Here is a 115343-nt window from a genome sequence, read left to right on the forward strand (position 1 = left end):
TCCCAGCAACGAAGCCCTAGGCTATTATATAAAAGAAGCCTGGTATTTCGATCAGTCGAATTCAGTATTGGGAGTGAAAACAGTGGCCATATGCCCGGTCTTGTTCCGCCAACGTTATTTTGGTGACGATGACCTCGACACATCTGTATCGGCTACAGGTTCCCGTGAACCGCAATTCTGGATACCATACGAATATGTAAGGCCATATGCAGCGCGTATGCCGATTATGACTTCCGACCTGAATAATGTAATGAATAAAACCATCGACGATTATTTCAGGCTCAGGCTATACGAAGGGGAGATATACAAGACGACCAATATGGAGAATAAGTTCCTGCAAGAGAAATTTACTACTCCGGAGGCATTGAAACATGCACAAGACAGCATCGAAACCCAACTGAAAGATTTCGACAAAGGCCTATGGGTTATCAATGACTCGATAAAAGCCGCAGGGGATATGAATCCGAAGAAAACAAAAGTCTCAAAGGCCAGCAAACCGAAATCATCATCTTCTTCATCTAATGCAACCTATTCAGCACGCGACAGAAGATAAAAGGTTCTGACTAAATAAAAAATATAAGTAAGCAGCGGTCATTAGATTGCTGCTTTTTTGTTACTCTTCCACTAAAACTTTATCTATAGAATATCGCTGATGGATTTTTTCATCAGGAAATAGTTCTTTGACATAATTAATTAGCATATTTGTAAATTAGCATATTAGCAAATGTTTTAAACTAAAAGTGAAGAGTGAAAAGTGAAAATATTTTTCGTTCTTCGTTTTTCATTTTTCGTTAAAAACATTCGCACATCGGCAAATTGATTAATCGGCACATTGATTTCTGTTACCTTTGTTACCTTTTCTTTTGCACCTTACTTAGCGTCTTTGCGAGAAAATATTGTTAACTGCTGACTGTTCACTGCTAACTGATATATATGTTACCTTTGTTACCTTTTGGAAAAAGTTACATGTCACTCCGCCCTACGGGCAGTTATGAGTTACGAGGGAAAAAATTAGATCCACTAACCGTTAGTTCTTAATTCTTAATTCTTAATTTTTCATTCTTAATTTTTAAATGCTTTCTCTGTTACCTTTGTTACTTTTTCACTAAATATCGTTGAGAATATGAAATTAGAATAAGGATCAGTAGTGAGAGAAACTGCAAATCTGAACTTACAGAATTATTAATTTTTCATTTTTAATTATTAATTAGTTTCTGTTACTTTTGTTACTTTTTCATATCTGTAACCATATAAAAAACAAGGGAGGCTTTCCTCACGGAAAACCTCCTCTCTCACATTAATTATCTTAACTAATTAGTAACAGATCATTTAAAATCTGATTCCTAATTTTATCATCGGTTGTGATAAGATTGAAAAAGAGTGACTATCTGATGATAGCAATCCCAGTCCCGCTTGAGGACGGATGCTGTAAGTTGAATACTGATAAGCCACCGGACGAATATCGAATCCTAAGAATAAAGCAGAATTCATAAAATAGTCCGCACCTACAACCGGAGCTACCTTCAAGGCAAAAGCTTCACCGACACTTGCACCCAGATAGTCTTCACTATCTTCGGCATTTGCAGATACACGGCCATAAGCGTAACCGAATTCACCTCCTACACGCAGATGCAATTGATCCCATTTCGTTTTGAAATAATGATCCGCACCTACTGTTACCGAGAATTGGATATTGTCTCTGCCAGGTACAGCATTATAGGTAGGAATATCACCGGCTTCTGAGCCAGTACCGGTAACTTCATTATAAGCCGGATTGTGGCTGAAATTAAATCCTCCCGTCAATTTTAGCGCCCACTTATCCGACACAAACCATCTGCCTTCTATATCCAGTATCGGATTCTTATCGAACCATGCCGATGTAGATGCCGACAACGTATAGGCCGGATTGTTGGGAGCCGGAGCGTCTGTCCCGATATATGACCCGACTCCAAAGTTGACCGAAACCATCCAGTCGCCTTTTTTCGGAGCCACGTCACTTGAGTTTTGAGCAAAAGCCGAAAAAGCAAAGGACAGGAGCATTGTTAAACATAATATTTTCTTCATTTTAGCTTCTGTTTTTTATCAGAATGAGTTGAGGAAGGAATATTGTTTCCTCAACTCATTACCGAATAGGTTTACTTTTCGTAATTACTTGGTTCTTGCGTCAACTATAGCTTTTGCAGCATCGGCTTGTTTCTGAGCTACGCCCAGTTCGACTGTAAGTTTAGCGATTTCAGCTTCCAACTCTGAGATATCAAGTTTCAGGAGAGCGATATCAACAGTTTTGTTTTCTTTAATTTCATTAATATCCCTGTTCAATTGTGCAATATAGTTGGTGTTATCAATGTTGGTATCTTCAAGATATTCGATCTGGCCTTTTATGTAATCAATGCTAGCCGAAGTAGTGTAACCTTCACTATAATATATATTGCTCAACTGATACATCTCACTTTCCAATGCGCTGATTTCGGCTTGCAGGTCGCTATAAGCATCCTGAGCGTCCTGCTTTGCGGTAAGCGCTGTGTAATAAGCTGTTTCCAAAGTACGCGGCGCATTCGAATCATTGTTATAAGCAGCTATAGCTGTCTCCAGGTCTGCAATACCAGATTTCGCGTCAGCGATGTATTCTTTATAATACACGATTGAGCTTTGGTAGCTATCCAAATCGCTCTGGGCATCTGTATATTTTGTATAAGCAACACCTCGTGCTGTATAAGCTGCTGTAACAGCTGCATCCGCGGCATCTTTTTGATCCTGGGTAGAAGCCACATTAGCATAAACGGCATCTCTGTCAGCTTCAGCTTTAACCACAGCCTGTTGAGCTGCCAGGTAAGCATTGTAAAGGCTTTCTATATTTTTCTCTGCTTCATTATATTTAGTTTCCATTTCCAGCAGAGACTTCTCCATATTGGCTAGATAAGTCTTCTCGTCAGTCAACCTGTTTTTCAATTCGCCTACAGTATAGTACCCTACCAACTGTATCTGCTTGTCATAATCATAAGATAACCACGTTTTCACTGTATTGAGATCTCTGAAATCCATAACCTCTTGATATGCGGCTTCAGACGCATCGGTAGCAGCCTGCAAGGCTTTATGGGAAACTACAGACTTGTTATAGACAAGATCATCCCTTTGTTTTTTCAATTCGGCAATCTCAGCTTCGATATCAGCTCCGCCTTTAGCCAGAAGGACATTCCAGTTTGCAATTTCAATCTTGTTTGCTTCAATAGCCTCTGTAACAGACGCAATCTGTTCGTTTTTGTATTTAATCTGGGTTGCTGCGGCCTCCTCTTTTGAAGCAGTCTTGTCTGCCAGCAAGGCATTCATCTTAGTCAAAGTTAGATTCTTCTCAGCTATCTGCGTTTTTTTCGCATTTACCTGACCGATAAAATTACTGTACTTGCCGATAGCGTCTACCAATACCGGATCGTCATTTTTCAACATTTCCAGTTGGTTCTGTAAGTTGAGGAGCTCTATTTCTGCCTGGAGCTTCATTTGCGCCAATTGGTATTCAGCAGCCTTTACAGCAACATCAGCCTGCGCTTTCGCTTGTCTTGCAGCTTCTTTTGCCAGTTCTATCTCGGCAGCCCATTTTTCTTTATCGGCCTCTGTTTGCGCGGCCTTATACGCAGCCTCCGCTTCTGTTAATTTAGCTTGTGCTTTTGCAGCTTCGGCCTGCGCATTTTTCAATGCAGCTTCGGCCGTTGCAGCTATTTTGGCAGCTTCAGCCTGTGCTGTGGCAAGAGCAGCCTCTGCTTTCAACTGGTCTGCCTTAGCTCCACGCAGATTCGTTACACTTTGCGACTCGGAGTCATCAACGCATGATGTTGTAGAAAATACAATCCCTGCGCACGCTATTGCCAATACAGGAATATAAAACTTAAGTTTTTTCATAATAAAAAAGCTAGTTGTTAATAAATTAGTTGTTTATCAATTCAGTTATTTATGTGATTGTATATGTTGTTTTTAAATATTAAAATATATCAAAAAGACATGTTTCTACGATAATTATCTAACTTTACTTGTTTATATATTCTGTAGATAAATAAACAATATCTACCATTGCAATATTTGATTGCAAATATACAATTTTATATTGTATATAAAAGTTTTTTTGATATTATTTTAAAATTTGTAAAAGGAAAATGAACAACAACTGGGATAGACTTGTAAAAGTCATAGAATCGACTAATCTCTCTATCAATAAATTTGCAACGTCAATAGGTCTGAAAAGATCTGAAAACTTGTACCGCATAAAAAAAGGCAAGAATTCAATAAGCAAGGATCTGGCAGAACAAATTACAACAAAGTATTGCAACATAAGTAAAGCCTGGTTACTTACCGGGGAAGGAACGATGTATATCAACGAATCTGAAGAAAACAGGAAATCTTCATCTAAAAAGAAAATACCATTCTATGATTCTATAATAATGGACTCGGATGCACAGACCGAAATCACTCTTCCCGAACCATTATATTACATAGAGGTGCCATCACTAGCTAATTGTGATCTTGCAGCACTCTTTGTCGGAGAATCAATGAAGCCGGAGATACCATCGGGATCAATAGTTGCACTGAAAGAAATAAATCTGCATCTGATACTCCCGGGAGAAATGTACCTGATCGTAACTGATAAATACACAACAATTAAATATCTAAGAACTGTAAATGAGAATAACGCTCTGTTGCGGCTTATTCCACGTAATACCGAATATTATGATGAAATGCTTCTGGATAAATCTCTTATACGCCGCTTGTTTTTAGTTAAGGGTGTAATTTCTACAAAAGTGTTATAAACTTATACAAATAGAGAAAAGGCTGATTTCCAACCGTCAGCCACTCCATATCCTATTTATCACAGAATAAATACTGTGCTTCTACAAACTGTAATTGACTTCTCAACATAGTGATCCGCGTCATTTTATAACCCACACTCTGAGCCTTGGAAATAGGACGCGAATATATATACTCTATCTCCATAGGCCTCCGATTATCAAAGTCCAGTTTCATACTGGGAGAGTATGGTGTCATATGCCGTGTCATCTCCAATATGTCCCTTGCATAACTTTCGGGTATAGAAAACCTGCCCCGGCCAACAGAATTAGCTCCATGCACAACTTCGAGCATAATGCTGTAAAGTAAATCTACCATAACCGGATCACTCATTAAATTAGCTGTGGTGCAATTCATGACAACTGTCATACCATTATAAGGGATATTCCAGATCAACTTCATCCAGCGGGCTTTCTCCAGTTCGAGCACCTGTGTTCTTACACCAGATTGTATGAGATCATTACATACCTGTTCTAATATTTCGGGATTGGTACACGAATAGGAGCCAATGTTGAGATGCCCCTCATCGAAATGCCCTATGCGCCCTTCTCCTATTTTACTGGAACAGATAAAAGCAAGTCCTCCGGCAATGTTCAGTCCCGGAAAATCTTTTTGTAAATCGGCTTCCAGTCCCAAGCCGTTCTGAATAAGTATAACTACCGTATCTTTATGTAGCAGAGGTGGCAAAAGTTCTTTTAGTAACTTATTATTTGTTGTTTTTAAGGCAACAAGTACGACATCGCATTTCGGCATATCCGATGTTGAATTATATGCGTGTACCGACTTCAAGTAAAAATCCCCATGAACGGAATCTACTTTCAGACCATTCCGTTTTACATACTCATAGTCGGAATGAAGCAAGAAGTGAACTTCCTGTCCCGAATTAGCTAATTTACCACCATAATAACCACCTATGGCCCCGGTACCTACTACTGCGTATTTAAGTGACATATTTATTTTTATTTTTTTCATAAGGATTATGCAACGCCGTTAACAGACATATTAAACAATTCTTTCTTAGTAAGATTAATATAGACTGACCAAAAATTACTACCCCCATCATCTACATGAATAATACCCTCATTTAAATGTTTTGTATTTATTACACTTAGTATATCACTATCTTTCTTTAGAAAGTTTATCCAAATTATTACCTCCTGATTATAATTATTAATAAAGCCTACATATTGTCTCATATATTTATCCAGATTGTCAGCGATAACCGGTTCTGATAATTCCGGCTGATTTGTCCGGATATAATCGATATTTTCTTCCAGTATATGTTCGGCTAGTATAATGTCTCTATCAGGCAGGGTATATCGTGTATATGCGGTAGTAAGCAGATTTACTTCACAATCTTTACTGATTTTTCCCCCATGAAAAACTTTCACTCTGCCGTTCTTGTCAGTTCCCTTTATATAGTTTGTATCAAGTAAGATTTTATAGCCCAACGCACTTGTTTTTACCTCGGTAGGTTTGCCATACCTGCGGGGTGCTCCCGAAAATCCGATTATTATTTCATTTCCTTCGGAAAAAATATTTGTATTAAACCTTATTTCTGTAATATTTTCGGCAATACACAATGTGTCGCTTACTTTTTCCGATTCGGCTATAACTATATCAGGTACTTCGGCAAAAGCAGTAGACCTGCCCAGCCATTTCACTGTCATATCATCGTTTACTATTTCTTTGATAGTGGTTGGTTCTATACTAAATGGATTGCAGGATGACATTAAAATTGCCAAAACAGAGATAACAACGAAGTATAAAAAGAATATTTCTCTCATGCTATATATAATTATAATTCACTTTTGTCAACTAGATACAGTAAAAGGTAACGAACAATCTATATGCCAATTAAAAAACTTGATAAATGACTTTTTAAACATTTTTGTTCATATCATTTTTCTACTTTTTATCCATTATGCATTACTACCTTCTCAAAAATAGTATAGATAAAGTTTCCCGTCAAATATACAAAACAAAAAGCGACTATCTTCTGATAGCCGCTTTCAATTCTATAATCAAAACTTACTAGTCTTTAAATTTTGCTTTCAGGAACTCGCGGTTCATACGGGCAATATTTGCAATAGATACGTTCTTCGGACATTGTACTTCACAAGCCTGTGTATTTGTACAGTTACCGAAGCCAAGTTCGTCCATTTTGCTAACCATTGCTTTCGCACGGCGTGCTGCTTCTACACGTCCCTGTGGAAGAAGTGCCAACTGGCTTACTTTAGCCGATACAAACAACATAGCCGATCCGTTCTTACATGCAGCAACACATGCTCCACAACCGATACATGATGCCGCATCCATAGCTTCGTCAGCATCTGTCTTAGGAATAGGTATTGCATTAGCATCAGGTATACCTCCGGTATTTACACTAACATAACCTCCTGCCTGCATGATTTTATCGAAAGCAGTACGGTCCACCATTAAGTCGCGGATAACAGGGAAACCTGCCGAACGCCAAGGCTCAACTGTAATGGTTTCGCCATCCTTAAACTTACGCATATGCAGCTGGCATGTTGTAATATCTTCGTCCGGCCCATGAGGATGTCCGTTTATATAAAGGCTGCACATACCACAGATACCTTCGCGGCAGTCGTGGTCGAACACGACAGGCTCTTTGCCTTCGTTGATTAAGTTTTCATTTAAAATATCCAGCATCTCAAGAAAAGAACTTTCTGTAGAAATGCCTTTTAATGGATATGTCTCAAAAGCCCCTTTTTCTTGAGGACCTCTCTGACGCCAAACTTTTAATGTTATATTGATTAATTTTTCCATCGTTTTTCTGAGTTACAAGTTACGCTTTATAGTTTCTTTGTTGTCTAACTACAAATTCATAGTCGAGAGGTTCCTTCACAAGCTCAGGAGCTTGCTCTTCACCTTCATATTTCCAGCAGGCAACATAAGAATAATGTTCATCATCACGCATAGCCTCACCTTCCGGTGTCTGGTATTCTTCACGGAAGTGGCCTCCACAAGACTCATTACGATTCAATCCATCATATGCCATCAATAAGCCTATCTCGATAAAGTCTGCTAAACGCAATGCTTTTTCAAGCTCTGTATTCAGGCTGGTAGCTTCACCCGGTATGCGTACATTTGACCAGAATTCTTTTTTCACAGCTTTCAATTTCTCAATTGCTGCTTCCAAAGATTCCTTTGTACGGCCCATGCCTACAAAATCCCACATGATAAGTCCCAGTTCTTTATGAATAGAGTCGACAGAACGCTGTCCTTTGATATTCATCAGCTTGGCAACCTTTTCTTTAATCTCGTTTTCTGTCTTCGCAAATTCAGGCAGATCGGTGCTGAAGCGAGGAACAGAAATCTGGTCGGCCAGATAATTCTGGATTGTATATGGTAATACGAAATATCCGTCTGCAAGTCCCTGCATCAGAGCAGATGCCCCCAATCGGTTAGCTCCATGGTCAGAGAAGTTAGCTTCACCAAGCGCAAACAAACCTTTGATCGAAGTCATCAACTCATAGTCTACCCAGATACCACCCATTGTGTAGTGGATAGCCGGATAAATCATCATCGGTGTTTCGTATGGATTTTCGTCTACAATTTTGTCGTACATCTGGAACAGGTTACCATACTTGGCTTCAACCACGTCTCTTCCAAGACGGTTGATAGCATCAGAGAAATCAAGATAAACGGCAAGGCCTGTAGAACCTACACCAAAGCCGGCATCACATCTCTCTTTAGCTGCACGTGACGCAACGTCACGAGGCACAAGATTACCGAAGGCAGGATAGCGTCTTTCCAGATAATAATCCCTGTCTTCTTCTTTCAACTGAGTCGGTTTCAGTTTGCCTGCACGGATAGCTTCAGCATCCTCTTTCTTTTTAGGAACCCAGATACGGCCATCGTTACGAAGCGATTCTGACATCAGAGTCAGTTTAGACTGGAATTCACCGTGAACAGGAATACATGTCGGGTGAATCTGAGCGAAACAAGGATTCGCAAAGTAAGCGCCTTTCTTATAAGCCTGAATAGCCGCAGAACCGTTCGAGCCCATTGCATTGGTAGAAAGGAAGAATGTATTACCATATCCACCGGTAGCAATAACGACCGCATGTGCTGCGAAACGCTCAAGTTTACCTGTAACAAGGTTGCGGGCAATAATACCACGCGCACGCTCTTCTCCGTCTTTGTCTTTGACAAGAACAACATCGAGCATCTCATAGCGGGTATATAGTTTCACGCTACCTTTGTGTACCTGACGGCTCAATGCAGAGTATGCACCCAGCAACAGCTGTTGTCCGGTCTGTCCTTTAGCGTAAAATGTACGCGACACCTGTGCACCACCGAACGAACGGTTGTCAAGCAAGCCTCCGTATTCGCGGGCAAAAGGAACTCCCTGAGCCACACACTGGTCGATGATACTGTTTGCAACCTCGGCAAGGCGGTAAACATTTGCTTCGCGGGCACGGTAGTCACCACCTTTGATAGTATCGTAGAAAAGACGGTAAACCGAGTCACCATCATTTTGATAATTCTTTGCAGCATTAATACCTCCCTGTGCTGCGATCGAGTGCGCACGGCGGGGAGAATCCTGAATACAGAAGTTAAGCACATTGAAGCCCATTTCTCCAAGAGAAGCGGCTGCCGATGCTCCTGCAAGGCCTGTACCTACTACAATAATGTCGAGGCGACGTTTGTTAGCAGGATTCACCAATTTCTGGTGTGCCTTATAGTTGGTCCATTTTTCTGCCAATGGCCCTTCAGGTATTTTTGAATCTTTTTTTGGATCTAGTATATTACTCATATCTGTTTTTCTTTTAATCTTTAACAAAAATAATCAGTGCCTACTTAACAAAACGGACAAAGTAAATGTCTTGCATAAAAGTAGATGGTTACAAAAGCAAATGCCAGACAAATAATAGTGGCAAGTACCTGACTGATCACTTTCCAGCGATTCATCCAAACCAGATTGTTCCAACCGATAGTTTGAACTGCACTCCAAAATCCGTGAGATAAGTGGAACCACAATGCAACATACCAAACAAGATATGCGACCACAACCCAAGTCTGGCTGAAATAATACTTGATAAAAGCGGCTCCATCCTGAGGAGAAACCATTTCGCCACCAAGTGCCACTTCGTGATGTCCCATCAGTTCGGTAAACATCATCTTATACCAGAACTGGCTAAAGTGAAGCACCATGAAACCAATGACAATCACACCCAGTACAAACATGTTTTGTGATGCCCACTCCACATGTTTAGGACGCACGTTTACTGCATAAGCATCACCTCCGCGGGCCTTACGGTTTTGTAAAGTCAGAATAAGAGCGTAGATGAAGTGGATGGCAACAAGTGCACCCAAAGCAGCAGTTCCCGCCACAGCATACCAATTAGCTCCTAATAAAGCACAGATGGTATTGTAGGCATCCTCCGAAAATACAGCCGTCACGTTCATCGAAGCGTGAAACAGCAAAAACAAGATAAGAGCGATACCAGTGATACTCATTATCAACTTCTTACCAATAGAAGATTTAAGTAACCAACTCATAAATTAAAATTGTTTTTAGTTATTTAGAATAGTTAAATTTTTAGCTGATAGTGATAGAAAATAACCATATGCAATTGCTTTTTTCTATTGTCATGCAAAAATAGATTAAATAAAGGGATTTTCAAAAGAAATGGAATGCGTTTTTGATTAAAAAGTAAAATGATTTGTTAATCCGTGAACATATTTTCCGGTATATTCTATTTTGTTCACAGCGAGGAACTACAGTAATAATCATAATGTAAATTTTGAGTGGAAATAGTAACAGAAAGTAATTAATAATGAAGAATGAAAAATCAATAATTCCTCTAAGTTCAGATTTGCTTTTTATCCCACGACTGACCCTTTATTCTAAATTCATATTCTCAACTATATTTAGTTAAAAAGTAACAAAGGTAACAGTTATTATGGCTTTTGTAGGGGCCAAATATCTTTCGCCTGCAATGATCGACGAGCGAAAGACATTTCGCTTCTACAACTACCCAAAAGGTAACAAAAGTAACACATATTTCAGCTTTTAGCCATTAGCCTAAACGCTTATAACTCGTAACTGCCCGTATAGCAGAGTAACTTGTAACTTTTTCGGAAAAAGCTACAACCAACGGTCACAGGAGCAAAGCGTATGTAAAAGTAACACTTCTTACAGATTTTTCTTACTGTTACTTTTTAGCGCCTCTCTGTTTTACAGGTTCAAAAAATTTCAAAGAGCGATAATCCGTTAAGCTCACCATATAGATAAACCAAAAATGTAAACATAACAAGGCCGGAAGTATACTCTACCCCCGGCCTGATCTTTTCTATCGAAGCTTTTTACATATATTTCTGCACTAGCTCAAAAACTTGCCCGGCAGACTTATCCCATGAGTATTTCGTTATCTGTTCCAGCCCCTTAAGACGAAATCCCTGCCTTAAATCCTGATCCTTCAATAATCGGTTTATTTTCGATGTCATATCTTGCACATCATAAGGGTCTACATACAAAGCGGCATCCTCGCTAACCTCACGCAGAGCTGGAATATCGGAACAGATTGCCGGGCAGCCGTAGGTCATAGATTCCAAGGGAGGCAACCCGAATCCTTCGTACAGAGAAGGATAAACCGACAACAGTGCATTCTGATACATCTTTTTTAACTGATCGTCAGGAATATAACCCGGAAGATACACATTCTCTCCTATGAGTTTTTTCAGGTCAGGAGTATTGAACGCCTTAAATGACATGCCGATAATATATAGCTTTACAGATTTATCGTCTATCTTATCGAATGCCTCTACCAAACGGCTGAAGTTTTTACGGGGGTCCATAGATGATACTGCGATTATGTATTTTTCGCTGTCCGGATCAGGCTTATAATTCAAGATTTCTTCCCGCGCAGGTTTATTATGAAACGGGACATTGCTATGTATCACATGTATTTTAGCTGCCTCTATACCTAATGTATCTACAATCTCATTTTTAGAAAACTCACTTACAGTGAGTACCGCGTGCGCTTTTTTGCCTATGCGGGGCATCATAAAATGATAAAAACGGTAGTAATTCTTCGAAAACCATTCGGGGTAACGCTCATGCGATACATCGTGGATTGTCATTATCTGGTTATTATAAGATAATGGGCCACAACCTGTAAAGCTGACAAGCAACGGATTACCTATACTTTTCAGATAACGGGGCAATGAGATTTGTTCCCACAAATGAGTCTTCAGCGAACCGCACTTTACCGTTTTGAAGCTGAACTTGTAATCGGGATGTATTTCCTGAGGGATAGCTACATGGAAATCCACACCCATTTCATCCAATTTATTGCATATTTCAAATGCGTAACGATGAACGCCTGTTGGCTTTTGTGTAAGATATCGTCCGTTGACTACAAACATATAAACTTTAAGTAATAGAAATTATTTTTATACATTTTAGAATACAACTACTTCTTGTTGTTATACATACCAAAGTGAAAAACAGGCCTGCACCCTTATTTTGGCAACCAGTCTTTATTTTTTTCAATAAATACATCCACAAGACTATCCACCCGGTGTCTCATCACATCCACATTCGAAGAATTGATTTCAAACTCAGGATTAAACATATTCATCATTATAGTATCACCCAAAGCGGGACTAAAATGGGTAACATCCCCATAATAGTTCAGGTCTGTGATTTCAGTCCTGTCGAGAAAAGAAACTACCCTTACATTATCGTACTTCTCTACCATACGGGTAAACTTAGCCGCAAAACCGAGAAACTGGTTATAATAATTATGCCTGCGCGTATGATACCAATACAAGGCCGAATAGGACGGGAACATAAATGTGTAATTCACATCCTTGTGTTTATCTATTTCCAGATTGGTAATAAAGGAAGTCAGGCTCCTATCCATCCGCCCCTCCATATCTTCCACATGCTGGTATAATACGCTGTTTCCTGCCAGATAATAGTTTTTTACAAATTCGGCACTATAAGTTTTTGCATAACTTTCGGTACCTATCTGATCGAGATCTGTTTTCATTTTATATACATCGGGCAGATTCCCATCCTTTATCTTAAAATATAACTCTAGCCCCAGATCGACAGGAATATATTGTATCAGAGCCTCGTAGCTATACAAGTATTGCAGCTTGTTCATAAAGCCGTCTGCGTACAGGTAGCCCGGATAACGGGATACAACCCCGGCCTGATTGAAAAAAGGCATATCGACATTGATTATAATATTCTTCACATTTCTCTCCTGTACTATTGAATACAACAGTTCCATTTCTGCCAGATTCATACCTCCGGAAGACAGTTTTACAGGTTTCATCCCTTCATTTGCATTACGCAAAGTAGAGATATTGAAACTCTGTACCATCGATGAACCTATAAGTGCCGTATTGTATTCATAATTCTTCGCCAACCCTCCATTTACAAAACGGGGATTCAATATATAACGAGATTTAGGATTTACCCTGAATTGAAGGAATGGGTCTACTATATAGCAAGTCAGCCCGATTATGAACAGCACTAAAACTGCTGATATCGCAAATGCTGTCAGAAAGCTCTTAGATGTATATTTCTTACCTGATATATCCATAATCTGCTAAAAATTGAAATAGATAAAAGCACCCACTTTCGAAAAATGAATTACAGCTATTGAAAACAGAACGGCCGACAATATAGCTATTTTCGGCTTCGGTTTGAATTCATTATACAAATCGATGCTGTTTTTCGGGAACAGGAATACAAAATAAGACACTATCAAAAGAATTCCGATTACAAATATCGACTGGATAATATCCGGATAAGCCAATGTGGTATTGAACGCCAGATGTGATATTCCGTCAAACGAAATTACATCCGGAATATACATCGTCTTCAGCATTATCAGAGCATCGCTCACTGTCCATGAACGGAAGAGCACCAGTGCCGAACTCACAAACAGGAAAGTAAGGAAAATCCTTATCAAGTCAGGTATTTTTTCCAGTTGCTTGTCAAATATCTTCTCAAATACACGGACAAGCCCGTGTAACGAACCCCATAGTACAAACGTCCATGCAGCTCCATGCCAAAGCCCGCTGACGAAGAACACCGCAAAAAGGTTGAAACAGGTACGGGCATATCCTTTCCTGTTACCTCCGAGCGGAATATAAATAAGGACAAACAAAGATCGCCCCAGTGTAATATGCCATCGTTTCCAGAACTCGGTAATGCTTTTCGACTTATATGGTGAATAAAAATTCACAGGCAGGTTTATATTAAACATTTTACCCAAGCCTATTGCCATATCGGAATAACCGCTAAAGTCGAAGAATAGTTGGAATGTATAGGCCAGAGAACCGAGCCATGCACTGGCGAAAGTCAGGTGATTGGGATCAAAAAAAGCATTCCCCGAGAAAATACTCAACGTATCGGCTACAACAGCTTTTTTAAAAAGGCCGATAATAAATATAAAAAGCCCTTGTGCAAAATTATCTATATTGAAGAACCTATTCTTATCATCCTGATATTGAGCCATTACATCCTGAGAAAAGACGATAGGCCCTGCTACCAATTGAGGGAAAAAGGTGATAAAAAGAACATAATCCAATACTCCGGGCACTTTTTCCTGCCTCTTATTCACGCTTATCAGGTATGCTATCTGCTGGAAGGTAAAGAAGCTGATCCCTAATGGCAATATGATCTGTTTGAGAACAAAATCAGTATCAAACAAAGTATTGATATTATCCAGAAAGAAATTATAGTATTTGTAATATCCCAGTAAACAAACATTGAACAGAACTCCGGTAACAAAACAGACCTTTCTAAAAAGAGGCTTCACGGCATTCTGCACCCCTGTTGCCATTATGTAATTGACAGATATGGAAATAAGGATAAGCCATACATAAGAAATATGGTTGTACCCGTAAAATACTAATGATGCGAATATAAGAAGTAAATGCTGTATCTTCCGGGATACATAACGTGACATGCCGAAATAAAGAATCAATACTGCCGGCAAAAAGACAAGAGTGAATATATATGTGGAAAATATCATAAATAAGAAAAATCGCTTACTCTATAATTTTGTATGTTTTTTTACTGTACCAGCTACGTTTTACAAAACACTTGCTCAGTCCTATCCAGAAATTCATTTTAAAGCGGCTCCAAGCCTTATTTCCGGATTTCACCTGCGGAAAATAATCCGTATCGGCCAGAATATTAAAATAACGTTTCTTTTGCTCCATCCCACCTTTCAAGAACTCGATATGATGAGTCACTGTTCTGGATTTTGGGAATACATAAAAACGTCCTTCTTTTATATTGGGTACATATGGATAGCTGTATCGAATATAGCTGGGTACATGCACCGGCATATTTTCTCTTATCCATATAAATCTAACATTTGTATCTCGTAAAAAGTTTGTGATATGACATTCCGGAAAAAGCTCAAAATCAAATATTCCGGGGTTATCTTTTATATATTTCGTTTCTATAATTGCAAAGTCTGTCGCCAAGGCATAATACTTATCATACCAGTCGGCGCTGGCCCATACCGCATCAGTCTTCTCCGACAGCAATTTCGTATATTTAGACTGGATGCTATCCCCATAAACCCATGTATCGGCCTCCAGTATCAGCGTATATTCACAATCCGCGGGGATATACTTCGCCCCTTCCATCAGCAGTTGGGAGTTACCTTTCCTGTGCCCTGCGTTTTCTTCGAGTATTACCAGCTTATTTATATGAGGAATAGATTCGGGTAAAATATTGTATCCGTTTTTCTTCCCGTTACTTACAACTATAATATAATAATCATTCTCTTTCCATGTATCGGAAATAATCTGAAGATTATATTTCAAATCCTCGATTCTATCATAAACACGTATAAGAACAGCCAGCTTCATTCTGTTTATTTTGTGTGCCAGGTTTCCAATCCTTTTTTAGTAAAAGAATACTGCTGTACTCTTCCCCCAAGGCTTTCCAAGGCCTTAGACACTGCAAACCGTGTATTACCCGGACAATAGAAAAAGACATAACCACCTCCACCAGCACCGGATATCTTTCCGCCCGACGAACCGGCGTTTATAGCCGTATTATATATCTCTTCAAACAATGGAGTAGATATACCATCTGCCATCTCCTTCTTATATGTCCACCCACGATGCAGAATATGTCCTATTTCGTCAAGATTATTTTTAAGAACGGCCTCTTTTATCTCATATGCCTGATTTTTTATCTGATGCATCGCCTCTATCGACTTTGCCTTTTGTTCTTTTACATTCTTTTGCTGTTTTTCTATTATATCACCCGAATTACGGCCTGTGTTGGTATAATAAAGCAACATATTATTTGATAATTCATTTATTGTCTCGTTACGTATCCGCAACGGGTTTACAATAACCTTATCATCAGAGTAGAACTCCATAAAATTGAATCCTCCGAATGCGGCGGCATACTGGTCCTGCTTTCCTCCGGCCTGTTTAAGGTCGGCACGTTCGATAAGATATGCCAGATACGCCAGATCATATTCGCCCAAAGGCAATGTAAGCCATTCTGCATAGGCCCCTAATATGGCGACAGCTAACGTTGAAGAAGTTCCCAGTCCCGATCCGAAAGGGACCTCCAAAGCACAAGTAAGAGTAAAAGATAGTGGTTTACATATAAAATCTTTCACTACCCTGTTGTAAATACCTTTCATCAGATCCGCCTTATCATTCAATATGGGAAGTTCCAAAGCTGAATCGAACACATATTCCTCATCATTCTGAGGTATACGAAATACAATTTTATTATCATTACGTGGCTCTATATTAGCGTATGCATACAAACTAATAGTAGCATTCAGTATGCAGCCGCCATACAGATCCGAATATGGAGAAACATCCGTTCCCCCGCCTGCTAATCCCAATCTGAAAGGCGCCTTACTTCTTACAATCATGGCCGGATTTTTTATTATTTTGTAAAATTAACTGCAAACTTATATAGATTTTCGTAATAAGCATTTACAGTCTCATATATTTTATGTTCTTTTTTATATTTATCACCTACCAATACAGTTAACATCCCCAGCTTATTACCAAACTCAATATCTGATTTGCTGTTACCTACCATTATTGATTGGGCAAAATCAACTACAGGATAATCCCGCTGGACCTGGAAAGCCATACCTACATTTGGTTTTCGGTTTATAGCCGCAGAATCCAAATCGGTACAAAAGTATATACCGGTAATACTGCCTCCGCATTTTTCTATCTCATGTAACATATGACTATGTACATGTTCCAGATCGGACAGGGACATTACATTTCGCCCCACTCCTCTTTGGTTTGTTACAATAAATATATAATCAAAAGCCTGAGATAACAGCGCTATTGCCTTTAATGAATCTTTTTCGAAGACAAACTCAGATGTGTTTTTTACATAATCACCGGGACGTTCCACATTGATTACACCATCTCTGTCTAAGAAAAGGTATTTATATTTCTTCAAATTATCCATTTTTCTTTTTCACCTCTCCTATTTCTTCGAAAAATCCACATTCGCTTTTTCGAAATCGGAAGGTATTCCTATATCTATAAAGTAGTTATCTTGCGAACAACCATATATATTTATATCGCCGATGTGCGACTCCATTATATCTTTTTCAAAAGAAAATTTTTCAGGCAAAGGTAATCTGGTAAACAGATTCTTTGCCACTATATATACACCTCCGTTAATCAACCCCTCTTTCTTGTACTGCTTTTCATTAAAACAGACAATACGCTCATTATCATCCAGTTCAACCGAACCGTATCTATCAAAGTCGGCCATTGGCTTAAGGGCAACCGACAGATCAGCTCCATGACTTCTATGGAAATCCAAAAACAGACCGGAGTCGATATCGAAAAATGTATCACCGTTTATAACGAAGGCTTCTTCTCCTTTTACTTTTCCGAATGCCAGCTTTATAGCCCCGCCTGTACCTAAAGGATATTCTTCTACTGCATATGAAATTTCGAAAGGCCTGTTTTGTGTTTCAAGCCAATTGATAACAATATCAGATTTATATCCTAATGACAATATCAGATGATCGAATTTCTCATTAGCTGCATAATCAAATAAGTATTGTAAAAATGGTTTTCCGGCAACTTCGGCCATACATTTAGGTACATCGCTCACAACAGACTGCAAACGTGTACCAAAGCCTCCTGCCAAAATAATACACTCTTTCATTATTTTTTAATTAAGGTCTCTGACCTGTTTATTCCTTTTATATATAAGAACCACGGTTAGTTGTGACTAAATCTCTTTTTGCTTTCAGCTACTTATGATATGGTCGATTTCCTGCTTCTTATTTTCTTTTCATTTCTGAAGCTAGCCAGGGTCCTCGTTCCTATATTACGGCTTGGTATATAGATATAGTATTTATAGAACATGAAATAAAAGAAGAACAGATATATAATCAGATTTAGATCGACCCATCCTTTCACATTCAATCCTAATGAATAGACAATTATCGCCGCCGACATCAGGTTTACGGCCCAGTCTTTAGTTAAATAAAGCCGGGTTACGAACATTGCAAAACAATAAAAATAAATAGTCCCTGGAACCCCTACCCAGAAGAGCATTCGCGAGTATCCGACATCTGTTCCAAAGAAAGACATTCTTCCGGAACCGAAAATAAGAGTATCCAAATCTTTCGGAATCAGAAACATTTCCTCCAATCCGTTAGACGAGCGGGTTTCCAGTTTACCTGTTCTTATAAAGTTTGTAAACAGCTCAAAAGCCCAATCAGAAAAATGTGGAAAATAAAACATCGCAAAAATATATCCTCCTGCCATCATAAAAATGGAAGAAATCAGAAATATCTTCGCCTGCTTTCTCTCCGATTTATTATCCCATAGGTATAAAATTCCGATGACGGCCAAGCCAACAGCAGCCCCGATAACTGTTGTACGAGCCATAAACAGACCGATATAGAAGGTAAAGACATATAGCAGGGCTAATGTAATAAAACCTATACTGTTTAATTTCAGCCTCATTAGCAGATAGGAAATTACAATAAGTCCTATCCCGCTTATGACCCCTGCCCCAAAGAAGGCGATACCATACCCCATAAGCCGTTGACTTCCTCCTTCTTCCATAACATCTTCTGTATATTCGGCCTGCATCTGTATAGAAAAGAAAAAATCATGTATAGCATCGCTCTGATTCATTCCGAATGTGATCAGTGCCTGCAATCCTATAGCTGCGGCAATATACAGTAGAACTGTGTTGAACGAGGGTTTCTTATGTATCTTATATATGGAGAAAATAACGAGATATGCCGAAAAGAACCATGCTATCTGACTTCTGATATAACCAAATGTATAAGGGTCACTCATATTATTCAGCCACCCCGAAGTGTAAAATATAAAAAGCATCACAAGCAAGCCGGCTATTACATATATCACCTCCCTGAATGGAAAGTTATGATAAGTGTATAGCCCCAGCCCCAATACCCCGGATAAGAGAATAAAGGAAGACCCCCGTACGTCAAGTGCCTGCGGATATATGAAGTAAAACATCAGTATCAACGGCAAAAACATCGGTATAATCTGCTTTAGCTTGGACATATATTACCTGAATACAAATTTGTAAATAAGCGACTTTCTATATTTGAGTTTAAAAGTACACTTTGTGTAAAGAATAGCAAAATCTCTTGAGGTATAATTCTCTTCCTTATACAATGGAGACTCTTTCAACCTGCGCAGCACCTTCAATCCCAGACGCGAGTTTGCACATAACCGGAGCCAGTGAACTGATAGCATGCGTTCAAGATATGCCGCATCACAAAATGGGTTATCCCTGTTTACCCGAATTAATGAGAGCATAAACTCTTCACATTGGTCTAAATACCTGAAAGATGAATGCAGAGGTACACATTCAGCTACGGATGAATATATTTCCAGAAAATCATCGTCTGTAGGTAAGCCTAGACGGAAACAATGGATTTTAAAAACTTTTTTCTTATTATCTGTCTGTAATTCTTCATTTAATGACGACACCTGATGTTGGTGAACACGGTACAAAAGAAGAGGTTCTCCAATATTAGCAAGTTTCGTTTTATACATAGCTTTAGACCATAAAGCATAATCTTCGACATGAAGATACTCAGGCTCGAAACTCAGTCCTAATTCTGTGAACAAGCGTTTTCGGATCATTACAGCCGGATGGCAAATTCCCGATTTAAACAGCAAATATGCCCTTAATTCTTCATCTTTCAGAGGGCTGTGATGCAAATCCCGTTTACCGGCATTCTCTGTTCTGAAAGCATAAAAAAGTGTACTGACAATATCATGTTCTTTATTTCTCTCCAGGAATGCGACCTCCTTCTCTATACGGGTAGGCAAAGCTATATCATCCGCGTCCATGCGGGCGATGTATTCACCTTTACAAAGGCTGATTCCTTTATTCAGTGTTTTTATAAGTTTCAGATTTTCTTCATTTTCCACGACCGTTATCCGGGAATCTTTTTTTGCCAGTTCATGTAATATCCGGCCGGTATTGTCAGTAGAACAATCATTAATTGCTACAATCTGCAAATCGGTATATGTCTGATTCAAAATCGAGTTCATCGATTCTTCCACATACTTCTCCACATTGTAACAAGGCATCAATACCGAGACCAGAGGCTTGTTCATCTTTTATTTGCAAGGATTGCGTTAAAGACGGATTTATATCCGTCTACCATTTTTTCGATTGTAAAGTTAGCAAGATATGATTGTCTTGCATGTATTGACATACTTTTTTTTATATTTTCATCCGAAAAGATGTATTCTATTTTTTCTGTAAAGAGATTTACATCATTATCTACAGCAAATCCATTTTTACCGTCAAGGACCTCTGTTATACCTCCTACGGCCGAAGCAACCACCGGAACTCCGAAAGCCAATGCCTCTAACAGGGACATGGGTAGTCCTTCATAGTTGGACGGCAGTATAAACAAATCTGCATATTTCAGGTAGGAGCATGCCAGATGTGCCTCACCCAAGCAAAAGACATTGGAAGGAACGTCATTCATATCTGTTTTATTTCCAATCCACACAAAGGCATATTGCGGCATTTGTTTCGCTATATCAAGGAAAAGGTCAAATTTCTTTTGTTTTGAGATACGGGATATGCACATTACTATTTTAGAATAGGATGATTTCAATCTGTCCAGTTCTGTCGTAATCCGGTCCTTTATTTCAATTTGCTCCAGATACTGGTCCGTAACGCCATTGTATATACATTCTACATTCTTATAGATACCTTCCTCACGCATACTATCTACGTCGTATTGGCTGACCCCTATTATTCGATATACACTGTTTTTGAGAAAACGTTCGACGACCAAAAAACGATTAAACGCTTTCCGTATCGAGTCAAATCCATGAACCGTATATACTGTTTTTTTACGACTGAAGACAATACGTCCCAATACACCCATCTTCGAAGAATGAAGATGTATTACATCGGGATTATATTTGAATCTATAATAATATAGTTTGAAGAGCAGACTTATATCTCTTATCGAAACCTCCTTGCGATGATTATTTAATTTTATTTTTGTAAAATTATTTCCTAAAGCGTTCCACGCTTCACCATCTCCTCCATATAAAACAAATAGTTCGTGTTCGGAACTCAAAGTTTTAACCAGATTTGCCACAATCGTCTGCGCTCCCCCATATTCTGAAACTGTTATGATCTGGAAAATCTTCATTTAATGCTTTGCCTACAATTTTGAATTGTAAAGATAATAGGAATAATCTATTATTGAGAAAAATATGACTTTTATATATTTTCTTTAGTTTATTTTAAAATCCTTAATTATCTGATAATCATCTTTCGCCAATTGATATATCCAAAAATAGAAACGATAAAGAAGATGAAAAATAATATACCGGACATAATATCTTGTTGTACGAATAATAATATGCCTGATACAGCATTCGCAGGTATTACGAGCAACCACTGCTCGGCCCACTTACGGGAGATCATCCACAACGCGACAATATTGAGCGATGTGGTAAGGGCATCCCCGATAGTAACAAAGGACGGGTTGTGGCTAAATTGTATCAGAATAAGATAAATCAACAACGAAATAATTATCACTCCTAAGATAATGGGAATAATAAATCGTTTCCCGACATGGGTAATAATCTCCGCTCCCGAATCTTTGTCCCTGTTACGCATGATCCATACTATCCATCCATAGACTGAGGCCAGAAAAAAATAGATATAAATCCCCATACTGGCATACAAGCCCGTCTTATAGAATATATAGATATAGAATGCAGCCATAACGATACTTGCCGCCCACATCCATACATTTGCCTTGTATTCCAGATACAGGAAAACCAGCCCTATAATTGCGCCGGTTATGCTTACCCAGTTATTTTCTACAAAAGAAAGAATTATATCCATCGTTATTTTCCAAAATTAGCGGAGCATCTCGGTATGGCTATGAGATACTCCGCCGTTATTATTACATTTCTATCAGAAACGGTATCTTATTTTCCCCAGCAGGTTCGCTCCTGCCTGAGGATATAATCCACGGTCAACCGATTCGCTTCCATCTTTGAAACGGGCAGTATATACCCATGCGTTCGCACTATATTTGATACTTGCCAGATTATTGATAAAGAACTGAAGGTCAAATTTACCAATTTTAGGGGCATCCAGTGTATATGAAGCCACCATATCGGTTACAAAATAATCGGATAAACGATTATCGGCATTCGAAGTGTTATCATAATACATACGACCAACATATTTATTGATAAAAGACAGCGTAAAATCTTCTTTCTCGAATGGTTTGAATGTAACGCCGAGGCTACCTACCGTATTCGGAGAGAATGAAATATCGGTTGATTTATGGAATTCCGAAACTTGTCCTACCTGATTCCAGTCATTCTGATTATCATACAGATCGTAATAAACCGTATAATTCTTTATCTTATTACGGCTCAATGTCAGGTTCCCATCCAAACGCAACCATTCGGTAGGGGTATAAGCCAATGATAATTCTATGCCTGTACGATAACTGTCAGGTACATTTTCCTGCAACTTATAACCGATATCATTCAGCTTTCCGGTTTGCACCAACTGGTCTTTATAGTCCATATAGTAAAAATTGGCACTGAACGAAACTATCGAATTAGCATACTTATAACCTAACTCATAATCATATAACCTTTCGGGAGCAATACTTCGCGAACCTCCGCCTTTCAGTGATTCTTTCAGGTCAGCCCGTAATGGTTCCCTATTTGAAATGCCGAATGATCCGTAGATCTCATTATAGTTACTGAACCGGAACGAAAGACCTCCTTTCGGATTTATAAAATTATAATAATTCTTATTGGTCAAATCCATCAGATCATCATCCAATCCATTCATGCGATAATCTATATACCTTTCTTGTACCTCTGCGAATAGCGACAAGTTATCTACCGGGCGGTATTCCATTTTAAGAAAGGCGTTCATGTCCTGTTTCACGGCTGTATTCCGATTCCAGTTATACCCTTCCGGGATATCCTCATTATGCTTTACCCACAATAGTCTACCATAATGCGATCCATCATAGTAGCTGTACATTGCTCCGGCCGTAATGCCCAGCTTACCCGCTTTATAATCCAGATTGAAACCGCCTACATAGAAGTCATTTTGCATCAGTTTACGCAATGTAAGATCCGAACTCTCATAAGTCGTCCCTCCTTCAATTTGTTTTCCTAGTCCGTAATCTGCAAAAGCCTCATCCACTTTATAATTCTCGTAATAGCCGTAACCATTATTATAACTCAGGTTTACATTCAGGGTCAGCCTGTTTGTCAGATAACGGGTATAAATCAACTGCCCGATATTAGAATAATAATTATCCGTTTCATTATCATAATATTGGGTTCTGCCATTATCATCTTTATATTTTCCGGCAGGATTGTAGCGTCTGTTAATTTTTAGCGTATCAGGGCTTATACCTTCCCATGTAATACCCGTATGCTGAATACCATTCATGTAAATAAGACGAATCAGTTGTTTATCGGAATAGTGTGACAACGCCGCATATATATTCTTATGGTCTACCTTTCCGTTGCGGATATATCCGTCACTCCTGATATACGAATAGCGGGCATCGAGCGACAGTCCGCTTTTCATGATACCTGTTCCGGCTGCGCCTGTCAGCAATAAAGTATTGTATTGCCCATAGGCAGATGACAGGTCGGCATAGGCTTTATTTCCCTTTCCTCCGGCTGTCTGCATAGAGATACTGGCTCCAAAAGAGGCCGTGCCGTTTGTCGATGTGCCCACTCCCCGCTGCACCTGCATGCTTTGCAATGAGTTAGACAAGTCCGGCAGATTAACCCAATATACCTCCTGGCTTTCCGGATTATTTAGCGGCATACCGTTTAATGTCACATTTATACGGCTCGCATCCGTACCTCTGATACGAAGCGCCGTGTTTCCTACGGCTGTTCCGCCTTCGGTATATGAGACTACCGATGGTAAGGATTGTAATATAAAAGGAATGTTCTTTGCGGCATTGTCCTTTTTAATTTCCACTTCTCCCAAATCTGAATACGAGATAGGTGCTCCCCGGCTTACCCGGGTGGCAGATACGACAACCTCCTCCAGTTTTATGAGTTTAAGGCTATCCGCCTGTTGTTGTGAATAAACAGCCCCTGCTCCAGTTATTACAAAAGCAGCAAAAGCTAAAAATACCTTTTTCATTTACATACTAAATTTTTATAAGCATAAGACAATCACTCTTGTTTCATACTTTGACGTTAAACAAAAAAGGGGTTTAATAAGATGATTTCCCGGAATTTAAGAATATGCACGTGCGCAATAGCATCTTCTTTCCCTACGCCGGCATTACCCGGATCAGGTTTAATGGGTGTGATCTCAGCCTGTAATTTTAAGGCACCCCTAAGATTTCGAGACAAAGATAATTAAACCATTTTAATAAATAAGTGTTTACCTATTATAAAATTTTTCTATAACTAGGATTTCCAATGTTACAAAACGGGATTTTCCTAGTCATATATAGTATTAGATAAAATTAAGTACCTTTGTAACATAAAACTTAAAAAACATGAAGAAGAATATTTTTATTGCGGTTCTATTTTCTATTGTAGCGTTGGTTTCTTTCTCGTCATGTGAAAGCGATGATGACTATCTAGTTAGAAGTGGATTGTACTGCGATTTTTTATCAACATCAAATAATAAAGGTTATTTTGCCAGTAATGGTGGAGGAAGTTATTCGTTCCGCGATCTACCTGATTTAGGCTATGGCGATATTATAGGCATGGAATATAGGGGTACTACTCTTACAATTACAGGAGATATACGAGAAGGAGATGTTATCCGGGATCTATACATCAGTGTTCAGGGCGTAGGTGATTTCCTTTATGCCTCTGACATAGAAGTATATAAAGACTATGAAAAGATTGTATTTAACACTTCTAACGATCGTGAATTTTATAATTTTATGAATGATGTTATGTACAAATTTTATAGAGATGGACGGATCAATATTGTTGTGGATGGATATATTACAAACTATCAAGGAGTAGGTATCGGAAATGTAGAAATGGAAATATACCTGGATAGCTCACTTGATGTTACCGTTCGAAGATAATCCAACATGTCCGGTTTCATTCAATCTGACTATCTCTCCGAAATACAACAAATAGATAGCTCCGAGCTATCATTAAGAAATAAATATATCCGTCTGAAACGGATACTTGAGAGAGGCTGCAAAGATATCACCGCCGGTGAATCTTTGCAGTTTCCCTCTTTATTCTCCCGCCTTGTCTTTATCAGTCAAAAATATGAATTGCCAAAATCATTGGAATGGCAGTTGCAGAATATACGCATAAAAGCATCTTTCCTGCAGCAAAACGATAAGAACCTGGTATCTCCCGGCCAGTATCAGCAAGCAAAGGAAGGTCTGGAAAATTTCCTTTTATATATAGAAGGCGAAAAACAGGATTTCAACTATGTGGAAGATACTGTTTTCGATTATGAACCTGTGCCGCACGATTTATCCAACAAGATACGTGTACAGGTATTGGAAATAGATACCGAAAACGAACTTCTTATATGCCAGTCCGAAAGCCTTATCGGAAAGAGTTTAAAAGTGAGATACAACGTCTCTCCGGTTAATAATATATTCAATGAAACCATTGAACGCCTTTGGATTGGTGCGCAACTCAACCTGATCGATGTAAAAACAGACGATGCGGGAGTCTATATACCTAAAATGTTTGTACTCGAACCCGATTATCTGATAGATGCTTCGGCAATGGCAGAGTGCTTTCAACCATATGGCAGTTCATATCTGCACTATTTCCGCCGTAAATTCGAGCCCAATGCAAATACTCATTATATATTATTGGGAAATCTTGCCAACTTCTTTTTGGATGAACTCATTTATGCCGGGGATGCTGATAGCCTGTCATTCGAAGAAATATTCATGAAATCATTCCGTTCCATGCCATTCGAATATGCAGCATGTAAGGAGATTAGTGACAATATCGCTTTCAAAGAATTTATGGCGAAAGCCCGGAGCCAGTTCGAAAACATAAAACGTGTAGTGTTGAACGATATGCCTGCAAACGGATTCGATGCGTCATCCTGTACGCTTGAGCCATCTTTCTTTTGTGAGAAATACGGTTTTCAGGGTCGGCTCGATTTACTTCAGCTATCAAATGACGAAACGGGTATAGATCGCATAATCGAACTGAAATCGGGGAAACCTCCTTTTCCTCGCGAAGACGTGACCAAGATAGCACCTAATCATGAGACACAGACAGCTATCTATCGCCTAATGATACAAAGTGTATTCGGGAAGGATGCACGACACATATATCCTACTATTCTTTATTCCTCGGCTGAAAATGCAGGAGAAAATATCCGCTTTGCCGCGATCTACCAGCAACTGGAAAAAGAAATTATAAATGTGCGGAATCTCATTGTTGCTACCGAGCATGATGTATATATCGGCGATACGCAACATGTAGAGAAAGTGTTCCGGAATCTTTTTAATCTGAATAATTACGGACGTGCACCCCAGTTTTTTATAGACAAGTTGGCAGAGTTAGAAAAAGTAATAGATAAGGCTACTCCATTGGAAAGGATATATTTCTATCGCTATATCAGGTTCATCACCAGAGAGCTATATCTTCAAAAGACTGGGGACGAAGGCTATAATACATCGATGAGTGTATCCGCCTTATGGAATACTTCTTTTGAAGAACGGCAAGACTCTCTAGACCTCATTGCCAATCTTGAAATAGAAGATATCGACGATTCCGGCCGGGATATGATTATCCGCTTCAGCAGGGACAAAGATGAGTGTGTCAATTTCCGTGAAGGAGAAATATGTATTCTTTACCCCCGCCACAAAAGTGAAGAATCAGTACTGACAAATCAGATATTGAAAGGTACTGTAGTAGAGATCTCTTCATATCATGTAGTCTTGAGATTCAGATATAAACAACGAAACCGCAACCTCTTCTCCCGATACAAATACTGGGCTGTGGAACATGACAGGCTAGATCATAGTTACAGCACCATGTACAAGAGCCTGTATGCCTTTCTGTCCGCTCCCAATGACAAAAAAGAGTTATTACTTGGCTTACGGGAACCGCTCTCATCCACCCTATATGAATTAACGACGGATGCCACAAAAGAGGCAAAACAGAAGAACATCATAGATAAAGCGTTGGCTGCGGAAGATTATTTTCTCATTGTAGGACCTCCGGGAACTGGCAAAACATCTATTTTTGCCCGGCAGCTGATAGAACGCTTCTACGCCGGGGAAAATACAAATATCCTTGTAATGGCATATACCAACCGTGCCGTGGATGAATTATGCGCTTCTATCTGTCAGGCATTTGGCGAAAGTGAAGATGAGTGCGACAGGTATATCCGTATAGGCTCGGAACTCTCGTGCGGTGAAGGTTATCGTCATCGCCTGCTACAAAACATTTCATATCAGGCAGGAAATAGAAAGGAACTGATCCGAACCATAGACAGTACGCGTATTTTTGTCGGCACCCTTGCCTCCATTACCGGAAAACCCGAGCTGTTCGACTTGAAGAATTTCAATATTGCGATCATAGACGAGGCTTCTCAAATACTGGAACCGCAGATTATCGGGCTTTTACCCCTGTTCGACAAATTCATTATGATAGGAGACCATAAACAATTGTCTACAATCACTTTGCAGGATGAAAATAAGTCGAAAGTAGAAGAGACCGTATTAAACGACATTCAACTATCCGATTGCCGCGAATCCTTATTCGAGCGGCTGTTTCATATCTGCCAAAAACAAGGCTGGACACAAGCATATGATACCTTGACCTATCACGGACGGATGCATGAAGATATTGCGTCCCTTGTCAATATCAGCTTCTATGACAATATGCTACATGCAGCTACTGACAGGCAATACAAGCCTTTGGCATATCAAACATACGACAGATCGGATAAATTGCAATCATTAATTGCGACAAAACGGACAGCATTTCTCCCCGTCAGAGAAACAGACAACACAAACAATTCGGATAAGCTGAACAAACAGGAAGCAGATGTTGTTATCTCTTTAATAAAAGCAATACTTGAGATTTACAGACTTAACAACATGGCTTTTGACACCCGGAAGACCATAGGTGTAATAACTCCCTACCGTAATCAGATTGCCCTGATAAAGCATAAACTGGAAGAAACAGAAATTCCGGAACTGAACAACATTATGGTAGATACCGTAGAGCGCTATCAGGGTAGCCAGCGGGATATTATCATCCTTTCTTTTTGTTTCAACAAGCCATACCAACTGAGATTCTTTAGTAATCTGAACCGCGAGCGCACTGTAGACCGCAAACTGAATGTAGCTCTTACCCGTGCTCGTGAACAACTATTTATGATTGGGAATGATTATATCCTGAATCAGCACCCAATCTACAGGGAGATTGTAAATAAGTCGGTTATCAATCCATGATAACTACACTTCGTCTAAAAAAGAATAAGCAATGACCAATAAAATAAAAGAATTACGGAGAATAGTCCCGGTACCGATGCATGAAGCCTTGCAGCTATTGAAAGTAAATGACGGGGATGTAGAAAAATGCGTCTATCTGTTCAAAGCCAAATCCATCAAAGAGATATGTGAACAAACAGGCTGTGATGAACAGACTGCCGCCGAATACTACGAAGCTGAAAAATTCGATATCAACAGGGCTGTATCTAATATCAAAGAAGATATCTATGATAAAAACTATCAGCCGATCGATGGCGTCACTAAAGAGAGTATCGGCAATATCCTGCAATGGCTACGGGTAGTAGAAGCCGAAGATTTCGGTATATCCCTCGATTATCAACTGCTGGATAAAGCATTAGAGACATTGAGCCTTATTCCCTCATTAAATGATATTGCAACAAAAGTAAAAGCTGCAAAACAAGCTAAAGATTTGATATTTGAAGGCTATACGGATGCCGATAGCCTCGAAGATTTTGTTCGCAGACACCGAAAGCTGGATGATGATAAGGATTTCATAGAAGCGAACCGGATTGTCAGTCTTGGGATTACAGTGATCAAAGAGGAGCTATTAAGGCATGTACGAAACCTCAACTAAAAGACCTTAAAATAAGATACAAAGAGGTGCTGACTTTTACAATCAGCACCTCTTTTATTATAATGATCTTACGATTAAGCTTGCGCAAGTTCATGAGCCACAGCTTTCAACTTATCCTTCTCTTTATCTACTTCGAAGGATATAGTGCTGCCTTCCTTGGCTGCACCCGAGAGTATCAGTTCGGCTATTTCGTCCTCCACATAGTTTTGGATAGCACGCTTCAACGGACGGGCGCCGAATTGAACATCATAACCTTTATCGGCTAGGAAGTCTTTTGCCTCCTGAGTCAGCTCGATCGTGTAACCAAGTTCGGCCATACGTTTATAGAATCCTTTCAGCTCTATATCAATGATCTTTTCTATAGAAGACTTGTCCAGCTGGTCGAATGTGATGATATCATCCACACGGTTCAGGAACTCAGGGGAGAAAGTCTTGTTCAATGCTTTTTGAAGCACACTTCTCGAATACTCACGGTTAGCGGCAGACTGTTTATTGAACCCGATACCTCCGCCAAAGTCTTTCAACTGGCGTGTACCAACATTGGAAGTCATTATCAGTATCGTATTCTTAAAGTCTATCTTACGCCCCATGCTATCGGTCAAATGACCTTCGTCCATCACTTGCAACAAGATATTATACACATCCGGGTGAGCTTTCTCTATTTCGTCCAGTAACACCACAGAATATGGTTTACGGCGCACTTTTTCACTCAATAGGCCACCTTCTTCGTATCCTACATATCCCGGAGGTGCTCCGACCAAGCGCGATACATTGAATTTTTCCATATATTCACTCATGTCGATACGGATAAGGGCATCGGCAGAGTCGAACAACTGTTCTGCAATCTTCTTTGCCAGATGGGTTTTCCCTACCCCTGTGGGCCCAAGGAACATAAACGAACCTATCGGACGATTAGGATCTTTCAGTCCTATACGGTTGCGTTGTATTGCTTTCACAATCTTGTTTACAGCTTCGTCCTGTCCTACTACCGCGGCCTTCAGGCTGTCCTGCATTCCTACAAGTTTAACTCCCTCCGACTCCCCAATACGTTGCACAGGCACCCCCGACATCATGGAAACCACTTCGGAAACCATCTCTGCATCTACAGTTTCCGGTTTTTCTTTCAGTGAAGCTTTCCATTCAGCTTCTGCCGCATCCAGTTTAGCCATCAACTGGCGTTGTGTATCCCGGAAGCTGGCTGCCAGTTCATATTTCTGAGCCTTCACCGCTTCACCTTTTTGTTCCACAACATCCTTTAGTTCCTTTTCAATATCTTCTATCTCCTTAGGAACATGTATGTTTGCGATATGCATACGGGAACCCGCTTCGTCCAAGGCATCAATAGCCTTATCCGGGAAGTTACGGTCTGTAATATATCTGTCGGTCAATTTCACACAGGCTGCGAGTGCATCTTCCGTATATTTCACATTGTGATGCTCTTCGTACCGCTCCTTGATATTATGCAATATCTGCAATGTTTCCTCAGCGGTAGTAGGGTCTACCATCACTTTCTGGAAACGGCGTTCAAGAGCTCCGTCTTTTTCTATATTCTTACGGTATTCGTCAAGCGTAGTTGCACCGATACATTGTATCTCGCCACGGGCCAATGCCGGTTTCAACATATTGGCAGCATCCAGTGACCCGGTTGCCCCTCCTGCGCCTACAATGGTGTGTATCTCGTCGATGAACAATATAATGTTCGGATTTTTCGACAATTCGTTAAGTATTGCTTTGATACGTTCTTCAAACTGTCCGCGGTACTTGGTACCGGCAACCACCGAAGCCATATCGAGGGCAATCACACGTTTGTCGAACAATACACGTGACACTTTCTTCTGAGTAATACGCAAAGCCAATCCTTCAACAATTGCAGATTTACCCACTCCGGGTTCACCTATCAGTATAGGATTGTTCTTCTTGCGGCGGCTCAGGATTTGCGCCAAACGTTCTATTTCCTTTTCACGGCCCACTATTGGGTCCAGTCTGTTTTCCAGTGCGGCTTTTGTCATATCCATACCGAAATTATCCAATACGGGGGTATCAGTTGCCTGACGCGGCTGTTGGGTATTCACATTTGAGCTACCGCCTACAGCTTCGTCGTCATCGTCGTCATCATCTGTGAAATCAGCTCCCATACGGGGCGATTCCTTGCTGTTTTTATGTATTATATCACCCATGCTTTTAATATAGGTGAAAGCTCCGTTGTAATCCATATGATTTTCTTCCAGTAACATCGCCGTAACATTGTCGTGATCTTTCAGAATAGCAAGAAGTAAGTGTTCGGAGTCAGTTTCCTGACTTTTAGTCAAACGCGCTTCCAGTATGCTCATCTTCAAAATCTTCTCAGTACTTTTACTTAATACGATCTCACTGTTTGGGTATGCATCCTCCTGTTGCTTTAATATGTTATTATCAATACTGTCTTTTAACTCAATTAGATCTATTCCGAAATCCTTCAATGCCTGTATGGCTAATCCTTCTCCGTTGCGGAGTATTCCAAGCATCAAATGTTCGGGCGCTAGATAATTCGTTTGCAGACGTCCGGCCTCCTCACGACTATAAGTCATGATTTTGCGAACTCTTGGTGAAAAATTATTTTCCATAACCGTCTTATTTGATGTTTTATGCAATTATGCGTATGTTACAAATATAAGATTTATTTCTAAAATGTATTTCAGATAAAATCTTAATAATCTAATTTATTATATTCAAACAAAAATGATGCCATAATGTTTACACCTGTTATGCAAATCTAAACACAATATTTCAAATTGTAAAACTTTAGGATATATATTTGACAATATGAATATTTAACCATTACAAAAATATTACATTAATGTTAAATAAATAATTTTAATTACTTTTTGTTTGATTATATAAAAATAGTTCTATACTTTTGTAAAGTATTTTTCATGGTATTAGATTTATGGTTAGGAGTGAAGATTGGTTGTCGTGAGACAACCATTCCTATTTTATAGGGTTTCGTTCCACCTATTTTTCGCCTTTTAAATTGGAAAACCGAAGACCAATTGATGCCTCTCTTTACCTCATTTCTTTATTCTGTTACTGTCCGTCATTTATATTGACTTTGCTTTCCCCTATTAATTTAAGTCATTTATTATCAATAATTAATATTTAAAAAGGTAACAAAGGTAGCAGGGAAAGCAATTAAAAATGAAGAATGAAAAAATTAATAATTAGCTTTTATAAATTAACAGAGACTCATGACTTACTACTTAAAACTCATTACTTGTTAAAAGGTAACAAAGGTAACACTTGTTTCAGTAAACAGTAAACGACTTGCATCCCGTTTCTTGTCTACCCGTATCTCATATAACGTTCAACTTATTACTCAATACTTACTACTTGTTAAAAAGTAACAAAGGTAACAGCTTTTACGCATTTTAATGATTGAATCCTTAAACATCAAATTTTTAAATCCTAATCCAATACTTCAAAGAGCTGAATGCTAACAACCCAAAGCTATCAGCTAATACATAGATAAAGTTCCCCATAAATATTTTACCACATTCACCACAAAGCTAATATTAAGAGAAAAGATTATCTTTGCTGACTATGGAAGATACTTTCAGAACAATCGTCAAAGCATCCAAAGCAATCTATACAGAAAAGCGAAGCAAATTTATAGCCTATGCTATTCCTGTATTGTCTGCCGATGAGGTTAAAGCTGAAATAGAAAAATTACGGAAAGAATATTATGATGCGCGCCATGTATGCTGGGCATACATGCTAGGTGCCGACCGAAAAGACTTCCGGGCAAATGACGATGGAGAACCCTCAGGCACAGCAGGAAAGCCGATCCTCGGGCAAATAAACTCCAATGAGCTGACAAATATCCTTATTGCCGTAGTGCGCTATTTTGGTGGGATAAAACTTGGCACAAGCGGACTGATTGTGGCATACAGAGAAGCGGCAGCCGAAGCAATCAGGGAAGCAGAAATAGTAAAAAAGACTGTGGATTGCCAAATTTCGTTTGGTTTTGAATATCCTTTTATGAATGATGTGATGAAAATCGTGAAAGATCTGGAGCCAACCATTTTAAATCAGAGCTACGAAATGGATTGCCTGATGACTCTCGAAATACGTAAAGCTAAATTCGAAGAATTGAGAAACCGTCTCGAAAAAGTAGAAAGTCTGAAATTTATTGAATAAAAAATAACGGCCATCCTCTGAAAGACAGCCGCTAAACTTAAAATATTTATTCTGAGCCTTAGATTATTCCCTGAGCCATTACAGCTTTAGCGACCTTCATAAATCCGGCGATATTTGCACCTTTCACATAGTTCACATAACCATCAGGCTCTGTACCGTACTTCACACAGTTCTCGTGGATATTAGCCATAATCCATTTCAACTTGCTATCTACTTCTTCTTCCGACCAGCTAAGACGCTCCGAATTCTGAGTCATCTCCAGACCAGATACAGAAACACCTCCGGCATTGGCGGCCTTACCCGGTGCATAAAGGATTTTCGCTTTCTGGAATACGGCAATGGCTTCCGGCGTCGACGGCATGTTTGCACCTTCCGAAACAGCAATAATACCATTCGCTACAAGTTTTTGTGCATCTTCACCACTAATCTCGTTCTGTGTTGCCGAAGGCAAAGCAATATCGCCTTCTTCGCCCCAAGGGCGGGCACCTGCTACATATTTACACCCGTAAGTTTCGGCATATTCACTGATACGTCCCCTGTAAAGTTCTTTCAACTCCTTCACATATTCCAGTTTCTCTGCCGTAATGCCATCCGGATCGTAGATATAACCGCTCGAATCTGACAATGTTACAGGTATCGCTCCCAGTTCTATCAGTTTTTCACAGGTATATTGCGCCACGTTACCCGAACCGGACACAAGGCATTTTTTACCGCTTATATTTATATTTTTGGTTTTCAGCATCTCTAACAGGAAATACACATTTCCATATCCTGTAGCTTCCGGACGAATCAAAGATCCCCCGAATGTAAGACCTTTCCCCGTGAAAGTTCCTGTAAACTCACGAGCCAACTTCTTATACATCCCGAACATATAACCTACTTCGCGACCGCCTACACCTATATCTCCGGCAGGAACATCCGTATCAGGACCGATATGACGCCACAGTTCCGTCACAAAAGCCTGACAAAAACGCATAACTTCGGAGCTCGACTTACCTTTAGGATTAAAATCTGAACCACCTTTACCTCCACCCATAGGCAGTGTGGTAAGAGAGTTTTTAAATGTTTGCTCAAATGCAAGGAATTTAAGTATCGAAGGATTCACTGATGCATGCAAACGGATACCACCCTTATACGGGCCAATAGCATTACTATGCTGCACACGGTATCCCATGTTGGTATGCGTATTTCCTTTATCATCGACCCATGTTACACGAAACGAAAAAATACGGTCCGGAATACAGAGCCTTTCTATCAGGTTAGCTTTTTCAAATTCAGGATGTTTGTTGTACTCTTCTTCAATGGATTCTAATACTTCATGCACTGCCTGATGGTACTCAGGCTCGTTTGGGAATCGACGTTTTAAGTCCTCTAGTACTTGTTCTACTTTCATTTCAATTTACGGATTTTGATTTATGGATGCTACAAATATAGAAAAAAAATATCCATTTGTTAACTTTTGTTTCAAAAAAGCGATAATTTATTCATTTCAAATTAAGAATAACCATATATTTACCATATATATTGTGACACAGATGCTTTTTAATATCGTTTTTTTCTTATTTTTGCGAATAATATAATTTAAAAAGAAATGACATATTTAATCACAGGCGGAGCCGGTTTTATCGGCTCGAATTTTGTGAAACACATGCTGGCCGTGTATCCGGATGCAAAACTTATCATATTTGATGCCCTCACATATGCAGGAAACCTTGGAACATTATCAGAAGAACTGAAAGATACCAGAGTTACTTTTGTAAAAGGGGACATTTGTGACAGGAATGCAACCGAGAAAGTGTTCTCGGAACACACTATCGACTATGTCATCAATTTTGCTGCCGAAAGTCATGTTGACAGAAGCATCGAAAATCCACAACTATTTCTGCAGGTGAACATTCTCGGTACCCAGAATTTGCTCGATACTGCAAAAAAGCACTGGACAACAGGCAAAGATGAAAATAATTATCCTATATGGCGCAAAGGCGTAAAGTACCTGCAGGTATCTACAGACGAAGTATATGGATCGTTAGGCGACGAAGGCTATTTCACTGAAGCCACTCCCTTGGATCCCCGCTCACCATACAGTGCAGGCAAAGCCGGAGGCGATCTGATTGTGCGTGCCTATGGCGAAACATATAAAATGCCTGTGAATATAACCCGTTGTTCGAACAATTACGGCCCCTACCATTTCCCTGAAAAGCTGATCCCGCTTATTATACGCAACATCTTATCCGGCAAACAGCTGCCCGTATATGGAGACGGCAGCAATGTGCGCGACTGGCTATATGTTGAAGATCACTGTAAGGCTATAGACGCAGTTCTTCACAAAGGGCGCATCGATGAAGTTTACAATGTAGGCGGACACAATGAGAAAAAAAATCTCGATATAGTAAAGCTCGTTATCAAGACTATCCACGATATTATGGAAAAAGAGCCCCGGTACCGTGAAGTATTGAATAAAAAGGAAGTCGCTGCTGATGGCAGTATAGATATAAGCTGGATAAATGACAGCTTGATTTCATTCGTCAAAGACCGTCAGGGGCATGACCACCGCTATGCGATAGACCCCACAAAAATAAGCACGGAACTTGGGTGGCTGCCCGAAACAAACTTCGATACAGGCATTGTGAAAACAATCTACTGGTATCTCGACAACCAGACTTGGGTAGAAGAGGTTACCTCGGGCGACTACATGAAGTATTACGAGCAAATGTATGGAAACCGATAATATATCACAATAAAAGATGGAACGCTTAAAAGCAATTCTGGCCGATAAAATACTGGATATATCATCCGCAAGTGGTGATGAAGTAAAGTCAAAAATAGACAAGATGCAACGTTTCCGTGACTTTGCTAACGCTTGCCAGACTCTGATGAAGAGATATCCTGCCATTGAGGACGAACTGATAAAAATGGTTGAAAACGGCGATTTTGACACTAAAGTTGCCTCATCACGTGTAGATACAATCATTCGTCTGACAGATACCGAAGCGGCACAGGCCGGCAGGATTGTCATACCTCAAATTACAGAACCTGAGAATACGGAAAACAATCCCGATGAGATTCTGATTACAGAAGAAGATGAAACTGCAGATCTGCCGGAGGAAAATGAAGGAGTATCTCAATATGCTTCTGTGGACGACATACCTATGGAGATTGTCCATACGGAAGATATAGATTACGACGAATTACAATCATCACCTGAAGAAGACACGGAAAATTATGTACCTTTCGAAGATATAAATCCGGTAGGTGAGACTGATGAAACCGGTATATCATTAGAGTCCGAAGAAAACTATGAATCGGAATTATATCCTGATTCCGAAACAGAACCGGATACAATTACCGAAGCTATCATAGAATCCGAACAGAAAGAAGTCAAAGTTGAAACATATGAGGAGGAAATCGAAGACGGACTAAGTGAAGAAGAACTTGCAGCCAGACGTAAAATCATTATTAAAAGAGTTATTCAGGTGGCAGGGCTTGTTGCTATAGTGGTAGCTTTGATTTTTATTGTTAAATTTGTGATGCTCCATTGGCAAACCATACTGATTATTATCGGTGTACTGGCTGTTTTAGCCATATTATTCTTCTGGTTTAAGCGAAAGCAGTAACCGGATTATGTCGAACCAATTATTCCCGAAATGGACTATTATAGGCAATTCTCGCTAAAAAATTACAATTCATTCAAGACAGAAGCATCGGCAAAGATATTTTGCCAGCCCAAAAATGTAGAAGAACTCCGAAGATGTCTCACAGAGCATCCATACGAACAAAAACTAATTATAGGAGGCGGCTGTAACCTCTTTTTCACAAAAGACTTTGACGGGCTTGTTATCCATCCCGAGTTGAAAGGCCTTCGTGAAATATCGGACGAAGAGGAAGAAGACGAGGACATATTCATTGAAGTAAATGCGTCTGAAGATTGGGACGGATTTGTTTCCTATTGTGTCGAACGCGGTTTTGCCGGACTCGAAAATCTTTCCCTTATCCCCGGCACTGTCGGTGCCGCGCCCATCCAGAATATCGGTGCATACGGAGCAGAAGTAAAGGACGTTATCCACGAAGTTGTAGCCATAAATATGGTGACAGGTGAGGCGGTATCTTTCTCTAATGCGGAATGCGAATTTGGATACCGGGACAGCATCTTTAAACGTACGAACAAATACCTTATTATTTCAGTTGTATTCCATCTGAAACGGACTTTTGTTTATACACCGAAATACTTTGACCTGAACAAAGAACTGGAAGATATAGAAGAACCCACTATACAAGATGTACGCAACGCGGTAATACGCGTCCGTCAACGGAAATTACCGGACGAAAAAGTATTGCCTAATGCCGGCAGCTTTTTTAAAAATCCATATATAAGCCAGGAACACGTAGAAAAAATAAAGACTGATTATCCCGAACTCCCGGCCTTTTTACAGAAAGACGGATCGGTGAAGACATCAGCCGCTTTCCTTATCGATAAAGCCGGGTATAAAGGAATAAGAATCGGCAATATAGGCACATATCCTAACCAGCCGCTTATCATCGTGAATTATGGTTCTTCGGATGGAAACGACATTGTGCGTTTCATGCGTGAAATACAAAGTGCCGTAAAAGACACATTCAATATAGAATTGGAACCCGAAGTAAGAATATTTTGATGACTATTAGTCCATAGCGGTTAGCCTATAGCCATTTGTGCAAAAGCTAATAGCTAACAACTGATAGCTAACAACTAAACATATAACTAATAACATGGCATCATTTATCATACAAGGCGGTTGCCGCCTCAGCGGCGAAATAACTCCACAAGGAGCAAAAAACGAAGCATTACAGGTAATCTGTGCAGTATTACTCACACCAGAAGAAGTAATAATAGAAAATATTCCGGATATACTGGATGTAAACAACCTTATTGCCCTGCTGGGCGAAATGGGGGTGGAAACAAAGCGATTGGGAGAAGACACATGGTCATTCAAAGCCGAAAATGTAAATATCGATTATTTACAAACACCTGAATTCTTAAAGAAAAGTGCATCTCTCAGGGGATCGGTAATGATTATCGGCCCTCTCGTAGCCCGCTTCGGAAAGGCTATGTTGCCAAAACCGGGAGGTGATAAGATAGGCCGCCGTCGTTTAGACACTCACTTTATAGGCATACAGAAGTTGGGCGCCGACTTCGTATATGATGATGCTCAACAGATATATAACATCACTGCCGAAAAGCTGCATGGTACATACATGCTGCTTGATGAAGCATCGGTAACAGGTACAGCGAATATACTGATGGCTGCCGTATTGGCAGAAGGAGAAACAACTATCTACAACGCTGCTTGTGAACCATATCTGCAGCAGTTGAGCAAAATGCTGAATAAGATGGGAGCTAAAATTTCGGGCGTAGGCTCTAACCTGCTAAGAATAGAAGGAGTAGATTCTCTCGGAGGAGTAAAACACCGTATTTTGCCAGATATGATCGAAATAGGCAGTTTTATAGGGATGGCAGCTATGACAGGCTCCGAAATCACTATAAAGAATGTTGCATACGACGATTTGGGAATTATCCCCGACACTTTCCGCAGATTGGGTATCCATCTGGAAAGGAAAGGCGATGATATACATATCCCTGCTCAGAAAGAGTATGAAATAGACACATTTATCGATGGGTCTATACTTACTATTGCCGATGCACCGTGGCCGGGCCTGACACCCGACCTCATCAGTGTATTGCTGGTAGTAGCTACACAGGCAAAGGGCAGTGTACTGATTCATCAGAAAATGTTTGAAAGTCGCCTGTTCTTCGTCGATAAACTGATAGATATGGGTGCGCAGATCATATTATGCGATCCGCACCGGGCGACAGTTATCGGTACAGGCAAGCGTCCGATGCGCTCTACTACGATGACATCACCTGATATCCGCGCAGGGATTGCTTTGCTTATAGCTGCAATGTGTGCCGACGGAAAAAGTACAATCCATAATATAGAACAGATTGACCGTGGATATCAGAATATAGATGTCCGGCTCAATCAACTCGGTGCTAACATCATGCGATTGGATTAAAATATGATATAATACAATTTTTCAATTTTTACACTATGACAGAAAATGAGAAATATCTCTACGATCATTTCCTTATTAGTATAAAATCAGGATTTGAAGCATTAGAAGATATTATTAACGATGCGCTGGAGGCTGTGGAAGATGAAGGCTGGGAAAGCGAAATTTCCGAAGAATGGATTCGTGAAACATTTGAAAGGGAGTACAAAAAGAATGAGGACGAGAGCAAAACATGGCAGCATCCGACTGATACGGAAAAACTACGCGTAGTATTCGATACCCTCTGCAAAGAAAAGATAGTTGCTTTGCACAACGCCGGATATACCCAGTCTGATGCCATCTATGACGTACAGGATGTATGGAAAGATCTGGAAGACGAAGGTATTAAACCTATCGGCTACTGTTATTACCACGGACAGGATTTAGAACGTGTGATAGAAACCGGAACGCTTTGTATCGGGTTCTATGGGGAAAAAGAGAAGAATGATAAAGAAGCCATTCTTATTGGCAATAAAGTAGTAGCAGCTCTTAAAGATGCAGGATTTACGATCGACTGGAATGGTTCTGCCTCAAAAAGAATAGAGATACAGGATTTCAAATGGAAAAACGTCTTTACATCGGATGACGATGTGGAAGAGAAATGGGGTTATGACCGCGTTTTGCAATTGATGGAAGAATAAAAGGACTCCGATAAGAATTACAAGAGACTGATTACATATCAGTCTCTTATTTTTTATCCCGACTTGTCCAACAATCACAATGTAACCTCGCTATTAATAAAACAAGTAATTATGTTCATTCCGTTTGAAACGATAGCGTTGACGAGGTACAGGCAAAGGGTCCTGAGTAGAAATATCCCATCTGAGCAAGACCTCAATCATTTCGTTTTTTATATCGCCATAATTCTCATCCCTAAACAGGTTATTCAATTCAGACGGATCATTTTTCAGATTATAAAGCCGGCCGTTACCATCCATATCATATACCAGTTTCCAGTCTCCTTTGCGAAGCATACGCATGGTCCCACTCTGTGTCCATGTATTCAGTTCATCAAAGAATAAGCCTTTTTTACCCACAGCTCCCTCCTCTTTATAATCAGTTGCATCAGCTTTGGTATAATACATACCGCCGAATCCATCCTGAGCCATCACACTTGCAAATTCCTTCTCAGGAAACTCTTTTCCCTGCAACATCGGCCAAAGGCTGCGCCCCTGCACTCCCACCGGAATATCTGCACCGATAACTTCACATACGGTAGGAAATATATCTATCAGGCTGATATGCGATTTCTGTGGCATTGCGGAGGCTTTTATCCCCGGCCCGGTCCACTGCATTGGTATACGGGTGATGGCATCATCCAGACCTACACCCTTTTTCATCAATCCATACTCTCCTACATAATCTCCATGATCTGCAACGAATATAATGATCGTGTTATCATAAACTCCTTTCGCTTTCAAGTTACTCACAAAACGAGCCAACTGATCATCTATCATACGCAACATTCCATGATAAATAGAGCGTAAGCGTTGCAGATTCTGCTGATATCCGATGTGCCCCTGCCCCATCATTTCGGCAAGAAGCTGATATTCGGCTCCTTTCGTTTCCTGATCTTTAGCTGAACTTCCCATTTGAGGAAGTGATTCCGGTGGAAACATTGAATAATAAGGTTCACAGACCTGATAAGGATTGTGCGGCTCTGCTATCGAAAACCACATCAGAAAAGGCTTCTCTCCCTGAGAATCTATCCATTGGGAAGCATCATCTACCATACGGTAAGGCAACTGCCCTTCGGGTCCATAGGGCGAAGGAGTCATACTGGCATACATATCCAGTGTTCCCAGAAATTTATCGAATGCTTCGCCTATCTTACTTTTATTATTCGACGGCTGTCCTCCATGATCGTACGGACTCCAATAATCTACACGCTCAGGAGTCAGATGCGAATGGTTTTTACCAATCATAGCAGTCGCATATCCTTTCTCTCTTGCCACATCGAAAAGGTCTTTCGTATAATAAGCATCTTTAATATTATGATTGGACCTTACATGAGTAGAACCGGGAAAACGCCCGGTCAGCATAGACACACGTGCAGGACCACTGGCCGGCGCGGATGTGTATGCGCGGTCGAACCATGCTCCCTCTTTTGCCAGTTTATCGGCAAAAGGCATTGTATTCAGCGGGTATCCTTCCCGCTGCAACAAATCTGCACGCAACTGGTCTGCCATTATAATAATGACATTCGGATTCTTTGATGTATTTTGTGTGAAAACAGGAAGTATCACACATGTAGAAAATGATACACCTGCCAATATTTTTTCACCAATATTATTTATCATATTTTAGATTTCAGGATTTGCATACTTATTTACGAATTACGCGAGATTAAAGCCATATAGAACGATCAACACTAAAGATATCGGATAAAAAAGGTAACACTTTTATCATTTACCCGAAACACCTATAAGACTTATAATCAATACAAAAACCTTTAAAAAGTAACAAAAGTAACAACTTTTTTCGTTTTTTTTACGCTGTCACTATTTTATCATATAACACACTTGTTTTCTGCATTGTATAGATAAAATAAATTTAGAAATGTAACACTTTATATCAATCCCATAGTGCGGAGACTCAGATCAATTTCTCTCTCATCTCCTGTATGCTTTCCTGCAACATCTGATAGTTTTACAGCTTTCAAATAATTAGAGTCTTTCTTATGCACTTTCACATCAGTAAGCTTTATTACTATATTCAGGGGTTTTACTCCTACATCGTTAGAAAAGAATGTGCCGATACCGTATGTATCATGCATGCGCCCCGCCACATGATTCTTTATAGCCTTTACGGATTCCAGATTCAGGGAATCACTGAATACGAGGGTTTTTGATGTTGGGTCGATACGGTTTTTCTCATAAAACTGGATTGCTTTGTCTGCAAACACCAAGGGATCACTACTATCGTGGCGTACACCGTCAAACAATTTTGCGTGTTTGAGACTGAACGAGTCAAAGAATGCGTCAGTCGTATATGTGTCCGTAAGAGCAATCCCCAGACTGCCGTCATATACATCCACCCATGCTTCCAGTCCTTTTATATTTGCCGAGCGGTATCCATAGATAGCCCCGTGATACATAAACCATTCATGCGGCATAGTACCGATAGGAGTAGTATTATATTTCATAGCCAGATACACATTACTTGTTCCTTTGAAATATTCTCCCGAATGGGCCTTCAGTGCCCCCACCACTTTATCCTGTACCTCAAAAGAGAAACGGCGGCGTGTACCGAATTCCGAATAATCGGCTTCTATCCCACTCAGCGCTTTAGCTTTTACCACAGCTTTCTCTTCCACAGCTGCCGGCGTAGCTCCGGTCATTTTGAAATACAACTCGGATATGATAGCTAACAATGGAACTTCCCACAATACAGTACGATACCAATAACCTTCTATAATTACGCTGAGGTCTCCCCCCTCTTGTACGATAGTGACCTCTTCGGGCTTATATCTGAATCCTTCGAGAAAGTCGACAAATACAGGATCAAAGAAATAGCATTTAGTCTTTACGAATTTCTTTTCTTCCTGCGTCAGTTTCAGATCGGCCATTGCCGCCACTTCTTCCCGCATTCTTTCGGCAAAACCTTCCGGAAACTGTGTCCCTCCCCGGTTCGTAAATGCATACTTGACATACGCCCACGGATATAGTTTCTGTATGGCAAGCATTACGGAGAATTTATAAAGGTCGTTGTCGGTGAAATGTTTAATTATCATACATCCGGATTTTTAATGAAATAACAAATATAAGTTTTTTATATAACAAAAAAACAAAAGCCGAAGTTGAATCGAAATCCAAAATCGGCTTTTATTATATAATTGAACGTTTTTAATCGAGTTTATGAATCACCAGTCCCGAACGGAGTTTTGGTTCGAACCATGTTGTTTTCGGCGGCATAATATTTCCGGAATCGGCAATATCCATCAGCTGCTTCATGGTCACAGGATATAAAGCGAGCGCCAGTTTCATTTCACCGCTGTCGACACGTTTTTTCAATTCGCCTAATCCCCTGATCCCTCCGACGAAATCGATACGCTTATCCGAACGCAGGTCTTTAATCCCCAGTATCTCGTCCAGGATATATTTTGATGAGATGGTCACATCCAGTACACCGATAGGGTCGTTGTCGTCATAAGTGCCTTCTTTAGCAGTCAGACTATAACATTTACCTTCGAGGTAGATAGAAAAATTATGCAGTCCGGTAGGAGGTGTTATATCCGCACCTTTTTCTTCCACAGTGAAATGTTCTTCCAGTTTTTTTAGGAATTCACCTGTTGATAAGCCGTTCAGATCTTTCACCAGACGGTTATAATCTATTATATTTAATTGGGTATCAGGGAAACAAACTGCCATAAAGAAGTTATATTCTTCATCCCCCTTATGATTCGGGTTCTGTTTTGCTTTTTCCGCACCTACCAGTGCCGCAGCTGCCGAGCGATGATGTCCGTCAGCTATGTACAGGTCAGGTATTGTGGCAAAGAGTTCTGTAATCCGTTGTATATCGTTCTTATCTTTTATCACCCAGAAATGATGCCCCACACCGTCACTTGCTATAAAGTCGTATTCTGCTGTACCTGAAATGATTCTCTTTACTATATTGTCCAGTTCATTATTATCCGGATATGCAAAGAAAACAGGCTCTATATTGGCATTATTTATCCGTACGTGCTTCATACGGTCTTCTTCCTTATCCCTGCGTGTCAATTCGTGTTTTTTTATCCTGTCGTTCATGTAATCTTCCACATGGGAGCAAACAACAAGCCCATACTGCGTTTTTGCGTTCATTGTCTGGGCATATACATAGTAGTATTCTTCGGGGTCTTGTACCAGCCAGCCTTTTTCCTGAAATTTATTAAAGTTCTCTACCGCACGGTTGTAAACGTCCTGATGATGCTCGTCAATTATTGTTTCAAAATCAATCTCAGGCTTAATTATACGATATAGTGATTTCTCATTGCCTTCGGCTTCGAGACGGGCCTCGAGTGAGCTCAAGACATCATAAGGACGGCAAACTACTTCCTTTACAATACTTTTGGGAGGTCTTATTCCCCTGAACGGTTTAATTACAGCCATGACACTCTGTTTTTTATAATAAGGTTAAACAATATTTCAAATTAGGCATTGAGTTTTCAATAATGAATACTTTCTTTTTGTCAGTTACAAATATATAAAAACAATGAAAAACAAGAGTGGTTTTATCGAATAATTGATTCTAAATATGTTGTAAAAAACATTTTGACACCACCTTCAAAATAAAGGTAAGAATAATCCTTTTAAAATATGTTGTTTTAAGATATAATTACTAATTTTGAGAGCCTTAAGGCCTCGGGCCTTTTATTGATCCCGGCTGACAAGATAGCAATAAATCACTTATAATCAGAAAAATATATAATTAAATATTCACTTTTATTTAAATAACGCAGAAGAATACTAATTCCTAATTTTTATAACAATGAAGAAATATAATTTTAGTGCAGGTCCTTCAATTCTTCCTCAGCAAACAATAGAGGAAACAGCGAAAGCCATACTGGATTTCAACGGGTCGTCATTCTCTTTGATGGAAGTGAGCCACCGTGGGAAAGATTTCCAGGGAGTAATGGACGAAACTGTTGAGTTGTTCAAAGAACTATTGGAAGTACCCGCAGGTTATTCAGTAATCTTCCTCGGCGGAGGTGCCAGTCTTCAGTTCTGTATGATACCATACAACCTGCTGGAGAAAAAAGCAGCTTATCTCAATACAGGTACATGGGCTAGCAAAGCATTGAAAGAAGCTAAATTATTCGGTGAAGTAGTAGAAGTGGCAACATCAAAACCTGCCAACTTTACATATATTCCTAAAGATTATGTTATCCCTACCGACGCGGATTATTTCCATGTTACTACCAATAATACAATCTTTGGTACCGAATTACATAAAGACTTGGATTCTCCGGTTCCATTGGTAGCCGACATGTCTTCCGACATATTTTCCCGTCCTGTAAATGTTTCCAAATATGGTTTAATATATGGCGGCGCACAAAAGAACCTTGCCCCTGCCGGACTAACATTCGTAATTGTTAAAGACGAATTATTGGGAAAAGTAACTCGTCCGATACCGACAATGTTGGATTACCGCACACATATCGAAAACGGTTCTATGTTTAATACTCCTCCGGTAGTGCCTATTTACGGAGCTATGCAAACGTTGAGATGGCTGAAAGCTAATGGAGGTGTACCAGCCATGTACAAACGCAATAAGGAAAAAGCAGCATTGCTTTACAATGAAATAGACCGTAACCCTGTATTTAAAGGTACCTGCGCTATCGAAGACCGTTCACTGATGAATGTATGTTTTGTTCTTTCTTCGGAATATGAAGGAAATGAAGCTGCATTCCTTGAATTTGCCAAATCGAAAGGATTGTACGAACTGAAAGGACACCGTTCTGTCGGCGGCTTCCGTGCTTCCATATACAATGCTATGCCGATTGAAGGCGTACAGGCATTAGTGGATGCAATGAAAGAATTTGAAAAACAAATCGCAAAATAAAACAAGAATTCTAGTTTACAAGTCTACTAGAAGAAGCTAGTAAACCAGTAAACTAAAAACTAGTAAACTCCAAACATGAAAGTATTAATAGCAACAGATAAACCTTTTGCAGCGGAAGCAGTAAACGGTATCCGCGATGTAATCGAAAAAGCAGGCTTCGAACTTGTTTTACTTGAGAAATATACTGAGAAGAAACAATTACTGGATGCTGTAGCTAATGTTGATGCGGCAATTATTCGCAGCGACATATTCGATAAAGAAGTACTGGATGCAGCAAAAAATCTGAAAATCGTTGTGCGTGCAGGTGCAGGTTTCGATAATATCGAACTGGATGCTGCCACAGCAAACAATATTTGTGTAATGAACACTCCGGGACAGAATGCGAATGCTGTAGCAGAGTTGGCTCTTGGACTGGCTGTATATGCAGTGCGTAACTTCTATAACGGAACATCAGGCACCGAACTTATGGGTAAAAAACTTGGTATTCACGCATATGGGAATGTAGGGCGCAATGTGGCGCGCGTAGCAAAAGGCTTCGGTATGGAAGTGTATGCATACGATCCGTTCCTGACTGCGGAAGCTATCGAAAAAGAAGGAGTGAAAGCGGTGGCTTCAGCCGAAGATCTTTATACTACCTGCCAGTTTGTTTCATTGCATATTCCGGCAACTGCTGAGACTAAGAATTCTATCAATTACACGCTATTGAGTAAGATGCCGAAAAATGCATTACTCATCAATACGGCACGTAAGGAAGTTATCAACGAAGCCGAAATCGTGAAACTGATGGAAGATCGTAAAGACTTCAAATATGTCACCGACATTATGCCGGGCAACCATGCTGAAATGGCGGAGAAATTTGCAGGACGGTATTTCTCCACTCCTAAAAAAATGGGTGCGCAGACCGCCGAAGCTAATACCAATGCAGGTATAGCAGCAGCCAGCCAGATCGTCGATTTCATTAAGAACGGAAATGAACGTTTCAGAGTGAATAAAAAGTAATTAGCAGATTCGGAAATTAGCAAATTTGACAATACAATAAGCTAATGTACAGAAAAAAGTTCCAGTAAAACACTGGAGCTTTTTTATTTACTAATTTTCTAATTGCTTACCCTGACATATCGTTACCCATCTTCATCAATCTCACAGGTTTAAACTGAAGAAAATAAAGTACGATACAGACTAAAAGGAAAATACCCAGAATCAACATCCAGCCTGCAATAGTTTTTATACTGACTGTTACCGCTTGTATCTGTATCTTCTGATACAACGCGTTAGTCGCTATACGTTGCGCGTCCTCGAGGCTCCAGCCCTGTGACAATGCAGTATTTACTGATGTGGTAAACTGGCTGCCGGCCAAAGCATTCTGCATATCCACACCTTCTGAAAGGATACTGACATTTTTTTGTTGCAAACGATACAGCCAGTTTGTAAGCACTGATGCGCCGATTGCCGGAGCAAGAGCCGAACGGGCCGATATCATAAAGAATGCATTATATATAAGCTGTTTAGGAGAAAGTCCGTATATGCCATAAATAGCAAATGCCACAAACAGCACCAACATACCTACACCCCTGAGAAACATCAGCAGATAAAGGTCTTCGTACAAGCCTGCAGGCGTTATCATAAAATACAGGAGCGCCAGTGAAATTGTAAAACAGGCAAAACCCATAAAGATAAGCCAGGCCATACGGATTTCTCTTACAAACCAGTAATAACATATAACCCCTCCTACCAGAAAGCCCGGAATCATATACAAATACAGTTCATTCATATGCGTACTGTCCAGTCTCAGTACATTGGTAGTATAAGAAGATATCAGTATACTGAATGATGCGTAAAACATCAGTACGAAAGAAAGGAGATATACCGTTACCGAATTACGGTTTTTCAGCACACTCATATCCAGAAACGGAGCATCGGAAAACTGGCGGCGTATAAACATCCAGCCTGTCAGCGGAATCAGTATTGTTGCTATTATGATACTGGTTGAAGAAAACCAGTCTTTCGTTTTTCCATATGTTGCCACATATACAATAGCCATAAAACAGACTGATACAAGGAAAAAACTCAGCCAGTCTATATCCCTGAAAGGAATACGCACCAGTCTGCGGGCAAACGACATGCATACAACCACTGCAATAATGGCGACCAGCAACATCAGTATCATAAAATAATACATATACTGCCAGTTATACAGGTAAGCCAGCTCGGCTGTGAGGACTAAAGACAATTGTCCACATATCAATGTAATAGGATAAAACTTTGCATAGAACTCGTTACGTGTTCCGCTCGGGCTTAATGCCGGCATCAATATGTTGATAGTCTCAATCATCGAAAAAGCCTTGAAATAACCGATAAAGAAGCTGCAAACGATGATTACTTCTATGTAGTCTGTTTCGGCACATATCAGGCTGAGTAATACCTGGAATAAAAGTACCACTAGAATAATTGTTTTGGCTGTAGCCAAAGGTTTTATTTTCGGTATAACCAGATATGCAACGGCCATACCGACCGATGACGCATAATAAGCCATGTTGATATCCTCGGATATTACACCAAGATAACTGGATATGTCTATATTACTGCCTGTGTATGCACCGTTGACCAGTAATACAGGAATAAGTATAGTCAGGGCAACAACCACCTTGAGCCAGTTCGGAACCCAGCTTCTGAAAGGGCTGATTGTCGTTGTGCGTATTACCGGAATTATCATTTTTATATTAGTTACGAGTTACTTTCCCCTTCGGGAAATTACAAGCTACAAGCCGCTTACGCCACTCTTAATTCTTAATTTTTCATTCTTAATTAATTCCTCATTCTTTTATCGCCTCGGTAACCACCATCATTCCCGCACGCAATTTCTGCATATCTTCGGGCGATATACCTTCAAAATCGATACGGACAGGTATCCGTTGCTGTATTTTCACAAAGTTTCCGGCGGAGTTATCGGTCGGCAGCATTGAGTATTTGGATCCCGTAGCTTCGGATATCGCTGTTATCGTTCCTGTAAATGTCTTACCGCTTATAGCATCTACCTTTATATTTACTTTCTGCCCGATGTAAATATTTTCAATCTGTTTTTCGCGGTAGTTGGCTATAATCCATTTATTATCGTTTTTGATCAGGTTGGTTATTGTTTGTCCGGCCTGAACCAGTTGTCCGGATTCAAGGGTGCGACGGCCTACATAACCACTATACGGGGCAATAATAGAAGTATATGACAGATTTAGCTTAGCCATTTCCAGATCTGCTTCGCGGCGGAGGATTGTGGCCTCCGCATTCCCCTGTTTTTTTGCGGCTTCGGCAGATGTCGACCTCAGGGATTCTTTCTGCCGGAGCAAAGCGTTATAATGCGCGCTTTGAGCATCATATTCACTTTTTATCTGGTCGTACTGTTGCCGGGAAACCGATTCGGCATCCAGTAGATTCTTATAACGTTTCAGATCTTGCTCGGCTTTCCATAGGCGCGCTTTTGCTTCCTCTATATTTGCTTCCGAAACAGTAACATTTGCAGATGTGGTAATTATATTTGACGAAAGCACAGATGAAGAACTCTTGGCATCCATCAGTGCGGCTTCGGCATCCATCTCTTTTATTTTAAATTCCCTGTCGTCTATTATCAATAGGGTATCTCCCGCGTTTACCCACTGGTGTTCGGTAAATCGCACTTCTTTTATATAACCCGATACACGTGAGTTGATAGGTGTTATATATTGCTCTATTGTTGCATCGTTTGTTATTTCGTAGCGATAGTAACGGATGAAGAAGTTCACTCCCCACGCGATACCGCCCAACGCTAATAATATACTGATGATATTGAGTATAATATTGCGTATGCGCTTCTTTTTCAGTTTACGATAGGCTTCTTTTTCCTCTTTTCTGTCAGCTAAGTTCGATTTATCTGTATCCATAATTAAGTAACTGAAAGGATTTAATCATATATTTATAAAATATAACAAACTCTGGTTGTTTTACTTACCAAAGTAATAAATAGGTCCGCGACCTTATAGGTTTCCGCTAACTTTTTGTAATTGATAGTATGTATATATCGCGTTTGTTTTTGCAGTAGTAAGTTGTAACTCCGAATTCAACTGCACTGTATTTGCATCCAGTAAATCGGTCAGTATAGCCAGCTGGTTGAAGTATCTGTTTTTTACTATCCGGTAGTTTTCATTCGATTGCTCCACAGATTTTTCCAATGCTTTTATTCTGTCCAGTGCCTCCTGATGTTTTACAAATGCCGCCTTCACACCTGTACGGATATTTTGCCTTTGCTGTTCTTGTGCCAGTTCTTGAAGGTGTATCTGGCTTTTTGCCGTATTGGTGGCATGTTTCCGGTCAAATAAAGAAGAAATATGGTACGACAGATTCAGCGTCACACCCCATGCATTCAGATACAAGTCCTGAGCAGGTGATACATTCGGAATGGGGCGGGCCAGTGTATTGCTCGCCTGTAATGATAATACAGGCATGTAATCGGCCTTTGTCAGTTTCAGGTTATTTTGAGCTAAAGCAATATTCTTTTCCATAATTTTCATATCCGGATATTGTGCGTAAGCCCGATATATATAGTCGTTTTCCTGCTGTATATCAAGTTGGAATAACAGCAGGTTCTGATCCGGTTCAAGAATTGTATTTTCATCCATTCCCATTACAATGTCTAGTTGCTGGGAGGTAAGGGTGATATTATTCTCCGTTTCTTTATACGATAATTCATAATTTGTGAGAAGCAGTTGGCTACGCAAAACATCGTTTGTGGTAATCATCCCCTCCTCTTTCATTTTCTCAATGTCCCGCAGACGGATCTGAGCTTCTTCAATATTCTTGGCATATACTTCCCGTTCTTTATATAAATTAAATAAATCGAGATACTTACCTATTAACCAGAGTTTCAGCTCCGATTTATCCTTTTGTAAGGATAATTGAGCTATCTCTTTTTCCAATTCCGCTTTCTCTATGCTGTTCTTTATCCGTCCACCCTGATATATGGGCTGAGTTGCTGCCACCTGATAATTCTGCTTCCAGTCGGGAGTGTCGGAGTGCTTCAGGAATGATAAGTCTCTATCGAGGATGGTTGGCGTACCCACATAACCGAACAGGCCGCTAACCGAAATATCGGGCAATCGTTTATTCTTTGCCAAGCCTACCTTATCTTCCGATATCTGTGTTTTTATCACAGATGATTGTATTGCTATGCTGTTTTGCAACCCGCGTTCAAACAATTCGTTTACCGTAAGCCTGTATGTATTCTGTGCAGTAAGCGATGATGTGTATATTAATGTAGCCAGTAATATGTATAGTGTTGTTTTCACTTAACTTTCCTTATTAATATCCGTAAATTCCTTCATATATTCTATGCATAGCTGAATATGCCGTGAATTAACATTTTCTTCCAGTTTCGTATATACGTCTTCTATTATCTCCCTGATTTCTGTATGCATTTTTTCCCCGTTAGCCGTTAATACCACAAGTTTGTTGCGTTTGTCGGACGGATCTTCTTCACGTGAGACCAGTCCTCTTTTTTCCATATTCTTTATCAGATAGGAAAGACTCGATTTGTCTTTATACGTCAGATTTGCCAGTTCCTGTTGATTGACTTTACTATCAACACTGTCCAAACACCTTAATATATGCAACATTTCGAATGTTACATCTATATTATGTTCTCGCATTTTTCGATGGATTATCTGACGGTAGAAAGACTGAGTCTGCAATATTGTCTGTACAAATGTTTGCATCATATCTCTTCAGTTTTTTCGTATGCAAAGATATAACAAAATAATTAGTTGAATGTTTAACTAATATATATTTTTATATTTGTCATAAAATAATATTGTGAGATGTTGGCTATAATTATTGTAGTAATAAAAATGTAGTGACTTATCTTTCTTTACTTAACCGATCCTTAGCTAAAAAGACACAGAAATGTCTTATCTTTGGAATAATTAATAATAAAACTTTGTGATAGTATAATCATTTCACAATCTAAAAAAATAATGAATATGAATAAAAGACTGACAATAGCTCTGGTAGCGCACGATCACCGCAAAGCAGACATGGTAGAATGGTGTTATTACAACTCCGATTTTTTGGCAAAACATCATCTGGTATGTACCGGAACCACCGGAACCCTGATAAAAGAGGCGTTCGAAGAAAAAGGAATAAATGCGGAGATAACACGTATGAACTCAGGACCTATGGGTGGAGATGCGGAAATAGCCGCTATGGTTGTCCGGCACGAAGTGGATATGGCTATTTTCCTTATCGACGACCTGAACCCGCAACCACATGAGGCAGATATTATGATGTTGCTTCGTCAGTGTCGCGTACATAATGTGCCTATCGCATGTAATCGCTACAGTGCCGACCTGATGCTGACAAGTACTTTGTGGGACAACGACGACTACAAGCCTACAAGCCCGAGATACGAAAATTTCGACAGGGCTAATTTTGACGCAAGTTTCAGAAGATTAAAAGAGTGAGAATAATTAAGAATGAAGAATTAATAATTAACAACGAGATGATATTTTCAATTATTAACTGTTAATTATTAATTGTTAATTACCTACTTATGAGCGACTGGAAAGACCGTCTGAATGTGGTATATTCTACCAATCCGGACTTTAAATATGAAAAAGAAGGCGAAGAAGAGCAGGATACTTTGCCAAAAGAAAAGCAGGCATTGCGCATTTCTTTGGATAAACGAAACCGCAAAGGAAAAGCGGTCACCCTGATTACCGGATTCATTGGTACTACCGAAGACATGGAAGCATTGGGTAAGTTGCTGAAAGTAAAATGTGGCGTCGGAGGTTCTGCCAAAGACGGTGAAATCATCATACAAGGCGATTTCAGAAACAAAATACTGGAACTCCTGCAAAAGGAAGGATATGCCAAAGCACGCATTATTTGACGATGAAGTAAATCTGCATGTATATAAAGCGTCGGCAGGCTCGGGTAAAACTCACCGCCTGACCGCCGAGTATCTGTGCCTGTTATTTTCATCACCCTTTGCCTATCGGCACATATTAGCTGTAACCTTTACCAATAAGGCCACGGACGAGATGAAAAGGCGCATCATAGCTGAACTGGCGAATCTAGCGCTAGGCCGTGATTCCGACTACATCGGATTATTAACCCATGAATACAGCTTCAACGAAGAGCAACTTAGAAAAGAAGCATATGACATCCTTGTACGCATCCTGCACGACTATTCGGCCTTTTCGGTAAGTACTATCGACAAGTTTTTCCAGCAAACCATGCGAGCCTTTACCCGCGAAATAGGATTGGGCGGAGGATACAACGTGGAACTGGATACCGACAAAATATTGGGTGAAGCCATCGACTCCATGCTTTACGATCTGGAAAGCAAAGATAACAAACTACTGCTGGACTGGCTCATTCGTTTTTCGGAAGAAAAAGTGGAGAATGGCGAAACATGGAATATCCGCAACGACATACAATCCCTGTCGAAAGAGATATTCAAAGAAAGTTTTAAAACATACAGCAATCAGGTACAGGAAAACATCTCCGACAAGCAGCTGATGACAGACTACAAGGAGATGCTTTTCGCCATCATCCAAACCTTTGAAAAGACTTCACAGGAGACAGGCGAAAAAGCACTGAATATAATGACCCGCTACGGACTGAAACCGGAAGATTTTAAAGGAGGGTCGCGTTCTCCCTTCTTCTCATTCCTGAAATGGGCAAACAGTGTGATAGACGAGCCTACAAATACATTCCGCACGATGGCCGATGAAGTATCCGGCTGGTACACGGCAAAAACCGGAGCAGAGATCAGAAGCAAAATAGAAGACGCATATCCGGAACTGAACGTTTGCGTTTGCAATATAATAAGTCATTACGACAATTCACGTACCTATCAGACGGCATACGAAATAAACCGCTATTTCTTCACGCTTGGAATACTGGGTGATGTGGATAAAAAAATACGGGAGTATGCTGCGGAAAACAACGTCATGCTAATTTCGGATACTACCGAATTACTTAGCCGTATCATAGAGGGAAATGAATCACCGTTTATCTACGAAAAAGTAGGACTGCGCGTCAATAACTATATGATAGACGAGTTTCAGGATACATCAGGTATGCAATGGCAGAACTTCCTGCCGCTGGTGCGTGACAGCCTGAGCGGAGGTAATAAGAATTTCATTGTAGGGGATGTAAAGCAGAGTATCTACCGCTGGCGGAATTCGGACTGGAAGCTGTTGGACGAACAGCTCGACAAAGATTTCGCTAATGAGGGCATCAATCATGAAACACTCGGAACCAACTGGCGTAGTTCGTACAATGTAATAGCGTTCAACAATGCCATTTTTACCATCGGAGCAAATCTGTTGCAAGATACATACAACAAGCCACTGCAAGATACCGATGATAAGCGCTTACAGCCTTTTTTTTCCCGTATAACCAAAGCATATAACGAATTATACCAGGAAATACCGGAGAGCCATAAAAGCAACGAAGGGCATGTCAAAGTAGAGTTTATAGATACCGATGAACATGTGTGGCAGGATTATGCCCTGGAACAATTACCGGAACAAATAGAAAGCCTCCAGGACAGGGGCTATAAGCTGAAAGACATCGCGATCCTCGTTCGCACAAAAAAGGAGGGTGCAGATGTAGCCAACCGCCTGCTGGAATATAAAAGCGAACACAGGGATGCAAAATACCGGTACGATATCATTTCCGATGAAGCGTTGTTTGTTGGAAACTCCAAAAGTATAAAGCTGATTATCGCCCTGCTGAAATACCTCCATAACCCTCTGGATAATTCTCTGAAAGTTCTGGCCGTTTACGAATATTTCAAGTATAGCAACCAGTTGAGTGCAGAAGAGGCTTTACAGAAATATTTTTCGGCAAAGGATGATTTGCCCGAAGAGGTCAGAGACAAACTCAACCGCATCAGGGAACTGCCTCTATATGAAATGACGGAGGAGATGTTTGAATTGTTCCGCAGCGCAATGGAAGACAACGAACAGATTTATATACAGTCATTCCTCGATATGGTGCTTGATTTCACAATCCGCAACTCGTCAGACCTTGACGCATTCCTTAAATGGTGGGACGAAACAGGTGTAAGCAAGACTATATTTACTCCCGACGGGCAGGATGCTATACGTATCATGACCATACACAAGTCGAAAGGACTGGAATTTAAAGTAGTACTCATTCCTTTTTGCAATTGGGAGATAGATCATAAGCTGACAACTATATTGTGGTGCCATCCACAAGCCGAGCCATTCAACCGGCTACACCTCGTACCCGTAAAGTATTCGCAGAAACTGAAAAATACAATCTTCGACTATGAATATTTCGATGAACGCCTACACGCATTTATCGACAATATAAATGTGTTGTATGTGGCTTTCACCCGTGCCGAAAATGAACTGATCGTTTTTGCTCCGCGCCCGAAAAAAGATGAGGTAAGCAATATATCTTCTTTACTATGGGCTTGTGTAAACACATCTCCTACCCTGTTATCTGATAAGCCGGCATATATCGACTTGCCTCAATATCTGAATGAAGAAAAAGGTATATTTGAAATAAATAAAGCGTATTCTCCCGTAAAAAAAGAGAAAAAGTCTCTTGTCGAGGAAGTAAATATAGACACCTTATCCGGTACACCGTATGACGAGCGGGTAAAACTGCTATTAAAAAACAAGTATTATTTTTCCGATTCGGGACAACGCGACTATGGTACCCTGATGCATGAGATAGTGAGTAATGTGCAAACTATAGAAGATATTGAAAATGCAGTGGAAGAATATCATATTTCGGGCGATATAACTCTGGAACAAAAAAAATCGGTAATTGAATTACTTCACAATTACCTGTCCGACGCAACAGTTTCCGCCTGGTATTCCGGCGAATATAAAGTGCTGAACGAGGTGCAGATATTGCAACCAAGAGGAACATTTAGCCGCCCCGACCGTGTAATGATAAAAGGTAGCGAAGTCGTTGTCATTGATTATAAGTTTGGCGAAAAAGAGGATAAAAAATACATCCGTCAGGTAAAATATTATGTAGAACAGATAAAAAAAATGGGATATACGGATGTAAAAGGCTATATTTGTTATCTTACTCTGGAGAAGACTGTGGAAATTTGAAATCAATAAAAATTCGAATACAATATATATGAAGTTATTTAAATTTACTTTTATTATATCTCTGGCTATCGGCTTGATATCATGTAATAATAAAAATAAAGAGAATACGGAGTCCGCAGTTGCAGAACAGGGCTTCAACCATGAGGAAATCATTAATAATTTCGATCTGAATAAGAGTCTGTTGATAGACCTGATGATGGAGATTCCTTCAGCAGTCTACACAATAGAGGGTAAAGGTCAATATTCAATCCTGTATGTACCGAAAACAGATGAAGGCGTATTAAAATATAAAGATTTTGAGAAAAAGAATAATATACAACTGATTAAAGATTCGCAAGGAAATCTCTTCTATGATGATGAAACAGCGAAAAATATAGATGAGATACTACGAAAAGATTTAGATATTGAAGACTTCTGCCTGTTTGGCCGCTATATACCTGCTCAATATCTGATCGCTGATACTTTATCAAACAAAGGGGACTATAGTGTAACCATACCGTACGAAATGCTTATATATAAACGTGAAGGCCAGAAATGGAGTCAGTTAAAGCAGGTAGTTGTATCGGACATTATGAACTACGATTATTACGAGACACTAAGTACTTATCAGAAATTGATGGATAATAAAGAGGACTAGTATACTCAATATATTTCACCTTTTACTAAATCGACAAAAAGTTCCGACAATTTCTGGCTAACAGCTCCGGCATACACCTTGCCTTTTTCAGCGGTAGACTTCTTAGGATTTCCTATACCTGTATCGTATGATACCTGCGCCCAATTTCGCGGGGTCCATCCGGTACCATCACGTAATGTTTCCGGTTTGAACGGAGTATAAGCCCCGTCTCCGGCCAGAGATAAGTTCACAAGTTCGGGATAGTAATGCATCATTACCGAAGTTTCCATTTCTCCGGCATGGTCGTCCCTTTCTTCAAAATATCCGGCCTGAGGTAAGACTGCAAACCAATCACTGACCACAATCAGAAAATGAGGGTAATCTACAGCAAGGTCACGGATCATGTTTTTAAAACTATTGCCGCCATGACCATTCACTATAACCAACGTATATATCCCCTGACAATCGAGAGAAGCCACAATATCGGTCAGTATACCCTTTTGGGTTTCGTACCGGCCATGCAGGCAAAAAGGAAGCTCCCTCTGCCCGGGATTCTGTGAACCCAGCGGAATCGGGGGCAACACCATACCTTTTATCTTTTGCGAATCATATGCCTTTATCACAGCATCTACTGATATACCATGCGCAAGATAACAATCGGTGATATATGGTAAATGATAGTTGTGAGGTTCGGTTGCTCCCCACGGAAGAACAGCAAAATCATACGTCTGCCCTTTGGTATCATTATATATAGCGGTAAGGATATCGAACGAAAGATTCATGTATTTCAGTTTTAGAATGAATAAGAATAACAAAGCTAATAAATGATAATGGATTCCAAATGATTTTATCGATAGAAATGAAACCGGAATTCATCTTAAGTATTTACATAAAAAGAAAAAGAGATATCTTTCGATATCTCCCGTATGTCAATATTAACTAAATATTAATTTCTTCCGCCTTTACGCCAAGTCCTGCTGTAATAACCTTCGGCCAAAGAGCTTACTATAACACCATATTTTATAGATGCATGGATAAATTTACCCTCTCCCAGATACACACCCACATGGTTGATATATTTTTTGTTGAAAGTAGAAAAGAATACCATATCGCCGGGGAGAAGATCTTCTTTATCAAGGATAGACTCCTTCACATTTTTAGCAATAGTGGTACTCACCCTGTCCAGCTGCTGCCCGAATACGTTTTTATAAATAATGTTGGTGAAACCGGAACAATCAACTGCCTTACGGCTCATCCCCCCTCTTCTGTATCGCGTACCCAGCCAATCGGCGGCTTCACGGTACAAAGGCAGAAAAGATACATCCTTTACAGAAACCCCTAATTGAGATGACAATTCCTGCATCTCTTTAATTTCTATCATATGTTTTTGGAGCGCATCCATCGTCCTTGATAGACTGGCATCAGCCATCAAATTATCTGACGAAGGGAATAGGGATGAATGGTCTTCCAATGTCTGCTTCACCTGAGGCAACGCAATTATATTGCCATCGGTAGTTTCAACTTCTATGTTGTGGACTGATTGTTCTACTTTTACCTTTTTTGTAGTAACTGCACTTGTTTTTGATTTTTTCTTACCTGTTTTTGAATGTTTTGGTGTTATCGCTGCTATTGGCATAAATCCCATTGAAAACACTAATAGCATAATGGATATTCTCAAAAATTTCTTCTGTGCAAGCATGGGTGTTAAATTTTAAATCGGATAAAAGTAGGAAAATCAACTTAATATAAGGCTAAGCAACTGTGTTTTTTATAATTATTTAAGTACTCTTTTAACTATTTTATCCGGCCGGCCTTTTTCCATGTGCGACTATAGTAACCTTCGTCAAGATGGCTTACGATCACACCTTTTGAGGTTGATGCATGTATAAAACTTCCATTTTTCAGGTAAATCCCTACATGGTTGATCCGGTTTGAATTCTTAGATGTGGCGAAGAAAACGAGATCACCCGTTTTCAGATTATTTTTAGATACTTTGTGCATCTTCATATCTGACAGGTCCGATGTCGACCTTGGAATCCTCATCCTATATACTTTCTGATACATCAGAAATGCAAATCCGGAGCAGTCAAGACCTCTCCGTGACAGTCCCGCATTACGGTATGGCACACCTAGCCATTGGGAAACTTCGGCATACAACGGCATATTCTTATCATCATCCTTATCTGTATTACTGAGAGGTATACCTAGTTTTTTGGAAAGCTCCGCTACTTCTTTAGGATCATACAATTGCCCGCCCGGAGTTTTTTGTGTTCCGCAGGAAGTAACCAACAGAATCAACAGGACGGATAGTATGGAATAGAGGATAAATCTTTTCATAAAATCTGGTTTACATGCTAAAGGTAAGTATTATATAATAGAAAAAGCGGCTCTTGTTTCCAAAAACCGCTTTCCGTATATTAAATAAAGAAATTAATAGACGTCATTATTTTTTATCACCTGAGAAAGTTACATCTATGCTTCCTAATAGAGGAACCTTTGTTACTGCAATAGCCAAGTTCATAGATACTTCTTCGACAGTTCCTGAAACAGCAACATCAACTTCTATCGGATTACCCATCATTGTTAATGTTAGAGATGTAGAAGTTTCTTCTAATATTACTTTCCCATTACTTAATGTCAGAGGAATATCACTTACAATAATATCACCCAATTCCATCTCAGAAAATGAGAAATTCTTCAGACTTACTTTAACTTTATCACTTGAGATTTTTTCAAGAGTTATTTCACTTTCAGAATCTTGGCCTAATACAGAAAGTGTTCCACTATATGTTCCTGCAACCTGGTCAGCAAGACCGACAACTGTAACTTTAAGAGTAGTTGTTTTTTTATCCTTATCGGTAACTGTTATAGTAGTCTCGCCTGCGGCTACACCAGATACAGTAATTACATCGCCACTTACCGAAGCGGTTGCAGTCGTTTCACTTGCAGAGCTTACTTTGTAGTCTCCATTACCCTGAGTTATTTTTACTGTCACAGTAGCTCCCTGATCAACGCTGGTTTCGCTTTTTTCCAATGTCAGGTTCACCGGATCATCATCGTCACTACTACATGCTGTAAAAGTCAGTCCTAATGAAAAGACAAACATTAATAAACATAAAAGTTTCTTGTTCATAATGAATTTATTTGGTTAATAAAATTAGTGTCCTAGATATATTGATGCATTCTATAAAGCCAAAGTTGCATAAAGATATGCAACTTCGCAAAAGTTATAACACCATAACTATATCTGACAGCACAAAAGTTAACTAAAATTAACCTTTATTTACTCAAATAATCATCGATATGTTGTGCGGTCTTTCTTCCCGAAGCAATACTCGTTACAACTAATGATTGTCCGCTTACACAGTCGCCTGCGCCAAATACTTTGGCTATATTAGTTGCTCTTTTAGAATCGGTTGCTACATTACGGCGAATATCATCGGTCTTTATATCAAGCTCTTTCAATAAGCCTTCCTGTATAGGATGAACGAAACCAAGAGCAAGGAAAACAAGGTCTATCTTATGGATTTCAGGCTCTCCTACTTCTTTCATTATATGTTTGCCAGTTTCGTCTTGTTCCCATGCTACTTCAACAAGTTCCACTGCGGTTAGTTTACCATCTTCACCAATAAATCGCTTCGTATTCAGCGACCAGCGACGCTCACAGCCTTCAAGGTGTGATGAAGAAGTTTTCAGTACAACCGGAAATGGTATTGGCCACGGATTGTCGATATCTTCTAATTTTGGTGGCTTAGGCAAAATTTCGATCTGCATAACACTTGCCGCTCCCTGACGATTTGCAGTACCAATACAGTCAGAACCTGTATCTCCGCCACCGATGACAAGAACATTCTTGCCTTTGGCATCAATAATCTGGTCGGCAGGAATTTCTTCCTTTGCAATCATCTTATTTTGAGTGGTAAGATATTCCATAGCATAGTAGACGCCTTTCAGTTCGCGGCCTTCAACCGGAAGGTTGCGTGGAACCTGTGAACCGATAGCAACACAGACTGCATCATATTCTTTCAGAATATCTTTGCCTTTTACATCTTTACCTATTTCAGTATTTACTACAAACTTCACACCTTCGGCTTCCATCAGCTTCAAGCGACGGTCGATAATATTCTTATTCAATTTGAAGTCAGGAATACCGAAACGGAGCAAGCCTCCTATATTGGAATTTTTCTCATAAACAGTCACGTCATGCCCTTTCTGGTTCAGCTGATTTGCCACAGCCAATCCCGATGGCCCCGAACCTATCACGGCCACTTTTTTCCCTGTACGGTGTGCAGGTATTTTAGGCTGAATAAAACCTTCATTGAAAGCGTGTTCCAATGCAGATGCCTCATTCTCACGAATTGTTACAGGAGCACGGTGTATCGACAGTACACACGATTTCTCACAAGGTGCGGGACAAATACGTCCTGTAAACTCAGGAAAGTCGTTTGTCTGCATCAGTACTTCTGCCGCCAGCTTCCAGTTACCTCTGTATATATACTCCTGAAATTCGGGCATTTTATTGCCTAGCGGGCACCCCCAATGACAAAACGGGATACCACAATCCATACAACGTGATGCCTGTTCGCGGCGGTCTTCTGTATTTAGGGTCTGTTCTACTTCACCAAAATCGAGGATACGCTCCTGTGCCGGACGGTATCCTGCGTCTTTCCTCTTTACTGTTAAAAATGCTTTTGGATTTCCCATTTTCTAATTTGAAAATTCGGAAATTAGCTGATTAGCAAATGTAAATACATTCTCAAATTTGCTAATTCGCTAATTTGCTAATTAATAATCGAATTCTACTTGTGCTATTTTTTTCTTTATAGCTTCCAGTTTTTCATCCTGTAACACTTTCTTGTATTCAATAGGGGTTACTTTCATGAATTTCTCTACCTCTGTATTCCAGTTGTCGAGGATATGTTTTGCCAGAGGGCTGTTTGTATATTCATAATGATTGGTGATCAGCTGACGAAGCTCTTTACTGTCGTAAGTGTCTTCTATCAGTGTAAGCTCGACCATCTGCATATTGCAATAGTAGTCGAAATCGCCGTCTATGTTATACACATAAGCAACCCCGCCGCTCATACCCGCCGCAAAATTCCGTCCTGTCTTTCCAAGCACTACCGTACGGCCGCCCGTCATATATTCACAACAATGGTCTCCGGCCCCTTCCACAACAGCAGTTGCACCGCTATTACGTACACAAAAACGTTCTCCTACACGTCCGTTGATATATATTTCGCCGGAGGTAGCACCATACAGTAAGGTATTACCGGCAATGATATTTTCTTCGGGCTTGAAAGTAGATACGGCCGGAGGTACAATGATGATCTTACCTCCCGACAGGCCTTTACCTACATAGTCATTGGCATCGCCTTCGAGCTTGAAGGTCACACCATGAGCAAGAAATGCTCCGAAGCTCTGTCCGGCTGCCCCCTGGAATGTACATTGGATAGTATCTGCAGGAAGTCCGGCGTTACCGTATTTCTTAGCTATTTCACCCGAAAGCATAGCACCTACCGTACGATTCGTATTTCGTATTGTATGGGAAATAACTACAGGCATAGCTTTATCGATAGCCAGACGTGATGTTGTAATCAACTTCAGATCCAATACATCATCCAGTTTATGCTCCTGATTCTTTATACGGTGTATTGCATTTTCCTTCGTCTCGGCAGGAAAATAGATAAGACGGGATAAATCCAGTTTCTCTACTTTTGAATTTGCTTCACTTTTCACATATTTCAGCAAATCGGCACGGCCTACTATCTCATCCAACGACTTCACTCCTAATGATGCCAGATGCTCACGCACTTCTTCGGCAAGGAAATTGAAGTAGTTTACCAGATATTCACTACGGCCAATAAACTTCTTCCGCAACTCTTCATTCTGTGTAGCAACTCCGACAGGGCAGGTATTCAGGTGACACTTACGCATCATAATACATCCTAATACTATCAGTGCGCTGGTTGCAAAACCGAATTCCTCAGCACCTAACATAGCAGCTACAATAATATCGTGTCCGGTCTTCAACTGACCGTCTGTCTGCAAATATACCTGTCCGCGCAGATTGTTGAGTACCAAAGTCTGCTGCACCTCAGCCAAACCAATCTCTAAGGGAAGTCCGGCATGCTTGATCGAGCTGGCAGGGCTTGCTCCTGTACCTCCTTCACAACCACTGATGACAATGCGGTCGGCTTTTGCTTTCGCCACTCCGGCGGCCACAGTTCCCACTCCGCTTTCGGATACCAGTTTCACACTTATCTGTGCGACCGGGTTTACACTTTTCAGGTCGAAAATCAACTGCGCCAAATCTTCAATAGAGTATATATCGTGGTGCGGTGGTGGCGATATCAACGAAATACCCGGAATCGAGTGACGGGTCTTCGCTATAATCTGATCTACCTTAAAGCCCGGAAGTTGTCCTCCCTCACCCGGTTTTGCTCCCTGTGCTATCTTGATCTGGAGTTCGTCGGCATTTACCAGATATTCGGTAGTTACCCCGAAACGGCCGGATGCCACCTGCTTGATAGCTGAACGGGCATTTGTTGCAAAACGTTCGGGCAGTTCACCTCCCTCTCCGGTATTGCTTTTACCCCCGATAGCATTCATGGCCACAGCCATAGCTTCATGTGCTTCACGGCTGATAGAACCGAATGACATGGCACCTGTTACAAAACGCTTGGTAATAGCCGATACAGGTTCTACCTCTGAAATGTCGATTGGTTTCTTTGCCAAATCAAAATCAAGGAAGTCACGCAGGAAAATCTTCTCCGGTTTTTTGTCGATCGAATTTGTATATTCCCTGAATTTCTTATAACTTCCCAAACGTGTAGACATCTGGAGATTCATTATCGTTTCGGGATTCCATGCATGGTATTCACCATTGCGACGCCATGCATAAATACCCTGACTTATCAATGAAGGGTCTGTAAAATCTTCCTCGAATGCTTCGTAATAGGCTTCTATCGTATCACTGGCGATATCGTTCAAATCGACTCCTTCTATTTTAGATGTTGTTCCTTTGAAGTATTTATCTATTACTGCCGAACTGATGCCGACAGCTTCGAATATCTGTGCGCCAATATAGCTTTTCAATGTTGAAATACCCATCTTAGACATGGTTTTCAACAAACCTTTGTTGATGGCTTTCACATAATTCTTCATGGCTGTATGGAAATCGAGATGTATATCCCCCTTCTTCACCAATTCTTCGATGACAGCCAGTGCCAGATACGGATTCACAGCATTTGCCCCGTAACCGAACAGCAATGCGAAATGCATTACCTCGCGCGGTTCGGCAGATTCCACCACAATGTCTATCTGCATACGCTTGCGACGCTCCACCAGATAATGATGAACGGCGGATACGGCTAGCAGACAGGGAATAGCCGCATTATCGGGATTAACGCCCCTGTCGCTGAGAATGATATAATTATTACCGTTGTCAACGGCTTTTTCTGCTTTCTTACACAGCTCGTCTATAGCCTTTTCAAGACCTGTACCACCCTGCTTAGGATCAAAAAGCATTGGCAGGACTTCACATTTAAAGCCTTTGTATTGCAGGTGGATCAACAAATCGAGTTCCCTGTTGGAAAGGAATGGATTTGACAGACCAACCATCTTTGTATGTTCCGGCATCGGCTCCAGTATATTCTTGTGAAGCGAACCAATATATCCGGCTAATGACATTACCAACTCTTCACGAATAGGATCGATAGGCGGGTTTGTTACCTGCGCAAACAACTGACGGAAGTACGTAAACAGGCGTTGCGGCTTGTTCGACAAAACAGCCACCGGTGCATCGTTACCCATTGAGGCGGTAGGTTCTTTTCCTTCCGCTGCCATAGGCGTCAGTATCTTTTCTATATCTTCCTTATAATAGCCGAATACTTTCAGCATTTTGGTATAGTCTTCCACATTATATTTAGGAGTCCTTCCTGAAGAAATATCATCGAGTGAAATACGGTTCTTTGCCAACCAATCGCGATAAGGATATGCTTTTGCAAGTTTTTCTTTTAGCTCGGCATCATATTGTATAGTACCCTCTTCGGTATCTACCATCAGCATCTTACCCGGACGAAGGCGTCCTTTTTCCTTTATCTCGGACGGTTCGAACGGAAGTACTCCCATCTCTGAAGCCACTACCATAATACCACTATGAGTCATCAGGTAACGCGCAGGACGCAGACCGTTGCGGTCAAGCAATCCTCCTGCATATCGTCCGTCAGAAAACAGCAATGTAGCGGGACCATCCCACGGCTCCATAAATATACTATGATATTCATAGAAGGCTTTCAGATCATTCGAAATAGGATTCTTATCATTCCATGATTCCGGTACCATCATAGCCATAGCATGCGGAAGCGATTTCCCGGACATCACAAGAAATTCAAGTACATTATCGAATGAAGCGCTATCACTCATATGCGGCTGTACAATCGGCCATAGATCGCTGATATTACCTAATAATTCCGATTTTAGCACACTTTCGCGGGCTTCCATCCACAGGCGGTTACCTTTTATTGTATTGATCTCCCCATTGTGCGCCACCATACGGAAAGGGTGTGCCAAATCCCATGTAGGAAATGTATTGGTGCTGAAACGCGAGTGCACAAGCGCAATAGCACTTGTCAGATGCGGGTTCAGTAAATCGGGAAAATAATGACGGAGCTGCTCCGACGACAACATCCCTTTATATATAATACGCTTTGTGGATAAACTAACTATATAGAAAGCTTTCTTTGTATCTAAAGAGAATACCTTCGAATTGAAGATCTCCTTCTCTATCTTCTTACGAAGGATATAGAGCCGGTGTTCCAGTTCGTCCTGGGACATACCCTCTTCTCCAACTACAAATATCTGTTTTATATTCGGTTCATTCGAAAGAGCCATTTCACCTAATATATCGCTATTGACAGGTACATCACGTACTGCCAGAAGCTTTAATCCTTCCTTGTCGATATATTGTGTAAGGGTAATCATGCAAGACTCCATTTCTTTTTCACCCTTAGGCAAAAAGACGAGCCCTGTTCCATAATGTCCTTTTTCAGGGACTGGAATCCCTTGTAGTAGTATAAACTCGTGTGGTATCTGCAACATAATACCGGCACCGTCTCCGGTTTTGTTGTCTGCATTTTCTGCCCCACGGTGAGTCATGTTCTCCAATACACGGAGACCATTCTCAACGATGGCATGGGATTTAGCACCCTTCATATGAAGCACCATCCCTACCCCGCATGCGTCATGCTCATAGGCCGGGTCATATAATCCGTGCTGTACTGCTGATTTTAAATCCTGCATAGTTATTAGTTGATATATAATTGATAGAAAATTCGATTTCTGCCCCAAACTAAGACAGATGACAAATATACAAATTTTCAACACATAAAATCTCCTTTTGTTCGAAAAAATGATTTTTTACATAAAAAGAATAGATTAACACTGCTTTATTTAACAAAAATCTATTTAAAATTATTTTTATACTGAATATCTGATAATATAATTGTTAATTATTACTTTTGACATATCACTCATTAAATTAAAACATAAGAATTATGAAAAAATTCCTGTCAGCAATCATCATGACAACATTCTTGTTTTCATGTGGAGGGGCACACAAAGACACCACATCTTCAGAAAAATCAACTACAGATTCAACTGATGTTATAACCTACGCGGATGTAAAAGACAAATCTTTCGACGATTTGTTCAGAAAAGTAGAGCCTACCGAGTTGACTGAAAATGTATTCAAACTAGTAGGTAAAGATTATTCGGTGATTACAGCCGGCTCCGATTCCCTCTACAACTCGATGACTGCAAGCTGGGGTGGCTGGGGACAACTATTCGAAGTGCCAGTTACCTGGTGCTTCCTGAATGCAAGCCGTTACACACTGGAATTTATAAAGAAAGAACAGAGTTATACCATGACATACTTCCCCGATCAGTTCAAAGATCAAGTGATAGCATTCGGCAGCAAGAGCGGAAGAAGCTCCGACAAGATGAAAGAAACAACATTGACCTATGTGAAAACTCCATCAGGCAATATCACATACAAAGAAGCCAAGCTAATAATAGAATGTAAACTGGTGGAAATCACGGAGACCAATCCGAAAGACTTCTATTCTGAAAAAGGAAAAGAGTTTGTAGAAAAAGGAAAGAAAGACGGAAATGGCAAGGAATACCATAAACTTGTATTTGGCGATATTACAGCAGTGTGGATAAGGAAATAGAACGGATATAAATAAAAAGAATCCCGGCCTCTTACGAAGCCGGGATTTTTCATTATAATAAAAGCGATTAGCGAATAAAAAGTAACTCTCTATATTTAGCCAATGGCCACATTTCGTTATCTACGATCAGCTCCAGCTTATCGACATGATAACGGATCTCGTCCAGATAAGGTGCCACATTATCGTGGTATGCGATAGCTTTTTCGCGTTCACTCTCGATATTATTCGCAATCTTACGAGCGTCTATCATTTCGTGTACCTTAGCATTTATTGCATTCACATGAGTAGAGACTTTTTCGATCAACCTCAATTGCTCTGCTCCCAATGTCTTATAATCATCTGAGACTTCTTTCAGTTTCGATACATTAGTCAGCAAAATAGATTGGTAAGAGATTGCCACAGGAATAATGTGATTCAAAGCCAAATCTCCGAGTACACGTGATTCTATCTGAATTTTCTTAGTATAAGTTTCCCATTTCACTTCGTTACGGGCATGCAATTCTACTTCCGAAAGGATACCTGTAAACGTTTTGATACTTTGTTTCGATGTATACGCATCATAAATCACAGGAACGCTGGTTTCGCAATCCAACTTACGTTTCTTAGCTTCAGCCTTCCACTCATCACTATAACCATTTCCATTGAAACGGATAGGACGTGATTCTTTGATGTATTTCTTCAATACTTCATACAAGGCTTCTTCTTTAGATTTACCTTTAGATATAAGGCCATCCACTTCTTCTTTAAACAGTCGAAGTTGCTCGGCAACAGAAGCATTCAACGCCGTCATAGCAGAAGCACAGTTTGCCGATGAACCTACTGCACGGAATTCGAAACGGTTACCTGTAAAGGCAAACGGAGATGTACGGTTACGGTCGGTATTATCTAGAAGGATTTCAGGAATCTGCCCTACACCAAGGCTGATTTGCTTTTTGCTGTCAACCACAATGGCGTCTTTAACCGCGCTCTTCTCAAACTTATCGAGTATATCGCTTACCTGTGAGCCAAGGAAAACGGATATAATAGCGGGAGGCGCTTCATTTGCACCTAAACGGTGAGCATTTGTAGCAGAAGATATAGATGCTTTCAGCAATCCGTTATTTTTATGCACTGCCGCAAGAATATTCGCCACAAAAGTGATGAAGCGCAGGTTTTCCACCTGATCTTTACCCGGAGACAGCAGGTTGATACCTGTATCGGTACTTAGCGACCAGTTATTATGCTTACCCGAACCATTGATTCCCTTGAACGGTTTTTCGTGGAACAATATACGGAATGAATGTTTACGCGCTACCTTATCCATCACCGACATCACCAGCAGGTTATGGTCTACGGCCAGATTACACTCTTCATATATAGGAGCCAACTCAAACTGGTTAGGCGCAACCTCGTTGTGGCGGGTCTTTACAGGAATACCCAAAGCATAAGACTCATACTCCAGCTCCTCCATAAAGCGTTGTACACGCTCAGGTATAGAACCGAAATAGTGATCTTCCAACTGTTGATTTTTAGCGCTCTCGTGACTCATCAACGTTCTTCCTGTCAGAGCCAGATCGGGGCGAGCCATGAAAAGATCTTCATCTACAAGGAAGTATTCTTGTTCCCAACCCAGATTGGATTGTACTTTCTTTACATCTTTATTAAAATAGTGAACCACTTCGGTCGCAGCCTTATCTACTGCCGCCAGTGCTTTCAGCAATGGAGTTTTATAGTCGAGTGCCTCACCAGTGTAAGAGATAAATATAGTAGGGATACACAATGTATTGCCAACAATAAATGCAGGAGAAGACGGATCCCATGCCGAGTATCCGCGAGCCTCGAATGTATTGCGAAGACCTCCCGATGGGAAACTGGACGCATCCGGTTCCTGTTGCGCCAGAAGCTTTCCTTCAAATTCTTCTATCAGGCCGCCCTGTCCGTCATGTTCTACAAAAGCGTCATGTTTTTCGGCAGTTCCGTCCGTCAACGGATGAAACCAGTGTGTATAGTGAGTCACACCATTTTCCAAAGCCCACATACGCATACCTGCAGCTACGTGCTCAGCTAGGTTACGATTTACAGAACCTCCTTTATCGATAGCATTATTCAGCGCTTTGAAAGTTTCTTTCGAAAGATATTTGGTCATAGCTTTACGATTAAACACTTTCTCTCCATAATATTCCGATGTCTTCTTTTCCGGTTTTCGCACCTCTACCGGTTTTCTTTCCGAGGCCATCGCTACTGCTCTAAAACGTAACTTTGTCATAAACTTGTTTTTATTGAGTTATATAGATTTTATTTCAAAATTTGGCCTACGCCGATTTTCAATTCATGTTTCAAGATTTCAATATTTTGTATACCAATAAAATACAGAATATTATTATTAAATAGATATCTTCCTGAGACGGCTTACCGCCTCTTTTGTATTCTCTAACGTACCGAACGCCGTCAACCGCAGATACCCTTCTCCACTTGGACCAAATCCAACTCCGGGAGTACCTACGACATTCAACTCATTGAGCAGATAGTCGAAAAATCCCCACGAAGTCATACCGCTAGGGGTTTTCACCCAAATGTATGGAGAATTAACTCCTCCATAAACTTTCAGACCTTGCGCACTAAGCCCTTCACGGATAATCTTAGCATTATTCAGGTAATAACCGATCGTCTCCTTCACCTGCTTTTTACCCTCGACGGAATAACAGGCTTCGGCAGCACGTTGTATAATATACGGTACACCATTAAATTTGGTAGTATGCCGTCTGTTCCACAATTTATTCAATGACACCTTCTCTCCGGATTTAGTATACCCCATCAGCGCTTTTGGCACTACGGTGTATGCACAACGCGTACCGGTAAACCCTGCAGTTTTAGAGAAGCTGCGAAATTCAATAGCGACTTCTTTTGCTCCTTCTATCTCGTAGATACTGTGAGGAACATCACTTTCGGTGATAAATGCTTCATAAGCACTATCGAAAAGAATAAGCGCTTTGTTCTTTAAGGCATAATCTACCCATATCTTCAACTGATCTTTTGTCAAAGTCGTACCTGTCGGATTATTCGGATAACACAAATAGATTATATCTACTTTTTCGGTTGGCAACGAAGGCACAAAGTCGTTCTCCGCAGTACATGGAAGATATACAACCTTACTCCATTTGCCATTGTCTAGCAAATCACCGGCACGACCAGCCATCACATTAGTGTCCACATAAACAGGATAAACAGGATCAGTAATGGCAACAATATTATCAAGTCCGAGAATATCTCCTATATTACCTGTATCACTCTTAGAACCGTCACTGACAAACACTTCATCTGCCGAAATATCCAGCCCGCGTGCCTTATAATCGTTTTCTACAATTGTATTTACAAGGAAGTCATAACCCTGCTCCGGACCATATCCCCTGAAGGTAGCTGCATGGGCCATCTCGTCCACAGCTTTGTGCATCGCTTCTATCGAAGCCTGCGGAAGAGGTTTTGTCACATCTCCAATACCCAGACGGATAATAGTTGCGTCGGGGTGTGCAGTTTTAAATTCGTTTACTTTGCGTGCAATATCCGAGAACAGGTAGCTTCCCGGGAGCTTTGTATAATTTTCGTTTATTAATATCATTTTCCTAATTTGATGATGGACAATATACCGATGTGCCAGTTTCGCAATGCGACGTACAAGATCGGTCTGTCTATTTTATTAATTCGTTTCTTCTCAATTTACTACTTATTTCACATATCGGCACATTAGCCAATTAATTCACCTTCGAATACTGTAACAGCTTCACCTGTCATATATACATGGTTATTAAGGACATCCCACTCTATTTTGAGATCACCACCCAGCAAATGTATCGTTATATCCCTGTCGCAATGATTATTCAATACAGCAGCTACAGCGGCAGCACATGCTCCGGTCCCGCAAGCCAAAGTCTCCCCTGCTCCACGCTCCCAAACACGCATATTTAAAGTATTGCGATCTACTACTTCGATAAATTCCGTATTTGTCTTGCGCGGGAAAATAGGATTCGTTTCGAATTTAGGGCCCAATACAGGCAAATCCAAATCTTTAATTCCTTTCATAAATACCACTGCGTGTGGATTTCCCATCGACACACACGATATCTTCCATATCTTACCATCTATATCCAAAGGGTATTCCAATACAGGCTCCTCTGCCACCCGTACAGGAATTAAAGTAGGAGCGAGTATAGGTTCACCCATATCCACTGTCACTTTACGTGCAATAGCATCCCCATCTTTTAATGTGATATATTTCACACCGGCTTTGGTCTCCAGCGTTATTTCTTTTTTATCGGTCAGCCCGTTATCATACACATATTTACCTACACAGCGCGAAGCATTACCGCACATCTCAGCTTCCGAACCATCAGAATTGAACATCTGCATTCTAAAATCGCATATATCTGAGGGCAATATCAGTACTAACCCATCGGAACCAATACCAAAGTGACGGTTACTCAAGCGGACTGCCAACTCAGAAGGATTATCTATTTGCTGAGTAAAACCATTCATATAAATATAGTCATTACCGGCACCCTGCATTTTGGTAAATTTCAATTTCTTCATCCTCTATTCCGTCCTCTTTTTGAGTGTTATATTATTTCTATTTTCAAGATGCAAATTTCGTACAAATTATTCGATTTCGCAAGAAATTTGTATCATTTTTTCATTTTTAATAAAATAAAAAATCTTTTTGACTTGTTAATTTTCAAAATAACAATCATAAAGACAGAACGCAAGACCAAATGATTTACAAATGTCACCCCTTTCTTAAATTACACACCTTTAATCCATATTTTCACTATTTATTTGAGCAAAATATTTCTTTTAAACACCTTATAATATCCAACATTAAAACGACCTTACACAAAGCCCATATTTCAGAATGAAATGTTAAGAAAATAGTTCCTTATTCCATATAAAATTTCCATCTTTGTACCCTTCAAAATCCGGATTTTAGATTTTGAAGAAATAACAACCTGGAATAACGTGTAGCCTGCCCTTTTACAAAACGCACAGACTACCATTTTAATTATCGGATAATAACGGATAGAACTATGAGCTCTATTGTTAATTTTTTCAGAAAACCTATATTTTCCGACAAAAGATTTCTTCTTTTTGTATGGACTCTCATTCCCATAATAGGTGCACTGAAGGCCAGCCGCATCCATAATAATTATAAAATATTCAGTGGTTCATTCTATCATGCTCTTGAACAGGTCAATATATACGCACCCTATCCGGCCGAGCATCACGACATGTTTTATTACGGCCCTGTCTTTACTGTGATTATAGCGCCGTTTGCACTCCTGCCCGACAGGCTCGGGATATTACTCTGGGATGTAGCAATGAGCCTGACCCTGTTCTTTGCCGTTTACTATCTGCCAATCGCCTGGAGAAGAAAATACCTGTTTTTCTACATAATAGGAGTAGACCTCTACACCTGCGTAATGAACAGCCAGACAAACGGCCTGATTGCCGCGTTAGTTATCGGCAGCTTTATTTGCATACGGAAAGAGAAAGATTTCTGGGCTGCATGTTTTATTATGCTCGGCACTTTTATAAAACTATATGGCATAGTGGGATTGAGTTTATTCTTTTTCTCAAAACACAAAGGGAAGCTTATAATATACATGGTAGTCTGGGCTGCCATATTCTTTGCCCTGCCAATGTTGATATCTTCCCCTGGATTTGTCGTACAGAGCTATCAAGACTGGCTCCACGCTCTATCTGCTAAAAATGTAATGAATATAACCAATTTTTCACAGGACATATCCGCTATCGGCCTCATAAGAAGATGCTTCAATATTCTGGACGCATCACCATTATATATAATTGTACCGGGACTTGTATTATTTGCCCTTCAATACATAAAGATCAAATGTTACGACGACCTGACCTACCAAATCGGCATTCTGGCATCCGCCTTATTCTTTATTGTCCTTTTCAGCACCGGCTCCGAAAAAGAGACATACATTATTGCCATGACAGCCTTAGCCTTTTGGTACAGCCTGCAAAAGTATCCGAAAAACAAATGGATAGCCGGACTACTGATATTCACCATATTCTGGACACTGATAACATCGTCCCATATATTCCCGAAGAGTATACACGACGATGTATTTAAAAGATATTCACTGAAAGCAATTCCAAGCCTTGCCGTATGGCTTATACTCGTATATCAATTAGTCACATCACGGGGCATAATAAAACAATTCGATCCGAACGATTACACCAAAGAAGAAAGAATAAAAGAAGGTATATAAAAGAAAAGCAGAGAAATACGCACTTCTCTGCTTCTATATTTTTATATACCACAATCATTACTCATAAGCCTCGGAATGCACAGCTTTTACTGCACGACCAGACGGATCCACCCTATTCTTAAACGAAGCGTCCCATTCCAAAGCCGTAGCCGTACTACATGCTACAGATGGCACCGATGGCACTGTATGAGCCGCAGATGCCGAAGGGAAATGCTCTTCGAACATTGTGCGATACCAATACTCTTCTTTCGACATTGGCGGATTGATAGGAAAACGCTCGGCTGCATGTTCCATCTGACGGTTGCTTACTTTTTTGTCCGCAACCTCACGTAATGTATCTATCCAATTATACCCTACACCGTCGGAAAATTGCTCTTTTTGCCGCCACGCAACACTGGCCGGCAAATAATCTTCAAAAGCCTTACGGAGTATATGCTTTTCTATTTTTCCATTGCCACACATTTTATCCTGAGGGTTCAGGCGCATAGCCACATCCATAAATTCCTTATCCAAAAAAGGCACACGCCCTTCTACCCCCCATGCTGCCAATGATTTGTTTGCACGCAAACAATCGTATAAATGAAGCCTGTCCAGCTTTCGAACCGTCTCTTCATGCAATGCCTTTGCATCCGGTGCCTTATGAAAATAAAGGTAACCACCGAAAAGTTCATCCGAACCTTCGCCTGACAACACCATTTTCACTCCCATAGACTTTATAAAACGAGCCAATAAATACATCGGAGTAGATGCCCGTACCGTTGTCACATCATATGTCTCGATATGGTAAATCACATCACTCAGCGCATCTATAGCCTCCTCCACCGTAAAATTAATCTCATGATGAACTGTGCCTATATACTCCGCCACCTTGCGGGCAGCAATTAAATCCGGAGCATCCTTAAGCCCTACAGCAAAAGAATGGAGCTGCGGCCACCATGCCTCCGTTTTATTATCATCCTCTATACGTCGTGCTGCATAACGTTTCGCTACAGCCGATATGATAGACGAGTCCAGTCCGCCGGAAAGCAAGACTCCATAAGGAACATCTGACATCAACTGACGATGCACAGCCGCTTCCAAAGATGCTCTCAACTCTTCAATATCCGATTTATTATCTTTCACGTTATCATACTCCATCCAGTCGCGCTTATACCACTGCTTAGGAGCCGTTCCATCTCCACTAAAAATATAATGCCCGGGCAAGAACTCCTGAATATTGGGGCAAACACCCTCCAGCGCCTTCAACTCACTGGCTACATAAAACTGCCCGTAATCATCGTATCCCATATACAAAGGAATGATACCCATATGATCGCGGCCGATCAATATAAGATCTTTTTCGACGTCATAGAGGGCAAATGCAAATATACCGTTCAGGTCTTCGAACAAATCCGCTCCTTTATCTTTATACAGAGCAAGGATAACTTCACAATCGGAATGAGTAAGGAACTCATAATCAGAATACCGGTTTCTTATCTCTTTATGATTATATATTTCACCATTAACAGCCAATACCAGCTTTTTATCTTTACTATACAAGGGTTGCTTCCCCGAATCAACACCCACAATGGAAAGCCTTTCATGAGCAAGGATAGATTTACTGCCACAATATACCCCCGACCAATCGGGACCACGATGACGAATCTTCTTTGCCATGCGAAGCACCTGGCCACGAAGGACATCTATATTTTGGGTTAAATCAAATACACCTACAAATCCACACATATATTTATAATTATTTTTTTAGTTAGTTTTATACCTTGCCACAGTTCGGCAAATTTATATCATTTTATTCTTAATTCAAAATATAAAACATAAATATAACACATTTTGTTTATATTTTATTTCAAATTGTCAACACGCAATAAAAATATAACAAATTCGTTATAATCGTTCATACACACCATTTAACTATGATAAATTCATTGAAGAAAAAAATATATATATCTTTGCAGAAACATTTTACAAAACAAACCTTTGACAGATGAATAAAAATAACATCTTCCCCACACTGCTTATCATCATCATCAGTATCTGTTTTTATTCATGCGGCGATGATTATGAACCAAAGCCTCCTGCATCGCTAGACGGTGAATGGCTTAATGAGAAGCGTGTACTAAAATCCAATGACCCTACTGTGGATGAACGTGTAAACAGTATGTTTGTAAGAGACGCAGAATTACTGGAGATAAGAAGAGTTTTCGATGTAGATGAAAACAACCCGACCATGGGGGCTATAACTACCCTGGCTGTAAATCCGCAAAACGGCACTTATGCAAGAAATAGAAAGAGTACATACACAACAAAGGGCGACAGTATATTTATCGTAGACGGTATACTAGGTTACATGTCGGGGACAAATATCATAACAGGCAAAAGGCTCACCACCATATCCAAAGTTGACAAACAGGCAATCAAAGCCATTATAACCGAAATAGGCGGCGATATAAACATACCAATGCTGGACAATATAGAAGGTACCCTTACTATTATAGATAATAAGGAATAATATCGTATAAAAAAATTTGAATATTCCACAATATTTCATTACTTTTGTCACCCGATTGCTAATAGGCTAACAAGAAACCTGTGTAAACCGGTTCGCCTCAGGCACATAACCTGTAAATATAAAAACAGATGTACGTTATCGTAGACATTCAGGGGCAACAAATGAAGGTTGAAGTAGACCAAAAGTTGTTCGTTCACAGAATCAACGCAGAAAATGGCTCTAAAGTAGAGTTCGAAAAAGTATTATTAGTTGACAAAGATGGTGCTGTAACTGTAGGTGCTCCTACTGTAGAAGGCGCTAAAGTGGTAGTAGAAGTAATATCTCAGGCAAAAGGAGACAAAGTGCTTATATTCCACAAGAAAAGAAGAAAAGGATACCGTAAATTGAACGGTCACCGTCAACAATTTTCAGAAGTTGTAGTTAAAGAAATTATTGCTTAATCAGTAAAAACAGAAGAAAATGGCACACAAGAAAGGTGTAGGTAGTTCGAAAAACGGCCGTGAATCGGAAAGTAAACGATTAGGCGTTAAAGCATTCGGCGGAGAAATAGTTAAAGCCGGGAATATTATAGTTCGTCAGAGAGGTACAACACATCACCCTGGTGAAAATGTAGGTATCGGAAAAGATCATACTTTGTTTGCATTGACAGACGGAGTAGTATCATTCCGCAAAAAGAAAAACGATAGATCTTATGTTTCTGTTCTTCCTAAGGCAGAAGCTTAAAATATAGTTTAAACGGTATAAAGAGAGCAGATTGATTATTCAGTCTGCTTTTTTTATTTTGAATATTCTGCACAAACACAAAAGAATTAGCATGCTCCTACTCATAAGTAAGTAGTTTTGCCTATAAATTTCATTATTTTTCGGTATTGCCCCACTCCGATATATCCTGTTTCTTTGCATTACTAAATTATAATTCATTTACAATATGTCTAAGATTGGAATATATTACGGCTCTACAACCGGAAACACACAAGATGTTGCAGAAGAAATTGCAAAAAAGCTAAATGTAGATAAAGCTGATTTACACGACGTATCTAAAGCTGATACGAACTATGCGGCTTATGACGTTCTTTTGTTCGGATCACCTACATTAGGTCTTGGAGATTTGCAAGACGACTGGGAATATTATATCGACAAGGTGAAAGCCGCTGACCTGAGTGGTAAGAAAGTCGCTCTTTTTGGTTGCGGTGATTCCTCATCATACAGCGATACATTCGGAGATGCAGTAGGTAAAATATATGATGCAATAAAAGGCAAAGGCTGTGAGTTTATCGGTCAGGTAAGTACGGAAGGTTACACATACGACAGTTCGGAAGCTGTAGTAGACGGCCAGTTTGTAGGCCTGTTAATAGACAATGATAACGAATCGAGCCTGACAGACCAACGTATTGCGCTCTGGACTGAAGATTTGAAAAAGGTAATTTAATAAACCAACCGATTTATGCGTGTTTTCTACCATCTCATTTACGAATACAAGAAAGGTGTCCGCGACCTGATGCTATGCACCCTGACCGCAGATACAGAAGAAAAAGTAATCTGGAAATTGGAGAAAAACGGAATCAGTTACAAAATACAACGATTAAAAAATGGCAATATAAATGTGTTCTTCGGAAAAGATGAATGCCTGAATGTGGCAAACAGGATTTGTGGCGACAAGCCGTTGAACCTGCTGACTCCCGAAGAAGACTTTATACTTGGCATATTACTCGGATACAGTATCAGTGAACAATGCAACCGATACTGTAAAAAGCAAAAAGAAAAGGAAAAGAACATACTTTGTTTAGCATAACTTTTCTATTGATAGTTTTTTTAGTTGATCTTAGGTTCCCGCAGACGAGATGTCAGCGGGAATTTTTTTATATTATTTCTAATCTTTTATCTATAGGTAGGAGCTACTAGCCTTTAGCTTATAGCTGTTAGTTCTTTGAAATATTGATGGCCCCCTAGGACTTACAATGAGGCTAAAAAGAATAAGTATAAAAAGTGTAACCTTTGTTACCTTTTCAAAGTAGTAAGTATTGAGTAATAAGTATAAAGGGCTTCTAACTGTTAACTGATGACTGATGACTGCTAACTGTTAACTGAAAATAGTGTTACCTTTGTTACTTTTTTAAATTGGAAAGGTAACAATGAAAAACATTGCAAAAGTGTCAACTTTGTCAGGTTTTTGAAAAAGTAACAAAAACACAATTCTTAATTATTCATTCTTAATTTTTAATTGTTTCCGTTACTTTTGTTACTTTTTAACTATATATAGTTAATGGATACAAAATACGCAAGATAAAAATAATGGAAAAGCTGTCAGATGTGTCAGGTTTTAACTGAATATAGTTAATAAATACAAACAGGGCAATGGGTTAGACTTTGTGTCTTCGCATCTTTGCGAGAGAATTATTGTTGACTGTTTCCTGTAAAAAGTGTCAACTTTGTCAACTTTTAAGTATTTTTGATAATCAATAAATACCGATAAAATGACTGATCTATTCAATATACGCAGAGACTTTACCCTAAAAACACTGGAAGAAAAGGAAGTTACACCCGACCCTATTAACATGTTCGAACGCTGGTTTAATGAAGCTGTAGCTGCCGAAGCATTGGAACCTAACGCCATGAATCTGGCTACAGCGACCAGTGACGGCAAACCATCTTCCCGTATTGTTTTACTAAAGCAAATAAAACCGGAAGGCTTTGTATTCTTTACTAATTACGATAGTAAGAAGGCAATACAAATAGCTGAGAATAACCATTGCGCCCTCAACTTTGCATGGCATGAACTGGAAAGGCAGGTGAGGATTGAAGGTATTGTAGAAAAAATAGCGGAAGCTGATTCCGACTTATATTTCGAAGTGCGCCCTGCCAAGAGTAAATTGGGGGCATGGGCATCGCCTCAAAGCCGGGTAATACCTGACAGACAATATCTGGAGCAACTTATGGTTGACTTCGAAGCCCGTTTTGCAGGGAAAGAGATAAGCCGTCCCGAAAACTGGGGAGGATACATCGTTAAGCCAACTCTCATTGAATTCTGGCAGGGACGCAAAAGCCGCCTGCACGACCGGATACAATATACAAGGGTAGACGGGGACTGGAAGATCGAGCGTTTAGCTCCATAAAGCATAAAGGAGACAAATACAGAAATTATTTATCTCCTTCATACTATAATTATTTCTGCTTATTCCTTTTCCTTATCTTCAGAAAGATAAATACACCAATAGCAGAAACAATGATGAGTGGCCAGACATATACCAGCATAAGAAATATAGCGCTGATAATAGACCAACCGCCGGCCAATGCATCTAACAATTTGGATCCAAAACCCGGGGTGTACTCCTTAACTGCGGTTTTGCGAAGTATCTTCTCAGAATACTCTATTCTGTCCTGATACATGCTTATACTTATAGTGCTGTATGCAACCTGCTCATTAGTCATATATTCGGAGATCACTTTCCTGTCAGCATCTTCGAGGCTTGCATCCAAAGCATCTTCGGCAACCATTACATCATCGAGTTTACGTCCGGTTGTACTGATCGCATTAGATATACGCTTTTGCCTCTTAGCCAGGCGAATCTGCGCTAATTGATCGGACATCAGCTTAACAGTAACGTCCTGTGCATCTACCGTGCGGTAATCTACTAAAACAGCCAAAGGAGCTATCTGACGCAATACCGAATCGAGCAATAATGCAGGAACTTTCAATTCGATGGTCGCAATAAGATTACACGAATAGTTGACTATTGAGGAATCCTTTGAAATATCAACAGTCTCCGAATATAAGTTCTCGTTATTAATGGCAGATTTAATAATAAAGCCTCTGTTTTTTAGTGCTATATCCTCTATCTTCTGCGTAGCAGAAACAACCTCTCTCACTTTGAATTTTGTAGAGGCAGTACGAATAAATTTATGTACACCATCATCGTAGGTGGCAACGGCAGCAGAAGAGGTAATAAAGTTAGGAACAATCTGTGGCGGAGTGAATTTGAGTGTAGTAGCAGGAGCTTTCTCTTTCTTTACCACTTCATATGCTTCGTCGAGAGCTTGATCTGCACTGCTTTTTTCATCTTCTACAGCAGTCATTGACATCTCATAAGATTGTTCAGACAGATTACTCTTATTACTGTTGCCACAGGACAACATGCCAGAAAATCCTATGATAGCTATTATAAAAAGATTAGTTATGTTTTTCATGATATAAATGTTTAAATTCGTGTTTTAGTTAATAGATGACTATAAATGGTTAATTCCATAAACATCTTGATAAATTATTTGTTTTAAACAGCGAAAAAAGTAAGGTATGCCAGCTATGAAAATAGAGAAAACAAACGCGGTTAGATTACTGGACAAAGAAAAAATAGAGTATAAACTTATTCCCTATGAAGTCGACGAATCAGACCTAAGTGCCATACATGTTGCCGAACAACTGAACGAGCCTGTAGAACAACTATTCAAAACACTGGTATTGAAAGGGGATAAATCGGGTTATTTTGTCTGCATTATTCCGGGAAACGGAGAACTGGACTTGAAAATAGCGGCTAAGGTATCCGGCAACAAGAGCTGTGACATGATACCGATGAAAGATTTGCTGAATGTCACAGGTTATATCAGAGGAGCCTGCTCTCCCATAGGAATGAAAAAGAAATTTCCGACATATATAGATATTTCATGCAAAGAGTATAACTTTATCTATGTAAGCGCAGGAAAAAGAGGTCTGCAGATTCAGATAAGGCCGGACGATTTAATCCAAGTAGTTGACATAAAGACAGAAAAAATAGCGGAATGCAATATTGCATAGACAACCAACTGAAATTCAAGCACTCATATTCTCCTAAAAAATAATAATATGTTTAGAGACATGATTTTTTTTAACATCTTTATTATCCAAAAAGAGGAATATAAAAATAAATACGCATACCTTTGTGCTAGGATCTTATGAAAATTCCCTAGCGGAAAAGTAATGCTAAAATAATTATTATAAGGAAATGGCCAAAATCAAAGGAACAGTCGTAGTTAATGAAGAACGCTGCAAAGGCTGTAATCTATGTGTAGTTTCATGCCCTTGCGATGTTTTGGAGCTTCAGCCCCGAAATGTAAATCAGAAAGGATACCACTACGTTTTCATGAAAAATCCCGAAGCTTGTATCGGTTGTGCCAATTGTGGTTATGTATGTCCTGACGGATGTCTCACTATTTACAAGAAAAAATTTGAGTAGTATAACGAATTACCGGTCTGTGCCTGTCGGCCCGACTATCCGTGATTCGTTTTTTTAATCAATCAAAAGCTTATGTCAGAAGAAATATTTTTAATGAAAGGCAACGAAGCCATAGCTCATGCTGCAATCAGATACGGTGCTGATGGCTACTTCGGATACCCAATAACTCCTCAATCGGAAATAATGGAAACATTAATGGCCGAGGCTCCCTGGAAAACGACAGGAATGGTTGTACTTCAGGCTGAGAGTGAAACTGCATCTATCAATATGGTATACGGTGGCGCAGGCTGCGGAAAAGCAGTTATGACCTCGTCATCCAGCCCCGGAATGAGCCTTATGCTCGAAGGGGTGTCATATATCGCCGCAGGCGAACTGCCTTGCTTACTGGTAAATGTAATGCGTGGAGGTCCCGGATTAGGTACCATACAGCCATCGCAGGCCGATTACTTTCAGGCTGTAAAAGGAGGAGGCCACGGAGATTATAAATTAATTACACTTGCTCCCAGCTCTGTGCAGGAAATGGCAGATTTTGTCACTTTGGGATTCGATCTCGCTTTTAAATATCAAACTCCGGCAATGATACTTACCGATGGAGTTATCGGTCAGATGATGGAAAAAGTCAAACTTCCTGCATACACACGCAGAAGAACAGATGCCGAAATCAGAGAACAATGTCCATGGGCAACATTGGGCAGGCTACCGGGAAAGAAGCCTACGATAATAACCACTCTCGAACTGGATTCGAATAAAATGGAGGTAAACAATCTCCGTCTTCAGGCAAAGTACAGGAAAATTGAAAAAGAACTATGCCTGCATCAGGAAATCAATTGTGAAGATGCCGACTACATATTGGTAGCATTCGGTTCTGCAGCACGTATATGCCAAAAAGCAATGGATCTGGCACGTGCACAAGGGATAAAAGTAGGACTTATCCGCCCTATCACGCTTTGGCCGTTCCCTTCAAAAGAAATAGACAAATATGCATCCAAAATAAAAGGAATACTTACAGTAGAGATGAATGCCGGCCAAATGGTAGAAGACGTTCGTCTGGCTGTAAGCGGAAAAGTAAAAGTAGAACATTATGGTCGTCTGGGAGGTATTGTACCTACTCCAAGCGAAGTGGTAGATGCTCTGCAACGTAAGTTTGACTGCTAAAAACAGTATTTTCAAATTCAAATTTTAAGATTATGAGTACAAATATTATAGATCCGGCTAATCTCGTATATGCAAAACCTGCATTGATGAACGATGTCGAGATGCATTATTGCCCCGGCTGCTCACACGGGGTTGTACATAAATTAATTGCCGAAGTGGTGGAAGAAATGGGAATCATGGACAAAACCATCGCTATTGCACCTGTAGGTTGTGCCGTTTTCGCATACAACTATCTGGATGTAGACTGGCAAGAGGCAGCTCACGGACGTGCTCCGGCAGTAGCTACGGCCGTCAAACGTCTTAATCCCGAAAAAATGGTATTCACTTATCAGGGTGACGGAGACCTTGCAGCCATCGGTACAGCAGAAACAATACATGCTGCGAACAGAGGAGAAAATATTGCTATTATATTTATTAATAATGGTATATATGGCATGACCGGAGGACAGATGGCGCCGACTACCCTTCTGGATATGAAAACTGCCACAACGCCCAACGGACGTGATGTGTATGAAAATGGTTACCCTCTCAAGATAACCGATTTGCTGGCACAATTACCGGGTGTATGCCTTGCGACTCGTCAGAGTGTGCATACAGCAGCAACCGTAAAAAAGGCAAAGCGCATGATTCGCAAAGCGTTTGAAAACTCTATGGAGAATAAAGGGACATCCATCGTTGAGATAGTATCAACTTGTAGTTCCGGCTGGAAAATGACGCCACAGGCATCAAATGACTGGATGGTAGAAAATATGTTCCCTGTTTATCCAATGGGCGACTTAAAAAATATCTAAAAGAGAAGGTATGACACAAGAAGTAATAATAGCAGGTTTTGGAGGACAAGGAGTGCTGTCGATGGGTAAGATACTGGCTTATTCGGGGCTGATGGAAGATAAGGAAGTTTCATGGTTTCCATCATATGGTCCGGAACAACGTGGTGGTACTGCTAACGTAACAGTTATACTAAGCGATAATGCCATCAGTTCGCCTATTGTGAACGAATACGATATAGCAATTATCCTCAATCAGCCTTCACTCGACAAGTTCGAGCCACATGTAAAACCAGGAGGAATATTAATATATGATCCCAGCGGATTCCAGCACCCGCCGACAAGGAAAGATATATATATTTACAAAATAGAGGCAATAGATACAGCTACATTGATGCAGAATACAAAGGCATTTAATATGATAGTGCTGGGTGGCCTTCTTAAAGTATCTCCGATGGTGCAACTTGATAATGTTATGCTGGGGCTGAAAAAATCACTGCCTGAACGTCATCATAAGTTACTACCGATGAATGAACAAGCTATTCTGAAAGGAATGGAGATAATACAGGAGGTGCAGAAGCCTAGCTAATAGGTACGATTAAAAAGAATATATAATCCCCTGATAATCGGCTCAGGGGATTTTTAATTTTCTATAAAAAAGAAAAAGCCCTATAGATATTTCTACAAGGCTTATTATATAATACTAATTCCTCTTATCTTCTTCTTTCCGCAGCATAGAATTTAGACTGTATATAGTCCAGTTCATTCTCGATACGCTTACGTTCATTTATCAGGTCTTTCATTTCAGGGAAGTGAGCAGACAATTGTCTCATTCCCACCTGATATATACAACCTCTATACCATCTGTTACGGATAATATCAAACATAGAAGTATTCGTCAAAACAGGAGTTACATTAGCTACTCCTACCGGCGATACGGCTCTTGCCAGATATACACTGACATCATCGAAGCGAACCCAGAATAATGGGAAATATTTGCCCTTTTCGAACAGTACCGGACAAATATGTGTCACTCGCACATCTCCTTTGGATGTCTTGGCATCGAAATACCATCTCTCTTTCACCAGATAGTGGGTTATCTTATCGGACGGGATATCTTCTCTTTTCACATTAAGAGTTTTATCACTAGCTTCCATAAAAGGAATAGCAGCTTCTTCCAGAGTTTCTTTTCCGGTGAGTTTCACCCCCAACTCCGGCTGAGCTTCGTATTTATATCCGTTTATTGTATTTGTACTCAAAAGGTTTACTAACAACGAGAACAGATTGGCTCTCTGCTCTGTAGATGTCTGAGGATAAAAGAATGTTTCATTGCCTTCTACATCACTAATCTGACGGTAAATCTCGCGCGACCAGATTGAGGAAGAATAATCATTCATTGAATTTTCCATAACTGATAATTCTCTTGTAGAGATATCAGTAGCCATATCCTCTGATGTAGAAGTTACAACTGATACTTCATCTAAGATCCGAGGTCTGTTATTTGCGTAGTTTTGTGCGAAAAGCGAACCTGTTATCAGTAATCCGCCAAACATTAATGAAATGATAGATTTCATAATATGCTATTTTTGTGTTAATTAATTGATCGTTACTTGCATTGGGTTTGTTTCCTGTTCGACTCCATCAGGGCCTTTTACCTTGATATCGCCAATGAAGAAACGTGTCCCTCTATTCATTTTTCTTATTTGTTCTATCTGCCGTTGAGAGAAATTAGCACCATTCGATAATTCCGGTGTAGTATTTCCCATTGCATCAAACGAATATGTTCTGAAACTTAATACCGTAAATTGAATATCAAGAATACCATCATCTATTGAAGCCTTAATCCCCGGGGAATTTAGTATCAGAGCTCTGGACAAAGCGCCTTTTCTAAACTTCCTCTGATTACCATTAGCATCTTTATAATCAATATATGCTAATGCCGGAGGTAATGGACGTATCCTGAATTCTTTTCTTGCTACAGTTTGAATTGCTCCATTCACTCTTGCAGATACGGCAATTACAAATTTTTGCCCTATTTTAGACGGAGAAGGCGAAGCTACCCAAATTCCATTGCCTGATGCACTCAAAGTTCCACCATCTACAGCGCTTGCCGAAACTTCGCTAATTGGAACACCGGGAACAGATATACTTATCTGATTAGGAATACCCGAATATAGTACATCCATCAATAAAGGTGCAACTGTAGCCATCGGTTCCATAACTGTGTATTCCTGAGTGAACTCCCGTTTCAATGGGAACCCGCTCCGGTCAAGCATCTCTATGAATCCATTGAAAGTCTGCTTTCCTGTACCTGTAGCGGCAAATTCATATAAACCGTTTTTATCTTCCGGCAACTCTTTGCCATTGACAACGATACGGGGACGCTGTGTTGTATCAACCGCAGCCATGATAATCTGTGCCGAATATGTTGTCCCTCGCATTACCATGCTAGATTGAGGAACGACAAAAGCACTCAATTGATTGACCCGCATGTCTTTTATATCAATATCCTGAATCAAATTATTCAGTACTTCTCCTTCCGCCTGCTTCACATTCACCTGTAACTCCGATAAAAAAGTTATGGCCGCAATGCTTGGCATTCTGTCGAAAGAAGCCTGTAACCAGCTTTTCCCGTCTTTCTTAGCCCTTTCATTTGGCTGAGTAGACAAAGTCTTATTAACCACATCTTTCTTTGTATTATCAGATATCAGGGTTAATATGCTTTCTCTGTATTCATCCAACGCTTTTTTCAGTTTATTCCCCTGTCCGCCGACGGGAGAGATCATTATTTCGGAAGAAGCATCAAGATTGTCTTTCGACTTCAGATTATTAATATCGGCATCCGCTCCATCACTTTTTTTTGCAATCTCCTGTTTCAGGTATTGTATATAGTTGAAGAGTGAATCGGTTTTGCGCCTTATATCCCGTGATATATCAAATCCTACCTGCGTTTTTTCCTTATTATTGGCATATGCCTGATCTATATCTGCATAAATCTGTTTATTCCGTGCAGATGTGACCTCTATATTCTCCTGAAGATTATCATTTACCAATACGAATCCATCGAGTACTTCTGTGGATACATTTAAAGCGAGCATAGCAATAAAAACCAGATACATCAGATTTATCATCTTCTGCCGCGTCATTTGCCCTCTACTTAATGCCATCAGTTATCTTCTTTTTAATTTTCAAATTAAGCCTAATGACCTTTACTTAAAAATTAGTTGGGTTCATATTGTTATTATTTGTTGTCATAGCCTGTAATAAACGAGCATATACGTTGTTCAACGCTTCTATATGCTTAGTCATTTTTGCAGATTCTTCTCTGAACATATAACTATCGCCGATAGCTCCGTCATATAAACCTTTCATACGGATCAAACTATCGTTTATATATCTGATGGCCGACATTTGCTCTGTTATAGTCTGTAGCTGTGTATTGAATACATCGTTCAGCCCACTTACATTCTGATTTAATGTCGCTAAGTTATCTACAAAACCTTGAGTTTCGGTAATGTGCTTATAAGCTCCCAACAGTTTCTGAGATGCTTCATTCAACGATTGTATCGTAGTAGAAAATTCTTCCAGATTTTGAGCAGTATCATTTAAACTCTGAGCATATTCAGGCGTTATATTTTTTGCTGAAGTATTCGCTCCACCTGACGCACCTGAAGAATATGTTCCCGTTGACGCTGCCTGATTTACTCCGGCATTACCTCCATTACCACCTCCGCCGCTACCGGCAGATGTCGTCCCTGAGCCTGAAAAACTTCCTCCGGAGATATTTCCACCTCCGCCACCTGCAACAACAACTACGGGGCCAGAGCCTTCGACTTTACCCTTAACCGATTCTGCTCTTACAGCAGCTGCCGTCTGAGGAGTTACAACTGTACCGCCTGTTACACTACTGCCTATAATCACCCCTGCATTAGAAACAGTTTCTGTTGCCGGAGTCGGAGAGATATAATCGAATGCTGAGATAAAGAAAACCACCGCCTCGGTAATCATCCCTGCCATTAATATATAATCGGCAAAAGGAAGATGAATTATCTTAAACATGGCTCCAATAATAACTACTGCAGCTCCCCAACTATATAAATAGTTGAATATTATCTGACCTTTCCGGCTGGATATAAAATGTTTAATGCTCTCCTTCTTCGTCATTTTGCTTAACTATATGTAATGTTATATAAGTATAAACTTATATTTAACGGATTTATTATCTAAATCTTCCCTTTTCATCAACACCCCATGATCTCACACATCTGAAACCGATGAATGAACGGCCTTTATCCTGGAACTCCACAGATCTGTCTCCCGAACGCACTGTTGCATCTTTCCATGAACCACCCTTTACTATTTTACGTTTAAGGATAGCAGGGTCAGCCAGTACTGCTCTATAGCTGAAATCCGGATTAGCCTCATCAGCCATACGGTCTACAGACTCGGTAAATGATGTAGTAGTCCACTCGGCTACATTTCCGGCCATATCATACAAACCGAAACGGTTAGGCAGGAATGTTGCCACAGGAGATACCAAATCTTTTAAGTCTTTAGATGCCCTGAAATTAGCATGTGCCAAACCATCTGTTGTATGGGTTTGATCCGAATACCATGGATACTCCAATTCGGAACGTCCGTTTCTGGCAGCAAACTCCCACTCTGCTTCTGTAGGTAATCTATAACCTTCAAAACCAGCCTGAGTGCATTTACCTTCAGCAATATAACGGTCTGTACGCCATGCGCAGTATGCATCGGCAGCTTCCCAGGATACACCAACCACAGGGAAATTATCATAAGCCTTAGTTGTAAAATAGCTTTCTACATAACGCTCGCTTTTTGCATTCGCGAAGTCTGTCATCCAGCTCATTACATCAGGGTATATATTTACTATATAAGTATTCGTAAAATCGATCCGGTCACCGTGAGACATCCTTGACAATGTTTCGCGAACAATATCCCCTCTCGAATTTACATATGCTGTATCTTTTGTAATAGCGATAGCAGTAGCTTCACCTGCACGCATCTTACCTAAGAAAGCATAATAACTCTTAGAGTCGAACCAATCATATTTATAATTCATTGCCGAAACAAGCAATCCACTTTTATCTGCTCCAAAAGGATTCCCTCCTACTACACTGTTAATAGCGGCAGACTCTCTGCTTGTCGGATTTTTCCACGGAATTGGTTTAGTCCAGTTCAACCGTTGCCCTACAGAAGTGAAAGAATTATCACTTGGTCTCACCAATACTTTATATGTAGGATCTCCTGCATAAGCCGGATCTGCCAAACGCTCCCTGATGATGGAATCACGTACCCAGTAAACAAATTCACGATATTGTTTATTCGTCACTTCCGTTTCATCCATCCAGAAAGGACTTACTGCAACCAATTTGCGTGGAACCGAGTCGCCCCAAAGTGGGTCTACACCGGTACCCATCTCTATATTACCTCCGGGTACAAGTACCATATTGTCACATCCCCGTGCTATATTATATGGCATAACTAAACGCGTTTCAATAGCCGGATCAATATATTTCGGCTCTCCGAATTTATATGTTACCCCCATTGTAGCCTGAGCAATACCATTATTACTCATATCACCTTGTTGTCCATCAAATTTATCGTTTACAATAACACCTCTACCTTCAGCAAAGATTTGAAACTTTCTGGTTAAGTTAAAACCTAAATTCAGACCTAAGCTACCGCCAAAGAATGTATTATTGAGTGTACCCATATGCGCAAAACGTTGATACCAACCCACACCCGCAAAAGGTGATACTTCAAATCTACGATTTGGTTGATATCCTTTTAATAGATTCAACAAATTCAACGAGATATCTCCTGTTGCACTAAAATAACGCATATGCTGCATATAGTAATTTTGGTTTTCGGCACCAAACTTACCTCCTCTTACCGGATGATATACAGGCACTCCTGTACCATCTACAGGCCCATAATAATAATCACCATTAACTCCATCAGTAGATTCTACCCAACCCATATAATCCCATTGCGGGTCTTTAGATAGGCGCATAAAATCCTCCCCATTAGCTCCATCTTTCCACCAGCGGGTGTAAGTCCCGTTCCAACCATCATTGAAACCATGCAGACTACCGCCCGAAAGTTGCAAGCGAAGGGTTATTATATTACTCATTCGTCGCCCGATTGTCAATGTGGGCGCGAAAGTCACTCTTTTATCCAGGCCTATACGATTGCCCGGTACTCCATTATCATCTTCTCCGAAATAAACCTGCCCTCCGGCTCCTATGGAAATAAACCAAACAGGGTCTTTCTGTAAATATTCATTCCGCGTCGGGACGGAATATTGCTCAGATTGGTTTGTCTGTGCGAAGGAAACTATTGATACACAAATCAATAGTAGTGAAGTCAGTAAAGTCTTTTTGTTCATATGTTTTGTATCAGTTATAATAACTATATATCAGGTTTGGCAAAGATAATACATATTTTTTAATTTAGAATTCTTTTATATATTAAATTGACATTCTTTATTTTTAATAAACATGTAGAGATAAGGCTTTTAACAAAAAAGGAGGGCCAGTCATAATGACCGGCCCTCTAAATGTTATTATATATTAATAACTAACAAGCATTAATTTTGAAGCTCGGATGTTTCATCGAATTTTTCAAATGTGGCAGCAGCAAGACGCTGATAGCCTTTGTAACGCCACATCGCATTATCCTGAGCAGCTTTATACAGATCTGATGCTTCTGTCGGATTCGATTTCTGAAGAGAAGTATAACGAACCTCACTACCCAGATACTCTTGGAATTTAGACCAATCCGGTTCTTTACTATCCATAGTGAACGGATTCTTTCCTTCTTCCTCCAACATCGGATTGTAACGCCACAAGTGCCAGTATCCGCAAGCAACAGCTGCTTTTTCTTCATCTTGTGCATGCCCCATTCCTTTGCGTAATCCGTGACTGATACATGGTGAATATGCGATAACCAATGATGGACCTTTGTATTCTTCTGCTTCTTTAATCGCTTTCAGACATTGTCCCTGATTAGCGCCCATCGCTACCTGAGCTACATATACATAACCATAAGTGGTGGCAATCATACCAAGATCTTTCTTACGGATTTTCTTACCTGCAGCGGCAAATTTAGCAACAGCAGCTACCGGAGTAGATTTCGAAGACTGACCTCCTGTATTGGAGTAAACTTCTGTATCGAGTACAAGAATATTTACATCTTCGCCCGAAGCAATCACATGGTCAAGACCTCCGAAACCTATATCATAAGCCCAACCGTCACCACCAAAGATCCAGATAGAACGTTTGATGATATATTGTTTCAATGAATAGATTTCTTTACAATATTCGCAGTTTTCTTTTTCTACTTCAAGCAATGGCATTATCTGAGCATGAAGTTCTTTTGTTTTTTCTGCTTCATTTTTATTCTCGATCCATTCTTTATAAAGAGCTTTCAGTTCAGGAGAGCATTTATCACAGTCCTGAGCCTGAGTCATCAATTTCTGGATACGATCACGCATTGTGATGTTTGCAAGAGCATATCCAAGACCAAACTCAGCATTATCTTCGAATAGAGAGTTAGCCCATGCCGGACCTTTACCCTCTTCATTCTTACGATAAGGAGTTGAAGGAGCCGAACCACCATAGATAGAAGTACAACCCGTTGCATTAGCAATCAACATACGATCACCAAACAATTGAGTAACAAGTTTGATATATGGAGTTTCACCGCAACCGGAACATGCCCCGGAGAACTCGAATAATGGAGTTGCAAACTGAGAGTTTTTCACATTCAGTTTAGTATCCACAAGATGAGCCTTGCTGGTTACATTCTTTATCATGAAATCCCAGTTATTTTGTTCAGGGAATTGTGTGCCGATTTCAACCATCTTAAGTGCTGAGTTACCTTTTTTGCCAGGGCAGATATCAGCACAGTTTCCACAACCAAGACAGTCTAACACGTCTACCTGAATACGGAATCCCATTCCATCAAATTGTTTACCTTGAGCCTTAAGCAATTCTACGCCTTCCGGAACCCTAGACTGTTCTGTTGCATCCAGTACAAATGGACGGATAGTAGCATGAGGACACACATAAGCACATTGGTTACACTGTATACAGTTTTCAGCTTCCCAAACAGGGACGAAAGCTGCCACTCCGCGTTTTTCGTACTCGGTTGTACCATGATCCCATGTACCGTCTTCACGCCCAACGAATACAGATACAGGAAGATCGTAACCACGCTGTGCATTAACCGGACGTACCACTTTCTTGATAAATTCAGGAGCATCATCTTCTACAGATTTACCAACTACTATATTAGCCCATTCGGCAGGTACTTCTACTTTTTCTACTTCAACACCACGGTCTACCGCAGCATAGTTCTTCTTAATTACGTCTTCTCCTTTACGACCGTATGACTTAACGATGAATTTCTTCATCTGTTCAACAGCTAAATCGTAAGGGATCACATTTGAAATTTTGAAGAATGCAGATTGAAGGATCGTGTTTGTACGACCTCCAAGACCAATTTCAGTAGCAATCTTAGTTGCATTGATAATATAGAAATTGATATTATTTACAGCCAGATATTTCTTCACATTATCAGGAAGATAGTTTCCTACATCTTCTTTATCCCATACTGAGTTAAGAAGGAATGTACCGTTTTTCTTCAAACCTTTAGTTACATCATAAAGATGAAGGTAAGCTGGAACGTGACATGCTACGAAGTTCGGTGTATTAACCAAATATGTGGAACGGATAGGATTGTCACCGAAACGAAGGTGAGAAGCAGTGAAACCTCCCGACTTCTTAGAGTCATAAGCAAAATATGCCTGACAATATTTATCCGTATTATCGCCAATAATTTTTACAGTATTCTTATTTGCACCAACTGTACCATCAGAACCTAGTCCGTAAAATTTCGCTTCGTATGCAGACTCATCTACTGAAACTTCTTCTTTCAACGGAAGAGATTTAAATGTTACGTCGTCCACAATACCTATTGTGAAATCGTTCTTCGGCATAGCCATTGCCAGATTTTCATAAACTGACATTATTTGAGCCGGAGTGGTATCTTTGGAGGAAAGGCCATAAATACCGCCAACGATAGTAGGAGTTTCTTCTTTTCCATAGAAACAGTCTCTTACATCCATATACAGCGGCTGCCCAAGAGAACCCGGTTCTTTTGTACGGTCAAGTACAGCGATTCTCTTAGCTGTTTTTGGTATAGCAGCCATAAATGCTTCGGCCTTGAACGGACGATACAAGTGAACTGCAACAAGACCTACCTTCTCACCTTTAGCATTCAGAAAGTCTACAGTCTCTTTGATAGCCTCGGTTACTGATCCCATCGCTATAATTACGCGGTCTGCATCTTCTGCTCCGTAATAATCAAACAAGCCATATTTACGACCAGTTATCTTGGTTATTTCAGCAAGATACTTTTCTACTATCTCAGGTACTGCATCATAAAATTTATTTGCAGCTTCACGGGATTGGAAATAAATATCATCGTTCTGGGCCGTACCACGTGTTACCGGATTTTCAGGATTCAAAGCTCTTTCGCGGAATTCTTTCAATGCTTTCTGGTCAATCAGAGGAATAAGATCGTTCTGATCCATTTCTTCTACTTTCTGTATTTCGTGAGAAGTACGGAAACCATCGAAAATATTCATAAATGGAATACGAGCCTCAAGCGTTGCCAGATGAGGAACTGCTGAAAGATCCATAACTTCCTGCACCGAACCTGAGAAGAACATGGCAAAGCCTGTCTGACGTGCAGCCATAACATCCTGATGGTCTCCAAAGATAGAAAGAGCCTGAGCAGCTAATGCACGTGCAGAAATGTGGAACACGCTCGGAAGAAGCTCTCCTGCAATTTTATACATATTAGGGATCATCAACAACAAACCTTGTGAGGCTGTATATGTAGTCGTCAAAGCACCTGCTTGTAGTGAACCGTGCAACGCACCTGCTGCACCAGCCTCAGATTGCATTTCTTGTACTTTTAGTATTTCGCCGAATATGTTTTTGCGTCCGGCAGCCGCCCATTCATCAACATACTCTGCCATTGTTGATGATGGTGTGATAGGATAGATCGAAGCTACTTCGCTGAACATATATGAAATATGCGCTGCGGCCTGATTACCATCACAAGTCAGGAATTTTTTTTGTTTAGCCATACCTTTTGTAATAGTTGATTATCTTATTTAGTTTACTTTATAATTCGCTGGCTTGATTTATATAAACCTATATTTAATCAAACCGTTATCATTTTCAATATAAAAAGCCGAAGAGCCAAAGAGGAATAATATTCTTTTCACCTGTATCGAGATTAGCTACAGCATAGAACATATCGGACTTATTCTTACCTCTGCTTTTTTGCCCTTCTATTTTAAATTTATATATCTTCTCATCACTTTCTACAACGAACATACCACTTTTGACTCCCTTTTTTAGCTTACAATCGCTATGATGTATCTGGTTGTAAAAAAATGTTTCCCGCAAAGCCTGATCCTCTATCTGGGACATCTTCAGCGGAAAAATTAAATTGGTATTGTGCATATATACCAAATCCGGTTTTTTAGGAAATTCCTCTCCTTCTCTGTACAACATATTTATAAGGCGTGCACTGCGCAGATACTCCATATAATTAGTAACTGTCGCCCTCGATATTTCACAATCGATACTCAACTGGCTTATATTTGGCTTGTCGGGTGCCGATTGTGCTAATAAATATAATAACTTCCTCAATTTAGGAAGATAACTCAACTCTATCTGCTTTATAGACATAACATCTACCTCTAGCATCATATTTACCGTTTTCAGCAGGTTTTCTGAAAAGTTCCTTTTCTCCAGATAAAACGGATAATAACCGTGATGCATATAAGACCAGAAATTATCGAGAGGTCTTATCCTTGTACAAATTTCCTCGGCTATCCTTTCATGATCTGTCAGAATCTCATCGAGTGTATATGCCGAAAAATCCTTTTCGAACTGAATATTGAGAAATTCCCTATAAGAGAATCCTCTCAGATTATATACATTCACAATAGGAGAAAGGCCTTCATCTTCATGAAGTTTCATAACGGTAGAACCTGTGAATACAATCTTCAATTGCGGGTAATACTCGTAACACTCTTTCAGCTCTCTTGCCCAGTCCGGATACTTGTAAACCTGATCCAACAACAAAGTTTTGCCACCACGTTCTACGAATTCACGGGCAAAACTGGTTATAGATCTGATGGTAAAATAAAACTGATTGAGATTTATGTAGAGACAGTCCCTTCTGTTTATATCGAAAAACTCTTTTGCGTATTGGAGTAAAAATGTAGTTTTCCCAACCCCTCTGGTACCTTTTATCCCTATCAACCGCTGGGACCAGTCAATCTGCTTCATCAACAATCGTGGAATAACACTGTCAAGGTGTTCTACTAAATATCTATGTGTACGAAAGAATGATTCCAACTCTGTAATCTTAATAATCTAAATTAAAATCTGACGAAGGTACTTTTTTTTTGCGTCATTGCAAAGTCTACATAGCAATTTTAATCATTTTTTATCAAAAAACAATGGAATTCAGCTAAAAAACAACTGTAACTTACAATAAGCGAGAACAAAGGTAATATTATAAAGATAATTTATCAAACATAGAAGACCTGTATAGCAAATAGCAGATTCGGAATCCTATTTGTAATACTTTTGGTAGATAGCACGATACTCTTTGGAATCTTTGATTTGCTTTATCCATGTATTGAGTGAATCCAAGAGTACAGGGGATTTTTCACTTACAGCCCACGCTTCAATATGCGTAAAACCTATTAATGTGGAATAGTCTATCTCGGGCAAAGATTGAGCTACCTTCTCCGCACTTTTCTCATCGCAGACTGCATAATCTATATCCTTAGATGCTACCAGCATAGCTAACTGTTCAGCTCCATAAGTAGGATCTTCTTTTATATAGATCGTATCCCCTATCTCATGCGATAAATTTCTTATACGCAATATGGCTGGTGAATTGAGAGGAACATACAATGTCTTTTTAGCCAGAGCGAGGTGGCTACGCAAAGGCTCTACACCTTCATTAAACTCTTGCTTCCGCTGTATCAATACCTGTCTGTTTTGCGCAACAGGTTCAGTAAAAACAAGAGTACCCCGCAATTCGGAAGTAACCGGAATATTACGTGCCATGACATCATACTTTCCCTGCTTAAGCCCTTCAATACTCTTATCGAGACTGGCTTCTAATAAGATCTCTATTCTCAAGGGAATACGCTCTTTCATCAGCTGAATCAAGTCATAATTAAACCCAGCAATAGTATCTCCGGAGACAAAGTATCCGACAGAGTTATAATCTGTAACAATATGCAATACTCCGCCCTTTTTTATCTGGGCAAAGTCCTTGGGCTGCCCATTCTTCCTGAATACAAAAAACGAAATAATTATTAGTACTATAATAAATAGGACAACAGACACAAGATTTTTTTTCTTTGCCATGGTGCAATTAATTATTGAACCGCCACGAAATGCCTAGTTTTAACATCCGGGGATTTACCGGATAACGATAGAGTGTAAATGATTCCCCATTCCCCATTCCATTTGTCAGATTATACATCATAATATAGAAACGGGTAAATTTCAAGTGTAAGTTTACATATGCCGTTGTTATCGGGAAATTACCAATCTTTTCCTCCCGTTGATTATAAAACTGCATGGTGAGCGGCTCATAACCGGGAGCATAATATTCTGTGAAGAAGTGCCCATCAACGCCCATTTGCAGCGTCAATACCTTTGCTATCTTGGTCATCAGGTAAATATTGGAATATATACTGAGCTGGGGCAGAGGGACGACATTCTCATTTCCGGACTTCTGGTATACAATCTGGTTATCCCAATGAAAGATCCCGGCTTTCAGCTCTTGATCTAACCGTAAAGAAACAACCTGAACACTACCGGATTCTTGTGCCGTTACTTTTTTTTCATTATAGTAGATATAATTCTTTATATTTTCCATTCCCCCGCTAATACGTGTTTTGGAAAAGGATAATTCCGGAAAGTTAATTTCCCCGCCTACATATACTCTGTTGGTATTACTAAAGTTGGTGTTCTCACTATCCCAGTTCCAATACTTGGAAGAAAAATTCTTTTGGAAGAAACTGGGACTTATACTTTTTATATATCCGTTCGCTTTTGCCGAAACCTGCTTACCAAAAAGATTCAGCATGGTGGTAATTTCGCCTTCAAGTTTATAATCCTTCCCATCCAGAATATTAAATTCTGCCGAGGCCTTATATCTCAGATATTTTCCTTTTTCTTTTGACAATACACCTCCTATAGTCAACGCATTTTCACTATACCTTTCATGTAGTCCGGGCAATCCTCCCGGCATTGAATATTTACGCATATCGTATTCGGCAAAAGCTGTCAGCCCGAACTTAGTCCATTTACGGAAACCTTCATTCATGGCCAAAGCAAATGTATTCTTAAATGAATAATACGACATAAAGTCATTTATATTACTCATATATTTGGGTTCCAAATCAACACTTTCTCCGTCTATATTATTATAATAATGATACAGCGTATCCATCCCTGCATAATCGGACAGAAAACGGCGTTTCTGATCTGTATAATGAGTTGTGAATATCACACTGGCCGGAGAAATATAATTTGCTTTTTTGCGCCAGGCTTTAGTCGTATCATTTACCATGTATTCCTCTTCGTCATTGCCCAGATCGTAGCGATTGGTCACATAGAGATGCTTACCCCGCATCTTATTCCATGTACTCTGCATCCTCACAGGAATGTCCAGAGAATTGCCTCTGAATTGCGTCTGTACTATTTCATCCGAATTCGGATTGGTAATATATAAAGGATTGGTGATCCCGCCATTTTCTATATTGTTGAAATTGTTATTTGACAGAAAGGCATGCATCTTATATTTATCGCCTATATAGCTGGCATAAAAATCATAATTCATCTGCTTATTGGACAGCGAAGTATAATTTCCCCGCGAATATACATAGTCGAAGTCAAAGCCAACATTAAGTTTCTTACCCATGTTCATGGAAATCTCCGTTTGCAAGCGCTGCTCAGCGCTCTGCCCTCCGCCTCCTGTCTGATAGCGGACATTGGAATACGGAACTTTTGTATTGAGATAATATTTATCCTGCGGATCTTTACGCCAATAGTGCATGGCATCGAGAAATACAAAGCGGGAGGATTCGGGGCGGTCAAAAAATATCATCGATTGCGCCGGCGAACCTACATTCCCCAGATAACCCACATTGACATCGAGGCCATCGACCAGCATACTCTGATGAAAATTAATGATGGCTGTATCCATCGGTAAAAAAATCCGCTCTCCCAGACGAGGCGAAATTTTCCATCCATATATAGGTGGAATGTCGACCTTGGCAGTATCTACCGTTGTACCCGTTACCGGAAAATTATCCGGAACCGGTGCTACCGAATCCGTTTGTTGCTTTTGAACAGTGGGAGTAGTCCGATTGGGTCTACGCCTGCTATCCTGAGCATTCAGCACGGAAAATATGGCAAAAAATAGAAATGCTGTCAGTATATATTTTTTCATCGGTGCAAACTTACACAAAAAATGAAAAATTAGAAGTTAATGTTTCTATAAAAACAGAGATTAGCGTTTATTTATTGTAAGCATCGGATAGAATTTAATGATATATTCCCTAATCATAACTTACGATTATTATTTTACTTAGCAAAGTAATAAAAAGGTCTGCGACCTTATCAAAATAACCAATAAGTCAGATTACTCCTTTGGTAGATGGAAGTTCATAGTTGAAAATATCCCGCTTCTTTGCCATCTTAACGGCACGGGCAAAAGCTTTGAATATACCTTCTATTTTGTGATGCTCGTTTGTTCCTTCCGCTTTTATATTCAGGTTCATCTTTGCCGAATCACTCAACGATTTAAAGAAATGCAGGAACATTTCGGTAGGCATATCCCCCACCCGTTCGCGCTGAAAATCGGCATCCCAAACCAACCATGCACGCCCGCCAAAATCAAGAGCCACCGAGCACAGGCAATCATCCATTGGAAGATAATATCCATACCGTTCTATACCGCGTTTATCGCCAAAAGCCTTATATAAGGCTTCACCGAGAGCAATTGCAGTATCTTCGATAGTATGATGTTCGTCAACATTAAGGTCACCCTTTACTCTTATGGTTAGATCCATACCCGAATGCTTGCCTATCTGATCGAGCATATGGTCAAAGAATCCAAGACCGGTAGTTATATCACAAATACCTTTTCCATCCAGATTCAAGGCGATATAAATATCCGTTTCTTTAGTTGTACGCTTTATTTCAGCCTTTCGCTCTCCTGCAAAAAGAAATTCGCTGACAACATCCCAGTCGGCAGTCTGCAATACACAAGTATCTTGTAATCCGGAAGGAATATCCATATTGTCACGTAAAAATATAGCTTTCGCCCCCAAGTTCTTTGCCAGCTCCACGTCGGTCAGACGGTCGCCGATTACAAATGAATGCGCCAGGTCATATTCTTCATTCATATACTTACCCAATAGCCCTGTACGGGGTTTCCGGGTAGGTGCATTATCTTCGGGAAAGCTGCGGTCGATAAGTAAATCGTCGAAAGTAATCCCTTCACCCTGCAATGTTTTCAGCATCAGATTATGTGCCGGCCAGAATGTATGCTCGGGAAACGACACGGTCCCCAACCCATCCTGATTGGTTACCATAACAAACTCGAAATCCAGATTTTTACGGATAAAGTAAAGGTTACGGATAACTTTGGGATAGAACTCCAGTTTTTCAAGGCTATCCAGTTGGTAATCTACCGGTGGCTCTATCACAATTGTTCCGTCACGATCTATAAATAATGCTCTTTTCTTCATTTCAAATATTTCTCAAAGTCTCTATCAATATCTTATTTTCCTCATCTGTACCGACAGTAATACGCAGACAGCCTGCACAGAGAGATACCGAATTACGATTGCGTACAATCACGCCCTTATCGGCCAGATGCTTATATAATCCGTTTGCATCTGTAACCCTGACCAATATAAAATTAGAATCGGTCGGATATATTTTCTCTACAAAAGGGAGTTTTATCAATTCTTCATTCAGAAAGTCACGCCCTTTCAGTAGGATTTGAATCCATTCTTTCCTCAATTCCAGTTTATCCAGTTCCCCTTTCACAAAGTTCTGTGTGAGAATATTTACATTGTACGGATACTTTACCTTATTGAATAGTTTGATAATTTCCGGTGACGCAAAAGCCATCCCCAAACGGACAGCGGCTAATCCCCATGCTTTGGAAAATGTTTGCAAAACTATCAGATTCGGATATTTTTCTAAATCATTCAGCCATGTTTTTTCAGATGCAAAATCGATATAGGCTTCATCTACGATTACAATACCGGAAAAAGAATTCAATACTTTTTCTATTTCTTTTCTGTTCAGCAAATTACCTGTCGGGTTATTTGGAGAGCAAAGGAATATCAATTTTGTATTCTCATTGGTCTTTTCCAACAGTGTACCGGCATCAAGATCAAAATTGCTGTTCAGTAATACTTTGCGATATTCCACATCGTTTACATCGGCACACACCTGATACATACCGTATGTAGGATCGATAGCCACAATATTATCTATACGGGGCTCGCAAAATATACGAATGACAAGGTCTATGGGTTCATCACTCCCATTGCCCAGGAAAATCTTCTCCGGCTGAATATCTTTTACTTTCGATATTTTTTCTTTCAATGCCCATTGCAATGGGTCGGGATAACGGTTGTACTTATCGTTTAATGGATTTTCATTTGCATCCAGAAATACGGAAGCCTCCCCTTTAAACTCGTCACGGGCCGAAGAATAGGCCTTCATATTCCATACATTCTTGCGGACTAATTGTTGCAGATTCATTATTTATTCAATTATCATTTAAAATCAATGCCCTTTGCACAAATCAAAAACTTAGCACAAAGGACATTAAAACTATTTATCTTCAATCAGCCTGCAAAAGCTGACTATTTATAGTTCTACCCTTACTCCCAGCAATTTATAAAACTCCCTTAATATAGCAGGATGTCCCGGCCATGCAGGGGAAGTTGTCAAATTACCGTCTGTAACAGCTTCCGTTGCCGGAATATCTTTATAATTACCACCGGCCAATGTTACTTCCGGGCCTACGGCTACATAACAAGTCAATGTACGTCCTTTTACCACATTGGCGGCTGTCAGTATCTGAATGCCGTGACAAATAGCAGCTACAGGCAAATTCTTTTCAAAGAAATAGCGTGTGTATTCTATCACCTTAGGGTCGAGACGAATATATTCAGGAGCACGCCCACCTGTGATATAAAGCCCGGCATAATCTTCCAGTTTCACACTGTCGAAACTCTTTGTCAGTGTAAAATTGTGGCCTCTCAATTCCACATACGTCTGGAAACCAACAAAATCGTGTATTGCTGTTGCTACCTGATCCCCGGCTTTCTTTCCCGGACATACTACATCGACATGAAAGCCAATACTGCAAAGAGCCTGATAAGGAACCATTAATTCATAATCTTCAACAAAATCGCCTGCAAGCATCAATATTCTTTTACCCATAATACAATAGATTTAGATATTCGACAATTAATAAACTAGCCTAAATATAAGGATAATTGTTAAAATTGAACAGGTTCCGATAGTAAAAAATAATTAATCAGGCCTTTTCGTATGTCGTCACCACAAATATGATCAACGGTTCATCTCCGGTATTGATGATAGAATGGTAATTATCATCACCCTGTATAGATGTCACATTTCCTTTTTTCAGGTTAAATTTCCTTGTTATTTTATCCTGGCCTTCCCGTTCTATATATTCTCCTTCACCATGTACAAGCACATACAGTTCCTGCTCTTTTTTGGTTCCATGCTCATGAAACCCCGCCTGATCACCCTTATTCAGCAGAACCATATATGTACCGATGCGGTTGTTTACCAACTCTCCTTTCTCAAAGACAGAGAGCATATATACCACACCATTCCCGCCGTACATAGGGTCACGCTTTTCTACATCGATCACACCACGCTGCGGATTACCAAAAGGAGTAAGTGTAATATCGATATATTTCGAAACTTCGTCAATTACCTGTTGTTTTTCTTTTTCCATTTTTATTTGCTTTTCCATTTCAAAGTGAGGAATACCCACCTCCGTAAATTCATCTCCTATTATTTTATAATCATATTTCCGATAAAAATCCACAGCGACCTTGCGGGCATGCAGCACGATTTTTTCAAAACCTTCCCTCTCGGCCACATATTCGGCAAAAGAGAGCATACTTGTACCCAGTCCGCTTTTTTGCACGTCTGTGTCTACAGCCATTTGTCGCATTTTGACAACCTTATCATCAATACGGGTAAGGATACAGCAAGCGACCATCTTTTGTTTTTCAGGCAAAATAAGTCCCAGAAGCATATCATCCTTGTCCATTTTTATATCTTGATCGGTAAAAATTAAGCCGAGCGGTTCCCTCAATATTCTTGTGCGGAGGGCTAGCATCTCTTGATACTCGTCTGTCTGGTATTCGATTATCTTAAAATTCATTACCGTTTTTTTGCTGCTCTTTTATAATATCTAAAATCGCATTATGATAAAAAAATGTCTCTTTAATATCGTCAGTACTATAACATACATTTTCCAAAACAATCGCACTCGTTTTTGTTTGCGGAAAATAGAAATTCATCGATACAAATCCGGGAGCATAACCTGTTTGTCCCCATTGTATTATATTATTCCCGTTGGCAACAGTGATGCCATAGCCATATTCTGTATACCCGAATATGGGATGGTCTCTTACTGCTTTCTCTTTTTTCTCTGTAATTAATGCCAATGTCTCCGGCTTCAACAACCTGTCTCCAAAAAAGTATTGATTCCATAACAATAAATCGAAAGCGGATGAAATAAAAGCTCCCGCAGCCGGATATTGCTTTAAACTCTCATCTGAGTAGATCAACGCTTTATTTTCATTTTCGTCATAACCTTTCACCAGATTCCGATATTCTTTCCTATCGGGATGGAAGGTATTATTCATTCCACAGCTTCTGAATAATTCGGCAGATAACTCATTAAATGACTTACCCGATACTTTTTCAGAAATCTTTGCCAATAAATCGTATCCTATTTGGGAATAATCATATTGGCTCCCGGCAGAAAATTTCACAGGCTGATCCAAAGCAATAATACCATGTGTATGAGAGAGTAAGTGATGAGTTGTCACTGTATCGGCCCATGCCATAGGCAAATCCGGCAAATAAGCCCGTATGGGAATATGCAAATCGATCAATCCTTTTTCATATAACTGCATTACAATTGCTGCCGTAAACTGCTTACTGACCGAACCTATAACAAATTGGTCTTCTTTCTTAAAAGGCACTTTATTATCCAAATCTGAAAACCCATACATCCGGAAGAAAACGGGTTTATCTTCTTTAGCAATCAAAATAATCCCGTTAAACGGCTTACCCGACTGATTCATTAAAGAGTCAATTGCCGCAGCGACTTTAGACGACTCGGAGTTCACACTTTTACAAGAAAGACTGAAAATTATAATTGTTATACTAACAGCTATTAATAATACTATTCTCATTCTATATGATGTCATTCTTTCAACCGTAATGTTACAGCATTTTTATGCGCATATAATTCCTCATTCTCCGCCATCACTTCTATTGCCGGACCCAGATTACGTATACCGTCTTTTGTGATTTTCTGGAAAGTGATTTTCTTGACAAAGCTATCCAGGTTTACACCGCTATAAGCTGTTGCATAACCGTTGGTAGGCAAAGTATGATTCGTCCCCGAAGCGTAATCACCTGCACTTTCAGGCGTATAATGCCCGAGAAAGACCGAACCTGCATTAATGACATCATCCGCAATATCCATATAATCGGATGTTTCTATAATCAGATGCTCCGGCGCATATTGATTCGTCATATCTATTATTTCATTGTTGTCTTTTAACAGAATAAGTTTACTATTCTGCAAAGCCTTTTCCGCTATTTCACGACGGGGTAATTCAACCAATTGCTGCTCTATTTCCTGCAACACATCTGCAATAAACCGTTCGCTCGTAGTAGTCAGTATCACCTGACTGTCAGCTCCATGTTCTGCCTGAGATAATAAATCCGCCGCTACAAATGCCGGGTTTGCCGTATCATCAGCTATTACCTGCACTTCCGAGGGTCCGGCAGGCATATCTATAGCAACATCGCGAAGGCTTACAAGTTGTTTAGCCGCCATTACATACTGGTTGCCGGGCCCGAATATCTTATATACTTTCGGCACACTTTGGGTACCATAGGCCATGGCTCCGATGGCCTGTATCCCCCCTATCTTGAATATCTTATCTACTCCGGCTTCCTGTGCGGCAAAAAGTATTGCCGGATGTATTTTACCTTCTTTATTCGGTGGAGTACAAAGTACGATTTCTTTACAGCCCGCAATCTTTGCAGGAACAGCAAGCATAAGCACTGTGGAAAACAAGGGTGCTGTCCCCCCCGGAATATATAAGCCGACCTTTTCTATAGCTACAGCTTTCTGCCAGCATGTAACTCCCTGAATAGTCTCAATTTTCTTACTTTCGAAAATCTGACTGCGATGAAAAGTTTGTATATTCCTTTTTGCCAAACGAATAGCCGCTTTCAATTCTTCAGAAACTAAAGATTCGGAAGCCTCTATTTCTTCGCGGGTTACTGTTAACGAAGAAAGTTTCACTTTATCAAACCTTTCTTCATATTCAAGAATAGCCTTATCTCCTCTCCCCCTTATATCGGCAAGCACCGCACTCACTGTATTATTCAACGAAGATGTATCAAATTGGGGGCGAACCAATATAGAAGCCCATTCCAAACGTTCCGGATATCTTATTATCTGCATTTGTCTAACCTTTGTATTCTTTTTTCAATAAACTATATACTGCAATATCAGTAAATACATTATCAACGAGCAATTCACCATCACGCTCAATCCCCTCCAGCTGAAAGCCCAGCTTTTCAGGTATCCGTCTGCTTTTGTGGTTGTTTACTGCCACTTTTATCTGTATGCGGTTTATATCCATTTCGGAAAAAGCACATTGAAGCAATTTTCTGACAGAATGTACCATAATACCTTTCCCTTGCGCATATTGAGATAGCCAGTAGCCTATTTCGATCTTTTTATTGATCGAATCAGTATCTTTAAAGCCGACTAAGCCTACAAATTGTTCCTGAAAATAAATGGTAAACTGCTTATCTGCCGTCTGTAAAACATGATTTACAAAGCTGGCGGTATCCTCTACTTCTTTTGTCGAATCTACAAAGGGCAGCCATTCGCGCATATATTCACGTTCGTTATTCAACGTATTGAAAATCTTAAAAATATCATCCACTGACAACGGATATAAAACTATATCGTCCGAAACCTGTATCATAATATCATTTTTTCGATTGGTAACACCAGTATTCCTTCTGCACCCAAGGATTTCAGCTTACTGATCACTTCCCAAAAACGCTTATCTTCCACTACTGATTGCACCGAACACCAACCTTTTGTTGCCAACGGAGTCACAGTAGGACTACGCATTCCGGGAAGAATATCAATAATTTCGCTCAATTTATCTTCGGGCGCATTCAAAAGTACATATTTTTTATCAGTTGCGGTTTGCACTGCTTCAATTCTGAATATCAATTCGTCAAGGATATCTTTCTTTTCTTGCGAAAGATTCTTTGTTGCAATCAGCAAAGCTTCAGATTGCATAATCACTTCTACTTCTTTCAACCGGTTACTGACAAGTGTACCTCCGGAGCTGACAATGTCGAAAATTGCATCCGATAATCCGATACTCGGTGAAATCTCTACCGAACCTGTAATAATATGTATATCGGAATTAATCCCTTGCTCTTTCATATATTTATTCAGGATAAAAGGATAAGAAGTTGCGATCTTTTTTCCTTCAAACCATTTTATGTCCTCATAATTTTCATCTTTGGGTATAGCCAGGGAGAGGCGGCATTTACTAAAGCCCAGCCGTTTAATAACTTCTGCGTCCTCATTTTTTTCCATGTATTCATTCTCTCCCACCACTCCTATGTCGGCAACTCCCGTTGCTACTGCCTGGGGAATATCATCGTCGCGCAAGAAAAGTATTTCTACAGGAAACCCTTTTGCCGGGACAAGCAATGTACGCTTAATATTGTTCAATTTTACACCTGCTTCCTGCAGAAGCTCCATCGTTTCCTCAAATAATCGACCTTTCGATTGTACTGCAATTCTTAATACCATAATATATATTTCAAGATTTAATAATTTCAATATTTAAAGATTGGAAGTAGACAACCAAATATCTGTAAACTGAAAAACAAAAAAAGAGCCTACCCTTATCAGGTAAGCTCTTACTATATCTTCGCTATCATCACATCAAGATACGTTACTTACCGATTGGCAGTAATATAAAATGATGATGATGTGCTTTATTGTACATAATTATAATCTTTACAAAAACAAAAGTATATATTTTTCGCAATAAAACAAACTTTATGTCAAATTATTTTTTTTGTCCTTGTCGATGCGGGTTTCCTTTTCTGCGCTCTTCGATCTTTTTTAGCATATGTTCTTTGAATTTCATATCCACCGCCCGATATTTCTCAATCTTCTGAGCAGATAATACCTCTCCAAATTTTTTGTAATATTCTATCTGAAGCTCAGCCTCCCGTTTTTCCGATTCCAAATTCAATTTGGTTATACGTTGGTAATCTTCTTCAGTTTTGTTAGATTTCTCATTCAACGCACGGGTTTCCCGGCGTGCATCCCTGTTTACTGCAAACTTTCTGGACATAAACTCCGACTCCAAAGGGATAAAAACCTTGGCTTCGGCATCTGTCAGCTCCAACTCTTTTATCAGGAAAGCTGCTTTTTCTTTCTTTATAGTTTCTATATCAAAACCGCCTCGCTTCAGACCCTGGCCTTTTATTGAGAGTGTTGTAAACACTGCAAGAATCAATAAGACCAGAATACTTCTAAACTTCATATAAACATCGTTTTTTGGTTTAATTACTATACATCACATCCCTGTATTTAGCTCTTGCCACTTCATCCTCAAGAAACAAATAATAATCTTCTTCTTCTGAAGAGGAAGCCATAGCAGAAGCTACAACAGGCTCAGGTTCGGCTGTCGTTTTTTGATTCAGTATTCCCGTTGAAAATATGACTCCACAAAATACGGCTGCCGCTGCTGTCCAAGGCAACACCTTTTTCCACAACGGGACAATCTTCCTTTTTTCTATTTCTTTTTCAGGAAGTTTACCCATTATTTCAGCATTAAAATTCTCGAAATAATTATCGGGAACCTTAAATGGACTCTTCTTTTTGTCAAAATTATCCAACATAACTACTATTCTTTAATAACTCCATCTATACTATAGACTGTAAATAGATAAAAAGGTTTAATCGTCAGTAGATAAAAAATCTTCAATTTTTTTCACTGCATGGTGATATGATGCTTTCAGGGCACCAACCGAGGTTTCCAGTATATCCGACATATCTTCATACTTCATTTCATCGAAATACTTCATGTTAAAAACGATACGTTGTTTTTCAGGAAGTGTCAATATCGCTTTCTGCAATTTAAGTTGCGCTTCGTCTCCATCAAAATATTCATCACCTTCGAGACGTGAGATAAGAAATGTATCTGCATCGTCCATCGATATATTATTTTGTGCTCGTTGTTTATTCAAAAATGTAATTGCTTCGTTTATCGCTATGCGATAGAGCCATGTCGACAGTTTGGAATCCCCTCTGAAATTCTCGATGCTGGTCCAGACTTTGATAAGGGTATTCTGAAGGACATCATTAGCATCGTCATGACTAAGTACTATTTTACGGATCTGCCAATAAAGCACCTCGCTAAACTCTTTTACAAGTTCAGAAAAGGCAACCTGCTGGGTTTTGGGGTCATGCAGCCTTTCTAGTAAGTTATTCTCTGTATCCTGTAACATTTATTTCAAAATCCTTATTTATTGACCGCTATCCTCCAGATCGGAATCATCTCCAAAATAGGCGTCTTCTTCCATTCCGCCCTGCCCGTTTTCGAACCACTCGATAAAGTTATCAACATGCGTCTTATTATTCTCCCACCATTTAAGTGATTCGGGAAAATAAGCGACACTCACATAGCGGCAATAGGTATCGAAATGTCCCGAGCCCAGAATCTCCTCATAGGTAGGCACAAAAAAATACCATAACAGACCATTCTGAGAATCATTTTGCATCTGGGCCAATGTGAAAAATATCAATTTAGACGATTCTACAAAAAATGTGTATTGTGAAATATCATCTGTGGCCCCTGTCTTTTGCTTTTGTATCAAATCATAAAGATAACGCCTATCTACGCCATCCTCGGGTGATAATTTTTCCGAACCCGGATCAATTTTTGCCGAAACTATATCAAACATCTCTCCGAATGCATCTTTCGAACGTTCTGTATTAGGCTCCAGCAACAAGAAGAAATGGAATGCATAAAAACTTTGTACCCAGCGCCCCAAATCATTTAAAGCATAGGCATAAAGCAAAAATGCACTGGAATGAGTGGCATCTATTTCAATCGCTTTCCGCAGATGCTGAACAGCCATACGATTATCTTTATTATTGAAGTAGCACAAACCCAGATTGAAATGCAGTAAATATTCATCGCCGCATTTCTCTAATGCTTCATTAAGGATTTTAAGAGCATCCCCCATTTTATCCTGATTTGCCAGTGCCGTACCTTTTACAATATATGCATCCATCAATAAAGGTTGAAAATTAGCCGTAATCACTTTTGTACTGTTGCGAATGGCTTTATCATAATCTTTAAGTTGTAAGTATGATAATGACATTTCATAAACAGCCGACATTGATGTTGGGTTCACTTTCAGTGCTTCTTCATAACAGGCAATTGCCTCTTTATAACGCCCTTTATCATGCAATGCCACACCCTGCCTTATTAATTTTTCGGAAGATGGTTGTGAATATATTGTTAAAGTTGTGAATAATAAGAATAATATAATTAAGCCGTTTCTCATGCAATATTTACTTTTTAAAAATACAAAAGTAAGAAAATACTCTATAAATACATTCTCTGTTCAGATTCTTTGACAATTTTATAGAAGGAAGGTTTAAGAAGCTGTTTGAATTATATGACTATACCAATCAGTAGTTAAAGCAATTATTGTAGGATAGAAACGTTCAATTCTTTTCAGCTTCACTTTGTTCCGCTTAAATGTTCATTTTGGCATTGCCCAAAACGAACCAAAAGGCTAGCGCTCCGCTCCTCGGCGACCCAAAACCGTTTTGATGGCTGAATCAAACAAACGGGCTATCGCCCCGTTTGATTCTACGCCGCCTGCAACGGATTGGGTACCCCGCCTGCGTCACTAATGCGCGAGGGCTGACGCACGTAGGGCTAAAGCATGAAAGACTCTGTTCTGTCGCCGCATCGCGATTCCGACCTCATCCCGCAGGCGGGGTACCCAATCCGTAAAGCGGAGGTGTAGGGCAAAATAGGATGGCTGCTATACACGACTGATAATCCGGCTAAAGATGACTCCGTATTATTTTGCCCCACCGGAGCTGCGATGTTGGGTCACCGGAGGGATGCAGCCTTGATTTTTTGTTTCGTTTTGCATCAAGGCAAAATGAAAAACAAGCCGGACGGCACGTTAGATAAAATAGAACAATTTTATTCTACAATAATTGCTTTAACTACTGATTCGCATGACTTATCTGTTTTTGTTAAAACCTGACACATCTGACAGTTTTCTTAATTTTTTCGGTTGTCATATTTTTCTTCTTTTTGTGTTCGGCCTTTCTTTTCTGTGAAGATGTAAGTACTTGCATATCCTTTTTTATATGTCCGTTTTTCGGGGGGAACTCTGTGATGGCCTCCGCGCAGGTTTCCAATATTTCTTCCGCCGGTTTTTGATCTATACTATTATCTGCTTTTTCTATTTTTTCCAGAGTTCCGGCTTCATCCTTCATTGTGCATTTTTTAGCGGCTTTCTCATCCCCCCGGGGAGGCCGGGAGGGGCTATTCTTATCCTGTCTGTCAAGCAGCATCTTTATTGTGCGAAGGTCGGGCGGGCATTCCTTCTTCGTAACTGTCTTTTGCTTGAAAACAAGTTCGCCTGTATGCCCATCGGGGACATAGATGTCTTTTTCTACCGTGGTGTAATAGCCTTCAAGTTTCTTTTTCAGCGAAGCATGCATCATCGTCATCAGTTCGGCTTCGCGGCGCGCTACCGCCTGTTCCACTTCGCTGCGGAAATCGCCTTTGGTATTCATCCAGCAATAATATGTCTCACGGCTGATGCCTGTTGCCTTACATACCTGCGACACGGTGAAAAATTCGTCTTCAAGCAGGCTTACAATCTTTTCTGTCAATTCCGTACTGTACTTTGCCATAATAAATTTTTTAATTTGAATATTAGCATATTAGCAAATGAATTCCGGGTATATCGCTTTGCGCTATTTACAAATTTGCTAATTTGCTAATCAGTTTCTTTATAGATAAACGGAATTTCTATCCATACAAAATTTTAACATTTTAGAGGTAAGGGGCAGATCGCGCTGCGGCGGCCTCCTTCTGTTGGCTACACCGAAACACTACGCTTATAATAGTCTAATTACTTCGTTATAACTCAAACAGCTTCTTAATTCCTGTCGCAGGGAAGCTCTGGTTTTCTGTTTTTGCAAACAAGATTTATTGTCTGATAACTGTACCAGGTTAAGAATACAAAAGGACAGGGGAAATAGATCCGGTTCAATCCCCTGTCTCAATAGAAATGTTATAAATCTATATATTCAACACTTAAAATATTACCGGTAACCGGAGAAAGCCATGTAGTAGCCGTAAGCTCCTCAGCATCGCAGCCCAACCCAAAATAAAATTTTCCGTTCAGGTATTCAAATGAGCGGGCAAAGGCAGGAGCTGTAAAATGAAATAGAGTAGTCCATTCCACAGGATCGGTGTCGATATTCCGTGTTGCCAGTACGATATTTTTGTAAACTTCATCGCCCGTCCGGATGGATGCCAGTACCAACAACCATTCACCTTTAATCAGTATATCCCTCGGTAATGCCTCCTCCGGCAAAGACAAACGGGATATATCGCTGTGACCGCGTGCGCACATAAGTGCCACCGGCTTGTATTGATGATCGTTATATGTATGACCTATGATATAAACAGTGCGCCCGTTAAATACTACGGCACGTTCCATACGGGTTTCCCCGCCGACATTGATGCCCGCCGTGAAAAGCGGGCGATCCTTCTGTGGTAAAAAAACGAAATCACTCATTTCCCCGGGACAGTAAATCCAGTTGAAATTCGAATACAGGGCACCTGCCAGGGGTACCAATGTATAAATCCGCGAACCGATTATAGTCTTGCCGGAATTGTTCCATGTTAGCCCGTTATCTGACGAGACCTGTATGGCGGAATTACCATTCGGCCCGATGGCTGCATAAAGTCTGTTACCATACTTGTAAATATCATATACATGTACACCATTGGGAATCGTTCGGTATTTTTTCCAGGCTCCGGACTCCAGCCGGTAAAAATTACCCAAACTCCAACTCTCCCGCGAATCATGTCCAGGGAGATAAAGTTCGTTATCGAACTCACGAATCAGGTGTATCTGTTCTTCGTCGACAGTATATTCCACGGCAAATTTCTGCGATACCGGATCGAAGGTCCACAGGTCGGCTCTTCCCGCATTGGATGCGGGAGGATTGTTGGACGAGTTTCCTCCGCCGAAATATATCTTGCCATGATAAGCATACATATCCCATACATTACGGGCATAGACGCGCTGGGTACCGTCCGCATACCTGGTCTTTAGAGGGTTGCCAAGTTCGACGACCTGACTGGTCACATCACCAAGCGAATACGGATTTATATCCGGATCTTCGCTACAGGAAATGAAGAAAAACAGTGAAATAAAAGAAAAACACAAGAAGATATTACGCTTATTCGTAATTTGATTTCGGATAGAAGAATAGTAGTTTCTCATTGGGCTGAAAATTAGGTTAAGTTAATATTCGAATATCAATATGGGCCGTAAATAATAGATATTAATCTAAGAAGCTGTTTGAGTTATATTGTCAGCTTCTAAATATATGAACCTTCGTCATTGGGCATCTGACTATAATTTTTTGGTAGATTGTTAAGTAACTACTTCCATTTTTGGATTTAGAATCCAATCTGGATATTCCGGATTAAAAATCGAATGGGCATTAGACAAATATAGATATTATTATTAAATATATTTACCCTTGTCACATAAGATTAAATTACATATTCGTGTACTTTTTTTACGTATTAAGCGCCCACCTCTTGTTTAAAATTCATCCTTAACTTTTATTCCGATATCTGTCTACGGAAAGACAAGACTACTAAGTTCTCTCCCTTCATTTATTCTTTCTCTAAATAATGCGAATCAGTAGTTGAGATTTAATGTTCTATTTTTTCTAACGCGCCTGAGGGACGAGGCCGTTATCGCGATGCGGCGACAAGACTGTGTCTTTTCAGGCTTTAGCTCCGCGTGCGTCAGCCCTTGCGCATTAGTGACGCAGGCGGGGTACCCAATCCGTTGCAGGCGGCGTAGAATCAAACGGGGCGATAGCCCGTGTGTTTGATTCAGACGGCAAAACGGTTTTGGGTCGCCGAGGAATTGAAAATCGAGGAGCGTAGGCGACTCAACAGAAGCGCTAGCCTTTTGGTTCGTTTTGGGCAATGCCAAAATGAACGTTTAAGCGCAACAAAGTGAAGCAGAAAATAATAGAACAATTTTATACTACAATAGTTACTTGAACTACTGATTGGCATTAATAATGAATACAGGCTGTTGTCACCCGGCAAAGGGAATATTACTACTCAGCTTAGCAACTCCAGAAGGTAAAGAGATATTCCAGACCGAACTAATAAAGGGAAGAATAAGTGAAGTTCCTATCTTATTTTTCTATCAATGATAAATAGAATCTCTCACACCAGCGGATTATCAAATTTCAATATGTCTTACTTTTTAAAACAAAAAGTTGCAAATATCCACACATAAAGCCCTAAAACACAAAATTATCACCAAACAACAATCGATTAAAAACAGAAAGACAAACATCAGATTTGTCGGGTTTTAGAATTAGCCGAAATAGGAATGTAATATAAAAGACGTCATTTCATAGAATATTTTTATTATTTTTGTTAGTTCAGGGAAATTAGAAATTAACTAAAAACTTCAATTATAATGAAAAGTAGCACTTTTGATATAGATATGATTCGCAGATTCTACGAATCCTACCCATCAAAGGTTGAAGAGGCTAAAAACAAACTGAAACGCCCTTTGACACTGTCCGAAAAAATCCTATACGCACATCTATCTAAAGATGAATCCATTAAGGATTTTGTACGCGCAACAGATTATGTGAACTTTTCACCGGACAGGGTTGCCATGCAGGATGCTACTGCACAAATGGCCCTGTTGCAATTGATGAATTCGGGACGCACAAAAGTAGCTGTACCATCGACAGTACACTGCGACCACCTGATACAGGCATATAAATCGGCAAAGGAAGACCTGAACACTGCCGAAGTTACAAACAAAGAGGTCTTTGACTTTCTGAGCAACGTATCCGATAAATTCGGAATCGGTTTCTGGAAACCCGGCGCAGGTATCATCCATCAGGTGGTACTCGAAAACTATGCTTTCCCCGGCGGGATGATGATCGGGACAGACTCGCATACTCCAAACGCCGGAGGACTGGGTATGGTAGCCATAGGCGTAGGAGGAGCCGATGCGGTAGATGTAATGGCGGGAATGCCCTGGGAACTGAAAATGCCGAAAATCATCGGGGTAAAACTGACCGGAAAATTGTCGGGTTGGGCTTCTCCCAAAGACGTCATACTGAAACTGGCAGGTATACTCACCGTGAAAGGTGGGACAAACGCCATTATCGAATATTTCGGTGAAGGCACCGCTTCATTATCAGCCACTGGTAAAGGTACTATTTGCAATATGGGTGCGGAAGTAGGTGCAACAACATCCATTTTCCCCTATGACAAAAAATCGTCCGAATATCTTAAAGCTACCTTCCGCAGTGACGTGGCAGAACTGGCTGATAAGATAATGGAACATCTGCAACCTGATGCGGAGATAGCAAGTAATCCGCAAAAATATTTTGACCAGATAATTGAAATAGATTTATCCACACTCGAACCATATGTAAACGGACCTTTTACACCCGATGCGGCACATCCTATTTCTCAGTTTGCCAAAGCGGTAAAAGAAAACGGTTATCCGCAAAAGATGGAAGTGGGCCTAATCGGCTCATGTACAAACTCTTCATATGAAGACATGTCGCGTGCGGCATCGATCGTCGCTGATGCCAAAAAGAAAAATATAAAAGTAAAAGCTCAATTTATAATCAATCCCGGCTCGGAACAGGTACGCTATACCGCCGAAAGGGATGGTATATTACCGGTCTTTGAAGAAGCGGGGGCAACTATTATGGCAAACGCCTGCGGCCCGTGTATCGGACAATGGAAAAGGGAGTCGGACAACCCAGAGCGTCCCAATTCAATCGTAACATCGTTTAACCGTAATTTTGCCAAACGGAACGACGGTAATCCGAATACCCATGCCTTTGTTACATCACCGGAAATTGTGGCGGCACTCAGCATTGCCGGAGATCTATGCTTCAATCCGATGACGGATACACTGGTAAATGAAAACGGGGAACATGTAAAACTACAGGAACCTCAGGGATATGAACTACCGCCAAACGGATACAAGAAAGATGATGACGGGTTTATCGCTCCGGCAGCGGACGGTTCAAAAATTGAAGTAAAAATAGCCCCCGATTCGCAACGCCTGCAAGAGCTGAAACCGTTCCCTGCTTGGGACGGAAAAGATATAACCGCCCAGCCGCTATTAATAAAAGCAAAAGGCAAATGTACTACCGACCACATTTCGATGGCCGGCCCGTGGCTACGTTTCCGCGGACATCTGGATAATATATCCGACAATATGCTGATAGGAGCTGTCAATGCATTCAATGACAAAACAAACACTGTTCTGGATGTGGAAACCGGTGAATATATCGCAGTTCCTAAACTTGCCCGGAAATTCAAAGCGGAAGAGCTTGGATCTGTCGTAGTGGCTGAAGAAAACTACGGGGAAGGCTCATCCCGTGAACACGCAGCAATGGAACCCCGGTTCCTGAATGTGAAGGCTATACTTGTAAAGTCTTTTGCCCGCATACATGAAACCAATCTCAAAAAACAAGGTATGCTTGCCCTTACCTTTATCGATAAGAATGATTATGACAAGGTACGCGAAGATGATAAAATAAGCATACGAGGGCTAACCGATTTCAGACCGGGAAAGAGCCTTACCGTCGAACTCACCCATAAAAACGGTGAAAAAGAATCGTTCGAGGTAGCCCATACCTACAACGATACGCAGATAGAATGGTTTAAGGCAGGCAGTGCCCTGAATTATATGAAACAATAATAACCGGAGTCTGCATGGTTTTCAATATACTTCTTTTTCCCGGTTTTGAAACACTCGATGTATTCGGGCCTGTGGAAATATTCGGTAAGGTTGAAGGTAGTACAATCAGATATTATTCTGAAACCGGAGGCCTTATCCGCAACACGGACAATATTGAAATAAAAACCGATCCGATAGAATCATTAACGCCGGAGGAAACAGATATACTGCTTATTCCCGGAGGAACGGGCACACGAAAGGAAATAGACAATCCGGTCTTTATAGAGAAGATAAGTACGTTAGCCGGCAGCAGTCAATATACTCTTACTGTTTGCACGGGTAGTGCATTATTAGCTAAAACCGGTTTACTGGACGGCAGAAGCGCGACATCAAACAAACGCGCTTTCGGCTGGGTGGAAAGTGCCTCATCCAAAGTAAACTGGATAAAGCAGGCACGCTGGGTAAAAGACGGCAAGTATTATACCTCATCGGGCGTCAGTGCCGGAATGGATATGGCTTTAGGCTTTATTCGCGACACGCTGGGGACAGAAGAAGCCCGGAAGATAGCTTTCAGGATAGAATACAATTGGCAGGAAGATGAAAGCACCGATAACTTTTGCAATCAGCAGATTAAATGAATATAGATATACAACCCATAATGGAATCCGATTTTGA

Annotated in this window: 94 protein-coding genes and 1 riboswitch (2 of these 95 running past the window's edge); of the genes, 33 read left to right on the forward strand and 61 right to left on the reverse strand. The window is 40.2% G+C overall.

The window, feature by feature from the left end; translation table 11 throughout:
* Positions 1-553, forward strand: partial view of a type IX secretion system ring subunit PorN/GldN gene (gene porN / locus HMPREF9455_RS04655; RefSeq protein WP_006798455.1) — the 3' portion only. The gene continues 494 nt to the left of window position 1, outside the view; only the last 553 of its 1047 coding nucleotides appear in the window; its start codon lies off the left edge, out of view; its stop codon occupies positions 551-553.
* Between the two features lie 776 nt (positions 554-1329).
* On the opposite strand, the gene HMPREF9455_RS04660 is transcribed toward porN, so the two are convergent.
* Both HMPREF9455_RS04660 and HMPREF9455_RS04665 read right to left on the reverse strand, forming a co-directional pair.
* Complete coding sequence (locus tag HMPREF9455_RS04660) at positions 1330-2064, reverse strand: BT1926 family outer membrane beta-barrel protein (RefSeq protein ID WP_006798456.1); 735 nt, start codon at positions 2062-2064, stop codon at positions 1330-1332.
* 84 nt (positions 2065-2148) lie between these two features.
* Entirely contained in the window at positions 2149-3894 is a 1746-nt protein-coding gene (locus tag HMPREF9455_RS04665; RefSeq protein ID WP_006798457.1) for a coiled-coil domain-containing protein, read from the reverse strand.
* 251 nt (positions 3895-4145) lie between these two features.
* Between HMPREF9455_RS04665 and HMPREF9455_RS04670 the strand changes: the two genes are divergently transcribed.
* Entirely contained in the window at positions 4146-4796 is a 651-nt protein-coding gene (locus tag HMPREF9455_RS04670) for a S24 family peptidase (RefSeq protein ID WP_006798458.1), read from the forward strand.
* Between the two features lie 52 nt (positions 4797-4848).
* On the opposite strand, the gene HMPREF9455_RS04675 is transcribed toward HMPREF9455_RS04670, so the two are convergent.
* The 17 genes from HMPREF9455_RS04675 to HMPREF9455_RS04755 form a co-directional block, all read right to left on the reverse strand.
* Positions 4849-5784 carry a putative 2-dehydropantoate 2-reductase gene (locus tag HMPREF9455_RS04675; RefSeq protein ID WP_006798459.1) on the reverse strand — a complete coding sequence of 312 codons (936 nt, stop codon included), beginning with the start codon at positions 5782-5784 and terminating at the stop codon, positions 4849-4851.
* A 26-nt stretch (positions 5785-5810) separates the two neighbouring features.
* A complete protein-coding gene (locus HMPREF9455_RS04680; protein WP_006798460.1) occupies positions 5811-6620 on the reverse strand; it encodes a hypothetical protein in 810 nt (269 codons plus the stop codon).
* A 247-nt stretch (positions 6621-6867) separates the two neighbouring features.
* Positions 6868-7623, reverse strand: a complete 756-nt coding sequence (locus tag HMPREF9455_RS04685) for a succinate dehydrogenase/fumarate reductase iron-sulfur subunit (protein ID WP_006798461.1) — start codon at positions 7621-7623, stop codon at positions 6868-6870.
* A 19-nt stretch (positions 7624-7642) separates the two neighbouring features.
* Positions 7643-9616: a fumarate reductase/succinate dehydrogenase flavoprotein subunit gene (locus tag HMPREF9455_RS04690; RefSeq protein ID WP_006798462.1), complete on the reverse strand. Its 1974-nt coding sequence runs from the start codon at positions 9614-9616 to the stop codon at positions 7643-7645.
* Between the two features lie 44 nt (positions 9617-9660).
* The gene (locus HMPREF9455_RS04695; protein ID WP_006798463.1) at positions 9661-10362 is read right to left on the reverse strand and encodes a succinate dehydrogenase cytochrome b subunit; all 702 of its coding nucleotides are present in this window, start codon (positions 10360-10362) and stop codon (positions 9661-9663) included.
* Positions 10363-11169: 807 nt separating this feature from the next.
* On the reverse strand, positions 11170-12231 hold the full coding sequence (locus HMPREF9455_RS04700) for a glycosyltransferase family 4 protein (protein ID WP_006798465.1): 1062 nt from the start codon (positions 12229-12231) through the stop codon (positions 11170-11172).
* 95 nt (positions 12232-12326) lie between these two features.
* A complete protein-coding gene (locus HMPREF9455_RS04705; protein WP_006798466.1) occupies positions 12327-13421 on the reverse strand; it encodes a hypothetical protein in 1095 nt (364 codons plus the stop codon).
* Positions 13422-13427: 6 nt separating this feature from the next.
* Positions 13428-14861, reverse strand: coding sequence for an MBOAT family O-acyltransferase (locus HMPREF9455_RS04710; RefSeq protein WP_006798467.1), 1434 nt, complete (start codon positions 14859-14861; stop codon positions 13428-13430).
* Between the two features lie 16 nt (positions 14862-14877).
* Positions 14878-15711, reverse strand: coding sequence for a glycosyltransferase family protein (locus tag HMPREF9455_RS04715; RefSeq protein ID WP_006798468.1), 834 nt, complete (start codon positions 15709-15711; stop codon positions 14878-14880).
* 5 nt (positions 15712-15716) lie between these two features.
* Positions 15717-16745 (reverse strand): GHMP family kinase ATP-binding protein, encoded by a 1029-nt coding sequence (locus tag HMPREF9455_RS04720; RefSeq protein ID WP_006798469.1) that lies wholly within the window; start codon positions 16743-16745, stop codon positions 15717-15719.
* A gap of 14 nt (positions 16746-16759) precedes the next feature.
* Complete coding sequence (locus tag HMPREF9455_RS04725) at positions 16760-17305, reverse strand: D-glycero-alpha-D-manno-heptose-1,7-bisphosphate 7-phosphatase (RefSeq protein ID WP_006798470.1); 546 nt, start codon at positions 17303-17305, stop codon at positions 16760-16762.
* 18 nt (positions 17306-17323) lie between these two features.
* On the reverse strand, positions 17324-18019 hold the full coding sequence (locus tag HMPREF9455_RS04730; protein WP_006798471.1) for a nucleotidyltransferase family protein: 696 nt from the start codon (positions 18017-18019) through the stop codon (positions 17324-17326).
* Between the two features lie 92 nt (positions 18020-18111).
* Entirely contained in the window at positions 18112-19401 is a 1290-nt protein-coding gene (locus HMPREF9455_RS04735; protein WP_006798472.1) for a hypothetical protein, read from the reverse strand.
* Between the two features lie 3 nt (positions 19402-19404).
* Positions 19405-20469 (reverse strand): glycosyltransferase family 2 protein, encoded by a 1065-nt coding sequence (locus HMPREF9455_RS04740; protein WP_006798473.1) that lies wholly within the window; start codon positions 20467-20469, stop codon positions 19405-19407.
* A complete protein-coding gene (locus HMPREF9455_RS04745; protein WP_006798474.1) occupies positions 20466-21530 on the reverse strand; it encodes a glycosyltransferase in 1065 nt (354 codons plus the stop codon). The genes HMPREF9455_RS04740 and HMPREF9455_RS04745 overlap by 4 nt, the downstream gene beginning before the upstream one ends.
* Positions 21531-21637: 107 nt before the next feature.
* Complete coding sequence (gene pnuC / locus HMPREF9455_RS04750; RefSeq protein ID WP_006798475.1) at positions 21638-22234, reverse strand: nicotinamide riboside transporter PnuC; 597 nt, start codon at positions 22232-22234, stop codon at positions 21638-21640.
* A gap of 72 nt (positions 22235-22306) precedes the next feature.
* On the reverse strand, positions 22307-24535 hold the full coding sequence (locus tag HMPREF9455_RS04755; RefSeq protein WP_006798476.1) for a TonB-dependent receptor: 2229 nt from the start codon (positions 24533-24535) through the stop codon (positions 22307-22309).
* A gap of 113 nt (positions 24536-24648) precedes the next feature.
* Positions 24649-24745, reverse strand: a riboswitch (TPP riboswitch).
* Positions 24746-24899: 154 nt separating this feature from the next.
* Between HMPREF9455_RS04755 and HMPREF9455_RS04760 the strand changes: the two genes are divergently transcribed.
* From HMPREF9455_RS04760 to HMPREF9455_RS04770, 3 genes are read left to right on the forward strand one after another with little or no spacing between them, the layout of a single operon-like run.
* The gene (locus HMPREF9455_RS04760) at positions 24900-25445 is read left to right on the forward strand and encodes a hypothetical protein (protein ID WP_006798477.1); all 546 of its coding nucleotides are present in this window, start codon (positions 24900-24902) and stop codon (positions 25443-25445) included.
* Positions 25446-25451: 6 nt separating this feature from the next.
* Positions 25452-28811 (forward strand): ATP-dependent helicase, encoded by a 3360-nt coding sequence (locus HMPREF9455_RS04765; RefSeq protein WP_006798478.1) that lies wholly within the window; start codon positions 25452-25454, stop codon positions 28809-28811.
* A 31-nt stretch (positions 28812-28842) separates the two neighbouring features.
* Complete coding sequence (locus tag HMPREF9455_RS04770) at positions 28843-29445, forward strand: hypothetical protein (RefSeq protein WP_006798479.1); 603 nt, start codon at positions 28843-28845, stop codon at positions 29443-29445.
* A gap of 74 nt (positions 29446-29519) precedes the next feature.
* Here the strand turns inward: HMPREF9455_RS04770 and HMPREF9455_RS04775 are convergent, their stop codons facing one another.
* Positions 29520-32048, reverse strand: coding sequence for an ATP-dependent Clp protease ATP-binding subunit (locus HMPREF9455_RS04775; protein ID WP_006798480.1), 2529 nt, complete (start codon positions 32046-32048; stop codon positions 29520-29522).
* A gap of 973 nt (positions 32049-33021) precedes the next feature.
* Between HMPREF9455_RS04775 and HMPREF9455_RS04780 the strand changes: the two genes are divergently transcribed.
* A complete protein-coding gene (locus HMPREF9455_RS04780) occupies positions 33022-33618 on the forward strand; it encodes an IMPACT family protein (RefSeq protein ID WP_006798481.1) in 597 nt (198 codons plus the stop codon).
* Between the two features lie 58 nt (positions 33619-33676).
* Here HMPREF9455_RS04780 and HMPREF9455_RS04785 read toward each other — a convergent pair whose 3' ends face one another.
* Positions 33677-35011: an NADP-specific glutamate dehydrogenase gene (locus tag HMPREF9455_RS04785; RefSeq protein ID WP_006798482.1), complete on the reverse strand. Its 1335-nt coding sequence runs from the start codon at positions 35009-35011 to the stop codon at positions 33677-33679.
* 198 nt (positions 35012-35209) lie between these two features.
* On the opposite strand from HMPREF9455_RS04785, the gene rfbB reads away from it, so the two are divergent.
* The 5 genes from rfbB (at position 35210) to HMPREF9455_RS04810 (ending at position 40346) form a co-directional block, all read left to right on the forward strand.
* Complete coding sequence (gene rfbB, locus HMPREF9455_RS04790; protein ID WP_006798483.1) at positions 35210-36346, forward strand: dTDP-glucose 4,6-dehydratase; 1137 nt, start codon at positions 35210-35212, stop codon at positions 36344-36346.
* A 16-nt stretch (positions 36347-36362) separates the two neighbouring features.
* Positions 36363-37232: a phage holin family protein gene (locus tag HMPREF9455_RS04795; protein WP_006798484.1), complete on the forward strand. Its 870-nt coding sequence runs from the start codon at positions 36363-36365 to the stop codon at positions 37230-37232.
* Positions 37233-37262: 30 nt separating this feature from the next.
* Complete coding sequence (murB, locus tag HMPREF9455_RS04800) at positions 37263-38270, forward strand: UDP-N-acetylmuramate dehydrogenase (RefSeq protein WP_006798485.1); 1008 nt, start codon at positions 37263-37265, stop codon at positions 38268-38270.
* A gap of 94 nt (positions 38271-38364) precedes the next feature.
* Positions 38365-39669, forward strand: coding sequence for a UDP-N-acetylglucosamine 1-carboxyvinyltransferase (murA, locus tag HMPREF9455_RS04805; protein WP_006798486.1), 1305 nt, complete (start codon positions 38365-38367; stop codon positions 39667-39669).
* 35 nt (positions 39670-39704) lie between these two features.
* Positions 39705-40346 carry a DUF6891 domain-containing protein gene (locus tag HMPREF9455_RS04810; protein ID WP_006798487.1) on the forward strand — a complete coding sequence of 214 codons (642 nt, stop codon included), beginning with the start codon at positions 39705-39707 and terminating at the stop codon, positions 40344-40346.
* Between the two features lie 93 nt (positions 40347-40439).
* Here the strand turns inward: HMPREF9455_RS04810 and HMPREF9455_RS04815 are convergent, their stop codons facing one another.
* The 3 genes from HMPREF9455_RS04815 to HMPREF9455_RS04825 all read right to left on the reverse strand — a co-directional run bounded on the left by HMPREF9455_RS04815 (position 40440) and on the right by HMPREF9455_RS04825 (position 44795).
* The gene (locus HMPREF9455_RS04815) at positions 40440-42005 is read right to left on the reverse strand and encodes a sulfatase family protein (RefSeq protein WP_006798488.1); all 1566 of its coding nucleotides are present in this window, start codon (positions 42003-42005) and stop codon (positions 40440-40442) included.
* 269 nt (positions 42006-42274) lie between these two features.
* The gene (pncB, locus tag HMPREF9455_RS04820; protein ID WP_006798489.1) at positions 42275-43438 is read right to left on the reverse strand and encodes a nicotinate phosphoribosyltransferase; all 1164 of its coding nucleotides are present in this window, start codon (positions 43436-43438) and stop codon (positions 42275-42277) included.
* A gap of 112 nt (positions 43439-43550) precedes the next feature.
* On the reverse strand, positions 43551-44795 hold the full coding sequence (locus HMPREF9455_RS04825; protein WP_006798490.1) for a DUF1015 domain-containing protein: 1245 nt from the start codon (positions 44793-44795) through the stop codon (positions 43551-43553).
* A 379-nt stretch (positions 44796-45174) separates the two neighbouring features.
* On the opposite strand from HMPREF9455_RS04825, the gene serC reads away from it, so the two are divergent.
* Together serC and HMPREF9455_RS04835 are read left to right on the forward strand one after the other, a co-directional pair.
* On the forward strand, positions 45175-46248 hold the full coding sequence (gene serC, locus HMPREF9455_RS04830) for a 3-phosphoserine/phosphohydroxythreonine transaminase (protein WP_006798491.1): 1074 nt from the start codon (positions 45175-45177) through the stop codon (positions 46246-46248).
* A 75-nt stretch (positions 46249-46323) separates the two neighbouring features.
* Positions 46324-47247 (forward strand): 3-phosphoglycerate dehydrogenase, encoded by a 924-nt coding sequence (locus HMPREF9455_RS04835; RefSeq protein WP_006798492.1) that lies wholly within the window; start codon positions 46324-46326, stop codon positions 47245-47247.
* 106 nt (positions 47248-47353) lie between these two features.
* Here the strand turns inward: HMPREF9455_RS04835 and HMPREF9455_RS04840 are convergent, their stop codons facing one another.
* The 4 genes from HMPREF9455_RS04840 to HMPREF9455_RS04855 form a co-directional block, all read right to left on the reverse strand.
* Positions 47354-48961 carry an MFS transporter gene (locus HMPREF9455_RS04840; protein WP_006798493.1) on the reverse strand — a complete coding sequence of 536 codons (1608 nt, stop codon included), beginning with the start codon at positions 48959-48961 and terminating at the stop codon, positions 47354-47356.
* Positions 48962-49061: 100 nt separating this feature from the next.
* The gene (locus HMPREF9455_RS04845) at positions 49062-50159 is read right to left on the reverse strand and encodes an HlyD family secretion protein (protein WP_006798494.1); all 1098 of its coding nucleotides are present in this window, start codon (positions 50157-50159) and stop codon (positions 49062-49064) included.
* Between the two features lie 93 nt (positions 50160-50252).
* On the reverse strand, positions 50253-51560 hold the full coding sequence (locus HMPREF9455_RS04850; RefSeq protein WP_006798495.1) for a TolC family protein: 1308 nt from the start codon (positions 51558-51560) through the stop codon (positions 50253-50255).
* Positions 51561-51989: a MarR family winged helix-turn-helix transcriptional regulator gene (locus HMPREF9455_RS04855; RefSeq protein WP_006798496.1), complete on the reverse strand. Its 429-nt coding sequence runs from the start codon at positions 51987-51989 to the stop codon at positions 51561-51563.
* 261 nt (positions 51990-52250) lie between these two features.
* Here HMPREF9455_RS04855 and HMPREF9455_RS04860 point away from each other — a divergent pair, with 261 nt between their 5' ends.
* The 4 genes from HMPREF9455_RS04860 (at position 52251) to HMPREF9455_RS04875 (ending at position 57012) form a co-directional block, all read left to right on the forward strand.
* Positions 52251-52730: a methylglyoxal synthase gene (locus HMPREF9455_RS04860; protein WP_006798497.1), complete on the forward strand. Its 480-nt coding sequence runs from the start codon at positions 52251-52253 to the stop codon at positions 52728-52730.
* Between the two features lie 89 nt (positions 52731-52819).
* On the forward strand, positions 52820-53158 hold the full coding sequence (locus HMPREF9455_RS04865; protein WP_006798498.1) for a translation initiation factor: 339 nt from the start codon (positions 52820-52822) through the stop codon (positions 53156-53158).
* Entirely contained in the window at positions 53136-56375 is a 3240-nt protein-coding gene (locus tag HMPREF9455_RS04870; RefSeq protein WP_006798499.1) for a UvrD-helicase domain-containing protein, read from the forward strand. Before HMPREF9455_RS04865 ends, HMPREF9455_RS04870 begins: the two co-directional genes overlap by 23 nt.
* A 28-nt stretch (positions 56376-56403) precedes the next feature.
* A complete protein-coding gene (locus tag HMPREF9455_RS04875) occupies positions 56404-57012 on the forward strand; it encodes a hypothetical protein (protein ID WP_006798500.1) in 609 nt (202 codons plus the stop codon).
* Between the two features lie 5 nt (positions 57013-57017).
* Here HMPREF9455_RS04875 and HMPREF9455_RS04880 read toward each other — a convergent pair whose 3' ends face one another.
* The 6 genes from HMPREF9455_RS04880 to gltB all read right to left on the reverse strand — a co-directional run bounded on the left by HMPREF9455_RS04880 (position 57018) and on the right by gltB (position 66294).
* A complete protein-coding gene (locus HMPREF9455_RS04880; protein WP_006798501.1) occupies positions 57018-57773 on the reverse strand; it encodes a creatininase family protein in 756 nt (251 codons plus the stop codon).
* A 164-nt stretch (positions 57774-57937) separates the two neighbouring features.
* Positions 57938-58690: a C40 family peptidase gene (locus HMPREF9455_RS20620; protein WP_006798502.1), complete on the reverse strand. Its 753-nt coding sequence runs from the start codon at positions 58688-58690 to the stop codon at positions 57938-57940.
* Between the two features lie 95 nt (positions 58691-58785).
* Complete coding sequence (locus tag HMPREF9455_RS04890; protein WP_006798503.1) at positions 58786-59328, reverse strand: C40 family peptidase; 543 nt, start codon at positions 59326-59328, stop codon at positions 58786-58788.
* 106 nt (positions 59329-59434) lie between these two features.
* Positions 59435-60124 (reverse strand): calycin-like domain-containing protein, encoded by a 690-nt coding sequence (locus HMPREF9455_RS20625; RefSeq protein WP_006798504.1) that lies wholly within the window; start codon positions 60122-60124, stop codon positions 59435-59437.
* 146 nt (positions 60125-60270) lie between these two features.
* Positions 60271-61695: a glutamate synthase subunit beta gene (locus HMPREF9455_RS04900; protein WP_006798505.1), complete on the reverse strand. Its 1425-nt coding sequence runs from the start codon at positions 61693-61695 to the stop codon at positions 60271-60273.
* Positions 61696-61776: 81 nt separating this feature from the next.
* Positions 61777-66294, reverse strand: a complete 4518-nt coding sequence (gene gltB / locus HMPREF9455_RS04905; protein WP_006798506.1) for a glutamate synthase large subunit — start codon at positions 66292-66294, stop codon at positions 61777-61779.
* A 254-nt stretch (positions 66295-66548) separates the two neighbouring features.
* Between gltB and HMPREF9455_RS04910 the strand changes: the two genes are divergently transcribed.
* Positions 66549-67223 carry a flavin reductase gene (locus tag HMPREF9455_RS04910; protein ID WP_006798507.1) on the forward strand — a complete coding sequence of 225 codons (675 nt, stop codon included), beginning with the start codon at positions 66549-66551 and terminating at the stop codon, positions 67221-67223.
* A 67-nt stretch (positions 67224-67290) separates the two neighbouring features.
* Here the strand turns inward: HMPREF9455_RS04910 and HMPREF9455_RS04915 are convergent, their stop codons facing one another.
* The 3 genes from HMPREF9455_RS04915 to dapF all read right to left on the reverse strand — a co-directional run bounded on the left by HMPREF9455_RS04915 (position 67291) and on the right by dapF (position 71786).
* Positions 67291-69468 (reverse strand): glutamine synthetase III family protein, encoded by a 2178-nt coding sequence (locus tag HMPREF9455_RS04915; RefSeq protein WP_006798508.1) that lies wholly within the window; start codon positions 69466-69468, stop codon positions 67291-67293.
* Positions 69469-69585: 117 nt separating this feature from the next.
* Positions 69586-70818 carry an LL-diaminopimelate aminotransferase gene (locus tag HMPREF9455_RS04920; RefSeq protein ID WP_006798509.1) on the reverse strand — a complete coding sequence of 411 codons (1233 nt, stop codon included), beginning with the start codon at positions 70816-70818 and terminating at the stop codon, positions 69586-69588.
* Positions 70819-70943: 125 nt separating this feature from the next.
* A complete protein-coding gene (gene dapF / locus HMPREF9455_RS04925) occupies positions 70944-71786 on the reverse strand; it encodes a diaminopimelate epimerase (RefSeq protein ID WP_006798510.1) in 843 nt (280 codons plus the stop codon).
* 491 nt (positions 71787-72277) lie between these two features.
* Here dapF and HMPREF9455_RS04930 point away from each other — a divergent pair, with 491 nt between their 5' ends.
* Positions 72278-73486 (forward strand): glycosyltransferase family 87 protein, encoded by a 1209-nt coding sequence (locus HMPREF9455_RS04930; RefSeq protein WP_006798511.1) that lies wholly within the window; start codon positions 72278-72280, stop codon positions 73484-73486.
* 57 nt (positions 73487-73543) lie between these two features.
* Here HMPREF9455_RS04930 and asnB read toward each other — a convergent pair whose 3' ends face one another.
* Positions 73544-75211 carry an asparagine synthase B gene (gene asnB / locus HMPREF9455_RS04935; RefSeq protein ID WP_006798512.1) on the reverse strand — a complete coding sequence of 556 codons (1668 nt, stop codon included), beginning with the start codon at positions 75209-75211 and terminating at the stop codon, positions 73544-73546.
* Between the two features lie 259 nt (positions 75212-75470).
* On the opposite strand from asnB, the gene HMPREF9455_RS04940 reads away from it, so the two are divergent.
* From HMPREF9455_RS04940 to pdxH, 6 genes are all read left to right on the forward strand, one after another.
* Entirely contained in the window at positions 75471-75995 is a 525-nt protein-coding gene (locus tag HMPREF9455_RS04940) for a hypothetical protein (RefSeq protein WP_006798513.1), read from the forward strand.
* Between the two features lie 128 nt (positions 75996-76123).
* A complete protein-coding gene (gene rplU / locus HMPREF9455_RS04945) occupies positions 76124-76435 on the forward strand; it encodes a 50S ribosomal protein L21 (RefSeq protein WP_006798514.1) in 312 nt (103 codons plus the stop codon).
* 19 nt (positions 76436-76454) lie between these two features.
* Complete coding sequence (rpmA, locus tag HMPREF9455_RS04950) at positions 76455-76718, forward strand: 50S ribosomal protein L27 (RefSeq protein WP_006798515.1); 264 nt, start codon at positions 76455-76457, stop codon at positions 76716-76718.
* Between the two features lie 205 nt (positions 76719-76923).
* On the forward strand, positions 76924-77424 hold the full coding sequence (gene fldA / locus HMPREF9455_RS04955; RefSeq protein ID WP_006798516.1) for a flavodoxin FldA: 501 nt from the start codon (positions 76924-76926) through the stop codon (positions 77422-77424).
* A 15-nt stretch (positions 77425-77439) separates the two neighbouring features.
* Entirely contained in the window at positions 77440-77787 is a 348-nt protein-coding gene (locus HMPREF9455_RS04960) for a DUF2023 family protein (RefSeq protein WP_006798517.1), read from the forward strand.
* 682 nt (positions 77788-78469) lie between these two features.
* Positions 78470-79108, forward strand: a complete 639-nt coding sequence (gene pdxH, locus HMPREF9455_RS04965) for a pyridoxamine 5'-phosphate oxidase (protein WP_006798518.1) — start codon at positions 78470-78472, stop codon at positions 79106-79108.
* 49 nt (positions 79109-79157) lie between these two features.
* Here pdxH and HMPREF9455_RS04970 read toward each other — a convergent pair whose 3' ends face one another.
* A complete protein-coding gene (locus tag HMPREF9455_RS04970) occupies positions 79158-80180 on the reverse strand; it encodes a DUF4349 domain-containing protein (RefSeq protein WP_006798519.1) in 1023 nt (340 codons plus the stop codon).
* A 115-nt stretch (positions 80181-80295) separates the two neighbouring features.
* On the opposite strand from HMPREF9455_RS04970, the gene ybaK reads away from it, so the two are divergent.
* The 5 genes from ybaK (at position 80296) to HMPREF9455_RS04990 (ending at position 83713) form a co-directional block, all read left to right on the forward strand.
* Complete coding sequence (ybaK, locus tag HMPREF9455_RS04975) at positions 80296-80784, forward strand: Cys-tRNA(Pro) deacylase (RefSeq protein ID WP_006798520.1); 489 nt, start codon at positions 80296-80298, stop codon at positions 80782-80784.
* Positions 80785-80971: 187 nt separating this feature from the next.
* A complete protein-coding gene (locus HMPREF9455_RS20960; RefSeq protein WP_006798521.1) occupies positions 80972-81202 on the forward strand; it encodes a 4Fe-4S binding protein in 231 nt (76 codons plus the stop codon).
* 72 nt (positions 81203-81274) lie between these two features.
* Entirely contained in the window at positions 81275-82357 is a 1083-nt protein-coding gene (locus HMPREF9455_RS04980) for a 3-methyl-2-oxobutanoate dehydrogenase subunit VorB (RefSeq protein ID WP_006798522.1), read from the forward strand.
* 32 nt (positions 82358-82389) lie between these two features.
* On the forward strand, positions 82390-83148 hold the full coding sequence (locus HMPREF9455_RS04985) for a thiamine pyrophosphate-dependent enzyme (protein ID WP_006798523.1): 759 nt from the start codon (positions 82390-82392) through the stop codon (positions 83146-83148).
* Positions 83149-83158: 10 nt separating this feature from the next.
* Complete coding sequence (locus HMPREF9455_RS04990; RefSeq protein WP_006798524.1) at positions 83159-83713, forward strand: 2-oxoacid:ferredoxin oxidoreductase subunit gamma family protein; 555 nt, start codon at positions 83159-83161, stop codon at positions 83711-83713.
* Positions 83714-83837: 124 nt separating this feature from the next.
* Here the strand turns inward: HMPREF9455_RS04990 and HMPREF9455_RS04995 are convergent, their stop codons facing one another.
* The 22 genes from HMPREF9455_RS04995 to HMPREF9455_RS05105 form a co-directional block, all read right to left on the reverse strand.
* Positions 83838-84698, reverse strand: a complete 861-nt coding sequence (locus tag HMPREF9455_RS04995) for a hypothetical protein (RefSeq protein ID WP_006798525.1) — start codon at positions 84696-84698, stop codon at positions 83838-83840.
* 21 nt (positions 84699-84719) lie between these two features.
* Positions 84720-86291 carry a type IX secretion system motor protein PorM/GldM gene (porM, locus tag HMPREF9455_RS05000; RefSeq protein WP_006798526.1) on the reverse strand — a complete coding sequence of 524 codons (1572 nt, stop codon included), beginning with the start codon at positions 86289-86291 and terminating at the stop codon, positions 84720-84722.
* 46 nt (positions 86292-86337) lie between these two features.
* Entirely contained in the window at positions 86338-87288 is a 951-nt protein-coding gene (gene porL / locus HMPREF9455_RS05005) for a type IX secretion system motor protein PorL/GldL (RefSeq protein ID WP_006798527.1), read from the reverse strand.
* A gap of 55 nt (positions 87289-87343) precedes the next feature.
* The gene (gene porK, locus HMPREF9455_RS05010) at positions 87344-89536 is read right to left on the reverse strand and encodes a T9SS ring complex lipoprotein PorK/GldK (protein ID WP_006798528.1); all 2193 of its coding nucleotides are present in this window, start codon (positions 89534-89536) and stop codon (positions 87344-87346) included.
* 201 nt (positions 89537-89737) lie between these two features.
* Entirely contained in the window at positions 89738-93307 is a 3570-nt protein-coding gene (gene nifJ, locus HMPREF9455_RS05015) for a pyruvate:ferredoxin (flavodoxin) oxidoreductase (protein WP_006798529.1), read from the reverse strand.
* 94 nt (positions 93308-93401) lie between these two features.
* Positions 93402-94592, reverse strand: coding sequence for an AAA family ATPase (locus HMPREF9455_RS05020; protein ID WP_006798530.1), 1191 nt, complete (start codon positions 94590-94592; stop codon positions 93402-93404).
* Between the two features lie 219 nt (positions 94593-94811).
* On the reverse strand, positions 94812-95621 hold the full coding sequence (locus tag HMPREF9455_RS05025; protein WP_006798531.1) for a transporter substrate-binding domain-containing protein: 810 nt from the start codon (positions 95619-95621) through the stop codon (positions 94812-94814).
* A 7-nt stretch (positions 95622-95628) separates the two neighbouring features.
* The gene (locus HMPREF9455_RS05030; RefSeq protein WP_044215468.1) at positions 95629-97716 is read right to left on the reverse strand and encodes a putative porin; all 2088 of its coding nucleotides are present in this window, start codon (positions 97714-97716) and stop codon (positions 95629-95631) included.
* A gap of 187 nt (positions 97717-97903) precedes the next feature.
* Positions 97904-99019: a bifunctional histidinol-phosphatase/imidazoleglycerol-phosphate dehydratase HisB gene (gene hisB, locus HMPREF9455_RS05035; protein ID WP_006798533.1), complete on the reverse strand. Its 1116-nt coding sequence runs from the start codon at positions 99017-99019 to the stop codon at positions 97904-97906.
* Between the two features lies 1 nt (position 99020).
* Positions 99021-100049, reverse strand: a complete 1029-nt coding sequence (gene hisC, locus HMPREF9455_RS05040; RefSeq protein WP_006798534.1) for a histidinol-phosphate transaminase — start codon at positions 100047-100049, stop codon at positions 99021-99023.
* Between the two features lie 108 nt (positions 100050-100157).
* The gene (locus HMPREF9455_RS05045; protein ID WP_006798535.1) at positions 100158-100736 is read right to left on the reverse strand and encodes a DJ-1/PfpI family protein; all 579 of its coding nucleotides are present in this window, start codon (positions 100734-100736) and stop codon (positions 100158-100160) included.
* Positions 100737-100833: 97 nt separating this feature from the next.
* Positions 100834-101718 carry a GNAT family N-acetyltransferase gene (locus HMPREF9455_RS21730; RefSeq protein ID WP_006798536.1) on the reverse strand — a complete coding sequence of 295 codons (885 nt, stop codon included), beginning with the start codon at positions 101716-101718 and terminating at the stop codon, positions 100834-100836.
* Positions 101708-102760 carry a serine hydrolase domain-containing protein gene (locus HMPREF9455_RS05060; protein ID WP_157256591.1) on the reverse strand — a complete coding sequence of 351 codons (1053 nt, stop codon included), beginning with the start codon at positions 102758-102760 and terminating at the stop codon, positions 101708-101710. The genes HMPREF9455_RS21730 and HMPREF9455_RS05060 overlap by 11 nt, the downstream gene beginning before the upstream one ends.
* Positions 102761-102771: 11 nt before the next feature.
* Positions 102772-104049, reverse strand: coding sequence for a histidinol dehydrogenase (gene hisD, locus HMPREF9455_RS05065; protein WP_006798538.1), 1278 nt, complete (start codon positions 104047-104049; stop codon positions 102772-102774).
* A 4-nt stretch (positions 104050-104053) separates the two neighbouring features.
* A complete protein-coding gene (locus HMPREF9455_RS05070) occupies positions 104054-104581 on the reverse strand; it encodes a GNAT family N-acetyltransferase (protein ID WP_006798539.1) in 528 nt (175 codons plus the stop codon).
* On the reverse strand, positions 104578-105432 hold the full coding sequence (hisG, locus tag HMPREF9455_RS05075; protein WP_006798540.1) for an ATP phosphoribosyltransferase: 855 nt from the start codon (positions 105430-105432) through the stop codon (positions 104578-104580). The genes HMPREF9455_RS05070 and hisG overlap by 4 nt, the downstream gene beginning before the upstream one ends.
* A gap of 262 nt (positions 105433-105694) precedes the next feature.
* On the reverse strand, positions 105695-106177 hold the full coding sequence (locus tag HMPREF9455_RS05080) for a hypothetical protein (protein ID WP_006798541.1): 483 nt from the start codon (positions 106175-106177) through the stop codon (positions 105695-105697).
* A gap of 19 nt (positions 106178-106196) precedes the next feature.
* Positions 106197-106535, reverse strand: a complete 339-nt coding sequence (locus HMPREF9455_RS05085; RefSeq protein ID WP_006798542.1) for a hypothetical protein — start codon at positions 106533-106535, stop codon at positions 106197-106199.
* Between the two features lie 57 nt (positions 106536-106592).
* Positions 106593-107144: an RNA polymerase sigma factor gene (locus HMPREF9455_RS05090; RefSeq protein ID WP_006798543.1), complete on the reverse strand. Its 552-nt coding sequence runs from the start codon at positions 107142-107144 to the stop codon at positions 106593-106595.
* Between the two features lie 18 nt (positions 107145-107162).
* A complete protein-coding gene (locus HMPREF9455_RS05095) occupies positions 107163-108209 on the reverse strand; it encodes a tetratricopeptide repeat protein (RefSeq protein WP_006798544.1) in 1047 nt (348 codons plus the stop codon).
* A gap of 709 nt (positions 108210-108918) precedes the next feature.
* Positions 108919-109587, reverse strand: coding sequence for a helix-turn-helix transcriptional regulator (locus tag HMPREF9455_RS20630; RefSeq protein ID WP_006798545.1), 669 nt, complete (start codon positions 109585-109587; stop codon positions 108919-108921).
* A 383-nt stretch (positions 109588-109970) separates the two neighbouring features.
* Positions 109971-111194 (reverse strand): hypothetical protein, encoded by a 1224-nt coding sequence (locus HMPREF9455_RS05105; protein WP_006798546.1) that lies wholly within the window; start codon positions 111192-111194, stop codon positions 109971-109973.
* A gap of 1230 nt (positions 111195-112424) precedes the next feature.
* On the opposite strand from HMPREF9455_RS05105, the gene HMPREF9455_RS05110 reads away from it, so the two are divergent.
* The 3 genes in view from HMPREF9455_RS05110 to HMPREF9455_RS05120 are tightly spaced (at most 14 nt apart) and all read left to right on the forward strand, a layout consistent with a single transcriptional unit that may run on beyond the window.
* Positions 112425-114689 (forward strand): aconitate hydratase, encoded by a 2265-nt coding sequence (locus HMPREF9455_RS05110; protein WP_006798547.1) that lies wholly within the window; start codon positions 112425-112427, stop codon positions 114687-114689.
* 14 nt (positions 114690-114703) lie between these two features.
* The gene (locus HMPREF9455_RS05115) at positions 114704-115306 is read left to right on the forward strand and encodes a DJ-1/PfpI family protein (protein ID WP_006798548.1); all 603 of its coding nucleotides are present in this window, start codon (positions 114704-114706) and stop codon (positions 115304-115306) included.
* A protein-coding gene (locus HMPREF9455_RS05120; protein WP_006798549.1) for a GNAT family N-acetyltransferase crosses the window boundary here: on the forward strand, positions 115303-115343 show its 5' portion. 400 nt of this gene lie beyond the right edge of the window; the window shows 41 of its 441 coding nt (coding positions 1-41); it begins with the start codon at positions 115303-115305; its stop codon lies off the right edge, out of view. The genes HMPREF9455_RS05115 and HMPREF9455_RS05120 overlap by 4 nt, the downstream gene beginning before the upstream one ends.

The sequence above is a fragment of the Dysgonomonas gadei ATCC BAA-286 genome, from assembly GCF_000213555.1.
GTDB classification, from domain to species: Bacteria; Bacteroidota; Bacteroidia; order Bacteroidales; family Dysgonomonadaceae; genus Dysgonomonas; species Dysgonomonas gadei.

Coding starts and splice junctions, on each gene's coding strand:
- HMPREF9455_RS04660 (WP_006798456.1), bottom strand. CDS start 2,064: ATGAAGAAAATATTATGTTTAACAATGCTCCTGTCCTTTGCTTTTTCG.
- HMPREF9455_RS04665 (WP_006798457.1), bottom strand. CDS start 3,894: ATGAAAAAACTTAAGTTTTATATTCCTGTATTGGCAATAGCGTGCGCA.
- HMPREF9455_RS04670 (WP_006798458.1), top strand. CDS start 4,146: ATGAACAACAACTGGGATAGACTTGTAAAAGTCATAGAATCGACTAAT.
- HMPREF9455_RS04675 (WP_006798459.1), bottom strand. CDS start 5,784: ATGTCACTTAAATACGCAGTAGTAGGTACCGGGGCCATAGGTGGTTAT.
- HMPREF9455_RS04680 (WP_006798460.1), bottom strand. CDS start 6,620: ATGAGAGAAATATTCTTTTTATACTTCGTTGTTATCTCTGTTTTGGCA.
- HMPREF9455_RS04685 (WP_006798461.1), bottom strand. CDS start 7,623: ATGGAAAAATTAATCAATATAACATTAAAAGTTTGGCGTCAGAGAGGT.
- HMPREF9455_RS04690 (WP_006798462.1), bottom strand. CDS start 9,616: ATGAGTAATATACTAGATCCAAAAAAAGATTCAAAAATACCTGAAGGG.
- HMPREF9455_RS04695 (WP_006798463.1), bottom strand. CDS start 10,362: ATGAGTTGGTTACTTAAATCTTCTATTGGTAAGAAGTTGATAATGAGT.
- HMPREF9455_RS04700 (WP_006798465.1), bottom strand. CDS start 12,231: ATGTTTGTAGTCAACGGACGATATCTTACACAAAAGCCAACAGGCGTT.
- HMPREF9455_RS04705 (WP_006798466.1), bottom strand. CDS start 13,421: ATGGATATATCAGGTAAGAAATATACATCTAAGAGCTTTCTGACAGCA.
- HMPREF9455_RS04710 (WP_006798467.1), bottom strand. CDS start 14,861: ATGATATTTTCCACATATATATTCACTCTTGTCTTTTTGCCGGCAGTA.
- HMPREF9455_RS04715 (WP_006798468.1), bottom strand. CDS start 15,711: ATGAAGCTGGCTGTTCTTATACGTGTTTATGATAGAATCGAGGATTTG.
- HMPREF9455_RS04720 (WP_006798469.1), bottom strand. CDS start 16,745: ATGATTGTAAGAAGTAAGGCGCCTTTCAGATTGGGATTAGCAGGCGGG.
- HMPREF9455_RS04725 (WP_006798470.1), bottom strand. CDS start 17,305: ATGGATAATTTGAAGAAATATAAATACCTTTTCTTAGACAGAGATGGT.
- HMPREF9455_RS04730 (WP_006798471.1), bottom strand. CDS start 18,019: ATGAAAGAGTGTATTATTTTGGCAGGAGGCTTTGGTACACGTTTGCAG.
- HMPREF9455_RS04735 (WP_006798472.1), bottom strand. CDS start 19,401: ATGTCCAAGCTAAAGCAGATTATACCGATGTTTTTGCCGTTGATACTG.
- HMPREF9455_RS04740 (WP_006798473.1), bottom strand. CDS start 20,469: ATGAACAAGCCTCTGGTCTCGGTATTGATGCCTTGTTACAATGTGGAG.
- HMPREF9455_RS04745 (WP_006798474.1), bottom strand. CDS start 21,530: ATGAAGATTTTCCAGATCATAACAGTTTCAGAATATGGGGGAGCGCAG.
- pnuC (WP_006798475.1), bottom strand. CDS start 22,234: ATGGATATAATTCTTTCTTTTGTAGAAAATAACTGGGTAAGCATAACC.
- HMPREF9455_RS04755 (WP_006798476.1), bottom strand. CDS start 24,535: ATGAAAAAGGTATTTTTAGCTTTTGCTGCTTTTGTAATAACTGGAGCA.
- HMPREF9455_RS04760 (WP_006798477.1), top strand. CDS start 24,900: ATGAAGAAGAATATTTTTATTGCGGTTCTATTTTCTATTGTAGCGTTG.
- HMPREF9455_RS04765 (WP_006798478.1), top strand. CDS start 25,452: ATGTCCGGTTTCATTCAATCTGACTATCTCTCCGAAATACAACAAATA.
- HMPREF9455_RS04770 (WP_006798479.1), top strand. CDS start 28,843: ATGACCAATAAAATAAAAGAATTACGGAGAATAGTCCCGGTACCGATG.
- HMPREF9455_RS04775 (WP_006798480.1), bottom strand. CDS start 32,048: ATGGAAAATAATTTTTCACCAAGAGTTCGCAAAATCATGACTTATAGT.
- HMPREF9455_RS04780 (WP_006798481.1), top strand. CDS start 33,022: ATGGAAGATACTTTCAGAACAATCGTCAAAGCATCCAAAGCAATCTAT.
- HMPREF9455_RS04785 (WP_006798482.1), bottom strand. CDS start 35,011: ATGAAAGTAGAACAAGTACTAGAGGACTTAAAACGTCGATTCCCAAAC.
- rfbB (WP_006798483.1), top strand. CDS start 35,210: ATGACATATTTAATCACAGGCGGAGCCGGTTTTATCGGCTCGAATTTT.
- HMPREF9455_RS04795 (WP_006798484.1), top strand. CDS start 36,363: ATGGAACGCTTAAAAGCAATTCTGGCCGATAAAATACTGGATATATCA.
- murB (WP_006798485.1), top strand. CDS start 37,263: ATGGACTATTATAGGCAATTCTCGCTAAAAAATTACAATTCATTCAAG.
- murA (WP_006798486.1), top strand. CDS start 38,365: ATGGCATCATTTATCATACAAGGCGGTTGCCGCCTCAGCGGCGAAATA.
- HMPREF9455_RS04810 (WP_006798487.1), top strand. CDS start 39,705: ATGACAGAAAATGAGAAATATCTCTACGATCATTTCCTTATTAGTATA.
- HMPREF9455_RS04815 (WP_006798488.1), bottom strand. CDS start 42,005: ATGATAAATAATATTGGTGAAAAAATATTGGCAGGTGTATCATTTTCT.
- pncB (WP_006798489.1), bottom strand. CDS start 43,438: ATGATAATTAAACATTTCACCGACAACGACCTTTATAAATTCTCCGTA.
- HMPREF9455_RS04825 (WP_006798490.1), bottom strand. CDS start 44,795: ATGGCTGTAATTAAACCGTTCAGGGGAATAAGACCTCCCAAAAGTATT.
- serC (WP_006798491.1), top strand. CDS start 45,175: ATGAAGAAATATAATTTTAGTGCAGGTCCTTCAATTCTTCCTCAGCAA.
- HMPREF9455_RS04835 (WP_006798492.1), top strand. CDS start 46,324: ATGAAAGTATTAATAGCAACAGATAAACCTTTTGCAGCGGAAGCAGTA.
- HMPREF9455_RS04840 (WP_006798493.1), bottom strand. CDS start 48,961: ATGATAATTCCGGTAATACGCACAACGACAATCAGCCCTTTCAGAAGC.
- HMPREF9455_RS04845 (WP_006798494.1), bottom strand. CDS start 50,159: ATGGATACAGATAAATCGAACTTAGCTGACAGAAAAGAGGAAAAAGAA.
- HMPREF9455_RS04855 (WP_006798496.1), bottom strand. CDS start 51,989: ATGATGCAAACATTTGTACAGACAATATTGCAGACTCAGTCTTTCTAC.
- HMPREF9455_RS04860 (WP_006798497.1), top strand. CDS start 52,251: ATGAATAAAAGACTGACAATAGCTCTGGTAGCGCACGATCACCGCAAA.
- HMPREF9455_RS04865 (WP_006798498.1), top strand. CDS start 52,820: ATGAGCGACTGGAAAGACCGTCTGAATGTGGTATATTCTACCAATCCG.
- HMPREF9455_RS04870 (WP_006798499.1), top strand. CDS start 53,136: ATGCCAAAGCACGCATTATTTGACGATGAAGTAAATCTGCATGTATAT.
- HMPREF9455_RS04875 (WP_006798500.1), top strand. CDS start 56,404: ATGAAGTTATTTAAATTTACTTTTATTATATCTCTGGCTATCGGCTTG.
- HMPREF9455_RS04880 (WP_006798501.1), bottom strand. CDS start 57,773: ATGAATCTTTCGTTCGATATCCTTACCGCTATATATAATGATACCAAA.
- HMPREF9455_RS20620 (WP_006798502.1), bottom strand. CDS start 58,690: ATGCTTGCACAGAAGAAATTTTTGAGAATATCCATTATGCTATTAGTG.
- HMPREF9455_RS04890 (WP_006798503.1), bottom strand. CDS start 59,328: ATGAAAAGATTTATCCTCTATTCCATACTATCCGTCCTGTTGATTCTG.
- HMPREF9455_RS20625 (WP_006798504.1), bottom strand. CDS start 60,124: ATGAACAAGAAACTTTTATGTTTATTAATGTTTGTCTTTTCATTAGGA.
- HMPREF9455_RS04900 (WP_006798505.1), bottom strand. CDS start 61,695: ATGGGAAATCCAAAAGCATTTTTAACAGTAAAGAGGAAAGACGCAGGA.
- gltB (WP_006798506.1), bottom strand. CDS start 66,294: ATGCAGGATTTAAAATCAGCAGTACAGCACGGATTATATGACCCGGCC.
- HMPREF9455_RS04910 (WP_006798507.1), top strand. CDS start 66,549: ATGAAAAAATTCCTGTCAGCAATCATCATGACAACATTCTTGTTTTCA.
- HMPREF9455_RS04915 (WP_006798508.1), bottom strand. CDS start 69,468: ATGACAAAGTTACGTTTTAGAGCAGTAGCGATGGCCTCGGAAAGAAAA.
- HMPREF9455_RS04920 (WP_006798509.1), bottom strand. CDS start 70,818: ATGATATTAATAAACGAAAATTATACAAAGCTCCCGGGAAGCTACCTG.
- dapF (WP_006798510.1), bottom strand. CDS start 71,786: ATGAAGAAATTGAAATTTACCAAAATGCAGGGTGCCGGTAATGACTAT.
- HMPREF9455_RS04930 (WP_006798511.1), top strand. CDS start 72,278: ATGAGCTCTATTGTTAATTTTTTCAGAAAACCTATATTTTCCGACAAA.
- asnB (WP_006798512.1), bottom strand. CDS start 75,211: ATGTGTGGATTTGTAGGTGTATTTGATTTAACCCAAAATATAGATGTC.
- HMPREF9455_RS04940 (WP_006798513.1), top strand. CDS start 75,471: ATGAATAAAAATAACATCTTCCCCACACTGCTTATCATCATCATCAGT.
- rplU (WP_006798514.1), top strand. CDS start 76,124: ATGTACGTTATCGTAGACATTCAGGGGCAACAAATGAAGGTTGAAGTA.
- rpmA (WP_006798515.1), top strand. CDS start 76,455: ATGGCACACAAGAAAGGTGTAGGTAGTTCGAAAAACGGCCGTGAATCG.
- fldA (WP_006798516.1), top strand. CDS start 76,924: ATGTCTAAGATTGGAATATATTACGGCTCTACAACCGGAAACACACAA.
- HMPREF9455_RS04960 (WP_006798517.1), top strand. CDS start 77,440: ATGCGTGTTTTCTACCATCTCATTTACGAATACAAGAAAGGTGTCCGC.
- pdxH (WP_006798518.1), top strand. CDS start 78,470: ATGACTGATCTATTCAATATACGCAGAGACTTTACCCTAAAAACACTG.
- HMPREF9455_RS04970 (WP_006798519.1), bottom strand. CDS start 80,180: ATGAAAAACATAACTAATCTTTTTATAATAGCTATCATAGGATTTTCT.
- ybaK (WP_006798520.1), top strand. CDS start 80,296: ATGAAAATAGAGAAAACAAACGCGGTTAGATTACTGGACAAAGAAAAA.
- HMPREF9455_RS20960 (WP_006798521.1), top strand. CDS start 80,972: ATGGCCAAAATCAAAGGAACAGTCGTAGTTAATGAAGAACGCTGCAAA.
- HMPREF9455_RS04980 (WP_006798522.1), top strand. CDS start 81,275: ATGTCAGAAGAAATATTTTTAATGAAAGGCAACGAAGCCATAGCTCAT.
- HMPREF9455_RS04985 (WP_006798523.1), top strand. CDS start 82,390: ATGAGTACAAATATTATAGATCCGGCTAATCTCGTATATGCAAAACCT.
- HMPREF9455_RS04990 (WP_006798524.1), top strand. CDS start 83,159: ATGACACAAGAAGTAATAATAGCAGGTTTTGGAGGACAAGGAGTGCTG.
- HMPREF9455_RS04995 (WP_006798525.1), bottom strand. CDS start 84,698: ATGAAATCTATCATTTCATTAATGTTTGGCGGATTACTGATAACAGGT.
- porM (WP_006798526.1), bottom strand. CDS start 86,291: ATGGCATTAAGTAGAGGGCAAATGACGCGGCAGAAGATGATAAATCTG.
- porL (WP_006798527.1), bottom strand. CDS start 87,288: ATGACGAAGAAGGAGAGCATTAAACATTTTATATCCAGCCGGAAAGGT.
- porK (WP_006798528.1), bottom strand. CDS start 89,536: ATGAACAAAAAGACTTTACTGACTTCACTACTATTGATTTGTGTATCA.
- nifJ (WP_006798529.1), bottom strand. CDS start 93,307: ATGGCTAAACAAAAAAAATTCCTGACTTGTGATGGTAATCAGGCCGCA.
- HMPREF9455_RS05025 (WP_006798531.1), bottom strand. CDS start 95,621: ATGGCAAAGAAAAAAAATCTTGTGTCTGTTGTCCTATTTATTATAGTA.
- HMPREF9455_RS05030 (WP_044215468.1), bottom strand. CDS start 97,716: ATGAAAAAATATATACTGACAGCATTTCTATTTTTTGCCATATTTTCC.
- hisB (WP_006798533.1), bottom strand. CDS start 99,019: ATGAAGAAAAGAGCATTATTTATAGATCGTGACGGAACAATTGTGATA.
- hisC (WP_006798534.1), bottom strand. CDS start 100,049: ATGAATCTGCAACAATTAGTCCGCAAGAATGTATGGAATATGAAGGCC.
- HMPREF9455_RS05045 (WP_006798535.1), bottom strand. CDS start 100,736: ATGGGTAAAAGAATATTGATGCTTGCAGGCGATTTTGTTGAAGATTAT.
- HMPREF9455_RS21730 (WP_006798536.1), bottom strand. CDS start 101,718: ATGAATTTTAAGATAATCGAATACCAGACAGACGAGTATCAAGAGATG.
- HMPREF9455_RS05060 (WP_157256591.1), bottom strand. CDS start 102,760: ATGAGAATAGTATTATTAATAGCTGTTAGTATAACAATTATAATTTTC.
- hisD (WP_006798538.1), bottom strand. CDS start 104,049: ATGCAGATAATAAGATATCCGGAACGTTTGGAATGGGCTTCTATATTG.
- HMPREF9455_RS05070 (WP_006798539.1), bottom strand. CDS start 104,581: ATGATACAGGTTTCGGACGATATAGTTTTATATCCGTTGTCAGTGGAT.
- hisG (WP_006798540.1), bottom strand. CDS start 105,432: ATGGTATTAAGAATTGCAGTACAATCGAAAGGTCGATTATTTGAGGAA.
- HMPREF9455_RS05080 (WP_006798541.1), bottom strand. CDS start 106,177: ATGAAGTTTAGAAGTATTCTGGTCTTATTGATTCTTGCAGTGTTTACA.
- HMPREF9455_RS05085 (WP_006798542.1), bottom strand. CDS start 106,535: ATGTTGGATAATTTTGACAAAAAGAAGAGTCCATTTAAGGTTCCCGAT.
- HMPREF9455_RS05090 (WP_006798543.1), bottom strand. CDS start 107,144: ATGTTACAGGATACAGAGAATAACTTACTAGAAAGGCTGCATGACCCC.
- HMPREF9455_RS05095 (WP_006798544.1), bottom strand. CDS start 108,209: ATGAGAAACGGCTTAATTATATTATTCTTATTATTCACAACTTTAACA.
- HMPREF9455_RS20630 (WP_006798545.1), bottom strand. CDS start 109,587: ATGGCAAAGTACAGTACGGAATTGACAGAAAAGATTGTAAGCCTGCTT.
- HMPREF9455_RS05105 (WP_006798546.1), bottom strand. CDS start 111,194: ATGAGAAACTACTATTCTTCTATCCGAAATCAAATTACGAATAAGCGT.
- HMPREF9455_RS05110 (WP_006798547.1), top strand. CDS start 112,425: ATGAAAAGTAGCACTTTTGATATAGATATGATTCGCAGATTCTACGAA.
- HMPREF9455_RS05115 (WP_006798548.1), top strand. CDS start 114,704: ATGGTTTTCAATATACTTCTTTTTCCCGGTTTTGAAACACTCGATGTA.